The sequence below is a fragment of the Micromonospora sp. WMMD956 genome, assembly GCF_029626125.1.
Taxonomy (GTDB): Bacteria; Actinomycetota; Actinomycetes; order Mycobacteriales; family Micromonosporaceae; genus Micromonospora; species Micromonospora carbonacea.
Genome location: NZ_JARUBI010000005.1, coordinates 707824 through 822519, shown reverse-complemented (window position 1 = coordinate 822519; position 114696 = coordinate 707824). Strand labels below are relative to the sequence as shown.

Here is a 114696-nt window from a genome sequence, read left to right as displayed (position 1 = left end):
AGCTGGACCGCGAGATCAAGCGCGGCCCCGGCGGGCTGCGCGACATCGAGTTCGCCGTCCAGCTCCTGCAACTGGTGCACGGCCGCGGCGACGAGACGCTGCGCGTGCCCGGGACGATCCCCGCGCTGCGCGCCCTGGTGGCCGGCGGCTACGTGGGCCGCGCCGACGGGGAGGCGCTGCTGCGCGGCTACCGCTTCCTGCGCGGCGTCGAGCACCGGCTCCAGCTCCAGGGCCTGCGCCGCACCCACACCGTGCCGACCGAACCGGCCGCGCTGCGCTGGCTCGCCGCCGCCCTCGGCTACGCGGCCACGCCGGGCCGCAGCGCCGTCGAGGAGTTCCGCGCCGAGTGGGTCACCCACGCCACCGAAGTACGCCGGCTGCACGCCAAGCTGCTCTACCGGCCCCTGCTGGAGTCGGTGGCCCGCGTCCCCGCCGACGGGCTGCGGCTCACCCCCGAGGCGGCCCGGCACCGGCTGGAGATCCTCGGCTTCGCCGACCCCGCCGGGGCGCTGCGGCACCTCCAGGCCCTCACCGGCGGGGTGAGCCGCACCGCCGCCATCCAGCGCACCCTGCTGCCGGTGCTGCTCAGCGAGTTCGCCGACGCCCCCGAGCCGGACCGGGGGCTGCTCAACTACCGGCAGGTCTCCGACTCCCTCGGCAGCACCCCCTGGTACCTGCGGCTGCTGCGCGACTCCGGCCCGGTGGCCCGCCGGCTGGCCCGCGTCCTGTCCTCCTCCCGGTACGCGGCCGACCTCCTGGCCCGCGAGCCGGAGGCGCTGCGGCTGCTCGCCGAGGAGAACGAGCTGACCCCCCGTCCGCGCGCCGTCCTCTGCGAGGGCTTCGCCGCCGCGGCGGCCCGGCACGCCGCCGACCCCGTCGAGGCGACCCGCGCCGTACGCGCGCTGCGCCGCCGGGAACTGGTCCGCATCGCCTGCGCCGACATGCTGAGCCGGGCCGGGTCGCTGGCCCCCACCCCCGCTCGGGACGCGGACCGGGTGGCCGCTGGCCGGGACGCCGACCGGGCCGCCGCCGGTGGCCGCCCCGACGCCGACGGGCGGGCCGCGCTCGGCCTCGCCGACGTCACCGCCGTCGGCACCGCCCTGTCCGACGTCACCGACGCCACCCTCGCCGCCGCGCTGCGCGCCGCCCGGGCCGCCCAGCCGGCCCTGCCCGGCCTGCGGTTCGCGGTGATCGGCATGGGCCGGCTCGGCGGGTACGAGTCGAACTACCTCTCCGACGCCGACGTGCTCTTCGTCTACGACCCGCCCGCCGGGGCCGACGAGGGCGCGGCCAGCGCCGCCGCCCACGCGATCGCCGAGGAGCTGCGCCGGCTGCTGTCCGCCCCCGCCCCCGACCCGGCGCTGGGCGTCGACGCCGACCTGCGCCCCGAGGGCCGGCAGGGCCCCCTCGTGCGCAGCCTCGCCGCGTACGCCCAGTACTACGCCCGCTGGTCGAAGGTGTGGGAGGCGCAGGCGCTGCTGCGCGCCCGGTTCGTCTGCGGCGACGCCGACCTGGGGGCCGAGTTCGAGACGATGGTCGACCCCGTGCGCTATCCCGCCGACGGGTTGACCCGGGAGCAGATCGTCGAGATCCGCCGGATCAAGGCGCGGGTGGAGACCGAGCGGCTGCCCCGGGGCGCCGACCCGGCGACCCACACCAAGCTGGGCCGGGGCGGGCTCGCCGACGTCGAGTGGGCGGTGCAGCTGGTCCAGCTCCGGCACGCCGGCCGACTGCCGGAGCTGCGCGGCACGCGTACCCTCGACGCGCTCGCGGCGGCGGCCGGCGCGGGCCTGATCGACCCGGCGGACGCCACGGCGATGGCCGCCGGCTGGACCCTCGCCGCGCAGGTCCGCAACGCGCTGATGCTGGTGCGGGGCCGCGCCGGCGACCAACTGCCCCGGCACGGTGTGGAACTGGCCGGGGTGGTGCGGCTGCTCGGCCGCGACGACCCGGGCGAGTTCCTCGACGAATACCTGCGCACCGCTCGCCGCTCCCGCGCGGCGATGGAACGCGTCCTCGATGCCTGAGGCGCAAGGAAGGGCCCCTTCTTATCGCTATCTGCATAGCAGGGGCCCCCTGTTAACACCTGCCGTGGTGGCGGCCGGCGCGGCGGTGCTGCTCGCGGGGGCGTACCTGATCGCCCCGCCGATGGGCACCGACCTCGCCGCGCAGGTCGCCCGCGCCGGGTTCGCCGACCGGCACGGCGCAACCCCGGTCGACCTCGGCTGGTACGGCGGGGTCGACCAGTTCGGCTACAGCCTCTTCACCGCCCGGCTGGCCGCCTGGGTCGGGCCCCGCCCGCTCGGTGCCGCCGCCGCGGTGCTCGCCGCCGCCGCGCTGGGCCACCTGTTCGCCCGGCACCGGGCCCGGCGGCCGCAGCTCGCCGGGCTCCTCGGGGCGGTCGTGCTGGTCGGCAACCTGGCCAGCGGTCGGGTCACCTTCGCCGTCGGGCTGACGCTGGGGCTGCTCGCGCTCTGCGCGGTCGGCGTCGACCTGCCCGGGCCGGCGGGGGCGGGCCGGCGCGACCGGGCCCGTCCGGCGCGGCTGGCCGTGGCCGGCCTGCTCGCCGCGCTGGCCACCTGGGCCAGCCCCGTAGCCGGCCTGTTCACCGGCCTGGCCGGCGCGGCGCTGCTGCTGGCCAGCCTGCGCCGGGGTGCCGGACCGGGGCGGGCGCTGCCCGGCGGGTGGCGGGCCGACCGGCCGCTCGCCGAGAGCCTGACGCTGTGCCTCGCCCCGGCGGTCGCGCTCGCCCCGATGGCGCTGCTGTTCGGCAACGGCGGGACGCAGCCGTTCACCGCCGAGTCGATGCGGATCAACGTCGCCCTCGCCGTGGTCGTCTTCTTCGCGGTGCCGCGTCGCCGCCGCGTGCTGCGCGCCGGTGCGGGGCTGACCGTGCTGCTGCTGGTCGCCGCGCAGCTCGTGCCCAGCCCGATCGGCTCCAACGCCCTGCGGCTGCCGCTGCTGTTCACGCTGCCCCTGCTGGCCGGGTACGTGCCGCTGCCCGGCCCGTGGCTGGCCGGGCTGCTCGCCGCCTGCGTCTGGTGGCAGAACCCGGTGCTGACCAACGACCTCGCCCGCGCCGGTTCGCCCGAGAGCGCGGCGGCGTACTACCGGCCGCTGGTCGACGAGTTGGCCCGCCGGCAGCCGGTGGGCCGGGTCGAGGTGGTGCCGCTGCGCGACCACTGGGAGTCGGCGTACCTGCCGGACACCGTGCCGCTGGCGCGGGGCTGGGAGCGGCAGGTCGACACCGCCCGCAACCCCCTGTTCTACGGCGACGACCTCACCCCCGACGCGTACGCCGGCTGGCTGCGCCGGGAGGCCGTGGCGTTCGTGGCGCTCGCCCCCGACAGCGTGCCCGACCGGTACGCCCGCCAGGAGGCCGCCCTCGTCGTCGCCGGCCAGCCGTACCTGCGCGAGGTGTGGCGGGACGCCACCTGGCGGCTGTACGCCGTCACCGACCCCGGGCCCCTGGTCGGGGCGCCGGGGCGACTGGACGGGTCGGGCCGGGCCGCCGTCCGGTTCACCGTCGACACGCCCGGCGACGTGCCGGTGCGGGTGCGTTGGTCGCGCTGGCTGACCCTGACCGGGCCGGGCGGTTGCCTCGCGCCCACCCCGGACGGCTTCCTCACGGTGCGCGGGGCCACGCCAGGGTCGTACCGGGTCACCAGTGCCCTGCGGCCGTCCGGACAATGCTGACCGTGGACCGTCACCGTCTGATCCGTTACGCGGGGCTCGCCGGCTCCGCCCTGCTGTCGCTGTCGGCGTTCCTCGGCGGGGCGTTCCCCGGCGGCGATCTGCGTCCCACCCCGGTCAGCATCTGGCAGGGCCCGCACGGGCCGCTGATCATCGGGGCGTGGCTGGTCGGCACCGCGCTCATGGCGTGGGCCTGGTGGTCGTTGCGCGACGGCCCGCCGTCCGCGCGCTGGGCCCTGGTCACCGCCGGGCTCTGGCTGCTGCCGTTGCTGGTCGCGCCACCGATGGCCAGCCGCGACGTGTACGCGTACGCGTGCCAGGGGGCCAGCTTCGCCAACGGCATCAGCCCGTACGAGCAGGGCGTGTCGGCGTTGCCCTGCCCGTGGCTGGACACCATCTCGTACATCTGGCGGGACACCCCGGCCCCGTACGGCCCGCTGTTCGTGGTGCTGGCCGGCGCGGTGGTGAAGGCGACCGGGTCGCTGACCGCGAGCATCGTGCTGTTCCGGCTGTTCGCCGTGGCCGGGCTGGCGCTGACCGCCGCCTGCCTGCCGGTGCTGGCCCGCCGCTGCGGGGTGCCGGTCGGCAAGGCGCTGTGGCTGGCGCTGGCCAGCCCGCTGATCGGCGTGCACCTGGTGGCCGGGGCGCACAACGACGCGATCATGGTCGGCCTGCTGGTCGCCGGGCTGGCCGTGGTGGCCGCCCGGCCGGGCCGTCCCGGGCCGCTGCTGGCCGGGGGGGTGCTGCTCGGGCTGGCCGTGTCCATCAAGATCACTGGCGTGGTGGTGATCCCGTTCGCCGCGCTGGCCGCCATGTCCGGGCCGTACCGGATCCGCACGCTGCTGCGCGACGGCGGGTGGGTCGTCGCCGGCGCGGTGGCCACCGTGGTCGGGGTGACCTTTGCCGGCGGGCTGGACTTCGGCTGGGTCGGCGGGCTGTCCAAGGGCGGCGACGCGATCGCCTGGACCTCGCCGCCCACCGCCGTGGGGCAGACCGCCGGGTACGTCGCGCTGATCTTCGGCGCGCACGTCGACGCGCTGCCGGTGACCCGGGCGCTCGGCGTGGTGGTGCTCGCCGGGTTGCTGCTCTGGCTCTGGTGGCGGGCCCGCACGCGGGAGCCGCTGTGGCACGCCGGCCTCGCGCTGGCCGCCATGGTGGCGATGTCCCCGGTCGTGCACCCCTGGTACTGGATCTGGCCGCTGACCGTGCTCGCCGCGACGACCGTCCGCCCCGCCCGCTGGTACCTCGTCGTGGCGCTCGTCTCGGCGTTTCTGATCCTGCCGGACGGCACCGGGCTGGCCCGGTACACGAAGCTGCCTGGGGCGCCGCTGATGACGCTTCTGCTGATCTGGGCGGCCGTGCGGTTGGTACGGTCGGCGAGGGCGGACCGCGCGGCGGACCGCGCGCCGGACCCCGCCATCCGGGGAGCCGACTGAGCGAAGGGTGCGCCGGTGGCCGTCGTCGCCCGCTGGGCGGGACTGCTCGGTGCCGTTCTGCTCGCCGTCGCCGGCTGGCTGGGCGGGGCGCTGCCCGACCTGACCGGCGGCACGCCCGCCCAGGTGTGGCGGGGCCCGCACGGTCCGGCGGTGCTGGGCTGCTGGCTGGCCGGCACCGCGTTGATGGTCGGGGCGTGGTGGGCGCTGCGCGACGGCGCACCGTCGGGCCGGTGGGCGTACGCGACCGCCGGGCTCTGGCTGCTGCCGCTGCTGGCGACGCCGCCGCTGGGCAGCCGCGACGTCTACTCGTACGCCTGCCAGGGCTGGTCGTACGCGCACGGGCGCGACCCGTACCGGTTGGGGGTGGCGGCGGCCGGCTGCCCGTGGCTGGACTCGGTCGCCCCGATCTGGCGGGACACCCCCGCGCCGTACGGGCCGCTGTTCGTGCTGCTCGCCGCGTTCGCGGTGACCGTCGGCGGCGGGCTCGCCGGTGCCGTCGCGCTCCTGCGGCTGTACGCCGTCGCGGGCGTGCTGCTGGCCGCGTACTGCCTGCCGGGGCTGGCCCGCGCGGCGGGGGTGCCGGTCCGGCGGGCCGCCTGGCTGGCGCTGGCCGCGCCCCTGGTCGGGGTGCACCTGGTGGCCGGGGCGCACAACGACGCGGTGGCCCTCGGCCTGCTGCTGACCGGCCTGCTGCTGCTGGTCCGCGGGCCGGCGAGACCGCCCAGGCCGCCCGCGCCCTACGCGGCGTCCGGGCTACCCGGGTCCCCCGCGCCGCGGCCTGCCGGGCAGACCCCGCCGGCCGGGGTGCTGCTGCTGGTCGGGGCGCTGCTCGGGCTGGCCGTGGCCGTCAAGGCGACCGCCGTGGTGACGCTGCCGTTCGCGGCGCTGGCCGCCGTCGCCGGCCGACCCACCTGGCGGGCGCTGCTGCGCGGCGGGGGCTGGCTGGCCGGCGGCGCGCTGGCGGCGCTGCTGGCGACCTCCGTGGCGTCCGGGCTGGGCCTGGGCTGGGTCGCCGGGCTGGCCCGCAGCGGCGACTCCGCGCAGTGGACGTCGCCGCCGACGGCAGTCGGCTTCGTCATCGACTACGTGGGGGAGTGGGCCGGACGGCGGCCCGACGCCGTGCCGGTGACCCGGGCCGCCGGCCTGCTGCTGCTCGCGGCGACGCTGGTGGCCCTGTGGTGCTGGGCGTGGCGGTCGCTGCGCCGGCAGGGCACCGGGACGGATGCCCCGGCGGCCCGGCCCGGGGTGGCCCTGCTCGGCGCGGGGCTGGCGCTCGCCGCCACGGTCGCCCTCTCGCCGGTCTTCCACCCCTGGTACGCCACCTGGCCGCTGACCCTGCTCGCGATCTCGGTGGTCCGCCTGGCCCGGACCACGTGGTTCGTGCTGCCCAGCGCGGTGGCCGCCGTCCTCACCCTGCCCGACGGCACCAACCTGGCCCGCTCCACGAAGGCCCCGGGCGCGATCGCGATGACGGCGCTGGTGGGGGCGTTGCTGGCCTGGGCGGCCCGGGCGGGGAGGGCTTCCTCCCGTGCGAAGGCGGATACCCGCTGCGGGCCGTAGGGAGCTGAGTCGTCCGGACATCGGGTCCGGGGCGGCCAGCAACCGCCGACCGCCCCGGACCGGCGGTCAGAGCATGGCCGGTGCCCGCTCCGCGCCCAGCGGGACCACTCGCGCCCGACGCCGTGCCCAGGCCCGGGTGAGCGGGCTCTCCACCGCGCGGTACAGCACCCAGGCGGCGCCGATGCTCACCACGAGCGCGCAGAAGGCGAGCAGCAGGCCGATCCCCGGCGCTGGGGTGTGCGGGCCCAGCAGCCGGCCCAGCCCGGTGAGCAGGATGTCGTGGACCATGTAGAAGGCGAAGGAGACCTCGCCGAGCAGCACGACGCGGGGATGACCCAGCAGCCCTCCGCGACCTCCTTCGTCGAGGGTGGCCACCGCCGGGATCAGCAACGCGATCGGGATGACGAAGCTGGCGTTGAGCTGGTATTCCAGGGGCTGGGCCAGGCTGGCCAGGTAGGCCACCAGGACCAGCCCGGCCACCGGCAGGGCAGGCAGGCCCGGCCATCGACCGGCTCGGACGATCGAGGCCATCAGCATGCCCAGGGCGAAGTCGAGCAGCCGGACGGGCGGGAACGCGTACAGGAACCAGACCTGGTGCATCGAGTGCTGGTACAGCGGCGAGTTGCGGTGGGCCTCGCCGAAGACCTCGCCGGCCGGCAGGAGCCCGGCAACCGCGGGCAGCACCAGGATGACCGCCATCACCAGGCCGGCGACCGGCCAGAGCAGCCGGTCGGGAATCCGGCGCAACCCGAACCACAGCGCCGGAAACATGAGGTAGAAGAACAACTCGGTGGACAACGACCAGCTCGGGTGGTTGATGCTGAAGAAGCTGGTGTCCCGCGGCACCCAGGCGTGCAGGAGGGCCAGGTTGCCCACCGCCTCCAGGGCCGAGGCCCCGGCCAGCCCGAAGAGGGTGAAGGCGATCACGAAGGTGACCAGGTGGTTGGGGTAGATCTTGACCAGCCGTCGGGCGACGAACTCCCGGTAGGTGTCGCGGGGCCGGACCGACCAGGTGAGCACGAAGCCGCTGAGCACGAAGAAGAAGGTGACCCCGAACCAACCGGCGTTCTTCAGCAGCCCCCGGTAGGCGTCCGGCAGGCTGCCTTCCCCGAGCAGATGCCGGTTGAGCGACAGGTGGAAGCCGAACACGAGCAGGGCGGCGAGGAAGCGCAGACCGGTGAGGCTCTGCAACCGGGACGCGGGCCGGCGTACGTCGATCTTGACCGATTCCATCACGACGCCCCGCTCAGTTGGCCGGCCGGATGGACTGGGCGTGCCGGAAGACGTTGCGCGGATCCCACCGCGCCTTGACCTGTTGCAGCCGCGGGTAGTTCCCCTTGTAGTAGAGGTCGTGCCAGGCGACGCCGGAGGTGTTCCAGGCGGGGTCGTTCAGGTCGACGTCGGCGTAGTTGACGAAGCAGCCGTCGGTCACCTCGTTGGGCACCGGCACCCCACCGGTCGCGCCGTAGAGCTCCCGGTAGAACTCCCGGACCCAGGCGACGTTCGCCTCGTCGTCGCGGGCGTCGTTCCAGAGCGTCACGCACTGCATCTTGATCACGGAGTCCCGCTGCGGCACCGCCGTGTCGCCCGGTTGCAGGGTGTTCACCCGGCCGCCGTACGAGGCGATCATCATCAGCGCCGTCGGGTTGTGGAAGTCGGTGCGGGTCAGGTGCCGATACATGACGGCGATCTGCTCCGTCGGGTAGGTGCCCCGCAGATAGGCGGACTTGCCCTTGAACCGGATGGTCGGGTCGGGGCCGGTGAAGCCCGGCCACTGGGTGGCGTGCAGCCAGGGCACCAGCCGGTGCTGCCGGGTCTGCGCCGGGACGCCCACACCAGCGCCCACCGCGGCGACGTAGTTCTGCAGCATCCGCTCGGCGTGGGGCGCGCCGGCGTCGACCTGGGTGACCATCGTGATCGCGCCGTTGGCGCGGTGCCAGGGCTTCAGCTGGCTGAACAGGTTGACATAGGGCGAGTCGGGAGCGCTGTGCTGCGCGTGCCAACGCCCGTGGTTGCGCATGAGCCGGGTGAACCCGGCCTCGGTGATCGACTCCCACGGCCAGGCGACCTCGTTGACCCACACCTGCGACGGCGGCCGGGGAAGCAGCCGCGCCGGTTCACTGCTGGTGACCCCGGGGGAGCGCAGCCAGTACCGGGTGACCACGCCGAAGTTGCCACCGCCGCCACCGGTGTGTGCCCACCACAGGTCGTGGTGCGGGTCGGTGGTCTCCCGGGTGGCGACGACCGCGCGGGCGGTGCCCGAGGCGTCGACCACGACCACCTCGACGGCGTAGAGGTGGTCGACGGCAAGGCCGTTGCGGCGGGCCAGGGAGCCGTAGCCGCCGCCGGCGATGTGGCCCCCCGCGCAGACGGTCGGGCAGTTGCCGGCCGGCAGGAAAACGCCCCACCGCTTGTAGAGCGTCTCGTACACCTTGCCCAGGGTGGCCCCCGCCTCGACGGCGAACGCCCGGCGGCCGGGGTCGTAGTAGACGTCGGAGAGCTGAGACAGGTCCAACACCACCCGGATGTCGGAGCTGGTGGTGAAGTCCTCGTAGCAGTGCCCGCCGCTGCGCACGGCGAGCCGCCTGCCGGCGCTGACCGCCTCCTGCACGGCGCGTACCGCCTGCGCGGTGGAGGTGATCAGGCGGACCTCGTCGGGCCGGCCGACCCAGCGTTGGTTGGTGCCCCGGACCAGATCCGGATAGCGGGGGTCGGTGGCCGAGACCGTCACCGGTGCCGGCGCGGGCGGTGCTGCCGGTGCGGCCGGCGCTGCCGGGCCGGTGGCGACCAGCAGGCCGCCGCCGACGGCTGCGGTGCCGGCCAGCACGCGCCGGCGAGTCACCTTGCTCATGATGCTTTGTCCTCCCCTGTTTGTCGTGCGCGACTGATCAGACCGGCTGCCCGGCCCAGGCCGGCGTGCGCAGGATCCGCAGCACCGCACCGGTCCAGGTGAAGCCGGCCCCCACCCCCAGCAGCAGGACGTGCTGCCCCGGACGCAGCTCGCCGGTCTCGGCGAGATGGTTCAGCCCGGCGAGTTGGTCGCCGGCGCCCAGGTGCCCGACCTGCCGCGAGAAGTCCCACGTGGTACGGCCCAGATCGGTGATGCCCAGCGGATCGAGGATCTGTCGCCGGGTCAGCCAGAGGCCGAAGTGCGGCACGACGAAGCGGTCCACCTCGCCGCCCGTGATCCCGGCTTCCTCCAGCACCTGTGCGCAGGTGCTGCGTATCCCGGCGTCGAGGCGGCGCCAGATCTCCTCCCGACCGATCTCGCCGAGGAAGTGCCGGTGCCGCCGGTCCAGGTCCACCGGCTCCAGCGGCCCGGCGCCGATCCCGTCCAGCCGATCCGCTCCACGGTGCATGCCTTCCAGTTCCGGGTCGGTGCGGGTGACCATGGCGACCAGTCGGGCGAACCCGTCGGTGCGGGAGAGCGTCACGGCGGCGGCGCCGTCGGCGTAGACGATGCGGTCGGCCTTCCACCGGTCGAAGTAGGGCTCCGGCCACCGGTCGCCGGCGCTGACCACCGCCACCCCCGTCTCCTCGTGCGCCCGCAGGTAGGCGGCGGCTGTCTCCACCGCCACCAGCCCGCCGTTGGAACCGCTGCGGATCTCCGCCACGAAGGCGTCCGGCCGGGCGACCGACCGCTGGATGTACGAGCCGAGGTTCCACACGTCCAGCCCCGCGTGGAGCACCACCGAGTGGAACACCGCGGCGACGTCACCGGCGGCGCTGCCGGAGCGGACGAGCGCCTGGCGGGCTGCACCGACGGCCATGTCGGGCAGGTGCTCGTCCGGCTCGGCGACGGTGACCGAGAGCTGGGCGCTGCGCTCGGCCGACTCGGCCGGGTACCGCCCCTGGGCTACGGCCCCGTCGACGCCGACGGCCTTGGGCAGCCACGCTCCGGTGCCGGACACATACAGGTCGTTCCACCGCATCTCTTCGTCCTCACTCTCGTCGGACAGGGTGGTCAGGGACGGTCGGTCCAGCGGTACGGGCCGGGCGTGGCCCGTCGGGCGCTGGTCAGCGACTCGTACGGCAGCTCACCGTCGGGCATCCGGACGATCTCCATCTGGATGCCGATCGGGGTGCGGAAGTAGACCCAGCGGTCGCCGGCGATCGGACCGTCGGCGATGGTCTCCGGATCGCCCATCACCTCCACGCCGGGGGCCTGGCGCAGCCAGGCCGCTGCCGCGTCCACGTCGTCGACGTAGAAGGCGAGGTGGTGCCCGCCGACGTCGCTGTTGCGGGGAGGCCCGCCGACGGCGTGCGGCGCGGGGGAGCAGAGCTCGACGTTAGCGGTGGGACCCACCCGCAGCGCCGCGCGCCGGCGGACGGCAGCGGCCGGCGTCCACGGTTCGGGGCAGGGCTCGGTCAGCGCCGACAGCAGTTCGGCACCGAGCACGTCGACGAAGAACGCCACGGCGGCATCGAGGTCCCCGACCGTACGCCCGAAGTGTTCCACTCCGTGCAGACCTGGCAGCCCGGTCCAGCCGGTCGGCGGGGCAGGTGGGCGGAAGCGGCGGTCGGTTCGCGGCGTCGGACCGGCTTCGCGCAGGAGCAGCCACATTCCCCAGTCGGCGCGGCACCAGGCCGACGGCCCGTCCGCACCGGTGGGTGCGGAGCGAACGACGTGGATGCCGGGGACCTGGGCAAGCCGTCGCGTGGCGGCGGCCAGCTCCTGCACCTGGAGCGCGAGGTAGGCGCCGCCGGGCGCGGTGGGTTCCGGCGCGGTGGTCACCTGGTCGGGTGCGGTGTAGCCGAAGAGCTCGATGTTGGCGAAGTCGCGCAGGCGCACCAGGGCCACCTGCGCGCGGGCCCGAGGGTGGACGCCGAGCTTGCGGGTCATCCAGTCGCCCGTCGGGTCCTGCACCGGCCCCTCCTGGTAGCAGAGCTCCCCGCCGAGCACCGCGGTGAAGAAGCCGACGGCGCGCGGCAGGTCGGACACGGTGAAGGCGTAGTGGTCGAGCGTTCGGGCGGTGGGGATGCCGGCGCGGTGATGCGCCGGGATGGCTTCCTCGTTCGGGTCGGCGAGGGGCATCGCGGGGCCTCCGGAGAACGCAGCGGGGTGCGCGACGTGGCGGAGCGGGCCCGGATGGCAGGGGACGGGCCGGTTCCACGCGCGGTGGCAGGCGTCAATCTATGGCTAGATGCATGTGCCCGCAAGTAAAAGTTCCATAGCCCACAGCTGCTGTTCGGGCACTCAGGGTCAAATCCCTGCATGATGGGTGGTCGGACTCCCGCGCATTGGTCGAAAGCGGCTAACATTGCATGGGAGTGCATCTTTCGGATGCGGGCCGGCCTGGGTGACCATGGCGCTGAGGAAGTGGTGATCTTCGGTGGTGCAGCGACGGGGTGACGAGGTGGAGCTCTGGAAGCAGCTCTCAGTCCTGGTGGCGGAGGTGAGCAATCAGCTCGACAGGAAGCTGTCCCGGTTGGCGGGCATCGGTCTGAGTGAGTTCCTGGCCCTCAACACGCTTGCCGCCGGTGATCCTGCTGGCATGCGCATGCAACTGCTCGCGGACGCCCTGGGGTTGAATCAGTCTTCGGTCAGCCGGCTGGTCACCCGGCTCGAAGACCGGGGCCTGGCTCGCCGGTCGACCCCGGAGGGGGACCGGCGGGGGGTGCTCGCCGCCATCACCGAGCAGGGGCGCGAGGTCAACCGCGAGGCCAACGCCATGTTCGGCAAGGAGATCGCGCTCGCGCTCGACCTCGCCTCGATCGACGGTCGCACCGCTACCGTCGTCGCGCGTCTGCGCTACTCGCCGCCCGACTCTCCCAAGGTCGAATAGCCGCTACGCCGGTCCGCCTGGGCGGCGCGTCCGGGCCCCGAGCGGCGGCGTGCCCCGCTGGGGGCCGCTCCCGCCTGCCCTGCCTCGTGGGCGCTCGCTCCGGTCCCGGAGTCGCCGACGGCTCGGCGGGCGTCCGTTGCTCCGGGCTTCCGGGGGCTGGCTCTCGGTAACGAACTTTTAACCCTCTTCCTCTTTACTGAGAATATGCATGCGCCTACATTGCATGATGCCTGTCGGTGCGGCGGCTCGTCCGAGCAGCGGCAGGCAGGCACCCTGCTCTTCAGCCGCGCCCCGTCCCATCGGCGGGGCCACGCCCCTGCACCTACCCTGCCCTCTGCCGGGGCAGGGCAGACCTCAAGGAGCGCAGATGCAACGGGACCTCCTCACTGCCGACGCCCCGCGAAGCGACGGGCTGGTAGCCGTCGGCAGCCCGGTGTCGTACTGGTCCGTCCAGGCCGTCAAGCACGTCAACTACGAGGTTCGAGTGACCGAGAACCTCCTCGACCCCGGGAACGACGTCATCCTGGAGAACGTCACCGGGAGCGTACGACCCCGGCGGTTCGTCGTGACGGACACGACCGTGGAACGCCTGTACGGCGACCGTATCCGGGCCTACCTCACCCACCACGGCGTCGAGCACCGCCTGCTGGTGCTGCCCGAGGGCGAGCCCAGCAAGGACATGGACAACGTGCTGAGCATCGTCCGGGCGCTCGACGAGTTCGGCATCGACCGTCGCCGCGAGCCCATTCTCGCCATCGGCGGCGGCGTCCTGCTGGACATGGTCGGGCTGGCCAGCAGCCTGTACCGTCGCGCGTTGCCCTACATCCGCATCCCCACCACGCTCATCGGCCTGGTCGACGCGGGTGTCGGTGCGAAGACCGGGGTCAACCACAACGGCCACAAGAACCGGTTGGGCACCTACTTCCCGGCGGAGCGGACGCTGCTCGACCGGACCTTCCTGACCACGCTGCCGCGACGGCACCTCAGCAACGGCCTGGCCGAGATCATGAAGATCGCCCTGATCAAGGACATCCGGCTCTTCGACCTCCTGGAGGAGCACGGACCAGCCCTGCTGGACAACCGACTGCAACGCCCCGCGCTGGTGGACGACCTCGCCAGCGCCCCGGTCTCCGAGCGGCTCTCGTTGGAGGAGCCGCACCTCGATCCGGCGACCGAGGTGTTGGAGCGGGCCATCCACGGCATGCTCCAGGAACTCCAGCCCAACCTCTGGGAGCAGGTGCTGGAGCGGGTCGTCGACTACGGCCACACCTTCAGCCCGGTCATCGAGATGCGCGCGCTGCCGGAGCTGCTGCACGGCGAGGCCGTGGCGGTCGACATGGCGCTGACCACCGTGCTGGCCACCCGCCGGGGCCTGGTCAGCCGGGCGCAGTGCCGGCGGATCCTGCGTGCCATGGCCGCGCTCGACCTGCCGACCTGGCATCCGCTGTGCACCCCCGAGGTGCTCGTCCCCGCGCTGCTGGACACGGTGCGGCACCGCGACGGGCAGCAGCGCCTGCCGCTGCCGGTCGGAATCGGCAGCGCCGTGTTCGTCAACGACGTGACCGAGGCGGAGCTCGCCGCGGCGGCCCAGGAACTGGCCGCCATGAACCTGGCGGCGGCCCGATGAGCGCCGGGCCGGCCGTGCGCACCGGGTCCGCGGGTGCCGGCCCGGCCGCGGTGGGCACCACCGCGGTCAGCGCCGACGTCCACGGCGTGCACGGCGCCGCCGGGCGGACGCGCTGGAAGGCGTTCGCCGGGCGGCGGCAGCTCAGGTCGCCCGTCGAGGCCGTGGAGTGGGCGTCGATCCCGCCGGGCGGGGTCAGCGGCGAGCACCGCCACACCCGCACCGAGGAGATGTACCTCATCCTTTCCGGCACCGGTGAGCTGCTGCTCAACGGCGTCGCGCACCCGGTGCGGGCGGGCATGCTCGCGCTCACCGGGATCGGCAACATCCACGGGCTGCGCAACACCGGCGTCACCGACCTCGACTGGTGGGTCATCGAGACCCTGCCGCCCGTCACCACCGCAGTCCTGACCGGATCACGATCGCCCCTAGGAGGTTGTCCGGTGAGCAACGCCGCCGTCTTCGATCTCTTCGCCCAACGTCGCGTCGACACTGCGGGCATCTTCTCCGGGCCGCTGAAGCGGATCGAGTACGTCGAGGTGCCCGCGGGCGGACGGGAGACCCTGGGCTCGCCGGACGCCGAGCTCGCGGTCTACGTGCACTCCGGAACCGGCACCGCGCACAGCAACGCCGCCGACGACGTCGCGCTGACCACGGACACCTGCCTGCTGGTGCCCGCCGGCACCCGGATCACCGTGTCGGCAACGGCCGACCTGCGGTTCAGCGCGGTCACGCTCCGGCTGCCGGCGAATGAGGCCGACCGGTGATCGTGAACCGGGCGGTCGCGGACGTGGCCGTGACCGCAGGCGACACCCGGGCCGGCTGGCAGTGCCTGATCCGTCGCGGCATGCTGCACAGCGAGTGCGAGAGCGTGGAGTACTGGCGGCTGCGCCCCGACGCCGTCCTGCCGGTCCACGCCGAGCACGGCGTCGAGGAGGCCATCCTCGTACTCGACGGCGCGGCGGTGCTGCGGGTCGACGACGGCACGGCCCTGCGCGCCGGCCGCGGCACCGTACTGCTGGTGCCGCACGGCACCGCCGGCACGGTGCAGGCGGCCTCGTCCGGGGCGCGACTGGTGACCGTCCGGGTGCTGGCCGCGTCCGTCTGCCGGGCGCTGCCGCCGCGGGTGCCCGAACTGGTCGACCAGACCTGATCCACCACTCTCCCGCCGGGTGCCGGTCGACCGACCCGCGTGCGCGTTGGCCGGCACCCACACCAACCCGATCGGAAAGGTCATGTCATGCGCGCAGTGCTGCTCTCCGCCTTCGGCGAACCCGACCGACTCGCCACCGCGGAGTGGCCCGTTCCCGAACCGGGACCGGACGACATCCTGATCCGCACGGCCGGTGCCGGCGTCAATCCGGTGGACCTGCAAACCCGGGCCGGCCAGCACGCCGCGCACAGCAAGGTGGAGCTGCCGATGGTGCTCGGCTGGGACGTAGCCGGCACCGTCGTCGAGGTGGGCGCCCGGGTGCGTCGGTTCGCGCCCGGCGACCCGGTCGTGGCGATGTCCGCGCAGATGGCCACCGGCCGCGGCACGTACGCCGACCACGTCGTCGTCGCCGCGGACATCGCCGCCCCGGCGCCGCGCAGCATCGCCCTCGCCGACGCGGCTGCCCTGCCGTTGGCTGGCCTCACCGCCGACCAGGCCCTGGACCTGCTCGACACGCCCCCGGGCGGCACGCTGCTGGTCACCGGCGCTGCGGGAGCGGTGGGCGGGTTCGTCGTCCAGCTCGCGGTCGCCCGTGGGCTGCGCGTGCTCGCCGTGGCGCGGGCGCGGGACGAGGCCCTGCTCAAGGAACTGGGCGCCGAACGGGTGGTCACCGACGAGACGATCCCGCGCGGAGCCGCCGACGCCCTCGTGGAGACGGCCGGCCTGCCCGGCGCGATCGCCGGCGTCCGGGACGGCGGCACCGCGATCTCGATCGTGCCGACCCGCCCGCCCCTGACGGAACGCGGCATCGATGTCCGGATGTCCTTCGTGGAGCAGGACGGCGCCCGGCTCGCGCGGCTGGTCGGCCTGGTCGACGAGGGCACGCTCACCGTCCGGGTCGCCGAGCGGCTCGACTTCTCCGCCGCGGCCGAGGCGCACCGCAGGCTGGCCGCGGGCGGCGTACGCGGCAAGCTGGTCCTCGTGCCGGCACGCTGACCCACCACCCCGTCGACCCTGGGAGCCTCCGATGCCGGTGCGGCTGACCGGGCTGCTGCTGAGTGTCTTCTGTCTCGGCACGGCCGAATACATGATCGCCGGGCTGCTGCCCGATCTCGCGCAGAGCCTCGCGGTGTCGATTCCCGCCGCCGGGCTCCTCGTGACCGGTTACGCCCTGACCGTGGTGGTCGGTGGCCCGCTGCTGACCCTCGCGACCAGCCGGCTGCCCCGCAAGTCACTGATGCTCGCCCTGATGGTGGTCTTCGCGGCCGGCAACTGTGCCGCCGCCCTGGCCCCCAGCTTCCCCGTGCTGCTGGCCGCCCGGGTCGTCTCCGCGCTCGCCCACTGCACACTGTTCGCGCTGGCCCTGGTGCTGGCCAACCGGCTGGTCGCGCCGGAGAAGTCGGCCAGTGCCGTGGCCATGGTGGCGGTCAGCCTCAACCTCGCCACCATCCTCGGGGTGCCGCTGGGCATCGCCGTCGCGGAGCTGTGGAGCTGGCGGGCGTCGTTCTGGGGGGTCGCCGCGCTCACCGTCGTCGGCGCGCTCTTCGCCGCGGTCACCGTGCCCCGCGATCAGGCCCGTGGTGGCGGCGCGGCCTCCGAACTGCGGGTGCTGGGCAACCGCCGCGTACGGCAGTCGGTGCTGATCACCGTGCTGGGCACGGCCGGCGGATATCTCGCGTACACCTTCGTCGCGCCCCTGCTCACCGAGGTCGGTGGCTTCAGTTCGGCGGCGGTCAGCCCGCTCCTGCTGGTCTTCGGCGCGGGTTCCCTACTCGGCAGCGTGCTGGGTGGCCGGCTGGCGGACCGCGCGCTGATGCCGTCCCTGACCGGGCTACTGGCGCTCCTGGTGGCAACGATCACGCTGTTCGGCGCGGTGGTGGCCGTGCCGGCGCTCGCGGTCGGTGCTCTCTTCCTCTTCGGCCTGGCGTTCTTCTCGATCGTCCCGGCGCTCGGCGCGCGGGTGATGGCCGCCGCCGCGACGGACGCGCCGACGCTGGCGGTGGCGGTCAACATCGCCGCGTTCAACGCCAGCATCGCCTTTGCCAGCTGGGCGGGCGGCCGACTGCTCGACGCCGGGCTGAGTCTGCGGGAGACGGTGTTCGTCGGCGCGGCGATCACGGCGGTGGGCTTCGTCGTCAGCTATCGGCAGTGGCGGGCGGAGGAGGCGGCATCGGGCCTGGGCGGTGGGTCGAGGCTGGCCCCGGGACGGGCCGACGTGGTGCCGGGCTGAGCCGTACGGGCCCCCGGTCGGTCGAGTTGCGGTCCCGGCACTCGACCGACCGGGCTACGCCGGCCGAGTGCCGGGTGGACGTGCCGGGCGCGTGGTCAGGCGGCGCGCAGCGCGAAGGGCGTGCTCCGGCTGAGCAGATCGAGCCAGAGCTCGGTGAGACGGGACTGCCCGCCGGTGGTCCAGGACAACAGGTCGAACGACCACTGGTCGGTCGGTGGACAACCGATCAGAGTGCTCGCTCGCTGGAGTGCGGGATGCCCCATCACCTCCATGGATCGTCCCAGCAGGACCGCACCCCACCATCCTTCTGCCGGGTCGTCGATCCAGGTCATGGCGATCATGTCGACGGGGCGGTCGACTCCGGACTCCTCGTGGCCGAGCAGGTGGCGCTGTAGCGACTCGACCGTCTGCGATGAACCGGTAAGGCTCCATCGCACCACTACGGCGTACATCGTCCCTCCGGGACACATCCGTGTGCCGGCGGGGACGAAGTCCCCGCCGGCACGAGACCAGTCGGATCTACAGCTGCGAACCACCGGTGGCGTCGATGACCTGGCCGGTGATCCAACGGGCGTCGTCGGAGGCCAGGAAGGCCACGACGTCGGCGACATCCTCCGGAGCGCCGACGCGGTTGAACGCGGAGAGGCTGGCGGCGAACTGGTTGGCCTCCTCGTTGCCCCGCAGCCAGGAGGCGTTGATGTCGGTGTCGATGATGCCCGGGGCGACGGAGTTGACCGTGATCCCGCGGCTACCGACGGCCTTTGCCAGGGCGAGGGTGAAGGTGTCGAGGGCACCCTTGGTCATCGCGTACGCGATGATCTCCGGGTAGGCGATTCGGGTGGCGCCGGACGAGATGTTGATGATGCGCCCACCGTCCTGGAGCCGCTTGAGGCCGTGCTGCACGAGGAAGAACGGGGCGCGTACGTTGACGGCGAACTGCTGGTCCAGGATCTCCTCGGTCGTCTCCTCGATGTGGCCCCGCAGGGTGATGCCCGCGTTGTTGACCAGGATGTCCAGGCCGGGCCGGTCGGTGTAGGCGCCGAGCTGGGCGTCGAACGACGCCCAGAGCGCGTCGATGTCGCCGGGCACCCCCAGCTCGGCGCCGACTGCGAACGCCTGTCCGCCGGCCTCGCGGATCCCCGCGACGACGGCCTGGGCGGCCGCCTCGTTGCGGCCGTAGTGCACTGCCACGAGCGCACCCCTGCTGGCCAGTCGTTCGGCCGTGGCCCGGCCGATCCCGCGGCTGGCACCGGTGACGAGCGCGGTCTTGCCGGTAAGCACGCTCATCATGTCCTCCTTCTGTAGTGGTTGCTACACAAAGAGCGTACCAGATTCCTAGCGGTCGCTATAGAATTGGGTGATGAATGCTTCACGAGGGCGTCCACGGGGTTTCGACCGGGACGCCGCGCTGGTCGCCGCGACCCTCCTGTTCTGGGAACGCGGATATGAGGCGACCTCCATCGCCGACCTCACCCGGGCGATGGGCATCAACGCGCCCAGTCTCTACGCGGCCTTCACCGACAAGCGTCACCTGTTCCAGGAGGTCGTCGAGGTCTACGGCCGCACGTTCGGCGCCTTCATGGGACGGGCGTTCGCGGAGGAGACCCGGGCCTACGACGCCTTCGCCCGGATGCTCCGCGAGGCGGCCGTCGAATACAGCGACCCGTCGCATCCGGCAGGGTGCCTGGTGATCAGCGCCGCCACCAACATCCCGCCGAACAACATAGAGGTGCAGCAGACGCTGCGCGACCAGCGCAACGGCAACGTGCTGGCCTTCGAGTCGCGCCTGCGCAGCGCCGTCTCCAGCGGCGAACTGCCGCCCGGGACCGACGCCCGGGGCCTCTCGCTGTTCTACGCGGCCGTCATCCAGGGCATGTCGCAGCAGGCGCGGGACGGGCGCGGGCAGGCGGAGCTGATGCTCATCGCCGAGTTGGCGCTGACCGCCTGGCCCGCCCCGCCGCCGGTCCGCCCGGCGTCGAACGCCGGGCGGGGCCTGTCCCCGCAGCGCTGACCCGACATCGTCCACCCGCCGGTGCGTCGCACCGGTGAAACGGCCGGGCCGGCCCCGCGTGTCGCGGAGCCGGCCCGGCCGGTGCCTCTCAGTGCGCTGATCCGAGGATCAGCATCCCGAACTCAGCAGTCGAAGTACATCGCGAACTCGTGCGGGGTCGGGCGCAGGCGCACCGGGTCGACCTCGTTGGCCCGCTTCCACTCCACCCAGGTGGAGATCAGGTCCGGCGTGAAGACGCCGCCGTCGAGCAGGTAGTCGTGGTCGGCCTCGAGGGCGTCGAGCACCTCGGGCAGCGAGCCCGGAACCTGCTTGACCGAGCCCCACTCCTCCGGCGGCAGGTCGTACAGGTCCTTGTCGATCGGCGCCGGCGGCTCGATCTTGCTCTTGATGCCGTCGAGGCCGGCCATCATCATCGCCGAGAAGGCGAGGTACGGGTTGCTCGACGGGTCCGGCACGCGGAACTCGACGCGCTTGGCCTTCGCGTTGCTGCCCGTCACCGGGATGCGGGTGCAGGCGGAGCGGTTGCGCTGCGAGTAGACCAGGTTCACCGGGGCCTCGTAGCCGGGCACCAGGCGACGGTACGAGTTGACCGTCGGGTTGGTGAACGCCAGCAGCGACGGGGCGTGGTGCAGCAGGCCACCGATGTACCAGCGGGCGGTGTCCGACAGGCCGGCGTAGCCGGTCTCGTCGTAGAACAGCGGCTCGCCGTTCAGCCACAGGCTCTGGTGGGTGTGCATGCCCGAGCCGTTGTCGCCGAAGAGCGGCTTCGGCATGAACGTGGCGGTCTTGCCGTTGGCCCAGGCCTCGTTCTTGATCAGGTACTTGAAGAGCTGGAGCTGGTCGGCCGAGTGCAGCAGGGTGGAGAACTTGTAGTTGATCTCCGACTGGCCGGCGGTGCCGACCTCGTGGTGCGAGCGCTCCACGGTGAAGCCGGCGTCGACCAGGCGGCGGACCATGCCGTCGCGCAGGTCGGCGTAGTGGTCGACCGGCGGCACCGGGAAGTACCCGCCCTTGTACGCGGTCTTGTAGCCGCGGTTGCCGCCCGCCTCCTCGCGGCCCGTGTTCCAGGCGCCCTCGATCGAGTCGATGTAGTAGAACGACTGGTGGGCCGAGGTCTCGTGGCGGATCGAGTCGAAGATGTAGAACTCCGCCTCGGCGCCGAAGTAGGCGGTGTCGGCGATGCCGCTCGCGGCGAGGTACGCCTCGGCCTTCTTCGCCACGTTCCGCGGGTCCCGGGAGTAGGCCTCACGGGTGAACGGGTCGTGGATGAAGAAGTTGAGCGCGAGGGTCTTCTGCGCGCGGAAGGGGTCGATGAAGGCGCTCGCGACGTCCGGGAGCAGGAGCATGTCCGACTCGTGGATCGCCTGGAAGCCGCGGATCGACGATCCGTCGAAGGCGAGACCGTCGTTGAAGACGCTGTCGTCGAAGGACTCCACCGGCAGGTTGAAGTGCTGCATCACGCCGGGCAGGTCACAGAAACGTACGTCGACGAACTTCACGTCCTCGTTCTTGAGGTATCGCAGCAGTTCCTCGGGATTGGCGAACACACGTCCTCCTGGCACGTCCACGGGTGGCTGGCTGGTGGCGACGCTATGGCCGTGCGGTTGCCCGGCCGTATCTGCTGTGTTTCTGTCGTGTTACGTCGCTCGCGCTGCGTCATAAGCGCCGGTCAGTCGCCGTCGGGTGACCGTTCGGACGATACCCGGCGCGGCGGTTTGCCGCAGATCAACGCCTTTTGTCTGGTTGGGCGGCGGGTGTGCTTCCGGCCACGTCCGGGCCCCTGACTACCCTTGGCGGTCGTGACCATGCCGCAGCCCCCCGCGCCGCCCGCCGCCGACCCCGCGTTCGCGCCGCCCACGCTGGGCCGCCGGTTCGGCGCACTGGTGATCGACTGGGTGCTCTGCCTGCTGGTGTCCAACTTCTTCGCCGACCCGGTCCGCGACGGCTGGGCCCCCGTCGCGGTGCTGATCGTCGAGTACGGCTTCTTCCTCGGCCTGTTCGCGCAGACCCCCGGCATGTACGTCACCCGGATCCGCTGCCTCTCCTGGGCCGACGGCGGCCGGATCGGGCTGGCCAGGGCGCTGCTGCGCGGCCTCCTGCTCGCCCTGGTCGTCCCGGCCCTGATCATGGACGAGCACCGCCGCGGCCTGCACGACCGCCTCACCGGCTCGGTGATCGTCGCCGCGCCGCGCGGATAGGGCGTCAGCGGCCCCGGGTCTGCCGGAACGCGCCACGCGGCGGGCGCATGTTCTTCGGGATCGCGCCCTTGGGCATCTGCGGCCGGGCGGTGAGCGCCTTAAGCCGCCTGTCGAGGGCGTTGACGTCCTTGCCGCTGAGGGCGCGCGGCAGCCGCATCAGCGTCATCCGCAGCTTGCGGATCGGCAGCTCACCCTCCTCCTGGCCGATCACGTAGTCGTGCAGCGGCGCGGAGCCGATCACCTTGGCCAGCCGCCGCTTCTCCTGCCCCAGCAGGCCGCGGACGCGCTGCGGGTTCCCCTCGGCCAGCAGGATCACGCCGGGACGGCCGATCACCAGGTGCACCATGTCCATCTGCGTGGTCGCGCTGACCGCCGGGGACACCCGCCAGTCGCCGCGCATGCTTTCCATGATCTGCGCCGCCGCGCCGGGCTGCCCCTCGGCGGCGTTCATCATCGCCGCGTTGGACCGCAGGTTGAGCACGATCAGCAGCGCGAGCAGGGCGAGCAGGATGCCCAGCGGCAGCCACAGCCAACCCCAGAGGAGCACCGCGACCACGGTCAGCGCGAGCGGGATCAGCACCGCGCCGGCGGCCAGCGGAGCGAACCACCTGTCCTGCTTGGCGGTGAACTTGAACACCATCCCGATCTGCTTCAGCCGCTGGCCGAACGAGACCTTCTCCTGGGGCTTAGCCATGTCGCAGAGTCTAGGTGGTCGCCGCCCACCCCGTTGATCCGCGCCCGCCAGTCACGGGCGGCGGGGCAGCACCGGGGCGGCCCGGCCCGTGCCGTGCCGTCCGTCGGCCGAGGCGGAGGACGACGACGCGTCCGCCTGCTCGTGGTATTCCTCCTCGACGTTGACCTCCCACACGTCGTGGCCGGCGTCGTCGAGGATGTTCTCCACGGTCAGCATCGCCGTGAGCATCGAGTGGTCCTGGTTGTTGTAGCGGTGCATGCCGTTGCGGCCCACCGGGTGCACGTTCGGCAGCGCCTCGGCGAGCCAGTCGCGCATGGTCTCGACGGCCTGCTCGTAGCCGGAGTCGTACACCGGGTACGCCTTCGGCATCCGCACCACGTAACCGGCCGAGACCGCGCCGGGACGGACCAGCCCGAGCGCCTCCAGCTCGGCCGTGCCCCGGGCGATCAGGTCGTCGTCGGCCGACTCCCACAGGTCGTCGCCCTCGTCGACGAAGTATTCCAGCCCGAGGCAGGTGAACCCGTCCCGCACCAGAAACGGCGACCAGGAGCCGAAGTTCTGGATCCGGCCCACCCGTACCCCCGGGGTGTGCACGTAGATCCAGTTGTCGGGGAAGCCGGCGTCGGCCGGCACGACCAGCGCCACGGTGAGGAAGTCGCGGTGCCGCAGCGCGTCGGCGGCGGCCAGCACCGGCGGCGGCGCGGGCGGGTCCACGGCCCGCACCAGCTCCGGCAGCGGCATGCTGGAGATCACGTGGTCGGCCTCGATGCGGCGCTCGCCGTCCGGCCCCGCCACGGTCACCGCGACCGCCCGGCCGTCGGCCCGGTGCACCCGCGCCACCGACGTGCCCATCGTCACCGTGCCGCCGGCCTTCGTGACCAGCTCGGCGCAGCGCTCCCACATCATCCCCGGGCCGAGCTTCGGATACTGGAACTCCTCGATCAGGCTGGTGATGTCGGCGCGGGCCCGGCGGGGCAGCAGCGCGTTGCGCACCGCGCCGGCCAGCGAGAGGTTGCGGATCCGCTGGGCCGCCCAGTCCGCCTGCAGCTCCGTGGCCGGGAAACCCCAGACCTTCTCGGTGTACGTCTTGAAGAACATCCGGTACAGCCGGGTGCCGAAGCGGGCCGACACCCAGCCCTCGAAGTGGCTCTGGTCCGCCGGTGGCCGCAGCCGCGCCCACACGTACGACCCGACGCAGCGCACCGCCTCGACGATGCCCAGGTTGCCCAGCGCGTTGCCGGCCCGCAGCGGGTAGTCGAACAGCTTGCCCCGGTAGTGGATCCGGCTCATCCGGGGGCGCAGCAGGAAGTCGCCGTCGGGCAGCACCTCGTGCCAGAACTCCTCGACCCGGGCGACCTTGGTGAAGAACCGGTGCCCGCCGATGTCGAACCGCCACCCGTCCCGCTCGACGGTGCGGCTGATCCCGCCCACGACGTCGTCGGCCTCCACCACCTCCGCGGGGGCGTTGCGTCGAGTCAGCTCGTACGCGGCGGTGAGGCCGGCGGGACCGGCGCCGATGATGACGGTGTGCGGCAGGGGCATGACTAAATTCACCACCATCGACGTATCGATGGCAATAGCCGCCCCGTTTGTTGGGACATCATCCGAACAGGTGGATCTAGGGCGCCCGGGGGCGTCGCTCAGGCGCGGACGGCCTCGCGGGCGTCGAGGGCCTGCCGGTAGAGCCGGCCCGCCCGGTACGACGAGCGCACCAGCGGCCCGCTCATCACCCCGGCGAAGCCGATCTCCTCGGCCTCCTCGCGCAGCTCCACGAACTCCTCCGGCTTCACCCACCGGGTCACCGGGTGGTGCCGGGGCGACGGGCGCAGGTACTGCGTGATGGTGATCAGCTCGCAGCCGGCGTCGTGCAGGTCCCGCAGCGCCTGCGACACCTCGGCCCGCTCCTCGCCCATGCCGAGGATCAGGTTGCTCTTGGTCACCAGCCCGTCGGCGCGGGCCTGCCGGATCACGTCGAGCGACCGCTCGTAGCGGAATGCCGGCCGGATCCGCTTGAAGATCCTCGGCACCGTCTCGACGTTGTGCGCCAGCACCTCCGGGCGGGAGCCGAACACCTCGGCGAGCTGCTCCGGGACGGCGTTGAAGTCGGGGATCAGCAGCTCGACCCCACAGCCCGGCTGGAGGGCGTGGATCTGGCGGACCGTCTCCGCGTACAGCCAGGCCCCGCCATCGGGCAGGTCGTCGCGGGCGACGCCGGTGATCGTGGCGTACCGCAGGCCCATCGACACGACCGACTCGGCGACCCGGCGCGGCTCGTCGGCGTCGAACTCGGCCGGCTTGCCCGTGTCGATCTGGCAGAAGTCACAGCGCCGGGTGCACTGGTCGCCGCCGATGAGGAAGGTGGCCTCCCGGTCCTCCCAGCACTCGTAGATGTTGGGGCAGCCGGCCTCCTGGCAGACCGTGTGCAGCCCCTCGCGCGAGACGAGCCCGCGCAGCTGGGTGTACTCCGGCCCCATCTTGGCCTTCACCTTGATCCACGGCGGTTTGCGCTCGATCGGCGTCTCGGCGTTGCGCGCCTCGATGCGCAGCAGGCGTCGCCCCTCGGGGGCGACCGTCGCGGTACGCGAGGCGGGGCTGGTCGTCGGCTGCTCGGTCGTCGTCGGCGTCGTCGACGCGGCGTGCTCGATCGTCACAAAACCGAGCGTACGCCCGACGGCAGCCGTCGATGAACGGGACGCGACGCCCGTCACCTCCCGTTCCCTGTGACCCCGCCCACCGTCCCCGTGCAAGGAAGGGCCCCTTGTTAACGCTTTCTGTAGAGGAAGGGTCCCCTCCTAACAACCCGGCGGCGAAAACCGCTCCCCCTGCGCCGGCCGCGCTGGGCACGCTGGGCGTGCCGGTGCCGCAGGTGCCGGTGAGTTTCCCCGCCGTCCATTTCACCGAGGCCCTGGCCATCGCCGGAGCGCCGGCCGACGAGCCGGAACTGGCCCCCGCCCACGAGCGGGCGCTGGGGGAGTGGGCCCGCCGCGAGCACGGCAGTGAGTTCGTCTTTGTCACCGGGTACCCGATGGCGAAGCGGCCCTTCTGCACCCAGCCCGACCCGGCACGGCCTGCGTACTCGAACGGGTTCGACCTGCTGTTCCGCGGCCTTGAGCTGGTCACGGGCGGGCAGCGCCTGCATCGGCACGACGACTACCCGGCGGTGCTCGCGGCGCGCGGCGAGCCGGTCGAGCCGTACGCCGGGTACGTCGACGCGTTCCGGCACGGCATGCCGCCGCACGGCGGCTTTGCGATCGGCCTGGAACGCTTCGTCGCCCGCCTGGTCGGCGCGGCCAACGTCCGCGAGGTCACGGCCTTTCCCCGCGGCCTGCACCGCCTCACCCCCTGACGCGCCCGCCCGCCTGGCGGCAACCCGGTGTGACGGCTCGCGGACCTCGCGGCCAGTGTGACCCTGGGTGACGGAATGACGCTCCTGGGGCGCGGTCATCCCGGTCGCGTCCCAGCTGGAGGTCGCTGACCTGGCCTACCTTGCCGACCTCACACGACCCGTTCTCGGCCCTTTGCTCTGCACCCGTATACGCAACAGTCGCCCTCCGTTGCCGCTGCGTGGGTGGGTGCAGAGCAAAGGGGAAGGAACGGGGTGTGGGTCGGAGGACACCGGTCACGTTGAGTGCGCAGCGTTGCCCCCCGGCACCCGGCGCCCGGCGCCGGGCGCCCGGCGCGCGAGTGCCCCGACGCGCGCCGCGTCAGTCGGGTCAGTCGGGTCAGGCCGGGCCGAGCAGGTCCCAGGGGTTGCCGGCGATGTCACGGAAGACGGCCACCCGGCCGTACGGCTCGGCGCGCGGCGGCCGGAGGAACTCCACGCCCGCGTCGGCGAGACGGCGATGGGCGGCGTCGAAGTCGTCGACCCGCAGGAAGAAGCCGACCCGCCCGGCCGTCTGGGTGCCGACCGCCGCCTCCTGCCGTTCGCCGTCAGCGCGGGCCAGCAGCAGGCCGGTCTGCGCGCCCGGCGGGCGGACCACCACCCACCGCTTCGGGCGGCCGTCGGTGGTCTGCGCCGGGGAGTCCTCGACCAGCTCGAAGCCGAGGACCTCCGTGAAGAAGGCGATGGCCGGGTCGTACTCGGCGACGACGAGGGTGACGAGGTCGATCTGCACCCGCCGAGCCTAGAGCGTGACCAGGGCCTAGAGCGTGACCAGCGTGGGCAGGCGGCGCTCCACCACCGGCAGCACGTCGGCCACGGTGACGGGGCGGCCCAGCTCCGCGGTGAGCGAGGTGACCCCGGCGTCGCGGATGCCGCAGGGCACGATCCGGTCGAAGTAGCCCAGGTCGCAGTCGCAGTTGATCGAGAAGCCGTGCTGGGTGACCCCGCGGGCGACCCGGATGCCGATGGCGGCGACCTTGCGGGCGGGGCCCCGGTCGTCCTCGGGCACCCAGACGCCGCTGCGCCCCGCGACCCGGTCGGCGGCGAGGCCGAACTCGGCGCAGACGTCGATCAGCAGCTGCTCGGTGCGGCGCACGTACGCGACGACGTCCACCGGGTCGGGCAGCTTCACGATCGGGTAGCCGACCAGCTGCCCCGGGCCGTGCCAGGTGATCTTGCCGCCGCGGTCCACGTCGACGACGGGGGTGCCGTCCAGCGGCCGGTCCCACGGCTCGGTGCGCTTGCCGGCCGTGTAGACGCTCGGGTGCTCCAGCAGCAGCACCGTGTCGCCGCGCTCGCCGGCCACCACCGCCTCGTGGAGCCGCCGCTGCTCGTCCCACGCGGCCTGGTAGTCGAGCACCCCTGCACGGACGGCGGTCAGCCCCGGAATCGTCGCGGTCACGCCCACCAGCCTAGTCCCGCACCCGCCGGTCAGGCCGGTGGCACCCGCCACAGCCACACGTCGTCGACGCGCTGCGGCGGGCCGAGCAGGGCGGTGGCGGTGCGGCGCAGCGCGTCCTCGTCGAGGTCATACTTCGCGCCCTCCACCCGGTCGGCGAGCACCACCACCTCGACCCCCCAGTACCGCAGGTCGGCCAGGGACAGCCGGATGCTGCCCTCGGTGACGATCGGGACGAGCCCCGTGCGGCCCGCCTGGTCCATCAGCGTGTCGAAGGTGCGCGGCGGCGGCCCGATCCGGCCCCGGCCGTCCGGGCCGCCGGGGCCGAGGAAGAACCCCGCCGGGAGGCGGAACTCACCCTGCCGGTGGGCGAGCGCGTACGCCTGCCAGCGCTGCCCGTCCGGGGTCACGTCGAGGGTCAGCGGCAGCGGGGTGAGCGTCCCGCCCGGGGAGACGTACTCCTTCCAGGTGCCGGCGGTGATGAACGCCGGCACCGGCTCGCGGACCCGGGTCAGCAGCGGCGTGGGCAGCAGCGGCAGCAGCGCCGCCACGAGGCCGAGCCCCCAGGCGGCCCGCGCGGCCCGGCGGCGCGGCGGGTCGGCCCGCAGCCGGTCGACGGTGTACGCCAGCAGCACCCCGATCACCGGGGCCACGATCAGGGCCAGCCGGGCCGGCAGGGCGGCGTTGACCACCGGCAGGTCGTCCAGCAGCAGGAACGGCAGCGGGGTGTCGGTGTGCCGGCCGGCCCACTTGGCCCGGGGCCCCCAGGACAGCACGGTGAACACGACGGCGGTGCCGCCGAGGGCGGCGAGGGTGGCCCGCAGGGCCCGGTCCCGCCGCCACAGCCAGCCGAGGCAGACCGCGGCGAGCAGCAGCAGCGGCACCCCGAAGAACGAGTTCTCCTCGGTCGGGTTGGGCGCGAGCGAGGTGCCCAGCCCCGCCTCGCCGGCGAGGGACCGGCGCGGGTACGCCGCGTACGCGGCGATGTCCTCGGCGTGGATGACCGGGTCGAAGCCGGTGCCGTGGAAGCGCTGCGGGCCGGCGAAGTGCAGCCACAGCGGGTACGCCAGCAGCACCCCGGCGGTCAGCGCGGTCACGCCCAGCCCGCGCGTGAAGGCGGGCAGCGCCGCGTGGGCCCGCGCCCGCCGCTCGGGGTGCAGCGCCCAGACCGGCAGGAACACGCCGAGCGCGAGGGCGGTGAAGAACAGCCCCTCGGCGGCGATCGAGAAGGCGACCGCCACGGCGACGCCGAGCACGACCCCGTTGCGCAGCCAGCGCCCCGGCTCGCGCAGCGCGAACACCCGCCACAGCAGCAGCGGCACCAGCCACCCGGCGGTCCAGTTCAGGTGGGCGTTGGCGTGCGACACCATCCCCGGGGAGAACGCCACGAACAGCGCGCCGACGCCCGCCGCGAGCCGGCTGCGCACGAGCTGCCGGGACAGCAGCAGGTACCAGGCCAGCGCGGTGGCGGCGAGGTTGAGGGTCAGGATCACCAGGAACGTCGCGGGCGGCCCGATCAGGTACGTCAGCGGCGCGAACACGGCGGCGTACACGGTGATCGAGGTGTTGACCGCGAGGTTCACCCCGTCGGGGACGTTGAGCAGGGTCGTGAAGAGCGGGTTCTCGCCGTGCGTCAGCGCGTGCGCGCCGAAGGCGAGCAGCCACTCGAACAGCGCCTGGTCGCTGGAGTTGACGGTGATCACCCGCTGGTCCGGGCCCAGCCACAGCCCGCTGGTGACCCAGCCGGCGAGGGCCAGCGCGGCCACCGCGAACAGGGCGTCGGCGCGCCGGTCGCGGCGGCGGCCGGTGGCGACGGCGGGGGCGGGGGGAGATCCGGCGGCCGGGGGCGGGGAGGACGGCACGCAGCGGACGTTACCAACCGGACCCGGGCACGCCGGGGCGACACGGGCGCGTCGGGCCAGCCCCTGGGCCGGCGGGTGGCGCACACGTCGACGGCGGCGAATGTGTGACCGGCGACCATGTCGGCGCGAGGAAACGCGGACGTAACCTCGCGGCAACTCGGAAGTGACTCAGTTCACAATCCGCGACAGGAGGTCGCCGTGCGCCGCTCCACCATCTCGCTCACCTGGCTCGCCGGGGCGGTCGCCGGGGCCGCGCTCGCCGCGGCGACCCTGGTCGCCGTCGTCGCCGCGCCCGCCCGGGCCGCCACCCTCACCCAGGTCACCGGCTTCGGCACCAACCCCGGAAACCTCGCCATGTACGCCTACCGGCCCGACGGCCTCCCGGCGAACGCGCCCGCCGTCGTCCTGCTGCACGGCTGCACCCAGAACGCCGCCGGCTACGTCGCCAACTCCGGCTGGCAGAAGTACGCCGACCAGTGGAAGTTCGCCCTGATCGTGCCCCAGCAGTCCGCCGCCAACCAGGCGCTGACCTGCTTCAACTGGTTCACCGAGGGCGACATCGCCCGCGGCCGGGGCGAGGCGGCGTCGATCGCGCAGATGGTCGGGCACGCGAAGACCACGTACGGCCTCGACGGCAGCCGCATCGCCATCAGCGGGCTGTCGGCGGGCGGGGCGATGGTCTCGGTCATGCTCGCCACCTACCCCGAGCTGTTCGCCGCCGGATCGGTCGTCGCCGGGGTGCCCTACCGCTGCTCCCCGCCCGCGTCCACCAGCGTCTGCCAGTACAGCGGGGTCGACAAGACCCCCACCGCGTGGGGCGACCTCGTCCGGGCCGCGTACCCCGGCTACGCCGGCCGCCGGCCCCGGGTGGCCATCTGGCACGGCACCGCCGACAGCACCGTCGTGCCGGCCAACGCCGTCGAGTCGCGCGACCAGTGGACCGACGTGCTCGGCGTCGGCCAGACCCCCACCGGCACGGCGTCGCTGCCCGCCGGCACCAGCCTCGAGGTGTACGGCGACGACGCCGTCCGCCTCTACCGGGTCGCGGGGATGGGCCACGGCACCCCCGTCGACCCCGGCTCCGGCGCCGACCAGTGCGGCACCGCGGCGGCGTACTTCCTCGACACGATCTGCTCGACGTACCGCGATGCGCTCTTCTTCGGCCTCGACGGCGGCGGCGCGTCGCCCAGCCCGACCCCGACGGCCACCGCGTCGCCCACCCCCACCCCGACGGCCTCGCCGACCGCGTCGCCCACCGCCTCGCCCACCCCGACCGCGTCGCCCACGTGCGTCACGGCCAGCAACTACGCCCACGTCGCCGCCGGGCGCGCCTACCAGTCCGGCGGCTACGCCTACGCCCTGGGCAGCAACCAGCGGCTGGGCCTCTACAACGTCTTCTACGTCTCGACGCTGAAGCAGACCGCCCCCGGCTACTGGGTGCTCGGCTGCTGACCCGCGTGATTGCAGGGGCCCCCTGCTATGCAGAATGCGTTAACAGGGGGCCCTTCCTTCTCAGTCGTTGAGGGCGGCGTGCAGGGCGCTCGGCAGGTCCGGGTGGTGGTACGCGAAACCGGCCCGGGTCAGCACGGCGGGCAGCACCCGGGCGCTGGTGAGCGCCTCCTGGGCGAAGCCGCCCAGGGCCACCTTCAGGGCCAGCGCCGGGATCGGCACGACCGCCGGGCGGTGCACCTGGCGGGCCAGCTCCCGGGTGAACTCGGCGTTCGTGACCGGGGCGGGGCCGACGACGTTGACCGCCCCGGCCACGTCGTCGCGGTCCAGCAGGAACCGCGCCGCCCGCAGCCAGTCGGCCATCGAGATCCACGGCAGCCACTGCCGGCCGCTGCCCAGCCTCCCGGCGATGCCCAGCCGGAACGGCAGCAGCTGCGGCTTGAGCAGCCCGCCGTCGCGGTGCAGCGGCAGCCCGGTGCGCAGCCGGACGACCCGCACCCCGGCGTCCTCGGCGGGGCGGGTGGCCGCCTCCCAGACCCGGCACACGTCGGCGAGGAAGCCCTCGCCCGCCGGGGCGTCCTCCTCGACCACCCGGTCGCCCGTGTTGCCGTACCAGCCGACGGCCGAGGCGTTCAGCAGCACCGTCGGCCGGTCGGCGGCGGGCAGGCCCGCGATCGTGATGGCCAGCGTGGTGGTCGAGTCGACCCGGCTGGACCGGATCAGCCTCCGGTACGCGTCGTTCCACCGCTTGTCGCCGACGCCCGCGCCGGCCAGGTTGACCACGGCGTCGGCGTCGGCGACCACCGCCGGGTCGAGCTGCGCGGCGGTCGGGTTCCACTGCCGCTCGTCGCCGGTGCGCGCCGGCCGCCGGACCAGGCGGGTCACCCGGTGGCCGTCCGCGGTGAGGTGGTCGGCCAGCCGGGTGCCCAGGAAGCCGGACGCGCCGGCCAGGAGGATCCGCATGCCCCCATCTTCGGTCACGGGCGGGCGGTTGGATGCGGTGAGCGGGATGAAGGAGCCCGCTCAGCTCCTGACGCTCAGCCCCCGACGCCGGCCGGGCGCAGGTCGGCCAGGAGACGCTCCACCTCCGCGAACGCGTCGGCCGGCAGCGGGCCGAGGGCGAGCGTGGCGAAGTTCTCCTCCGCCTGGGCCACCGTGCGGCAGCCGGGGATCGGCAGCGTCCGGTCGCTGCGGGCCAGCAGCCACCCCAGCGCGCCCTGCGCGAGCGTACGGCCGTCGGCCGTCAGCGCCTGGCGCACCTCGGCGACCCGGGCCGCCCACTGCGGCGTCGGCCGGCCGTCGGTGAACCACGCCAGCCACTCCGGGGCCTTCCCGCGCACGTCGTCGCCGCCCAGCGCCGCCGGACTGCCCTGGTAGCGGCCGGTGAGCAGGCCCATCGCGAGCGGCCCCCGGTTGAGGCTGGCCTGGTCCAGCTCGGCGCAGACGGCGAACATCGCCGCGTTGTCCTTCAACACCGACTGGTCGTGCTGGATCGCCGCGCAGTGCGCGCCCGCCTCGGCGAACGCCCGCGCCGAGGCCGGGTTGTCGGTGCTCCACCCGTACGCCCGGATCTTGCCCTGGGTGACGAGGCCCTCCAGGGTGTCGACGAGGTCGAGCGCGGCGGGCACCGGCAGGTCGTTGAGGTGCAGCTGGTAGAGGTCGACGTGGTCGGTGCCGAGCCGGCGCAGCGACCCCTCCAGGCTCTCCACCGCGTAGCCGGGGGAGGCGTCCGCGCCGGTGGCCAGCCGGGTCGCCTCCTCGGAGCGGTTGCCGAACTTCGTGGCGATCACCACCTGGTCCCGGCGGCCCGCGAGGGCCCGGCCGAGCACCCGCTCGCTGTGCCCGGCGCCGTAGTTGCTGGCCGTGTCGAACAGCGTCACCCCCAGGTCGAGGGCCCGGTGCACGGTGCGGATCGACTCGTCGTCGTCGACCTCGCCCCACCCGTACGGCTGCCCGTCGTCGCCCCAGAGCGGCCCGCCGATCGCCCAGCACCCCATGCCGATGGCGCTGACCTCGATCCCGCTGCGGCCCAGTGTCCGTGTCGTCGTCATGCGCCCAGTTTTCTACCTGGAGCGCGCTCCAGGTCAAGCGCTACTGTGCGTCGGTGACCGGATACGCCCCCTCGGAAGCCGCCCGCCGCAGCGGGTTCAGCCTCGACACCCTGCGTTACTACGAGAGGATCGGCCTGCTCAGCGGCGTCGGCCGCACCTCGGCCGGGCGTCGGGTGTTCACCGACGAGGACCTGGGCTGGCTGACGCTGTTCCGCTGCCTGCGCGACACGGGCATGCCGATCGCCGAGATGTGCCGGTACGCCGAGCTGGCCCGCGCCGGCGACCACACGACCGGGCAGCGCCGGGCGCTGCTGGTGCGGCACGCGGACCGGGTCGAGGAGCAGATGCGTCTGCTCCAGCGCCAGTACGACCACCTGCGCGAGAAGATCGACTACTACGACACCCTGGGCTGAGTGGGCGCCGGCCGCGCCGCGTTATCCGGTCGACCGCCCCGGTGACTGGTGGCAGGATGCCTCGGATGTCGACATCCCGTGGTGACCTCGTGCGGTGGCAGTTCGACCTGACCTGGGCCCTCTTCGAACACCACCTCGAACGGCTGGAGCCGGCCGACTTCCTCTGGGAGCCGGCCGCGCACTGCTGGACCCTGCGGCCCGGCCCGGCCGGCACGTGGGTGGCGGACTGGGCGCAGACGGAGCCCGACCCGGTGCCGGTGCCGACGATCGCGTGGCTGACCTGGCACATCGGGTGGTGGTGGTCGGCGGCGGGGGAGCACCTCCAGGGGCGGCCCGTGCCCCCGCACACCGAGGTCGCCTGGCCGGGTGCCGGCGCGGCGACGATCGAGTGGCTGCGCGACCTGCGGCGGCAGTGGCTCGGGCACCTCGACGGGCTCGCCGACGCCGACCTCGACCGGGTGGCCGCGTACCCGTGGCCGGCCGACGCCGGGCACACCGTCGCCCACCTGCTCGGTTGGGTCAACGCCGAGCTGATGAAGAACGTCGCCGAGATCGGGCAGCTCCGGCTGCTGCGCGCCGCACAGTGACTCAGCGACGCCAGCACCGCCCCGCATCCTCGATCTTGCAGTTTCGGCCCCTGCGGTGCACCTTGTGCCCCATATGCCTGGGCCCAAACTGCAAGATCGACGGGGTGGCCGGAGGTTTGACTTGTCGGGCACGGGGGGTGTGGGGGGCTCGGTGGGTGCCGCTTGCGCAGTGTCAGGGGGCGAGGCGGCGCAGGACCGGGGTGAGCGGGTCGAGGGCGTCGGCGCGTACCACGAAGCGGGTGACGCCCCAGCGGCGCACGTGCCCGGCGACCGCCGCGACGATCTCGTCCTCGGTGCCGATCAGCACGAACGGGGTGGCCAGCAGCTCCGGGCCGGTCAGGCCGGCGGCGGCCGCGTGCTGCGCCGCGACGGCCTCCGCGTCGTCGGTCACCGCGACCGTCTGCACCAGCGCCTCCAGCGCCGGTGGCCGCGCCCGGCCCGCCGCGCCCTCGGCGACGCGGTCGAGCTGCGCCTCGATCTGGTCGGCCCGCCACCGGGCCTCGTGCCGGTGGCCGTCGTCGAGGGTGCGGCCGAAGCCGGCCAGCCCCACGACGTCGGCGTGCGCGCCGGCCCAGCGCAGCAGCGTCGAGTTGGACGTGCCGACGGTCAGCGGCACGCGCCCCTGGACCGGCCGGGGCGACTCCAGCCGGGCGGCGCGCACGGTCAGCTCGGGGGAGTCCACGGTCACCTCCTCCCCGTCGAGCAGGGCGCGCACCGCCCCGGCGGCGGCGACGCAGCGGCGGACCCGGCCGGCGACGTCGGGGCGGTCCCGGCCGACCGCGCGCCACTCGGCGGGGGTGTGACCGGCCCCGACGCCGAGGCGGGCCCGCCCGCCGGAGACGACGTCCAGGGTGGCCACGGCGGTGGCGAGCAGCATCGGCTCGCGGACGCCGAGGTTCGACACGTACGAGCCGAGGCCGATGGTCTCGGTGACCGACGCGGCGGCGGCCAGCGCGACGAACGGGTCGCCGCACGAGCCGGGGTGGTCGGCGGCGAGCAGCGCGTCGAAGCCGGCGGCCTCGGCCCGGCGGGCGAGGTCGAGCCAGCCCGCCGCGTCGGTCGGGCCGGACTGGAGCGAGAAGGTGGCCATCGCCCCAGCGTCCGGCACCGGCGACCGGCGGGCAACGCGCCAGGGGCCGATTCTGCCGACCGGCGAATCCGCCGAGCGCTGAACCCGCACCGCCGCCACCGTAGCCCGGCCCGCCCGCAGCCCCGGCACTCCGCAGCCCTCGTCACTCCTCGTCCGGGCCGCCGTCGTGCCAGCGTTGCCGCCACTGCGCCTCCCGCGCCTCGTGGGCGGTCCGCTCGGCGAAGACCGCCTCACGCAGCGCGTGCCGGGAGTCGGCCATCGTCACCACCTCCACGGCCACCAGGCCGACGCAGACGCCGGTGAGCAGGATGATCGCAGCCAGCGTCGGCAGCCGGCCGGCGACCGGCACCAGGGCCACGATCAGCAGGACCGTGCCGACGCGGGCCCAGGTGAGGGTGCGCAGCGTGCGGAGCTGGAAGAGGATGTCGCCGGACAGATAGCAGGCCACCCCGCCGTAGAGCAGCGGGATCCCCGGGCGGTGCAGCGACTCGTCCAGCGGCAGGTGCGGCTGGCCGAGCAGGTTCAGCATCTCCTCCGCCCCGAGCGAGAACAGGATCAGCCCGGTGATCATCGGCAGGAAGAGGTAGGCGTACGCGTCGCGGGCCAGCGCCACCCGGGTCCGACCCCGGGCGGCGTGCAGGGCGATGCGGGCCGCCGGACCGATCACGTCGAAGTGCAGCCACCACAGCGTCGCGGCCAGGACGATGCCGATGCCGGCGGCGGTGATCGCCTGCCAGTTGAGCGGCCGGCCGGCCAGGTTGGTGCCGACGCCCACGGAGATCACCGACTCGCCGAGCGCGATCATCAGGATCAGGTCGTACCGTTCGGTCCAGTGCTCGGCCGAGGTCACCCCGCCGCCCCCGGTGCCGGCCAGCAGCCCGGTGGCGTACTGCGAGACGACCACGACGGCCCAGAGCCCGTCGCGGACCAGCGCGGCGTCGCCGGGGTCGGCCAGGTGGGCGGGGACGAGGGCGGCGGCGAGCAGCAGCCCGGTGCTGAGCACCAGCTCCGGCGCGAGCTTCATCAGGTGCCGGCTCTCCACCGGCTGATTCCGCATCACGTGCCAGTAGACCCACAGGTGGACGACCCGGATGACCAGGTAGCTCAGCGCGACGATGAGCGGGGCGGCCAGCCCCTGCCCGTGTGCGGCGATCGTCTGCGGCACGGCCAGGGCGAACGCGAACACCGCGGCCATCCCGACCACCATGACCACCGGCACGAAGCCCTCGCCGAGGCGGACCCGGGTGGCGACGATGCTGTGGATGACCCAGACCCACCAGAGGACCGCCAGCACGAGGAAGCCGTGCAGCAGGGTGTGGCCGGTGATGGCGGTGGCGGTGGCCCGCACGATGACGAAGAACGAGAAGACGAAGACCAGGTCGAAGAAGACCTCGAACCGGTCCACCCGGGCGCCGGGCGCGATCGCCACGGCGGGCCCGAGGCTGCCCCGCCGCCGTTCGCCGCGCACCCGTCCACTCTCGCAGCGTCCGCCGGGCCGCCGGGCGGAATCGGCGCAGCCGCTGCCGGGCCGGGAGAACCCCGGCGGGTACGCCGACGGGCGCCCCGGTCGAGGTGACCGGAGCGCCCGTCGGAGGGGACAGCGGTGGTTACAGGCCCAGCTCGGCCTCGAAGTTGCCGCCCTCCAGCCGCTCCTTGACCGCGACGAGGAAGCGGGCCGCGTCGGCGCCGTCGATCAGCCGGTGGTCGTACGACATGGCCAGGTAGACCATCGAGCGGACCGCGACGACCTCGCCCAGCTCCGGGTCGTTGACCACGACGGGGCGCTTCACCACGGCGCCCGTGCCGAGCATCGCCGACTGCGGCGACGGCACGATCGGGGTGTCGAACAGCGCGCCCCGGCTGCCGGTGTTGGTCAGCGTGAACGTGGCCCCGGCGATCTCGTCCGGGCTGATCTTGTTGGTGCGGGTGCGCTCGGCCAGGTCGGCGACCCGCTTCGCCAGGCCGCCCAGGTTGAGGTCGCCCGCCCCGTGGATCACCGGCACCATGAGGCCGCGCTCGGTGTCCACCGCGATGCCGAGGTTCTCGGCGTCCGGGTAGGTGATCGTCCCGGCGTCGAGGTCCATGCTGGCGTTGACGATCGGGAACGTCTGGAGCGCCTCGACCGCCGCGAGGGCGAAGAACGGCAGGAACGACAGCTTCACGCCGTGCCGGGCCAGGAACGAGTCCTTGGCGCGGGCCCGCAGCTTGGCGACCTTGGTGACGTCCACCTCGACGACCGTGGTGAGCTGCGCCATCTCGTGCAGCGACTGCTGCATCCGCTTGGCGATCGTGGCCCGGATCCGGGGCAGCTTCTCGGTGGTGCCGCGCTTCGCGCTCGGCTGCGGCTTCGCGGCCGGCTTCGCCGGTGCCGCCGCGGCGGCGGGCTGCGCCGCCGGTGCCGGTGCCGCCTTCGCCGCCTTGGCCTTCTCGGCGGCCTCCAGGACGTCCTGCTTGCGGATGCGGCCACCCACGCCGGTGCCCTTGACCGAGGCGAGCTCGACGCCGTGCTCGGCGGCGAGCTTGCGGACCAGCGGGGTCACGTACCCGGCGGCCTCCTCGCCGCCGCCCTGGGCGGGCGCGCTCGGGCGGGCCGGGGCGGCGGTCGGCGCGGGCGGCTGCGCCTGCTGCTCGGCCTGGGCCGGCTTGGCGGCGGTCTCGGCCTCGGCCGCCGGCTCGTTGTAGGACGAACCCGGGGTCGGCTCCTCGGCCTTGGCGGCCGGGGCGGCCTCGGCCTTCGGCTCCGGCGCGGGCTCGGCCTTGGGCTCCGGCTTCGGCTCGGCCTTCGGCTGGGCCGGGGCGGCGCCGGCCGCGCCGACGACCGCCAGGTCGGCCCCGACGGCGGCGGTCTCGTCCTCGGCGACCTTGATCTCCAGCAGCGTGCCGGCGACCGGGGACGGGATCTCCGTGTCGACCTTGTCGGTGGAGACCTCCAGCAGGGGCTCGTCGACCTCGACGGTGTCGCCGACCTGCTTGAGCCAGCGGGTGACGGTGCCCTCGGTGACGCTCTCGCCCAGGGCGGGCATCTTCACCGGGGTGCCCTCGCCCGCCGGGGCCGGGGCGGCCTCGGCGGCCGGCGGCTCCTCGACGGCCGGCTGCTCCGCCTCGGCCTGCGGCTCGGCGGCGGCCTCGGCGGCCTCCTCGGCCGGCTCCTCCTGCGGCGCGGCTCCGCCACCACCGGCGGACTCGCCCTCGCCGGCGATGACGGCCAGCTCGCTGCCCACCTCGGCGGTCTCGTCCTCGCCCACCACGATCCGGCTCAGCACGCCCGCCGCCGGGGACGGGATCTCCGTGTCGACCTTGTCCGTCGAGACCTCGAGCAGCGGCTCGTCGACCTCGACGGTGTCACCCTCCTGCTTGAGCCAGCGGGTGACGGTGCCCTCGGTGACGCTCTCGCCGAGCCGAGGCATGGTGACCGATACCGGCATCTTCTAAGACTCCTTCTTCCCCTGGTGCGATCTCGCCCGTCTGCCGCCGGACGCCGCGGAATGAGTTCTCGATCAGGCGTGCGCGTGCAGCGGCTTGCCGGCGAGGGCGAGGTGCGCCTCGCCCAGGGCCTCGTTCTGGGTCGGGTGGGCGTGCACGAGCTGCGCCACCTCGGCCGGGTACGCCTCCCAGTTGTAGATGAGCTGCGCCTCGCCGACCAGCTCGCCGACCCGCGCGCCGACCATGTGCACGCCGACGACGGGGCCGTCCTCCACCCGGACCAGCTTCACGAAACCGGCGGTCTTGAGGATCTGGCTCTTGCCGTTGCCGCCCAGGTTGTAGTTGTACGTCTTGATCTTGTCGGCGCCGTACTGCTCCTTGGCCTTCGCCTCGGTGAGGCCGACCGACGCCAGCTCGGGGTCGCAGTAGGTGACCCGGGGGATGCCGGCCTCGTCGATCACGGCCGGGTTCTGGCCGGCGATCTCCTCGGCGACGAAGATGCCCTGCTGGAAGCCCCGGTGGGCGAGCTGGAGGCCGGGCACGATGTCGCCGACCGCGTAGACGTTCGGCACGCCGGTGCGCAGCCGCTCGTCGGTCAGCACGTACCCGCGGTCCATCCGGACGCCCTGCTCCTCGTAGCCGAGGTCGGCGGTGTTCGGGCCGCGGCCCACGGCGACCAGCAGCAGCTCGGCCTCGACGGTCTCGCCGCCGGCGATGGTCACCTTGACGCCGTTGTCGGTCTTCTCGACCTTCTCGAACGGCTTGCCCACCTTGAAGTTGATCTTCCGCTTGCGGAACGCCCGCTCCAGCGCCTTCGACGACTCCTCGTCCTCGGCGGCGACCAGCCGGGGCAGCGCCTCGACGATCGTCACGTCCACGCCGAAGGACTTCCACACGCTGGCGAACTCGACGCCGATCACGCCGCCGCCCAGCACGATCGCCGAGGACGGGACCCGGTCCAGCGTCAACGCGTGGTCGCTGGTGATGATCCGCTCGCTGTCGACCTCCAGGCCGGGCAGGCTCTTCGCGTACGAGCCGGAGGCCAGCACGACGTTGCGGCCGGTGTACCGCTTGCCGTCGACCTCGACGGCGTTCGGGGCGACCAGCCGGCCGTGGCCCTCGACGATGGTGATCGCCTTGTTGCCCTTGAGCATCCCCTGGAGGCCCTTGTAGAGGCGGGAGATCACGCCGTCCTTGTAGGCGTTGACGCCGGCCATGTCGATGCCGACCAGCTCGGCCTTCACGCCGAACTGCTCCGACTCCCGGGTGGAGTCGGCGATCTCGGCGGCGTGCAGCAGGGCCTTCGTCGGGATGCACCCGTTGTGCAGGCAGGTCCCGCCGAGCTTGCCCTTCTCGACCAGCGCCACGGTCAGGCCCAGCTGGACGGCGCGCAGGGCGGTCGCGTAGCCGCCGCTGCCACCTCCGAGGATGACGATGTCGAAGGTCGCTTCGTTCGGCTCGCTCACGTCCAACTCCCAGTTCGCGTCACTGCATCGGGGGTCACGGCAGGGGTGGCACGGACAGACCCCACCTCGGTCATCTTGTCACCACCGCGTACCGGGCGCGTAGTGAGGTGCCCAACGACACGTCCCCGACACGTACGCTTGGCACCGGTTTCGATCGCGGATGTGGGGGAGACGGGCGGTGGCGCTGTTCCGACGACGCAAGAAGGCGCGCCCGGCGGGGCCCGACCGCGCGCCCGACCGCGCCGATCTCGACCACCTTGCGAACTTCGTCCGCACCCGGCGGGGGGTCGAGGCGTTCATCGAGCCCCGCACCACCGTCACCGAGACCACGGTGATCCTCATCGCCGACGACGGGGAGTGGACCCGCCGGCGCGTCGACGGCCCCGAGGGGGCCCGCCGGTTCGCCCACAAGCTGGCCATCCCGATCTACGACGTGCGGCTCATGGGCTACCCGCAGCGGATGCGGGACTACAACGAGCGCCGCAAGCGCCGCCCCGAGCTGAGCTGAGCCGCCGGCCGGAGCTGCGCTGAGCCGCTGCCCCGAGCTGCGCTGAGCCGCCGTCCCGGCCCCGTGCCGGGCCGCGCGGCGGAGGGCCCCCACCGGGCGGGGGGACCCTTCCGCGCGACCGCGTCAGCCGTTGGCGGCTACGTCCTCCACCAGGTGCACGAGGGTACGCACCGGAACCCCCGTGCCGCCCTTGGTCCAGTAGCCTGTCGCCTCACCCGAGTGGTAGCTGGGGCCGGCGATGTCGAGGTGCGCCCAGGCCACGTCGTCGGTGACGAACTCGCGCAGGAACACCCCGCCCTGCAACATGTGCCCCGCCCGGTCCATCCCGGCGTTGACCTGGGAGATGTCGGCGACGTCGGACTCCATGCCCTTGCGCACCTCGTCGGGCAGCGGCATCGGCCAGGCCGGCTCGCCGACCGCGTCGCCGGCCGCCCGGACCCGCTCGCACAGCTCCGGGGTGCCCATCACGCCCGAGATCCGCTTGCCCAGCGAGACCACCTGCCCGCCGGTGAGGGTGGAGACCTCGAACAGGTAGTCGGCGCCGTCCTCGCAGGCTCGCGCCATGGCGTCGCCCAGGACCATCCGGCCCTCGGCGTCGGTGTTGAGCACCTCCACCTTCTTGCCGTTGTACATGGTGATCACGTCGCCCGGCCGGTAGCTCGTGCCCGACGGCATGTTCTCGGCCATCGGCAGGTAGCCCGTCACCGTCACCGCCGGCTTCAGTGCGGCGATCGCCAGCATGGCCGCGCCGACCGCCGCCGCGCCGCCCATGTCGGACTTCATCTCCCACATGCCCTGCGCCGGCTTGATCGAGATGCCGCCGGTGTCGAAGGTGATGCCCTTGCCGACCAGCGCCACCCGCTTGCCGCTGCCCCCGCCCTCGGGCGTGTAGGTGAGCGTGACCAGGCGCGGCGGGGCCTCCGAGCCCTGCCCGACGGCCAGGATGCCGCCGTAGCCGCCGGCCGCCAGGGCCGCCTCGTCGAGCACCTCGACGGCGAGCCCGGCCGCGCGGGCGGCCTCGGCCACCGCGTCGGCGAACCCCGGCGGGCGCAGCAGGTTCGGGGCCATGTTGACCCAGTCGCGGGTCAGCCGGACCGCGCCCGCCACCGCGTGCGCCCGCTCGATCTCGGCGCGGGCGCCCGCGTCGCCGGCCTCCGGCACCGCGACCAGCACCTCGGCGACCGGCTCCCGCCGGGCCGGCTGCGGGCGGGTCTTGTACCCGGCGAACCGGTAGCCGCCGAGCAGCGCCCCCTCGGCCACCGCGCGCAGCGCGTCGGCGGCGTCGGCGTCGTCGGGCAGCGGCAGGCTCAGCGCCACCCGGCGGGCCCCCGCCAGGGCCCGGACCGCCGAGCCGGCGGCCCGGCGCAGCGTCTCCGGCGCGGGGGCGGCCCCCGTCGGCTCGGGGCCGAGGCCGACCGCCGCGACCACCGGGGCGGTGACGGTGCCCAGCGTGGCCAGCTTGATCACCTCGCCCGGCGCCCCGGTCGCGCCGAGCAGCGCCAGCGTCTCGGTGAGCCTGCCGTCGAAGGCGGCGGCGATGCTCTCGGCGCCGCTGGCGAGCAGCAGCGCGCCGGCGGGGTCGCCGGCGGCGGCCTGCTCACCGGTCTGGCTGTGCACGCCGATCACGATCGCGTCGACGGCGAGCTCGGCGGGGTCTGTGTCGACCAGGCTGAGGGTGGTGCTGGGCGATGTCACTGAAGCTACTCCGGGCGGGCCGGGCCGGCCGCGTCGTCGCGTACCGGCGGTGAAGGTCTCCGGCGGCAACCTACCCGCCGGACGGTGGGCTGTCCCGCCGAACACCGCCGACGGGGTCCCGCCGATGCTAACCAGACGTTCAGCCCCCGGTAAGTTGCCACCCATGACCGACGCGACCTCCGACGCCGCCGCGACCCGGCTGCGCCGTTCCCCGCTGCACGAGCGGCACACCGCCCTCGGCGCCAAGTTCGCCCCCTTCGGTGGCTGGGAGATGCCCCTGGAGTACGCCGGCGGCGGGGTGCTCCGGGAGCACGCGGCGGTCCGCACCGGGGTCGGCGTGTTCGACGTGTCGCACCTGGGCAAGGCGCGGGTCACCGGCCCCGGCGCGGCCAGCTTCGTCAACGCCTGCCTCAGCAACGACCTCGGCCGGATCGGCCCCGGCCAGGCGCAGTACACCCTGTGCTGCGACGACGCCACCGGCGGCGTGGTGGACGACGTCATCGCCTACCTGCACGCCGACGACCACGTCTTCCTCGTCCCGAACGCCGCGAACACCGCCGAGGTGGTGCGCCGGCTGCGCGCCGCCGCGCCCGAGCACGTCGTCGTCGACGACGAGCACGCCGCACACGCCGTCCTGGCGGTGCAGGGCCCGCGCTCGGCCGAGCTGCTCGCCGCGCTGGGCCTGCCCACCGACCACGACTACATGAGCTTCCGCACCGCCACCCTCGCCGACGCCGAGCTGACCGTCTGCCGCACCGGCTACACCGGCGAGCTGGGCTACGAGCTGGTGGTGCCGGCCGGGCACGCCGTCGCCGTCTGGGACGCGCTGACCGCCGCCGGCGCGGCCTATGAGCTGCGGGCCTGCGGGCTGGCCGCGCGGGACACCCTGCGCACCGAGATGGGCTACCCGCTGCACGGGCAGGACCTGTCGCCGGAGATCACCCCCGTGCAGGCCCGCTCCGGCTGGGCCGTCGGCTGGGACAAGCCGGCGTTCTGGGGCCGCGACGCGCTGCGCGCCGAGAGGGCCGCCGGTCCCGCGCGTACGCTGCGCGGCCTGGTCGCCGTCGACCGGGCGATCCCGCGCCCCGGCATGAAGCTCTACGTCGGCGACGCCTGCGTCGGCACGGTCACCAGCGGCACCTTCAGCCCGACGCGCAAGCAGGGCATCGCCCTGGCCCTGCTCGACACGGCCGCCGGCCTCGCCGACGGCGACCGGGTGGACGTCGACATCCGGGGCCGCCGCGCCGCCCTGACCCTCACCCGCCCCCCGTTCGTGACCCCCTCGGTGCGCTAGTCCCCGCTCGACGGGGTGGGGCGTTCGCCGGCGTCGAGGACGGCCTGGGTCCAGCCGCCCTCGATGACGCCCGTCGCGCCCAGCACGGCCCAGTCGACGACGTCCGCCGCCTCGACCACCACGGGCGCGCCGATGCGCACCGCCGGGTCGGTGCCGGCGTCGCTGGCGCTCGCCCCGACGATCCGCTCCGGGGCGTCCCACGACGTCACGCCCGCCCACACGTACTCGGGGCCCTCGTCGCCCGGCAGGCCGTACTTGACCACGAGCTGCGACTCCGCCGGCAGCCGGCCCGCCAGGAACCGGGCCCGCACGTCGTCCAGGCCGGCCCGGGCGGTGGCGATCGCCCGGCTCATGGCGTCGCCGGGTCGGGCGTAGCGCACGTCCGGCGCGATGCCGTCGAACAGCGTGGCGCAGGCCGCCGCGAAGTAGCGCCCGTCCGGGCCCGGGTGCCCCGGCGGCGGGCGCAGGCTCAGGAACGAGTCGGCGTCCGGGTCGGTGGCCGGGTCCAGCTCCAGCCGCAGCAGCACCGGCGCGGTCGCCCCGTGCTGCTCCGGGTTGCCGTAGGCGACCGCGATGTCGTGCCCGGTGACCGTGGCCAGCACCGGGAGCTGCACGAACGCCGGCACCTCGTCGCCGGCCAGCCCATCGGTCCAGGCCCGCAGCAGCCGGCGGGCGGCCCCGGTGAGCACCGCGCCCCAGGCCCGGGTGAGGTGGTCGGGCACCCCCTGGGTCTGCAACTCCAGCAGCCCGAAGCGGCGCAGCCCCTTCGTGGTGAACCACAGCCCCTCGGCGTCGGAGGAGTAGGGCACCAGCACCCAGTCGACCAGCCGGATCCGCCCCTGCTCGTCCGGCAGCGACCGCAGCGCCGTGGCCGGGTCGAGGAACTGGAGGCCGAAGACGTCCACCACGTCCCCGCCCGCGCTCTCGGCGACGGCGGCGGCGACCGCCCGCGCCGCCCACTCGTGCGCGGGCGGCCAACCCGGCCGGTACTCCGCCTGCACCACCACCAGGTGGGTGGCCGCGGCGAGCCGGTCGAGCTGCGCCTGGCCCGCCCCGAACGCGGTCAGCAGGTCCGGCGGCAGCGCCGGGAACTCGGCGACCGGCCGGGTGTCCACGCTCATCAGCGGGCTGTCCAGCATCTGCGTCGCCAGCCCGTGCACCGGCTCGGCGAGCCGACCGGCCAGCGCCCGCACGGCCGTCTTCACGCCGACCTTCGGCAGGCCCACCATCGGCACCAGGTAGGTGGCGGTGAGCGACTCGGGGACCGGGACGGGCAGGAAGTCGTCGGTGATGAGCATGTGGTCCCCTGTCTGCCCCGGGCCGGCCTGTCGCCCGAAACGCTACCCGGCCCGGCGCGTCCGGATCAGCGGGTCGCCGCCAGCCCCAGGTAGACCAGCGTGGTCACCACCTCCACGGTCGCGCCGAGCACGTCGCCGGTGATGCCGCCGAGGCGGCGTACCAGGTGGCGCAGCAGCAGCACCGCGACGGCGAGCGCGGCGAGCACAGCGACCGGCCCCTGCCACGGGCGGCCCGGCACGGCGGCGACGGCGACGGCCGCGACGGCGGCCACGCCGACCCCCGCCGCGACCGGGCCGACGGTGCCCGCGACCAGCGCGCCCAGCCCGTCGGGCCGGGCCGCCGGCACGCCGCGCCGGCAGGCCAGGGTGACCCCGAGCCGCCCGGCCGCCGTCGCCGCCGCCACCCCCGCGAGCGCCGCCGGCCACGACCGGGCCGCCAGCTCCGCGAGGACCGCGGCCTGCGTCAGGAGTACGACCACCAGCGCGGCCACCCCGAACGGCCCCACGTCCGGCTTCTTCATGATCTCCAGCGCGGCGGCGCCCCGCCGGTACGACCCCAGCGCGTCGACGGTGTCGGCGAGCCCGTCCAGGTGCAGCCCCCGGGTGAGCAGCGCGCCCGCCCCCAGGGTCACCGCCGCGGCGACCAGCGGCGCGGCGACGGCCCCGACGAGCAGCAGCACCCCGGCCAGCGCCGCCCCGAGCAGGGCGCCGACCGCCGGGGCGGACGCCATCGCGACGCCCGCCGTGGCGCGGTCGACCCGGCCGGCGCGCACCGGCCAGACGGTGAACGTGGTCAGCGCCAGCCGCAGGCCGTCGCCGACGCGCCCCCCGCCGCCCGGGTGGGGGTCAGTCGGCACGCCGCCCGGCCGGATCCGGTCCGGCCGGCTCGGCGGCCCCGGCGGGCGCGGTGGTCCCCGTGGACGCGGTGGTGCCCGCGGGCGCGGTGGTGGCCGGGCCCGGGCCGGCCGGCTCCGGCTCGACGAACTCCGCGCCGCCGTCGTCGCCGTCCGTGTCACGGTCGGCGGCGTCGCCTGCACCGTCGCCGTCGTCGCCCGCACCGTCGCCGTCCGTGCCTGCGGCAGCCGCCTCGTCCGCCACGGTCGCGGCGTCGTCCGGGCCCGGCCGGGCGGGCAGCGCGGCGGCCAGCGACAGCACCGAGCGCAGCAGCGGCAGCGCGGTCAACGCGTTCGCCCCCTCGCCGAGGTCGAGCCGCAGGTCCAGCAGGGGATCGAGGCCCAGCACGTCGGCGGCGAGCCGGACCGCCGGGTGTCCGCCGTGGTCGGCCAGCAGGCACCAGTGCCGGGCCTGCCCGGCCAGGTCCCGGCTGACCATGCCGGCCGCCAGGCCGACCGGGCCGTCCAGCAGCACCGGCAGCCGGCGGGCGGTCGCGCCGAGCAGCACGCCGGTCGCCACCGCGATGTCCCCGCCGCCCAGCTCGGCCAGCACGTCCTTGGCGTCGCGGGGCGAGCGCCGGGTGCGGTGCAGCGCGTCCCGGACCGCCGCGCAGCGCCGCATCCACGCCGCGTCGTCGATCTCGCCGCCCGCCGTCACCACCCGGCCGAGCACCGCCGGTGGCTCCGCGCCGGCCGTCGCCGCGAGCACCGCCGCCGCGGCGGCGTCCGTGCCGGCTCCGCACGCCGCCAGCACCAGCAGCCGTACGCCCGCCTCGGCGGCCTCCTCGGCCAGCCGCCAGCCGTACCGCAGGGCCTGCTCGACCTGCTCGTGGTCGAGGGCCGGCAGGCGCTCGATGGGCTCGGATGCCGGCGTCTCGACGACCTGGAGGCTCGCGCCGTTCTCGGCGGCCAGCCGGGCCAGCACGCCCTGCCCGGCGCGGGCCTGCGCCGCCCGTCGGGCCGATTCCCCGGGCGGGGCGCCGGCGGCGGCCCCACCGGCGTGGTCGCCGTGCAGCAGCAGCACCCGCACGCTGTCCCAGGGCTTCGGCGTCGGCGTGCCCTGGGTGGCCGCGGCGAAGCCGACCACCCGCTCCAGCACGCCCAGCCCGGCCCCGGGAACGTCCAGGGTGGCCAGCCGCTCGACGGCCTGCGGCCCGGTGTACTCGTCGGGCATCGGCAGCTCCATGCCGGGCTGGATGACCAGGCCCGTGGCGACCACCGGCAGCGCCATCGTCGGCGCGGCCCAGGGCGCGCCGGCCGGCTCCGGCGCCGTGGTCGGGGTCAGCACCTGCGGCAGCGCCGCGCGGTCGTCGTGCCCGCCGCCGGCCGCCGCCGTAGCCGTCGCCTGGGCGGCCGCCCCGTGCGCGGCCGTCGCCTGGGCGGCCGTCGTCGCGGCCGGAGCCGGGACCGCTGCCTGCGGGGCGGGGACCGCCCCGGCCCCGCCGCCCGGCGCGGCGGGGGCCTTGAGCCAGCACGCCTGGCCGGCGACCACCAGCACCACCGCGTCGCAGGCGTCGGCGACCGCCCGGTTGGCCGCGCCGAGCGCGTCGACGAACGCCCGCCCCAACGGGGTGGTCGGCACCAGCGACAGCCCCACCTCGGGACTGACCAGCACCAACCGCGCCGGGCAGGCCCGCACCGCGTCGGCCAGCTCGGCGATGGTCGCCGTGTCGTCCGCCGGCTGGTGGGCCGGGTCGAGCAGCACGGTCACCCAGCCGCCGAGGTCGTCGACGAGCAGCGTCTCGTTCGGCCCGGCCGACGCGACGACGTCGGCCAGCCGGCGCGGGTCGTCGGCGGTCTCCTCGGTGGTCCACGACCCCGGCCGCCGGGCGCGATGAGCCTCCAGGCGGGCCGCCCACTCGGCGTCGGTCGGGTCACCGGCAGCCGAGGTCGCCACGTAGCGGACCGTGGGCGCCTCGGCGACCAGGGACTCCGCGAACTCGGACTTGCCGGAGCGGATCCCGCCGAGCACCAGGACCGTGTTCCACCCGTCAACGGACATGCCCCGTACCTTAAGGCCGCCGCGGCCCGCGCCGCCGGTCGGCCCGCGCCGGTGACCACGGTTCGGGCGGACGGGGCGGGGGCCCGGGCGGCCCCGCCACTGCCGGCGGCCCGGCGGGCGGGTGGAGCGGCGGGCCGTCCGGCACGGGGCCGACTACGCTTGCGGGGGTTCGTCCCAGGGGGACTTCAGCGGCGAGGGGAGACGCGGCATGGCGTGGAGCTGGCGGTACGAGGGCGCGGACGGCGCGGCGGCCGAGGGGCCGGCGGAGACGTTCGGGAGCCAGGCGGACGCCGAGTCCTGGATCGGCCAGACCTGGCGGGAGCTCGCGGCATCCGGCGTCACGACGGTCACGCTCGTCGAGGACGACCGGGTGGACTACCGGATGAGCCTCCAGCCCCCGGCCGAGTGATGACACCGGGCCGCCCGGGCGGCGGCGAGCCGCTGGTGCTCGGGGTGCCCCGGGCGGCCTTCCGGCCCAGCCCGGTGTTCCTGGCGTTGGTCGCGCTCTTCGCGGCCAGCGGCGTCATGGCCTGGAACCGGTTCGGCAACGTCCGGTTCGACGTGTTCCTCTTCGTCGTCTCGGGCTGGCTCGTCTCGCTGTGCCTGCACGAATACGCGCACGCGGTGGTCGCCTACCGGGCCGGGGACCGCGACATCGCCCACCGGGGCTACCTGACGCTCAACCCGTTCAAGTACACCCACCCGCTGCTGTCGATCGTGCTGCCCGTGGTGGTGGTGCTGCTCGGCGGCATCGGCCTGCCCGGCGGCGCGGTGTGGGTGGACCGGCACGCCATCCCGGGGCGGCTGCGGCACACCCTGGTCAGCCTCGCCGGCCCGGCCACCAACGTGCTGTTCACCCTGGTGCTGGTGGCGGTGCTGCGGGTCGGCTTCGGCGGCGGGTCGGTGGAGTTCTGGGCGGGCCTGGCGCTGCTGGCGTTCCTCCAGCTCACCGCCAGCGTGCTCAACCTGCTGCCGGTGCCCGGCCTCGACGGCGGCAACATGATCCAGCCGTGGCTGAACCCGCAGTGGCGACGGATGTACGACCTGTTCGCCCCGTTCGGGTTCATCCTGCTGTTCGCGCTGCTGTGGAACCCGCGCCTCGGCGGCTGGTTCTTCGACGCGGTCTTCGCCGTGGCGAACCTGCTCGGCCTGCCCCCGTGGCTCTACGCCGCCGGCCTCGACCTGATCCGCTTCTGGCAGGGCTGACCCGCACCCGCGCCCGCACGACGGTGGCGGGGCCCGGTCCCACCTTCCCGGCGGGCCCGGTCCGGCCGGCGCGGCGCGCCGACCGGACCGGGACGCCTCACGGCCGCTTCGCGGGGGACTGCGTCTTGCCCGGGTCCCGCTCGACGACCGGGTCGACGACGGCGTCGATCGCCTTGAGCAGGTCGGCGTCGAGCTTCACCCCGGCCGCCTTCACGTTGTCGTGCACCTGCTCGGGCCGGGACGCCCCGACGATCGCCGAGGAGACGTTCGGGTTCTGCAACACCCAGGCGATGGCGAGCTGCGGCATGCTCAGCCCGGCCTGCTCGGCCAACGGCTTGAGCTGCTGCACCCGGGTCAGCACCTCGTCGGTGAGCAACCGGGCGATGAAGTTCGCCCCCGACTTCTCGTCGGTGGCCCGGGAACCGGCCGGCGGCGGCTGGCCAGGAAGGTATTTGCCCGACAGCACGCCCTGCGCGATCGGCGACCAGACGATCTGCCCGATGCCCAGATCCTCGCAGGTCGGCACCACCTCGGCCTCGATGACCCGCCACAGCATCGAGTATTGCGGCTGGCTGGACACCAGCGGGATGCGCAGCTCCCGGGCGAGCCGGTGGCCGGCCCGGATCTGGTCCGCCGTCCACTCCGAGACGCCGATGTAGTGGGCCTTGCCGGAGTGCACGACGTCGGCGAACGCCTCCATCGTCTCCTCCAGCGGAGTGCTGTGGTCGTACCGGTGGGCCTGGTAGAGGTCCACGTAGTCGGTCTGTAGCCGGCGCAGCGAGCCGTTGATCGACTCCATGATGTGCTTGCGGGACAGGCCCCGGTCGTTGCGACCGGGACCGGTCGGCCAGAAGACCTTAGTGAAGATCTCCAGCCCCTCGCGGCGCTCGCCCTTCAGCGCCCGGCCGAGCACCTCCTCGGCCTTCGTGCCGGCGTACGTGTCGGCGGTGTCGAACGTGGTGATGCCCGTCTCCAGCGCGGCCCGGACGCAGGCGGTCGCCGCGTCCTCCTCGACCTGCGACCCGTGGGTGATCCAGTTGCCGTACGAGATCTCGCTGACCAGCAGGCCCGAACGGCCCAGGTGTCGGAAGTCCATGGTGCGACCCTAGCCCGCCCGCGTCATGGTCACCTGCCCGCAGGGCGCGGGGCGGCTCGGGTCAGACCAGCGGGCTGGCGTCGGCGAGCAGGTGGTCGATCTGCTCGACCACCCGGTCGCGGCTCGGATGCACCGGGTCGATCAGCGGCGCGCCCCGCCGGTCCAGCGCGCCCCAGCGGCCGAGTCCGTCGCCGACCAGGTACGCCACCGGGTGCACCACCAGCGCCGGGTGTGCCGGGGCCACCAGCACCCGGCCCGTGCGGTCCACCACCCCGCGCCGGCCGTTCAACTCCACCACGGCCAGCCCCTCGTCGGTGAAGCCGTCGACGTAGCGGCCGTCGAACAGGGCCGTGGTGAAGCCGTGGTAGCGGGTGGGCACCACCACCGTGCCGGTGCGGTCCACCGCCCCCCAGCCCCCGCCGACGCGGACCGCCGCCACCCCGCCCCGGAACGGCCGCACGTCGTCGAAACCGGGCGGGATCACCACCATGTTGGACGGATCCACCGCCATCCAGTTGCCGGTGCCGTCCATCGACACCCAGGCGAGGCCGTCGGAGAACGAACCGACCGACCGGTAGCCGTTGTTGGCCTGGATCAGCGTGCGGCCCGAGTCGTCGATCAGCGCCCACCGGGTGCCCTCCGGCCGGCGTACCCAGGCCACGCCCTCCCGGAACGGCTGCGCCTCGGCGTAGTCGGTGCCGATCACCAGGTTGCCGTCGGCGTCGGCGTAGCCCCACCGGTCCAGGTCCTCGTCGTACGTCGGCACCGGCGGCCGGGACGTCCGCAGGATCTCCGACCGCCCGCGCGGATAGGGGCCGAAGCCGTCCCGCCGGGCCCGCTCGGCGACCGCGTCCAGCGCGATCCGGGTGCGGGCGAGCAGCTCCGGATCGGCGGACCGTTGCAGGTCGAGGGCCCGCTCGAAGTGCTGGCACGCTTCGATCAGCCGGCCCTGGTCGTAGCAGCAGCGGCCGGCGTGCTCGTGCAGGGCCGCGCGCAGCGGGTCGGGCAGCTCCGTCGAGTTGGCCTCCGCGAAGAGCCGGTCGGCCTCGGCGAACTCGCCCCGCCAGCGCAGCACGTGGGCCAGGCGCGCCCGCGCCAGCGCGGTCCGCCGCAACTCGCCGGTGGCCTCGGCGTACGTCAGCGCCAGCCGGGCGTCGTCGGCCGCGTCGGCCAGGTCGCCGAGCAGGCGCGACGCCACCGCCCGCAGGCTCAGCAGCCGGGCCCGGGACCGGTTGTCCAGGGCGACGTCGAGCTTGGCGGTCAGCCCCTCCCGTACGCTGCGCAGCAGCTCCGGGTCGTCGGCCTCCTCGCGCAGGGTCTCCGGGTGCAGCCGCCACCGCAGGGCCGCGAGCGTCTGCTCCGGGTCGGCCGGAGCGGCCCGCCGCTCCTGGCCGGGCCGTGGCTCCGCCCCGACGACGGACCCGGCCGGCGACACGGGCTGCGCGGGCACACCGGACACGGGCTGTGCGGGTACGCCGGACCCGGGATACGCGGGCGGTGCCGAGACGGGACGTGGCGGCTCCGGCACCGGCTGAGCGCCGGGCGACGCGGACAGGGCCGGCGGCGCGGACACGGGCCGGGTGGATACCGGCGGGGTGGACACGGGCGGCGCGGACACCGGCGGCGGTGCGGACGCCGGTGACGCGGGCGCGGCGCTCACCGGGCGCGGGTCGACACCCCGGTCGGCCGGGCCCGGATCCTGCGGCGTCGCCGGGCGCGCGTCGGCGTCGGCCGGACCGCCGGTGTGCTGCGGCTCGGGCGTCGCCGGGACCGGGTCGGCCGGAGCCGGAACCCGGGTCGACGAGGCCGGCACCGCAGCCGGGGTCGGTGCCGGGGTGGGGAGCGAGACCTGCGCCGGGACCGGAGTGGGGACCGGGCCTGCAACGGCGGCGGGAGCGGCCGGCTCGGGGACCGGCGACACCGATCTGTTCGGGCGGAACCACGCGTCGGACTGCTCCGGCGGGGGCGACGTCGCCGCGCCTGCCGGCCCCGGGGACGGCCGTTCGTCCACCGCCCGAGGCCGGTCGGCCCCGCCGGGGGTGGCGTCGTCCGGTGCCCCGGCCGCCCGCGCCCGGCCGGCCGGCACGTCGACGATCGAGGCGATCACGCTCTCGTCCCGGTCGGTGGTGTCGTCCCGGCCGGTGGTCCCCGCCGGCGCGGGGGCCCCGGCCGGATCGGCGGGAACGGTCGGCGGGCGGGCGGCGTCCGGGACCGCGGCGACGACCGGTTCGCCGGCCACGTCCGGGCCGGTCGTGACGCCCGGCTCGGCGGACCCGGCAGCGACTTCGGGCCCGGTGGCCTCGGGCCCGGTGGCCTCGGGCCCGGTGGCCTCGGGCTCGGCGGCGGCCCGGGACTCGACGGCGGGCCCGGGCCGCACGGTGCGCTCGGCCCCCGCGGTGCCTTCGGGCTCGGCGGTGGCGTCGGGTTCGACCACGGGCGCGGGCTCGACGGCTGCCCCGGGCCTGGCTGCGGATCCGGGCGTGGCGGAGCCCCCGGGGCCGGTCGGGACGGGCGCGTCCACCGGCACGGCAGCCGGCGGCTCGTCCGGCCCCGGGGCGGCCTGCGGCCCGGGGGCGTCGGCCGGCGGTTCCGGCGTCGGATCCGTCGACTCCGGAGCGACGGACGGCACCGGCGGCACGGGCTGCTCCGGTCGCGGGCGGCTCGATGGCTCGGCAGACCGCGGAGCGGTGACCGGGGCGGTCGCGGCCGGGGCGTCCGGGCGTACCGTGTCGCCCCCGGCGGCCGGTGGACCGCCGGGCACGGTCCGGGGCTCGGCCGGCGCGGGGGCGGGCAGGAACTCCAGCCGCAGCCGGGCGGCGGGCGGCGCGGGGACGGGCTCGGCGGGTGGCACGGGAACCGGCCGTGCCGGGGGGACGGGCTCGGTCGGTGGCGCGGAGACCGGTGCCGACGGCGCGGGTGGCGTCGGCACGATGCGCGTCGGCACGGGCGGCGCGGAGACCGGTGCCGCCGATGCGGCCGGCGTGAGCTCGGTCGGCGGCGCGGAGACCGGCCTGGCCACCGGCGGTCCCGCGACGGGCCTGGTCACCGGCGGCCCCTGGGCCGGCCTGGTCACCGGCGGCACCGAGATCGGCCTGCCCGGCGGTCCGCTGGCGGGGGCGTCGCTCACGGGTACGCCGGTGGCGGGCGGTCCGCTGACGGGCGTGAGAGGCGTGCCGGGCCGTGCGGCCGGCGGCGCGTCGGCGGCCGGCTCGACCGGGCGACGCGGCTCGGCCGGCGGGCGGATCGGCTCGACCGGTGGGCGGATCGGCTCGACCGGTGCGCCGTGCGGGTGCGGCTCGACCGGGAACCGCGCCGGTCCGGCCGCCGGACGCCAGGGCTCCACCGGCGGGCGCAGCGACTCCGTCGGCGGGCGCAGCGGTTCGGCCGGGGGGCGGGTTGGCTCCACCGGTGCGCGGTGCGGTTCGGCCGGCGGGCGGTGCGGCTCGACGGGCCGGTGCGGCAGGGGGCCGAACCGGGGGCCGGGGGCGCTGTCCTGCCTCGGTGGCGAGCCGGCGCGATCGACCGGCGGGCGGGGCCCGTACCGGTCGGTGACCGGCCGTTCGTCGCCGCGGCCGTCGGCGGCCGGCCACTCGCCTCGGCGCGGGTCGCCCCGGTTCGGGTTCGCGGGGGCGGGGTTCCGGCCCAGGTCCGGACGGAGCTGGCCGGGCTGCGGCCAGGGCAGGGCATCGTCGCGCGGCGGGGCCGGCCGGACACTGGGCTCGCGGTGCTCCTCCGCGTGCGCGGCGGCGTCCCGCCCGTCCCGGTAGGGGCGGGCGTCCCGGTACTGCGCCGGTCCGCCCCGGTCGCCAGGGCGGCGCGGTGCGTCGGCGGTGGGGCGTGCGGGCAGGTCGCCAGGGCGGCGCGGTGCGTCGGCGGTGGGGCGTGCGGGCAGGTCGCCAGGGCGGCGCGGTGCGTCGGCGGTGGGGCGTGCGGGCAGGTCGCCAGGGTGACGCGGTGCGTCGGCGGCGGGGCGTGCGGGCAGGTCGGCGGGGTGGCGTGGCGCGTCGGCGGGCCGGCCCTGCTGGCGGTCCAGCCGGTCCGCGCCCTGACCGGTGCCGGCCGCCTGGGGGCCCGGCCACCCGTCCGGGCCCGGTCCGACACGGCCGTCGCGGTCCAGCGTGGACCGGCGGCGTTCGGGCCAGCCGGCGGCGGCCGGCCCCGGCCGGTCGCCGTAGGGCCGGTTCGGGTGCTCGTCCGGCTCGGGCAGCCATCCGGCATCGCTGCGGGCTGCGGGGGAGACCGGGGTCGCCTCGGCGGGCCCCGGCCGGCGGCCGGGGTCGGCGGGCCGTGGCTGGTCGTAGCGTGGCGGGTCGTACCGGCCGACGGCCGCGTCGTGGTCCGGCGTCCGGCCGGGGGAGCGCCGGTCGTGCCGGCCGGGCTGGTCGGGCTGGTCGTGGGCGGGATGCCGCGGCGGGTACGCCTCGGCCGGCCCACGCTCCTCCCAGCCGCGCCGCGCCGGTCCCCACTCGTCCGGCGCGGGGGGCCGGCGGTACGGGGCGTGCTCGTCGGCGGCGCGGCGACGGTGCGGGGGCTGCTCGTCGGTTGCGGCGTGCCGGCGGTGCGGCACGGCGTCGTCGGATCCGGGTCGGCGGTGTGGGGCGGCGTCGTCGGGTGCGTGCCGGCGGTGCGGAGCGGCGTCGCCCGGCGCGGGACGCCGGTACGGGGCGTGGTCGTCGGCGGCGGGGCGCGGGCGGTAGGGGTCGTGTTCCTCGGGCGCGGGTCGGCGGTAGCGGTCGCGCTCGTCCGGGGCGGCGCGTCGCCCGTCGTCCGCCGGCCGGCGGTACGGGTCGTGCTCGGTGCCGGGCCGGCGGTAGCCGTCCGGCTCGGTGACCGGACGACGGAAGGCGTCCTGCTCGCTCGGCCGTGGGTGGGCGTCCTGCTCGGTGCCGGGCCGGCGGTACGGGTCCTGCTCGGTGCCGGGACGCCGGTACGGGTCGTGGTCGGTGGTCGGGCGGCGGTACCGGTCGTGCTCGTCGGATCCGGGCCGGCGGTACGGGTCGTGCCCGTCCGGGGCGGGGCTGACCGGCTGCACCTCGGCCCGGCCGACGGCGGCGGCGCGGCCCCGGGGCGGCTGGTGCCGCAGGCCGATGTCGCCCGGGTAGCGCTGCCCCGGGAACTGCGGCTGCCATTCGGTGGTCGGCTCGAACACCCAGGACGGCTCGGCCGGATCGCGCCAGCGGTCGATGAAGTCGCCGCTCATCCGCAGGTCCCGTCGCCGCCCGCGTGGCGAGCCCCGGTGCCCGGCTCGCGTCGCTCGCTCACGGCGATGTCACCTCGTTGGAAATTGTCGAGCTGGGCACCTCACCTGCCGGTAAAGTCGCCCGGTCCGGCGCGGGTGGCTGCGGAAGGAGGGTAACGGCGTGGGCTCTGTCACCGCCACTGTGGCACCGCCCACCGAGTCAAACGTTATCCTATGGTTTCGGACATTCGGTGCGATAGCGCGATCCGGATTCCGCCGGTACGCCACGTACCGCCAGGCCGCGCTTGCCGGTGCCGTCACCAACATCGTCTTCGGTTTCCTGCGCTGCTACGTCCTGCTCGGCGCGGCGGGCGCGGCGGGCGCCGTGGCCGGGTACGACCGGGCGCAGTTCGCCACCTTCGTCTGGGCGGGGCAGGGCATGCTGGCGGTGATCCTGCTGTGGGGCCGGCCCGAGCTCGCCGAGCGGATCCGCACCGGCGACGTGGCCAGCGACCTGCTGCGCCCGGTCCATCCGGTGACCAGCTACCTCGCCACCGACCTGGGCCGGGCGGGCTGGGCGTGCGTGTCCCGGCTGCTGCCGCCGGTCCTGGTCGGCCCGCTCTTCTTCGACGTGCACCTGCCGGCCCGCTGGTCGACCGTGCCGCTGTTCGTGGTCTCCGCGACGGTCGCGGTGGTGCTCTGCTTCGGCTGCCGGTTCCTGGTCAACGCCACCGCCTACTGGCTCCAGGACGTCCGGGGCCCGCAGATCCTGTGGACCCTCGGCTCGGGGGTGCTCGCCGGCCTCTACTTCCCGCTGCCGTTCCTGCCCGACGGGCTGTTCCTGGCGTTGCAGCTCGCCACCCCGTTCCCGAGTCTCCTACAGACCCCGCTCGACGTGCTGGTCGAGCGGGACCCGACGGGCGCGCAGGTCGCGCTGGTCGGGGTGCAGGTCGGCTGGGCGGCGGCGATCCTCGCCCTGTGCCGGCTGGTGCAGCGCCGCGCCGAGCGCCGCCTGGTGGTGCAGGGTGGCTGACCACCGGCTGCGGGCGTACGGGGCGCTGCTCGGTGCGCAGGCCCGGTCGCAGGCCGCCTACCGGGCGTCGTTCGCGGTGGACCTGGTCGGCAACGTCGGGGCCACCGTCTTCGACGTGGTGACCGTGCTGGTGATCTTCGGGGTGACCCGGGAGCTGGGCGGGTTCACGCTGCGCGAGACGCTGGTCATGGTGGGCCTGTCGGCGTGCGCGTTCGCCACCGCCGACCTGCTCGTCGGCAACGTCGAGCGGCTGCCGGCGTACGTGCGCACCGGGCTGTTCGACGCGGTGCTGCTGCGCCCGCTCGGCGCGCTGCCCCAGCTGCTGCTGATGGACCTGCCGCTGCGCAAGGTGTCCCGGGCGGTGTTCGGCCTGGCCATGCTGCTGGTGGCCCTCGCCCGCGCCGGCATCGAGTGGTCCCCGGGCCGGGTGGCGCTGGCGGTGGCCGCCCCGCTGGCCGGGGTGGTCTTCTTCGGGTCGCTCTTCGTGGCCACCGCCACCGTGTCGTTCTACTGGACCGACTCGGGGGAGCTGGCCAACTCGGTCACCTACGGCGGCAAGGAGTTCACGACGTACCCCGTCACGATCTTCGACGGCTGGTTCCGCGCGGCCTTCGCCTACGGGATGGGGTTCGCCTTCGTCAGTTACCAGCCGGCGCTGGCGCTGCTCGGCCGGGCCGATCCGCTCGGCCTGCCGGCCTGGGTCGGCTGGGCCTCGCCGGCCGTCGCGCTGGCCGCCGCCGCCCTCGCCGCCGCCGCCTGGCGCGTCGGGGTCCGCCACTACCGGAGTACGGGATCATGAGCGTCATCGACGTGCGCGACCTGCGCAAGGAGTTCACGGTCCGGGTCAGGGCCGGCCGGCTGCGCCGCGAGAAGCGCACCGTCGCGGCGGTGGCCGGGGTCGACCTGCGCGTCGAGCGCGGCGAGCTGCTCGGCTACATCGGCCCGAACGGCGCGGGCAAGTCCACCACCCTGAAGATGCTCACCGGCGTGCTCACCCCGACCTCCGGGCAGGTACGCGTGTGCGGGCTGCGCCCGGTGCCCGAGCGCACCCGGCTGGCGCTGCGCGTCGGCGTGGTCTTCGGCCAGCGGTCCCAGCTCTGGTGGGACCTGCCGCTGCGGGAGTCGTTCGACCTGCTGCGGCACGTCTACCGGGTGCCGGCCGCCGCGCACGCCGCCCGGCTGCGCCGCTGCCGCGACCTGCTCGACCTGGACGCCTTCGCCGACATCCCGGTGCGGCAGCTCTCCCTCGGCCAGCGGATGCGCGGCGAGCTGACCGCCGCCCTGCTGCACGGCCCGGAGGTGCTCTTCCTCGACGAGCCGACGATCGGGCTGGACGTGGTGAGCCGGCAGGCCGTGCGGGGCTTCCTGGCCGAGCTCGGTCGCGCGGGCGACACCACCCTCGTGCTCACCACGCACGACCTGGCCGACATCGAGCGGCTGTGCCCGCGCCTCGTGGTGATCGACCAGGGCCGGGTGGTGCACGACGGCTCGATCGCCGCCCTGCACGACCGCTACGGCTCCCGCCGGTTGGTCGTCGCCGACCTGGACACCGCCCTGCCGCAGCCGCCGGAGCTGCCGGGCGCCCCGCTGCTGCGGGTGGAGGCCGACGGGCACCGGCTGGTCTTCGCGCTGGAGTCGGCGGGCCCCGCCGACGTGGTGGCAGCCCTGGCCGGGCGGGCCGCCCTGCGGGACGTGTCGATCGTCGAGCCGGACATCGAGGACGTCGTCGCCCGCCTGTACGCGGGCGCGGGTAAGGAGGGGCCCCTTGTTAACGCTTCCGGTATAGCAGGGGCCCCTTCTTAACCAGCGCTGGGTCGAGCGCCGGCATGCGGCGCGAGCGCGCCCGCGTGCGGGGAGACAGCCGTCAGACCGGGTCGCCGATGTTGACGCGGGGCTCCGGGGCGCGCATCCGGCGGAAGGTGATCGACCGCATGATCGCGTACAGGTAGAGGGAACCGAGGCGCTGGTCGGACTTGGGGAAGCGCTCCCGCACCAGCTTCTTGATCTTGCGGCTGATCAGGACCGAGTCGATCACCACGCCGAGGGCGAGCGCGCCCCACAGGATGTTGGACAGCAGCCGGACGATCGGCGGCATCGCCTGGTTGGAGCCGAGCAGCACGATCAGCGCCCCGCCGAAGAACCAGGTGCCCACCGTGCGCCGGGAGTCGACCACGTTGCGGGCCAGCAGCCGCTCCGGGCCCCGGTCGCGCGGGCCGCCCTCGCGGCGGAACTCGGAGGCGGACTCGGCGCGCAACTGCCGCCGCCGCTCCCGGGCCTCCTCCTTGCTCAGCGGCTTGGTCGGGCCGGCGGGCCGACGCCCGGCCACCGGCCGCTTCGGCGTCTCGCGGCCCTTGGCTGGGGTGTAGCCCCGGCGGGCGCGCGCGGTCTCCTCGTCGGTCGTCACCGGGGTGACGGAATCCTCGACGAGGTCGGTTGACTTGCGGCGAAACAGCGACGGCACGCGGAAAGGGTAGCCAAACGCCCGCGCCCGGTGCACATCGCGGTGCACCGGGCGCGGGCGGACGTGAGCAGGATTACTGCGGGTGAGGCTACGGGCGCTCGGTGTGGGCGCCCAGGTCGGCCAGCTTCGCCTCGAAGTCCTCGTAGCCGCGGTTGATCAGGTCGACGCCGTACACCCGGGAGGTGCCCTCGGCGGCGAGCGCGGCGATCAGGTGGCTGAACCCGGCGCGCAGGTCCGGGATGACCAGGTCGGCGGCGTGCAGCTTGCTCGGGCCGGCGATCACGGCGGAGTGCTTGAAGTTGCGCCGGCCGAACCGGCACGGGGTGCCGCCGAGGCAGTCGCGGTAGACCTGGATGTTCGCGCCCATCGTGTTGAGCGCCTCGGTGTAGCCGAGCCGCTGCTCGTAGACCGTCTCGTGGACGATCGACAGGCCCCGGGCCTGGGTCAGCGCCACGACGAGGGGCTGCTGCCAGTCGGTCATGAAGCCCGGGTGCACGTCGGTCTCCAGCGCCACGGCGTTCAGCTCGCCGCCCGGGTGCCAGAACCGGATGCCGCCCTCCTGGCCTGGGTCGCCCAGCTTCGGCGGCCGGGCGTCGGTCACCTCGTACTCGCCGCCGACGGAGCGGAAGATGTTGAGGAACGTCATCATGTCGGCCTGCTGCGCGCCGAGCACCTCGACGTGGCCGCGGGTGGCCAGCGCCGCCGCCGCCCAGCTCGCCGCCTCGATCCGGTCCGGGATCGGCCGGTGGGTGTAGCCGTGCAGCTTCGGCACGCCCTGGATCTCGATCACCCGGTCGGTGTGCACCTTGATGATCGCGCCCATCTTCTGCAGGATGCAGATCAGGTCGATGATCTCCGGCTCGACGGCGGCGTTGCGCAGCTCGGTGACGCCCTCGGCCATCACGGCGGTGAGCAGCACCTGCTCGGTCGCGCCCACGCTCGGGTACGGCAGCGCGAACTTGGTGCCGTGCAGCCCGTTGGGGGCCGACAGGTGCAGGCCCTCCGGGGTCTTGTCGACCGTGGCGCCGAACTCGCGCAGCGCCTGGAGGTGGAAGTCGATCGGGCGCGGCCCGATGTGGCAGCCACCCAGGTCGGGGATGAACGCGTGGCCGAGCCGGTGCAGCAGCGGCCCGCAGAACAGGATCGGGATGCGGCTGGAGCCGGCGTGCACGTTGATCTGGTCGGTGCTGGCGCTCTCGACGTTGGCCGGGTCGAAGACCAGCTCACCGTCCTCGGCGCCGTCGGTGACCTTGACCCCGTGCAGGCCGAGCAGCCCCCGCACGACCTCGACGTCGCGGATCCGCGGCACGTCGAACAGCCGGCTGGGGCTGTCGCCCAGCAGGGCGGCGACCATCGCCTTGGAAACCAGGTTCTTCGCGCCGCGCACGCGGATCCGCCCTTCGAGCGGAGTGCCTCCGTGTACGACCAGGACGTCGTCGGTCAACGCAACCTCCAGCGCGTCGGTGCTGCCGTAGTTGATGGTGATGCGGGCGATATGGGGGTTACCCGTGATGCGGCCGGATGAAAACGGGCGCGTGTGTCGTCGCCCCGGCAGCATAGCCCTCGGTGACGAAAATGGAGACGGTCACCGTGCGCCGGAGGGAACGAATCGGCGCTTCCGGCACCATAAGGTGCTGGACCGGTCACTCAGGGTGGTCAGGTGCTCGCCGGGGGCGGGGTGTCCGCGCCGGGGAGGGCGAGCATTCGGTCCAGCGCCACCCGGGCGTGGTGCGCGGTGTCGGCGTCCACGGTGATCTGGTTGACCACCCGGCCCGCCACCAGCTCCTCCAGGGCCCACACCAGGTGCGGCAGATCGATCCGGTTCATCGTGGAGCAGTAGCAGACCGCCTTGTCCAGGAACATGATCTGCTTGTCGGGGTGGGCCAGCGCCAGCCGGCGCACCAGGTTCAGCTCGGTGCCGACCGCCCACGCCGAGCCGGCCGGGGCCGCCTCGATGGCCCGGATGATGTATTCGGTCGAGCCCACGTAGTCGGCGGCGGTGACCACCTCGTGCCGGCACTCCGGGTGCACCAGCACGTTGACCCCCGGCACCCGCGCCCGCACGTCCTCGACGCTGTCGAGGGTGAACCGGCCGTGCACCGAGCAGTGCCCGCGCCACAGGATCATCTTCGCGTCGCGCAGCTGCTCCGGGGTCAGCCCGCCGCCAGGCTTGTGCGGGTCGTAGAGGACGCAGTCGTCCAGCGACAGCCCCAGCTCCAGCACGGCGGTGTTGCGGCCGAGGTGCTGGTCGGGCAGGAACAGCACCTTCGACCCCTGCTCGAACGCCCAGTCCAGCGCCCGCTTCGCGTTCGACGAGGTGCACACCACGCCGCCGTTGCGGCCGACGAAGCCCTTGATGTCCGCCGACGAGTTCATGTAGGTCACCGGGACCGTCTGCGCCGCGACGCCCAGCTCGGTCAGCGTGTCCCAGGCGGACTCCACCTGGGTCAGCACGGCCATGTCCGCCATCGAGCAGCCGGCGGCCAGGTCGGGCAGGACCACCCGCTGCCGCTCGGAGGTGAGGATGTCGGCGCTCTCGGCCATGAAGTGCACGCCGCAGAAGACGATGTATTCCGCGTCCGGCCGGGCCGCCGCCTCGCGGGCCAGCTTGAACGAGTCGCCGGTCACGTCGGCGAACTGGATCACCTCGTCGCGCTGGTAGTGGTGGCCCAGCACGAAGACCTTGTCACCCAGCTTCGCCTTGGCCGCCGCGGCCCGCGCCACCAGGTCGGGGTCGCTGGGCGCCGGCAGGTCGCCCGGACACTCCACGCCACGCTCGGTGGCGGGGTCGCTGCCACGGCCGAGCAGCAGCAGGGCCGTCGCGGTGTTGGAGGGTTCCACCCAGGTCGAAGTCACGCCACTCATGGTTCCACAGCCGGGCGACAAGGCAGCCCGCGCCGGTGTGTGCTGCCACACTGCCCAGCGCCGATGTGGCCTGCCACACTGCTCGGCATGCGCGTGCTGCTCTGCCCCGACAAGTTCGCCGGAACGCTGCCCGCCCAGGAGGTCGCCGCCGCCGTGGCCGAGGGCTGGCGGGAGGTGGCCGACGGCGACGACCTGCTCATCCGTCCCCTCGCCGACGGCGGGCCCGGGTTCGTGGCCGTGCTCGCGGAGGCCCTCGGCGGGCGTCGGGTGCCGGTGCCGACCGTCGACCCGCTCGGTCGCCCCACCGACGGTGAGATCCTGGTCACCGACGACGGCACGGCCTACCTGGAGAGCGCCCAGGCGTGCGGGCTGCACCTGCTCGCCGCCGCCGAGCGCGACCCGAAGGCCACCACCTCGTACGGGCTGGGTGCGCTGGTCACCGCCGCCGTGGAGCACGGGGCCCGCACGGTGGTGGTCGGGCTGGGCGGATCCGGCACCAACGACGGCGGGGCCGGGCTGCTGACCGCGCTGGGCGTCACCCCGCTCGACGGGGCCGGCCGGGCCCTGCCGTACGGCGGGGCGGCGCTGGCGGCGGTCGCCGGGCTCGACGGCGCGCCCCGGCTGCGCGGGGCCACCCTCGTCGCCGCCACCGACGTCGACAACCCCCTGCTCGGGCTGCACGGGGCCAGCAACGTCTACGGCCCGCAGAAGGGCGCCACCCGCGAGGACGTGCTGCTGCTCGACGCCGCGCTGGAGCGCTTCGCGGGCGTACTCGAAAAGGACCTGCCGGGGTGCCCGCCCGGCCTCGGCGCGCTGCCCGGCGGGGGAGCGGCCGGGGGCCTCGGCGCGGCGATCCTCGCCCTCGGCGGCCGGTGCGCCTCCGGCATCGGCCTGGTCACCGAGGCCATCGGCCTGCCCGCCGCGCTCGACGCCGCCGACCTGGTGATCACCGGGGAGGGCTCCTTCGACCACCAGTCGCTGCGCGGCAAGGTCGTGGCCGGGGTGGCCGGGGCCGCCCGGGACCGGGGGGTGCCCTGCGTGGTGCTGGCGGGGCAGGTGAGCACCGGGCGGCGCGAGGCCGCCTCGGCGGGCGTCACCGACGCGTACAGCCTGGTGGAGCACTTCGGCGGCGAGGAGCGGGGCGGGCTCGACGCGGCGCTGAGCCGCCCGGCGGAGGGGCTGCGCCAGCTCGGCGCGCGGCTGGCCCGCCAGTGGAGCCGCTGAGCGCCCGCAGCGTGCCCGCCGCCCGGGGCCGGCCCGCCGCCGGGCAGGCCCGGCCTGGGGCCCCGGTCACGTCGACCGGGTGGTCCCGGCGGGGGCGGCGTACCATCGGATCTGCGAACACATCGGGAATCACTGGGCGACGGACGACGTTGGCCAGTGCGTCCAGACCCAGACCGCGCAGGGAGATTTCCACGTGACCACGCCAGCGCAGACCGAGTCGACCGAGGCCAAGGCCCCTACTTCCGTCGTCCTCACCGACGTCGCGGCGCAGAAGGTCAAGGCCCTGATCGAGCAGGAGGGCCGCGACGACCTGCGGCTCCGGGTGGCGGTGCAGCCGGGCGGCTGCTCCGGCCTGCGGTACCAGCTCTTCTTCGACGAGCGTTCGCTCGACGGTGACGTCGTCACCGACTACGACGGCGTCGAGGTCGTCGTCGACCGGATGAGCGCCCCCTACCTGGCCGGCGCCACGATCGACTTCGCCGACCGGATCGACGCCCAGGGCTTCACGATCGACAACCCCAACGCGGGCAACTCCTGCGCCTGCGGCGACTCGTTCAGCTGAGTCCCGCCTGACCTCAGCCGGTCGGCCTGGCCACCTCCGGCTGGGGCCCGCTCGTCCGGCAACGGCGGGGCCGCCCCGGGACGGGGTGGCCCCGCCGTCCGTTTTTCCGCGCGGCCCTACCGTCCGTGTCTTCCGGCCACGGGCGTGACCGGCACGGATCCGTCCCGGCTCCGCGCAGGGTGACGGAAAGGTGAGCGGAAGGTGACCGCCGCCCGTTCGACCCCCGACCACGACACCGGGCGGACCGGTAGGCTGACCCGCGCCGTGCTCCCGACCGCGAGGGTTGACATGAAGATCGCCGTGACCGGCTCGATCGCGACCGACCACCTGATGAGCTTCCCCGGCCGGTTCGCCGACCAGCTCATCGCCGACCAGCTCGACAAGGTCTCGCTGTCCTTCCTGGTGGACGACCTGGTGCTGCGTCGCGGCGGGGTGGCCGCCAACATCGCCTTCGGCATGGGCCAGCTCGGCCTGCGCCCGATCCTGCTCGGCGCGGTCGGCGCGGACTTCGCCGACTACCGCTCGTGGCTGGAGCGCCACGGCGTCGACTGCGAGTCCGTGCACGTCAGCGAGGTGGCGCACACGGCCCGCTTCGTCTGCACCACCGACACGGACATGTGCCAGATCGCCTCCTTCTACGCGGGGGCGATGAGCGAGGCGCGCAACATCGAGCTGGCCCCGGTCGCGCAGCGGCTCGGCGGGCTCGACCTCGTCCTGGTGGGCGCCAACGACCCCGACGCGATGCTGCGGCACTCCGCCGAGTGCCGCGACCGGGGGTACGCCTTCGTCGCCGACCCGTCGCAGCAGCTCGCCCGCATGGACGGCTCCGACGTGGTGGGGCTCATCGACGGCGCCGACTACCTCATGACCAACGAGTACGAGAAGTCGCTGCTCCAGAGCAAGGCGGGTCTGAGCGACGCGCAGCTGCTGGACCGGGTGAAGATCCGGGTGACCACGCTGGGCAGCAACGGGGTGGAGATCGCGGGCCGGGGCTTCGACACGATCCACGTGCCGATCGCGCGCGAGGCGCAGGCCGTCGACCCGACGGGTGTCGGCGACGGCTTCCGGGCCGGCTTCTTCGCCGCCCTCTCCTGGGGGCTGGGCCTGGAGCGCGCCGCCCAGGTCGGCTCCCTGCTGGCCACGCTGGTGCTGGAGACGGTCGGCACCCAGGAATACGAGGTGCGCCCCGACGTGTTCGTCAAGCGCCTGGCGGAGTCCTACGGCGACCAGGCGGCCGGCGACATCCGCCCCCACCTCCTCCCGTAGGGGTGCTGCCGTAGCGGTAGTGATCGTCTGCGCCGCACCGGCAACCGCCCCGGCGTGTCGTGCCGGTGCGGCGCAGACGATCAGACGCTGCGCTTCGCATCCGGCGGCGTCGCCGCGGGGTGGCTCAGGGCTGGCGCGTCGCCGTGGGGCGGCTCAAGGGCTCGTGGCTCGTGGCGCGGCGTCGATCCAGATCAGGCGCAGCCGACGGCCGGTGCGGGCGAAGAGCCGCAGCGCGCTCTCGGCACTCGTGAAGTGCCCGGTCGCGCTCTGATCGTCGCAGCGCAGCAGGGCGCACTCGTCGAACGCCATGCCCCAGGCGACGACCTCGCCGTCGATCCGGTCGCCGTGCTCCTCGCAGATCGCGAACCGGCGGGGCGCGAACTCTTCCACCAGCTCGACCAGCATCCGGTGGAACTCCTCGGGCGTGCCGAGCGGTGGGATGGGCCTGCCGGGCGGTTCGATAGGCGTGCCGGGCGATGCGACGGGCGGCGGTTCGCTGGGCGTGCCGAGCGGTGCGAGCGTCGGATCAGGCATGGCCACCTCCAAAAGTCAGTTGCTATACGTATAGCGTGGATCCTTGCTCGATGGAAGTAGCGACGGCATGATGTTCTTGTCGGTACACGAGCATGGAGGCAATGCATGGGCACGCGAACGGATCCCTCGGCGCTGCGCTGGTTGATCGGGGCCGAGCTCAACCGCTACCGGCGTGAGGCGCCGATGACGCTGACCGAGCTGGCAGCCAGCACCGGGATCGGCAAGCCGAAGCTCGGCCACATGGAGACCGGCCGCTACCAGCAGTTTCCCGAGGACATCGCGACCGTGCTGCGGGCCTGCGGCGCGGACGGGGCGGCCATCGAACGGCTCACCTCGCTCGCCAACCGCTCCGACGCCAAGACCTGGTGGGCGCCCTGGGCCGCCGTGATGCCGGACTGGTTCAAGACGTACGTCGGCCTGGAGGGGCTGGCCGACGGCGCGTTCGTGTTCGAGTCCATGGTCATCCCCGGCCTGCTCCAGACCGAGGAGTACGCCCAGGCGCTGACCCTGGGCACCGGCTTCGTCCGACCCGACCACGCCGAGCGGTTCGTGTCCTTCCGGCAGGCCCGCGCCCGGCGGCTCACCGACGACGAGCCGCTCACCCTGCAGGCGGTGATCGGCGAGGCGGCGCTGCGGCTGCGGGTCAACGGCGACGCCACCCGGCGGGCGCAGCTCGCGCACCTGGCCGCCATGTCCGAGCTGCCGAACGTGACCGTGCAGGTGCTCCGCCCCGAGGACGGACCGCACGCGGCGACGCCGCTGGGCAAGTTCGTCCTGCTGGACTTCGCCAACGTGCGGCCGATCGCCTACACGGAGGTGCTGGACGGGGCGATGTACGTGCAGGACCCGGACGGCGTGCGGACCTATAGCATGGTGGCCGACAACCTGCGCCAGGTCGCCCTCTCACCCGCCGAGTCGCGCGCGTTGATCAGGGAGCTGGCCGGCGCGTCATAGCCCTGGAGGCCGCCATGCCCACCACCCCCGACCTCGCCGCCGCCCGCTGGTTCACCAGCAGCCGCAGCGCCAACAACGGCGACTGCGTGGAGTGCGCCGTGCTGCCCGGCGTGATGGCGGTGCGGGACAGCAAGGACCCGTCCGGCCCGACGCTCGTCTTCCCGTCCCACCAGTGGACGGCGTTCGTCACGGCGACCACGGCCGGCACCCTCACCCGGCTGCGCCCGGTCTCGTGATCGTCTGCGGCTGACCGGCGCGACACGCCGAGGCGGGTGCCGGTCAGCCGCAGACGATCAGGCGTTGTGCTCCGCACCCGCCCAGCGGCGTCGCCGCGAGGCGGCTCAACCGACGCGGCTCAACCGACGCGGCGCACGTCGTAGCCCGGCCCCTCGGCGTGGGCGGCGACGAACTCCTGGCCGCGCATCCGACACCACGCCGGGATGTCCACGGCCGCCGCCGGGTCGTCGGCGAGCACCCGCAGCACCGCGCCGACCGGCAGCTCCGGCAGCCGCCGGGCCAGCCTGATCACCGGCAGCGGGCACCGCTGCCCCCGGCAGTCCAGCACCTCCACCGGCCCGGTCCCCCCAACCGGCCCGCTCACAGCCCCACCACCCCCGCCTCGGCGCGCAGCCCCGCGACGATCCCGGGCAGCTCGGCGAGGAACCGCTCCACGTCGGCGACCGTCGTCTCCCGGTGCAGCGAGACCCGCACGTTGCCGTGCGACAGCACCCCCATCGCCTCCAGCACGTGCGACGGGCGCAGCGTCGACGACGTGCACGACGAGCCGGAGGAGACCGCGAAGCCCCGCCGGTCCAGCGCGTGCAGCAGCGCCTCCCCGTCGACGTACAGGCAGGAGAACGTGACCAGGTGCGGCAGCCGGTCCACCGGGTCGCCGACCACCTCGACGTCGGGCACCTCCGCCGCCACCCGGGCCCGGATCCGGTCCACCAGCGGCGACAACCGGGCCGCCTCGGCCGCCGCGTCGGCCGCCGCCGCGCGCAGGCTCGCCGCCGCCGCCACGACCGCCGGCAGGTTCACCACCCCGGGGGTACGCCCCGACTCCCGCTCGTCCGCCGGCCACGGCGACTCCCAGCGGGTGCCCTTGCGCACCACCAGCAGCCCGACGCCCGGCGGCCCGCCCCACTTGTGCGCGCTGGCGGTCAGCACCGACCAGCCCGCCGGCACCGGTGCCCGGCCCACGAGCTGCGCCGCGTCGACGTACAGCGGCACCCCGGCGGCGGCGCACGCGGCGGCGGCCGGAGCGACCGGCTGCACCGTGCCGACCTCGTGGCTGGCCCCGATCAGCGCCGCGAGGGCCACCCCCGGCGCGCGGACCGCGGCGGCGAACGCGTCGAGGTCGAGCCGGCCGAGCCGGTCCACCGGCACCGACACGGCGCTGCCGCCGCCGGCCACGTGCCGCTGCGCGGCGTGCAACACGGCCGAGTGCTCGATCGCCGAGTGCACCAGCGTCGCGCCCACCCGTCGCCGCCCGACCAGGCCACCGAGCACCGCCGAGTGCGCCGCCGCCGTACCGCTGGGGGTGAAGGACAGCTCGTCGGCGCGGACGCCGAGCGTCGCCGCGGCGGCCTCCCGGGCGGCGTCGAGGAGCTGGCGGGCCCGGCGGGCCTGGCCGTAGAGCCGGGCCGGGTCCGCCCAGCCGTCGTCGAGGGCGGCCAGCAGCGCCTGCCGGGCGACCGGGTGCGGCGGGGCGGCGGTGGCCGCGTCCAGGTAGACCGGGGATGCGCTCACGGCCCGACGCTATCGCGCCGGCGCGCCGACGATCCCCCCGAAGGGGGCGTACGGCCACCCCAACACGGCTCTGCCCGTCATGGTCGAGTAATCTGCGACCGTCGGTGACGCCTTTGCCGCTGGTACGGGGACAACCAACCGCCACGGCGCGCTAGGGAGGCAGGACCAGGTGGTCGCAAGGAGTTCGGAGGTACGGCCCCCGGCCGTACGGCACAGCGCTTCTCCGGGAGCCGGTGGACGCCGCCGGCGTGGCGCTGGTCGGCTCGCCGGGCTCGGCCTCGGCGGCGCGGCGCTGCTGGTCTCGCTCACGGGCTGCGACGTCGGCAAGACGTTCGGCGGCTTCGGCTGGCCGCAGGGCGGGATCACGCCCGAGGCGAACCGCATGTACGACCTGTGGATCGCGTCCTGCATCGCGGCGCTCGCGGTCGGCGTGTTCGTCTGGGGCCTGATCTTCTGGTGCGTCGTGCGCTACCGCAAGCGGGGCAACGAGCTGCCGGTGCAGACCCGCTACAACCTGCCGATGGAGTTCCTCTACACGATCGCCCCGATCCTGATCGTGTCGGTCCTCTTCTACTACACGGCGGTCGTGCAGACCGACGTGGTGCGCACGACGAAGAACCCGGACGTCACCGTCGAGATCGTCGCCTTCAAGTGGAACTGGCAGTTCAACTACCGCGACGGCCAGGGCAAGGACGCCAACACCGTGGCGTCGGTGCTCGGCACCAGCGAGGTCATCCCGATCCTGGTCCTGCCGACCGGCCGGTCCATCCGGTTCGAGGAGACCAGCAAGGACGTCGTGCACTCCTTCTGGGTGCCGGAGATGCTGTTCAAGCGGGACGTCATGCCCGGCAACATCCGCAACGTCTTCGAGGTCTCCAGCCTCGACGCCGAGGGCGCCTACGTGGGCCGCTGCGCCGAGCTGTGCGGCAGCTACCACGCCTTCATGAACTTCGAGCTGCGCGTCGTCTCCCCGCAGCAGTACGACCAGTTCCTTGCCGCCAAGCGCGACGGCAAGTCGACGCAGGAGGCGCTCACCGCCATCGGCGAGGACCCGTACGCCAGCACGACCAAGCCGTTCGACACGCGGCGCAACACGGCCAACTTCAACCCCGACGACGTCGCGGCCGGCACGGGAAGCTGAGGGAGCGGGCATGAAGACCGAGTGGCGTATCTTCCTGATCATCGCCGGGTTCCTCTTCGGCGCGACGATCCTCTACGGCGCCTGGACGTACGGCGACTCCGGCGGCCAGGTCGAGTGGGTCGGCACCGTGGCGCTGCTGCTGTCGTTCCTGCTCTGCTCGATGTGCGGCGGCTTCTTCTGGTTCGTCTCCCGCCGCATCGACCTGCGCCCGGAGGACCGGCCCGACGGCGAGATCGCCGACGGCGCGGGCGAGATCGGCTTCTTCAGCCCGGGCAGCTACTGGCCGTTCGGGCTGGCGCTGGCCGCCGCGCTCGCCGGCCTGGGCCTGGTCTTCTGGCAGTTCTGGCTGCTGGGCCTGGGTCTGGTGGCGGTCGTCTTCGCCGCCTGCGGCCTGCTCTTCGAGTACTACAGCGGCACCCGGCGCACCGCCGAGCACTGAGCACCCGCCGGCTTACGGAAGAAGCCCGCGCCCCCGGTGAGGGGGCGCGGGCTTCGCCGCGTCGAGGACCGGCCGGGGCGAGAGGACACTGCGCGGCGTGTGGTCGGACCGATGATCGCGTGTGGTCGGACCGCTGATCGACTCCATGTCGGCGACATGGCGGTGTCAGCGGGGCCCGGTTACCGCCATGTCGCCGACATGCCGGCCCGGCCCTCGGCTGGCCAGCCCGCCGGCCCGGCTGTCGGCCAGATCGGCTCAGGCCGCGCGGCGGTGGGCGTGGGCGGTGCCGGTGGCGAGCCGGGTCGCCGGGAACGTGAACGTGGCGATCAGCAGCGCCGTGCCGCAGCCGGTGCAGACCAGCTCCGGGCAGTCGACGCCGTGGCCGTCGGCGCACGGCGGGGTCTCGAACGGCCGCACGCCCTCGCAGGTGTCGCAGTGGAGCTCGCGGTCGGACACGGCGTCTCCTCTCCTGGCCGGGGCGCGAGAATCACTCGGCTGTAGTTTCCCATGAGAGTCCGACAATTCCCGCCAGGGGCGGGCCGAACGGCGCTCGCGTCGGCGGAGCGGCCGAGGCGGCCGGCTCAGGCGGCCGGCTCAGGCGGAGCGGGCCACCTCGACCCAGCGGTCCAGCACCGCCGCGGCGGCCCCGGAGTCGATCGACGCGGCGGCGCGGGCCATCCCGGCGCGCAGCGCCTCGGTCAGGTCGCCGCCCAGCGGCCCCTGGGTGGCCAGCGCGGCGGCGGCGTTGACCAGCACCGCGTCGCGGACCGGGCCCGCCTCGCCGGCCAGCAGCCGACGGGCCACCCCGGCGTTGTACGCCGCGTCACCGCCCCGCAGGTCGGCGAGGGTCACCCGGGGCACCCCGAGGTCCGCCGAGTCGAGCAGCGCCTCCCGCACGGTGCCGCCCTGGGCCGCCCAGACCCGGGTCGGCGCGGCGGTGGTGAACTCGTCGAGGCCGTCCTCGCCGCGCAGCACCAGCACCGAGTCGCCCCGGGCGGCGAAGACGGCGGCCATCACCGGTGCCATCCGCGGGTCGAAGCAGCCGACCGCGCCGGCCCGGGGCCGGGCCGGGTTGGTCAGCGGGCCGAGGAAGTTGAAGAACGTCGGGACGCCCAGCTCGCGCCGGACGGGGCCGGTGTGCCGCATGCCAGGGTGGAACCGCCCGGCGAAGCAGAAGCCGATGCCGGCCTCGGTCACGCAGCGGGCCACCCCCTCCGGGGTCAGGTCCAGCGGCACGCCCAGGAACTCCAGCAGGTCGGCGGTGCCGCAGGACGACGACGCGGCGCGGTTGCCGTGCTTGACCACGCGGACGCCCGCGCCGGCCACCACGAGAGCGGCCATGGTGGAGATGTTCACGGTGTGGGCGAGGTCACCGCCGGTGCCGACCACGTCGAGCGCCGACGACCGCAGCTCCTCCGGCAGCTCGACCGGGACCGCCTCGCCGAGCATCGCCTCGACCAGCCCGGCGACCTCGGCCGGCGTCTCGCCCTTGGCCCGCAGCGCGACGGCGAAGCCGGCGATCTGGGCCGGCGCCGCCGAGCCGGACATGATCTCGCCCATCGCCCAGGCGGTGTCCGCGGTGGTGAGTTCCTCCCCGCGCAGCAGCGCGCCGAGCAGGTGCGGCCAGTTCCGTTCGCCCATGGCGGGCCTCCCGAGCGGGCGTGGGGGTGCGGAGGGACGGGTGCCGCCCGGGGCGCGGGCCGGCACGACAGGGCCGGCGACGCCGGTGGCGTGCGGGCCGGGGCGACCCGGGTGGGGGCGACTCAGGCGGGGGCGTGGCTGCGCAGCAGCTCGGCCACGGTGGCGCCGGTGGTCACCGGGTCGAGCGGGTGCACGAGGGTGGCGTCGACCTCGGCGTACGCGGCCAGCCAGCGGTCGGCGGCGCGGGCGATCACCAGGCAGGTCGGGGGAGCGTCGTCCCGGTCGTCCTTGATCTGCCGGGCGATGCCGAGGCCGCCGCCGGGGCTCGCCTCGCCGTCGAGCAGCATCAGGTCGATCTCGTACTCGTCGACCAGCCGCACGCACCCGGCGTAGTCGGAGGCGTCGACGAACTCGACGCGCAGCCCGGGGGCCGGGCGGGTGCCGACGGCCAGCCGCATCCGGTCACGGACCTGCGGGTCGTCGCTGTAGAGCAGGACGGTGCAAAGACGATCGCTCATCGCTGGCTGACTCCCACCTCGTAGCTGCCGAGCATCGTACCCGCCACCGCCGGGCAGCCGATGTCCTGCCCGGGCGGGCCGGTGGTCGTACCGGAATCCGCTGGTCAGGCCGAGGACTGCGCGGCCTGGTCGGCGCGCTCGCGGGCCTCCTGGCGGTCCAGCTCGCGGTCGAGCCGGCGGGCCTCCCGCTCCGACTGGCGCACCCACTGCACCACCAGGACCGCGAGCATCGTCACGCTGACGAACTCGCCGCCGGCCCACAGGATGCCCCCGGCGACCACCTGGTCGGCGGCGGGGTCGGACCAGGTAAGGCCGAGCGACGGGTACCAGTCGCCGCCGAACAGCGTGGTGCTCTGCATGATCGTGAGCCCGAGCACGGTGTGGAACGGCACCGACAGCACCATCAGCAGCGCCCGCGCCGGGTACGGCCAGCGCCCCGGCAGCGGGTCGAGCCCGAGCAGCGGCCAGAAGAACACGCAGCCGGTCATGATGAAGTGCGCGTGCACCAGCTCGTGCGCCCAGGCGTGTTCGAGGGTGTAGCGGTAGAGGTCGCTGAAGTAGAGCGCGAACGGGTTCACCACGAAGATGGCGAACGCCACCAGCGGGAACGTGTAGACCCGGGCGACGCGGCTGTGCACGATCGCCAGCAGCCGCTTGCGCGGCCCGACCGGCAGGGTGCGCAGCGCCAGGGTGACCGGCGCGCCGAGGGCCAGGAAGATGGGGGAGACCATCGACAGCACCATGTGCTGCACCATGTGCACCGACAGCAGCGCGGTGTCGTACGCGTGCAGGCCGCTGACGGTGACCGCCGCGATGCCGCCGAGGCCGGGGCCGAGGAAGAAGACGGTGCGGGAGACCGGCCAGCGGTCCCCGCGCAGCCGCAGCCGGTAGACCCCGTAGAGGTAGAGCCCGGCGGCGAGCACCAGCCCGAGGGCCAGCCAGCTGTCCAGCCGGGTCTCGGTGAACACGCGGGCCACGGTGAACGGCGGCGGCAGCGGGTCCCCGCCGGCCGCGAGCGCCCCGGGCGCGGCGACCGCCGAGGTGGCGGCGAGGATCTGAGCGACGTGCTGCACGCGTTTCAGGCTAGGCCAGGCGAACCGGACCGCCACGATCGGGCCACCGACGCCACGGGTTTGGCCCCCCGCTGATCGCCGGCCGTGGTCAGGGGCAATAATGACCGCGTGACTGCGGCCCCAGCCATTGACAAGAGCCGGATCCACTCCCTGACGCGGCCCAACATGGTCAGCGTCGGGACGATCGTGTGGCTCTCCAGCGAACTCATGTTCTTCGCGGCGCTGTTCGCGATGTACTTCTCCATCCGCGCGGCGGCGCCGGAGCAGTGGGCGAAGCACACCGAGCACCTCAACATCCCGTACGCGACCACCTTCACGGTGATCCTGGTGCTGTCCTCGGTGACCTGCCAGCTCGGGGTGTTCGCCGCCGAGAAGGGTGACGTCCACGCCCTGCGGCGCTGGTTCACGATCACCTTCGTGATGGGTCTGATCTTCGTGCTCGGTCAGCTGAACGAGTACGTGACCCTGGTGCACGAGGGCGTGAAGATCAACGCGGACGGGTACGGGTCGATGTTCTACCTGACCACCGGCTTCCACGGCCTGCACGTGACCGGCGGCCTGGTCGCCTTCATCATCTTCATGGTCCGCACGACCATGGGCCGGTTCACCCCGGCACAGGCCACGTCGGCGATCGTCGTGTCGTACTACTGGCACTTCGTCGACGTCGTGTGGATCGGCCTCTACGCCATGATCTACTGGCTTCAGTGATCTTGGCGCGTCACAAACCGCGCCGCTGCCCCGTCCTCTGAGACAAGGTCCCACCGGTTAAGGACACAGGTCATGACTTCTGACAACGACCGCCGACGCGGTCTGCTCGCGCGGTTGCGCGGCGAGCGGTCCGCAGCGCGCAGCAGGGGCCGCCGCCGGCTGGGCGCCGCGGTCCGCCTGATCGCCGCGCTCACGCTGGCCGGCGGCGCCTACACCGTTTTCGCCCCCGGCGTGCAGGCGCAGGAAAACCCGCCGCTCACCGGCGCCGCCGCCGAGGGCAAGGCGCTGTTCGACGTGAGCTGCGTGACCTGCCACGGCCGTAACGCGCAGGGTGTCGAGGGTCGTGGCCCGAGCCTGATCGGGGTCGGCTCGGCCTCCGTCGAGTTCCAGGTGAGCTCCGGCCGGATGCCGATGGCCCGGCAGGAGGCGCAGGCCATGCGCAAGCCGCCGGTTTTCACCGACGAGCAGGTCCGCCAGCTCGGCCAGTACGTCCAGGAGCTCGGCGGGGGTCCGCAGGTCCCCGAGGGCGACCTGCGCGAGGGCGCCAACCTGGCCACCGGCGGCGAGCTGTTCCGGATCAACTGCTCGCAGTGCCACGCCTTCGGTGGCGGCGGCGGCGCGCTCTCCTCCGGCAAGTACGCGCCGAGCCTGCGCCCGGCCAGCGACCGCCAGATCTACGCCGCAATGCTCAGCGGCCCGCAGAACATGCCGGTGTTCGGCGACAACCAGATCACCCCGGAGCAGAAGGCGGACATCATCGCCTACATCCAGGACACCCTGAAGCACGACCAGGACCAGGGTGGCTTCAACCTCGGCCGGTACGGGCCGTCCACCGAGGGGCTGGCGATCTTCCTGATCGGCATCGTCGCGCTCGTCTTCGCCAGCCTGTGGATCGCGGGCAAGTCGTGACCGAGCGGATCATTCGATTCAGCGCTGCGGTGCCGCGGTCCGGCACCGCCCGTAGCGAGGTGACGGCATGAGCACCAAGACCGAGCACCAGGCCCACCAGGGCCCGGAGCCGCTCGACGTCCACGACCCGCGGCTGAGCCGGTTCGACATCGTCCGGGAGGGCGCGCGCCGGGACGACATCGAGATCGTCCACTACGAGGAGCAGGTCGTCCCGGGCAGCAAGGCCGAGCGCCGGCTGACCCGCACGGTCGCCTCGATGTTCCTGCTGACCGGCCTGGCCGCCACCGCCTTCCTGGTCGTCTACATCTGGTGGCCGTGGGAGTACGAGCCGGGCACCGGCGGGGACAAGTACTACACCCCGCTGCTCGGCCTCACCCTCGGCGTCGCCCTGCTGGGCATCGGCTTCGGCATCCTGACCTGGGGCAAGAAGCTGCTGCCCAAGGAGGTGTCGATCCAGGACCGGCACGAGAACGACCCGAACGTGGCGGAGAGCCGCAAGATCACCGGCGAGACGATGCTCTACCTCGCCGACGAGATGGGCGTGAAGCGTCGCCCGCTGCTGGGCATCTCGCTGCTCGCCGGCCTCGCGCCCGTCGGCGCGGTCGCGGCGGCCCCGCTGGTCGGCGGCCTGATCTCCAACCCGCACAAGAACAACCAGATGTTCACCACCGGCTTCGCGCCGGCCGACGGCCGCAAGATCCGGCTGGTCCGCGAGGACGGCCGGCCGATCCGCCCGGCGGACATCAGCGCCGGCGGCCAGCTCACCGTCTTCCCCGGCATCGAGCACGGGGTGAGCAACAAGCACGCCGACTCCCCGACGCTGCTGATCCACCTGCGCGAGTCCGACGCCCAGGTCTCCCGCGAGGCCAACCAGCGGGTCGGCCACGGGAACTACATGTGGGGCAACTACGCTGCGTTCTCCAAGATCTGCACGCACGCGGGCTGCCCGGCGAGCCTGTACGAGCAGCAGACCAACCGGCTGCTCTGCCCGTGCCACCAGTCGCAGTTCCTGATCACCGACAACGCCCGGCCGGTCTTCGGCCCCGCGAGCCGGCGGCTCCCGCAGCTGCCGATCGAGGTGGACGACGAGGGCTTCTTCGTGGCGCGGTCGGACTACACCGAGACCGTCGGGCCTGACTTCTGGGAGCGGCCGTGAAGCGTCGTAAGTTGGACATGGCCTCCGTTCCGGGCAAGGCCGCGGTGGGGGTGGACGACCGCTTCGGGGTCTCCACGCCGCTGCGCAAGCTGCTGAACAAGGTCTTCCCCGACCACTGGTCGTTCCTGCTCGGCGAGATCGCGCTGTTCTCGTTCGTCGTGCTGCTGCTGACCGGCGTCTTCCTCACGTTCTTCTACGAGCCCGCGATGACCGAGGTGGTCTACAACGGCAGCTACGCCCCGCTGCGGGGCACGCCGATGTCGGCCGCGTACGCCTCCAGCCTGGACATCTCGTTCGACGTCCGCGGCGGCCTGATCATGCGGCAGATGCACCACTGGTCGGCGCTGCTGTTCATGGCCGCGATCGTCGTGCACATGCTGCGGGTCTTCTTCACGGGCGCGTTCCGCAAGCCGCGCGAGACCAACTGGATCATCGGCTCGCTGCTGTTCTGGGTCGGCTTCCTGGCCGGCTTCACCGGCTACTCGCTGCCGGACGACGGCCTCTCCGGCACCGGTCTGCGGATCGCCTCCGGCATCATGCTGTCGATCCCGGTGATCGGCTCCTGGGTCACCTCGTCGATCTTCGGCGGGGAGTTCCCCGGCGAGATCATCATCAGCCGGTTCTTCATCGCCCACGTGCTGCTCATCCCGGGCCTGCTGGTGGCGCTGATCAGCGCCCACCTCGGCCTGGTCTTCAAGCAGAAGCACACCCAGTGGCCCGGCCCCGGCCGGACCAACGACAACGTGGTCGGCGAGCGGATGTTCCCGCGCTACGCGCTCAAGCAGGGCGGCTTCTTCATGGTCGTCTTCGGCGTGATCGCGCTGATGGGCGGTCTGTTCCAGATCAACCCGATCTGGTATTTCGGCCCGTACGAGGCGTGGGTGGTCTCGGCCGCCAGCCAGCCCGACTGGTACGTCATGTTCCTCGACGGCTCGACCCGCCTCATGCCCGCGTGGGAGATCAACATCCCGATCGGCGACGGGTACGTCATCCCGCCGCTGTTCTGGCCCACCGTCGTGCTGCCGGGCGTCCTGGTCGGCCTCTCCACGCTCTACCCGTTCGTGGAGGCCCGCCGGCTCAAGGACTACCGCAGCCACAACCTGCTCCAGCGCCCCCGCGACGTCCCCGAGCGGACCGCGATCGGCGCGATGGCGGTGGCGTTCTACATCGTGCTGACCCTCTCCGGCGGCAACGACGTGATCGCGGACAAGTTCCACATCAGCCTCAACGCGATGACCTGGGCGGGCCGGATCGGCCTGCTGGTGATCCCGCCGCTGGCGTACTACGTGACGTACCGGATCTGCCTCGGCCTCCAGCAGCACGACCGGGAGGTGCTGGCGCACGGCGTGGAGACCGGCATCATCCGCCGGCTGCCGGACGGCCGGTTCGAGGAGGTCCACCAGCCGCTGGCCGCCGGTGGCCACGACGGCCACGGCGAGCTGGAGTACGCCGGCTGGGTGGTGCCCAAGAAGATGAACCGGCTCGGTGCCCTCGGGCCCGCCATCCGGGGCTTCTTCTACCCCATCGAGAAGCCGGCCGAGGCGCCGGTCTCGCCGGGGCACCCGCCGGTCGAGCCCCGGCCGGAGCGCAAGGAGATCACCAGCGGGGACACCCGCCGCTGACCCTCCCGCAAGCCGCACGTGGCGTCCGCCGGTTCCTCGGCGGACGCCACGTCCCGTTTCCGCCCCCGGGCGACCGCCGGGCGTCGCCGGCACCCCGGCGCCGCCCGCGAGGCGGCTGCGGGTTCGCAGGGTTAATCCGGGTCAGCCGGGTATCCGTGCGGTCCAACGAAAAGGGGGAGGGAAACATGTTGGGTCTCAAGCGCCTCGGACTGCTCGCCGCCCTGGTGGTGGCGGGGCTGGCGCCCGCGGCGGCGGCTCAGGCCGCACAGCCGTCGACGCAGGACAGCCAGTACCTGCAGGCGCTGCACCAGGTGAACCTCGCGGAGATCGAATCCGGGAACCTGGCGCAGCAGAAGGGTCAGAACCAGCAGGTCAAGGACCTGGGTGCCCAGTTCGTGACGGACCACACCCAGCTCGACCAGACGGTGCAGGACACCGCGCAGCAGCTCAACGTCAAGCTGCCGGGTGCCCCGACCGCCGACCAGCAGAAGGTCGTCAACAAGCTGAAGAAGCTCAGCGGCGCCGAGTTCGACAAGGCGTGGGTGACCGCCGAGCTGGCGGGTCACGTCCAGGCCATCCAGGCCACCCAGACGGAGATCTCGCAGGGCACCGAGCAGTCGGTGGTCCAGCTGGCCCAGAACGCCCTGCCGGTGCTCCAGGCGCACTACGACGCGCTGGTGGCCCTGGCCCAGACCCTCGGCGTCCCGGTCCCGCAGACCAGCGCCAGCGGCACGCCCAGCCCGGGCGCGACCACCACGACGCCCGCTCCGGGCGGCAGCAGCGAGGCCCCGACGCCGGGCGGCACCTTCGAGTCGCCGACCCCGGAGAACACCGAGACGCCGGCCCCGAGCGTGAGCTGACGTCGCGACACCCCAGGCGGTAGCCAGTCCACCCGACCGGTGGGCTGGCTACCACCGTCGTGGCGTCGCAGGGCCGCGGCGGCGCGGGTCGGGTCAGTCGGTGCCGGCCAGCCCGATCGCGAACGCCTCCTCCAGGTCGTGCTGCGAGTAGGCCCGGAAGGCGATGTGCGACTCGGTGTTGATCACGCCGGGCACCTTGGAGATGCTGCCGGCGATGACCTGGGCGATCTGGTCGAACTCCCGCACCCGCACGATGGCGATCAGGTCGACGTGCCCGGCCACCGAGTAGACCTCGCTCACCCCGGGCAGGGCCGCCAGGTTCTCGGCCACCTCGGGGATCGAGTCGGTGGCGCAGTCGATCAGGACGATCGCGGTGATCACTGGTCTGCCCTTCGTCGCGCGTGCACGCCACGCCGGTGGTGGCGTCGACGACCATCGTAGGCCCGTCCGACCGATCCTGGGCAGCGGTGGGGCGTGACCCGTCGGCGGCACCTGCGCCGGCTACTCTCCGCGATCGTCGTGAGGGCTCTCGCGGGCGCGGACTTGTCTCACTCTGCGCTACCGCCCTCCGCCCCCGGCCGACATCTCCCGCCTCCTTTGCTCTGCACCCACGGGCGCAACACCGCGTGGAGCTGCGTGAATGCGTGGCCGTGAGGTGGGGGGCGACGGTGACCCGATCACGTCGGGCGACCGATGCGTGGATGGGTGCAGAGCAAAGGGGACGGAAACAGCGGGTGGGGTCGGCGAGGCCCCCGATCACGATCCGTCACGCACTCGGGCGGGGCCGGAGACCGCAGCCGACCAAAGCGGGCCGGGGCAGGCCGAGGCGGACCGGGGCGGACCGGGGCGGGTCGGGTCGGGGCGGGGGACCCGAGCCGGCCGGGGTGGGCCAGGGCTCAGCGGGGCTCCGCCGCGACGGTCAGGCCCCCGGCGACGCGGACCACCCCGGTCAGGTGCTCCCCGGCGGCCACCTCCGCGCCCGGCCAGAGCACCGACCGGGTCACCTCGCCCCGCACGGTCGCCCCCGCGCCCACCACCGCCTCCCGGCAGCGGCCGGTGACCGAAGCGGTCGGGTCGACCAGGTTGCCGCCGCCCGCCGCGTGCAGGTTGGCCGCCAGGTAGTCGGCGGGCGTGCCGGTGTCGTAGAAGGTGCCGGCGTAGGGCACGACGGTCAGCGCCCCGGCCGCCTCGGCCGGCCGCCACACCGCCCGGACCAGGTCGCCCGGCTCTGCCGTGAGGCCCCGCACCAGCCGCCACGGCAGCAGCGAGAAGCCGGTGAAGCGGTGGCCCGAGAAGGTGCCGGGGGCGGCCGGGTCGTCGGCGGGCTGGCCGAGCAGGCGTACGGTCTCGCCGTCCCAGCCGGCGAGCAGCGCGGCGACGTCCGGCCCCGGGCCGGCCGCCGGGTCGGCGAGGTACGCGTCGGCGTTGCCGACCAGCACGCCCCGGCCGGCGATCCAGTCCCGCAGGTTGCCCACCCCGCCGGCCGTGCCGAGCGGGGCGCCCGGCTCGACCGAGAGGTGGGCCCGGTCGCCGACGTGCGCGACGACCTGGTCGCCGAGGTAGCAGGCGTTCACCGCCACCCGGGCCGGGCCGGCGAGGCCGAGCCCGGCGAGCCGGGCCAACGCCCGGTCGAGCAGCGGCACGTTGCCCACCGGGCAGAGCGCCTTCGGCAGCCGTGCGGTGAGCGGACGCAGCCGGGTCCCCTCGCCGGCGGCGAGCACCACCGCGCAGACCTCCGGCGCGCCGGCCGGGCCCACCGAGCGCCCCGGCGCGCCGGCCGGGCCCACCGAGCGCCCCGGCGCGCCGGCCGGGCCCACCGAGCGCCCCGGCGCGCCGGCCGCCGGGGTGGTCACGCCGCCGGCCCGGGCGGGGCCTCGCTGGCGCGCGGCCCGATGCCGTAGCGGCCCAGCAGGTTCGCCGTGGCGCGGCTCAGCCTCGGCAGGTCGTCCAGCGGGTGCCAGGCGGCCTCGAAGACCTCGGCGCCGTCGACCGTCAGCTTCGTCGTCGACGCCGGCACCTCCGCCTCGAAGACGACGTCCACCCAGCCCTTCGCGTGCACCACGGCGTTCGGCACCGCCGGGCGCAGCCGGTCGGGGGAGAGCCGGACCCCGGACTCCTCGAACAGCTCGCGGGCCGCGCCGACGACCGGCTCCTCGCCGCGTTGCAGCAGGCCCGCCGGCAGTGTCCAGCTGTGGCCGGGGGGCTGGCGCAGCAGCAGCAGGCGGCCGGGGCCGTCGGCCTCGGCGTCGCGGACCAGGGTGACCGCCCCGACGATGTACTTCGGTGTGGCGAGCCGGACCAGCCGGCGGCGCACCGACACGGGCAGTCGGTAGAAGACCTGATAGGCGAAGGCCCGTCCGGTGGCTCGGGAGCGGGGGATCATCGCCTAAGGCTAGTGGCCGGCGTCGGGCGGGTCGGGCACCGGGGGCGGAAGCGTCACTGGCGGTGGTCGACCAGGTCGATGAGCTGCCGGACCACCGCGTCCGGTTCGAGGGCCCGGTCGAAGACCGCCACCAGCAGGGTCTCCAGGTCGGGGTAGCCCAGCTCCTCCGACAGCCGCAGCAGCGGCAGGTCGTTGGCCAGCCCCCGGTCGTGCTTGCGCAGCGCCAGCCCGATCGTGGCCCGGCCGAGGCGGACCTTGTCGGCGATCGAGATGCCCGGCTCGGTGTGCTCGGCGAACCAGCGGTTGATCTGCATCTGCGCGTGCGGGGACTTGACGAAGCCGAGCCACTCCCGGCGGGGGCCCCGCGGGGCGACGTCCGCCTCGAAGCCGGACTCCGCATCGGACTCGGTGAAGATCTCCACCACGTCGCCCTCCTCCAGCTCGGAGGAGAGCGGGGCGAGCCGGCCGTTGATCCGGGCCGCCAGGCAGCGGTCGCCCCGGTCGGGGCCCAGCTCGTAGGCCACGTCGACCGGGGTGGCCCCCGCCGGCAGCACCACCTGCCGCCCCTCGACGACGACCTGGATCTGCGCCTCGGCCAGGTCGCAGCGCAGCGACTCCAGGAACTGCGCCGGGTCGGGGGCCTCCTGCTCCCAGTCGAGCACCCGGCGCAGCCAGTCGAGCTGCTCGGCCTGCCCGGCGGCCCCGGCGGGGCGTGGGAAGCGGAAGTCGGCGGCGATGCCGTACTCGGCGGCGCGGTGCATCTCCTCGGTGCGGATCAGCACCTCGACGGTGCGGTCCTTCGGCCCGCAGACGCTCGTGTGCAGGGACCGGTAGAGGTTGTTCTTCGGGGAGGCGATGAAGTCCTTGAACCGGCCCGGCACGGGCCGCCAGAGGCCGTGCACCGCGCCGAGGGCGGCGTAACAGTCGGTCGCCGGCCCGTCCACGACGATCACGATCCGGGGCAGGTCGAACGGGACGCCGTGCCCGCCGGCGACGGTGTCCTTCCAGATCGAGTAGAGGTGCCGGGGGCGGGGGGAGACCTGGGCGTCGACGCGGCTGCGGCGCAGCGCCACCTTCGCCTTGGCGACCACGTCGTCGAGGTATGCCGACCAGCCGGGCCGGTCGTGCACGAACCGCGCGATGCGGGCGTGCTCCTCGGGCTCCAGGTGCAGCAGCACCACGTCGTCCAGCTCGCGTTTGAGGGTCTGGATGCCGAGCCGGTCGCAGAGCGGGACCAGCACCTCCAGCGTCTTGCGGGCGATCCGCTCCCGCGACGCGGCCGAGCGCACCCCGAGGGTGCGCATGTTGTGCAGCCGGTCGGCCAGCTTGATGATCAGGACCCGGACGTCCTTGCCGGCCGCGACGATCATCTTGCGGGTGGTCTCCGCCTCGGCGGCCTTGCCGTAGAACGCCTTGTCGAACTTGGTCACCCCGTCGACCAGGTGGGCCACCTCGCCGCCGAAGTCCTCCGCGAGGGCCTGGAGGGTGTAGCGGGTGTCCTCCACCGTGTCGTGCAGCAGCGCGGCCACCAGCGTGGTGGCGTCCATGCCCAGCTCGGCGCAGATCTGGGCGACCGCGAGCGGGTGGGTGATGTACGGCTCGCCGCTCTTGCGGAACTGGCCGCGGTGCATGTTCTCCGCGATCGTGTACGCCCGGCGCAGCACCGACGCCTCGGTGCTCGGATGGATGCCCCGGTGCGTGCGGATCAGGTGGGTGACCGGGTCTGTCTCACCGGTGGGCCAGCTCAGCAGCGACCGCAGCCGGCGGGCCAGGGGCAGGTCGCCCGGCTGGGTCGGGAGCGCGCCCCCCAGGGCGGCGCCGTGTCCGGCGTCGACGTCCACGAGGGACACCTCCTCACCCCGGCCCCTCGGTCGCCGGGCACGGCGACGGGAGCAGGCCCACGAAACGGGCAGTACTGCACTTCCTTAACAGCCTAAGCGAGTCGGGGTCGTCCGATCGGTCACTTGGTCATGGGCGTTCGGTCGAGAGTTGGTGGGATGCGGCGGTCTCGATCTTACTGAGCAGGTCACGGAAGCGGGCCGCTCCGGCGGCCGGGGACGCCCAGCCGGAGGACATCTCCACCAACCGGGTCTCGGGTCGCTCCAACCAGGACAGGATGCGCTCGGACTCCTCGGCGGAGGCCCGGGGCACCGGGCCGGGGCCGGGCGGCACCGTCTCGGCGGTCGCCCGGATCAGCTCGATCGTCGGTCGCGGGTGGACGCCCGGCGGGGAGACCCCGGCCCCGGCCAGCCGGCCGTGCCGGACCAGGGCCAGCTCCCAGCCGCCCCGGGCGGCCGGCCGGGCGGCGGCCAGCTCGGCGATCCCGGCCAGCGCGGTCAACCGTTGCATCCGGACGGTGGCCCGCAGCACCGCCGCGAGCCGGGCCCGCACCACCGCCGCCTCCTCGTAGCGCTGGTCGGCCGCCAGCGCCCCGATCCGGGCCAGCAGGGCGTGCACCACGGACCCCGGGTCGGTGGCGGTGGCCGCGCGGAACGGGTCGACGGCGCGGGCCGCGTACTCCTCCGGGGTGATCCGGTGCTCGCAGGGCGCCGGGCAGCGGCCCAGCTCGGCCAGCGCGCACGCCGGGGTGACCGTGCGCAGCGACAACCGGTGGGTGCACTGGCGCAGCGGGAGCGCGTCGTGGAAGCCGGCGGCGGCCAGCTCCGCCGCCCGTCGGGAGCCGAACGGGCCGAGGTAGGCCTCGTCGCCGTCGGCCAGCGACCGCACCACCGACAGCCGGGGGTAGGGCCCGTCGGTGAGCTTGAGCCAGACCATCCGCTCGGGGAACTTCGACCGCCGGTTGTACGGCGGCGCGTGCGCGCCGATCAGCCGCAGCTCGCGCACCTCGGCCTCCAGCGAGTGGGCGCACTCGACCGCCTCCACCCGCTCGGCGGCGGCCAGCATCTCCGACATCCGGGCCCGCTTCTCGGCGGCCGTGAAGTAGCTGCGCACCCGGGTGGCGATGTCGCCGGAGGTGCCGACGTAGAGCGGCCGGTCGTCGGCGGCCCGGAAGATGTAGACGCCGGGGGCCTTCGGCAGCCCGTCGGCGAGGTGGCGCTTGCGCCGCTGCGTCGGGGTGACCGCCCGGGCGAACTCGATCGCCTCCCCGACGGTGTCGACCCGGTGTCCGCCGAGGCGCGCGATGAGGCCGTGCAGCACGTCGACGGTGGCCTTGGCGTCGTCGAGCGCCCGGTGGGTGGGCCGGGTGGCCGTGCGGAAGTAGGCCGACAGGGTGCCCAGCTTGCGGTTGGGCACCTCGTCGCGGCTGAGCACCCGCCGGGCCAGCGCCGCCGTGTCCAGCACCCGGGGGTTGGGCCAGCGGTAGCCGTGCCGGGCGCAGGCGGCCTTGAGGAAACCGACGTCGTACGGCGCGTTGTGGGCGACCAGCACCGCGTCGGCGACGAACTCCAGGAAGCTCGGCAGCACCTGCTCGATCGGCGGCGCGGGGACCAGCATGGCCTGGGTGATCCCGGTCAGCACGGTGATGAACGGCGGGATCGGCACGCCCGGGTTGACCAGGGTGGCCAGCACGCCCAGCTCCTCGCCGCCGCGCACCTTCACCGCGCCGATCTCGGTGATGCCGCCGCCGTCCGGCGCGCCGCCGGTGGTCTCCAGGTCGACCACCACGAACGTCGTCGCGTGCAGCGGCAACGCCGGATCCACGCCACCGCCCGCCGCCTGGCCCAGCCCGGCGAGCGCCTGCTGGACGTACTCCGCTCCGCCCACCCCGGGCACGGTAGACCCCCGGTCCGACACTCGTGTCACAACAGTCCCAGGGGCCACCCCTGGGGCTAGGATGAGAGATCAGCTCACTCACCGGGCGGTGGGCCCGGTCGCGGTGGGAGACTTGCCACATGCCCCTCACCGAGCCGCACGACGACAGCCTCCCGCAGGAGGAGTCGGTCGACGCTGCGCGCCACCCCGGTGAGGAGGCCCCGGCCGCACGGGGGAGCGCTCCGCCCGCGCCGACGACGACGGCGGCCGGGTTCGGGCCGGGGGCCGAGCCGACGACGGCGGACCCGGTGGCCGAGCCGGAGCCCGGGGCAGAGCCCGAGCCGGAGCCGGAGCCGGAGTCCGAGTCCGAGCCAGCTTCGGAGTCCGAGCCCGAGCCAGCTTCGGAGTCCGAGCCAGAGTCGGAGTCCGAGCCGGAGCCGATGCTGCCGGAGCCCGTGCGGCAGCGGATCGTGGCGCTCACCGCCGCCGTCCTGCCGGTCCTGCCCGGCGACGAGGTGCCCGTGCCGCTGCGCCGGGTGGCCAAGTTCGCGCCCAACCGGCGGGCGCGGCTGGGCGCGCCGATGATCGCCGCCCAGCTCGCCGCCGACCCGCTGTTCCGGCAACGGATCACCGCCCGGGTGCTCGCCGACTCCGGCGACCTCGGGGCCGCCGTGGTCGCCGGCACCGCCCCGGCCGCAGCCGACCCGGTCGAGGTCGCCGCCCTGGCCTACCTCGCCCGGCCCCGGGGCTGGCGGGCGTTGATCGACGTCAGCGGCGCGGCGGTGCGCGCCGAGGCGGACCGGGCCGTCGTCGACGAGCTGGTCCGCGAGGCCGAGCAGCGCGCCACCCGGGCCGAGCACGACCGGGCCGTGGCCCGGGTCGAGGCCGACAAGCTCCGCGACGAGCTGGCCCGGGTCCGCGACGAGCTCGGCCAGCTCCGCGAGGAGAACCGGCAGCTCGCCCGCACGCTGCGCGAGGCGCAGGCCCGGGAGCGCCGGGCCGCCGAGCTGCTGGCCACCGAGCGGGGCCGGGCCACCCGCGCCGCGACCGAGGCGGACGCCGAGCTGCGCCGCGCCCGGGCCCGGCTGGCCGAGGCCGAGGCGGCGGCCGGGGTGGCCCGCGCCAGCGCCAAGGAGGCCCGCTCCGTCGACGACGCGAAGCTCTGGCTGCTGCTGGAGACGATCGGGCAGGCCGCCGTCGGGCTGCGCCGCGAGCTGGCGCTCGACCCGGTCGACCGGTTCCCCGCCGACTTCGTGGCCGACGCCTTCGCCGACCAACCGAGCGCCACCCCGGCCGGCGCGGCCACCCGCGCCCGGGACACCGACGACCCCGCCCGGCTCGACCAGCTGCTCGCGCTGCCGAAGGCGCACCTGGTGGTGGACGGCTACAACGTGACGAAGCGGGGCTTCGGCGAGATGTCGCTGGAGCAGCAACGCAAGCGGCTGATCACCGGGCTGGGCGGGATCGCGGCGCAGACCGGCGACGAGGTCACGGTGGTCTTCGACGGCGCGGAGCGGATGCACGGCCTGCCGCCGACGCCGCGCGGCGTCCGGGTGCTCTTCTCCCGCAAGGGGGAGACCGCCGACGAGCTGATCCGCCGGCTGGTCCGCGCCGAACCGGCCGGCCGCCCGGTCGTCGTGGTCTCCTCCGACCGCGAGGTCGCCGACGGGGTACGCCGGCACGGCGCCTACCCGCTCGGGGCCGACTCGCTGCTGCGTCGCCTCGCCCGGTCCTGACCGGCCACGCCGCGTAGCGCCCGCCGGGTCGGGCCCGCCATGTCGGCGACATGGCGGGGTCGCGGACATGCCGATACCGCCATGTCCCCGGCATGACGACGTGACCACCCCGGTCGGCCCCGCCGCCGCCGGCAATAGGATGAGCGCTCACGGCGGGAGGAGCGACGGATGGGGCGCGCACGAGGCGAGCGCGGGGTGGCCCGGTGACGCCGCGCGGCTGGGCGGTGCTCACCCTCGCCGGGCTCACCGTCGCGCTCCTCGTCGCCGTCGCCCTGCTCGTGCCCTGGCACCGGCCGCCCGCCCCGCGCGCCGACCAGCTCGCCGCCCTGCGGGACCTCCCGGCCGAACAGGTCGCCCGGGCCCGCGCCTTCCGTGGCGCGCTGCGCCCCGGCGGCTGGGCCGCCCTCGCCGTGGGCCTGCTGGTGGCCCTGGCGGTCGGCCTGACCCCGCTGGGCGGTCGCCTGGTGGAGCTGGCAGCCCGCCCGTTCGGCGGCCACTGGGTCGCCCAGGCCGTGCTCGGCGGGCTCGCCGTGCTGCTGGTCGCCGACCTGCTCACCCTGCCGTTCGCCGCCTGGCGGCAGACGGTCCTCACCCGCTACGGGCTGAGCACCCAGGGCTGGGCCGGCTGGACGGCCGACCTGCTCAAGTCGTACGCCGTCAGCGCCGTGATCGGCGCGCTCGCCCTGCTCGGCTTCTACACCGTCGTCCGGCTCGCCCCGCGCTGGTGGTGGGCCTTCGGCGCGGCCGGCGCCGCCGGGCTGGTGGTGCTGCTGTCGTTCGTGCTGCCGGTGCTGGTGGAGCCGGTGTTCAACCGGTTCACCCCGATGGAGCAGGGCCCGCTGCGCACCGAGCTGACGGCCCTGGCGGCCCGCGACGGGGTGCCGGTGCGCGACGTGCTCGTCGCCGACGCGTCCCGACGCACCCGCGCCGTCAACGCGTACGTCTCCGGGCTCGGGCCGACCCGCCGGGTCGTCGTCTACGACACGCTGCTGCGCGAGGCGACCCCGGCCGAGGTGACCAGCGTCGTCGCGCACGAGCTGGGGCACGCCAAGGACCGCGACGTCTGGACGGGCACGCTCACCGGGGCGCTGGGCGCCGCGCTGGGCGTGGTCGTGCTCTACCTGCTCGGCTCCGCCGGCCCGCTGCTGCGCCTGGCCGGCGTCGACTCGATCGCCGAGCCGCGCGCGTTCCCGCTGCTGCTGGCGCTGGTCACGGTGGCGGGCCTGGTGACCGCCCCGGCCCAGGCGCTGGTGTCCCGCCGGGTCGAGGCGCGGGCCGACGCGCACGCCCTGGCCCTCACCGGCGACCCGGCCACCTTCGAGGCGATGCAGCGCCGCCTGGCCGGGGTGAACCTGGCCGACCCCGACCCGCCCCGCTGGGAGTACCTCTACTCGGCGTCGCACCCGTCCACGGTCGAGCGGATGGCCGCCGCCCGCGCCTACGCCAGGGAGACCGGCAGATGAGCCGCACGCTGCTGATCACCAACGACTTCCCGCCCCGCCCGGGCGGCATCCAGTCCTTCGTGCACAACCTCGCCGTGCGCCAGCCCACCGGCTCCGTGGTGGTCTACGCCTCCAGCTGGCGGGGGGCCGAGAAGTTCGACGCGGACCAGCCGTTCGAGGTGGTCCGGGAACGCACCAAGGTGCTGCTGCCCACCCCGCTGATCGCCCGCCGGGCCGCCCGGCTGGCCCGCCGGCACGACTGCGACACCGTCTGGTTCGGGGCGGCGGCCCCGCTCGGGCTGCTCGCCGCCGGGCTGCGCCGCCGCGCCGGGGTCCGCCGGGTGGTCGCCCTGACCCACGGGCACGAGGTGGGGTGGGCGGCGCTGCCCGTGGCCCGCGCGGCGCTGCGCCGGATCGGCCGCGGCGCGGACGTGGTCACCTACCTGGGCGAGTACACCCGGGTCCGGCTGGAGCGGGCGCTGCACGGGCTGACCGAGCTGCACCGGCTGGCCCCCGGGGTCGACGTCGACACGTACCATCCGGAGGTCGACGGCGGGCCGGTGCGGGCCCGGCTCGGCCTCGCGGACCGGCCGGTCGTGGTCTGCGTCTCCCGCCTGGTGCCGCGCAAGGGCCAGGACATGCTGATCCGGGCCCTGCCGGAGATCCGCCGCCGGGTGCCCGACGCGGCGCTGCTGGTCGTCGGCGGCGGCCCCTACCGGGGCGACCTGGAGAAGCTGGCCCGGCAGGCCGGCGTCGAGCGGGACGTCGTCTTCACCGGCTCGGTGCCCACGGCGGAGCTGCCGGCCCACTACGCCGCCGGCGACGTCTACGCGATGCCCTGCCGCACCCGCAACCGGGGCCTCGACGTCGAGGGCCTCGGCATCGTCTACCTGGAGGCGTCGGCGACCGGGCTGCCGGTGGTGGCCGGCGACTCCGGCGGCGCGCCGGACGCCGTCCGCGAGGGCGAGACGGGATACGTGGTCCCCGGCCGCGACGTCGCCCAGCTCGCCGACCGGGTGGCCACCCTGCTCGCCGACCGGGACCTGGCCCGGCAGCTCGGCGCGGCGGGCCGGGCGTGGGTGGAGCGGGAGTGGCGCTGGGAGACCCAGGCCGCCCGGCTGGCCGCCCTCCTCGCCGGCTGACCGCGCCGCCTCAGCCGGCGGCGGACAGGCGCTCCAGCAGCCGCGCGGCGGGCTCCGGCCTGCCGAAGTGCCAGCCCTGGGCGGCGTCGCAGCCGATGGCCCGCAGCCGGTCGGCCTGCCCCTCGGTCTCGACCCCCTCGGCCGTCACGGTGAGGTTCAGCGCGCGCGCCAGCGAGACCAGGGAGGCGAGGATCCGCTCGTCGGTGCGGCTCGCCGGGTCGTCCGCCGGGGCGCGCAGCCCCGCCACGAACTCCCCGGCGATCTTCAGCTCGGTCACCGGCAGGTCCCGCAGGTACGTCAGGTTGCAGTAGCCGGTGCCGAAGTCGTCGATGGCGATCCGCACGCCCATGTCGGCAAGCACCCGCAGGGCGCGCACCGGCTCCTCCACCGCGCTCATCATGGTGCTCTCGGTGACCTCCAGCTGGAGCCGCTCGGGCGGCAGGCCGGTGCGGTCGAGCACCTCGCGCACCTCCCGCACCAGCCCGGGACGGTGCACCTGGCGGACCGCCAGGTTGACGCTGACGAACGGCGCGGCGGCGCCGAACGACGACCAGGTCGCCGCCTCCCGGCACGCCTCGGCGAGCACCCAGCTGCCCAGCGGCACGATCAGCCCGGTCTCCTCGGCCAACTCGATGAACGTGCCCGGGTAGAGCTTGCCCAGCTCGGGGTGCCGCCAGCGGACCAGCGCCTCCACGCCGAGCACCCGGCCGTCGCGCAGGGACGTCAGCGGCTGGTAGTCGAGGTGGAACTCGCCCCGGTCGAGGGCCGCCGGTATCGCCGCGGACAGGGCGTACCGGGCCAGCTCGCGGCGGCTGCGCTCGACGTCGAACAGCGACCAGCGCGCGCCGCCGTCGGCCTTGGCCCAGTGCAGCGTGGCGTCGGCGGCCCGCATCAGGTCGACCGGGGTGGTGCCGGCCACCGGGCGCTCGACGATGCCGATGCTCGCCGACACCGTCAGCTCGTGCCCGTCGACCAGGGCCGGCTCGCTGACCGCCGCGAGCGCCGTCTCGGCCACCTTCACCACGTCGTCGGTGCCCGCCGTGCGTTCGACCAGGATGACGAACTCGTCGCCGCCGAGGCGGGCGACCAGGTGCTCGCCGAGCGCGCGGCGCAGCCGGTCGGCCACCGACACCAGCAGCATGTCGCCGACCTGGTGGCCGAGGGAGTCGTTGACCACCTTGAAGCGGTCCAGGTCGAGGAAGCACACCCCGACCCGGTCCGCGCCCCGGCCGGGGGAGTCGATCGCGGCGGCCAGCCGCTCGGTGAACAGCGTGCGGTTGGGCAGGTCGGTCAGCGGGTCGTGGGTGGCCTGGTGGCGGAACCGGGCCTCGCTGTCGCGCAGGGCCCGCTCGGCCTCCGCGCGGGCCACCATCGCGGCCCGGCGGATCGACTCCTGCTCGTCGAGCGTCCGGTCCCGCAGCGCGCGGGCGTAGCCGGTCGCCACGGTGGCCAGCAGCCGGGCCATCCGGTCCTCGGCGTCCTCGGTGACCAGCCCCAGGTCGCGCAGCAGCCGGAGCTGGATGACCTCGATGGTCCGGCCCAGGCCCTCGGCGGAGGCGATGTGCGCCGCCACCAGCTCGGCGCCGACCTGGTGGCCGACCCGCACGTCGAACGGCTCGGACACCAGCGCCTCGGCCAGCCGCCCGGTGAGCCGGTGCAGCAGCGCCTCCAGCTGGGCCTGCGTCATCGGCAGGTAGCTGGTGCCGGAGACCGCCTTCGCCCAGGCCCGGGCGAACACGCTCGGGCAGCTGGCGGGAACCCCCGGACCGCAGGCGTGGCCGTCGGGGGCTGACGGGCCGGACGTGCCGTCGGAGTGCTCACCCACCGAGCCGCCCGACGCCACCCATGAAGACCGCCTTCTCGGCGTCCTCGGCGCTCTCCGGGGTCTCGGGCCGCCACTGCGGCACCCAGACGACGCCCGGGTCGACCAGCCCGAAGCCGTCGAAGAGGGCGGTCAGCTCCCGCCGGCTGCGGATGACCAGCGGGTTGTCGGTGCGCTGGTAGACCGCCTCGGCCTCCTCGCGTTCCCCGGTGTCGCGCCGGTCGTCGTCGCTGGCCTGGGACATCACCAGGTAGCTGCCCGGGGCGAGCGCCGCCCGCAGGGTCCGCAGGATCTCGTCGGGGCGGTCCTCGTCGGGCACGAAGTGCAGCACCGCCACGATCATCACCGCGACCGGCTGGGAGAAGTCGAGCATCCGGGTGACCTCGGGGTGGGCCAGGATCCGCTCCGGGTGGCGCAGGTCTTCCTGGAGGACGGCCGCCCGGTCGTTGCCGCTGAGGATCTCCCGGCTGTGCGCCACGGCCACCGGGTCGACGTCGACGTAGACCACCCGGGACTCCGGGGCGATCCGCTGGGCGATCTCGTGCACGTTGCCGACGGTCGGGATGCCGGAGCCGATGTCGAGGAACTGGCGGATGCCCGCCTCGGCGAGGAACTGCACCGCCCGGCGCAGGAACGCCCGGTTGGCCTGGGCCATCAGCGGGGCCTCGGGCACCGCGTCGACCATCGCCCGCGCGGCGGCCCGGTCGGCGGCGAAGTTGTGCGAGCCGCCGAGATAGTAGTCGTACATGCGGGCCACGCTGGGACGCTCGATGTCGATCGTGTCGGGTGCCCAGTCCGGCCGCTGCATGCCCTACCCCTTATGTCAACGACGCGGGACACGCCGCCCGCGCGGGTCACCCGCGTATTCTGCCCCGCCTGCGGGGCAGGTGACCAGAGAGGGCCGCCGTCGCCCCGTCTGCCCGGCCGGAGGGTCCCGTTGACCGGACCCGCCGGCCGTCGCGCAAACCCCCCGGCCGGTGGCCGCCGGCCGGGCGGGACGGCGTCAGAACTTCGGGGCGTCGGGGGCTTCGAGCAGGCCGAGCCGCAGGGCCGTCATCAGCGCCTGCGCCCGGTTGGCCGCGCCCAGCTTCTCGTAGAGCTTCGAGATGTGGGTCTTGGCCGTCGACTCGCTGACGAAGAGCTGCTTGGCGATGCCGGCCACGCTCATCCCGTCGGCGAGCAGCCGCAGCACCTGACCCTCGCGGGGGGAGAGCTGCGGGCCGGACGGCGCGAGCCGCCGCTTCATCGCCTCGGCCAGGTCGGCGGCCGTGAACGCGCTCGGCGAGGAGGCGGCGTGCCGGGCGGCGGCCACGACCTCGTCAGCCGGGGCCGTCTTCGGCACGAACGCGCTCGCGCCGGCCTCCAGCGCGCCGAAGAGCTGGTCGTCGCCCGCGTACATGGTGAGCACGACGATGCCCATCGACGCGCTGGACTTGCGGAGCGCGCGGGTGGCCTCCAGGCCACTGCCGTCGGGCAGCCGAAGGTCCATGATCACCACGTCGGGCTGGAGGGCGCCGGCCTGCCGGACCCCCTCCGCCGCCGTGGCGGCCTCACCGACGACCTCGAACTGCCGGTCCCGCTCGAAGGCGTGCCGCAGCCCCTTGCGGATCAGATCGTGATCGTCGACAAGGAGGACCTTGGTGCGGGTCGCCGGTGTCGGGCTTGTGGTCATCCTCGGGTTACTCCCCTTCTGCTGCTGCCGCCTTGCCGCGCACCCTATCGCGCCGGGGCGACGAACCGAGCACCACCGCCACGGTCGTGCCACTGGGCTGGCGCGGCCTGATCTCCAATCGGCCCCGGATACGTTCCGCTCTCTCGGCCATGATCGCAAGCCCGTAGTGACCGTCCGTGCGCTGGTCAGCGATGCCCTGACCGTCATCCGACACTTCAATTTGCGCGTACGGGGGGTCCACCTCGCAGGTGACCCACAGATTTGCGGCCCCGGCGTGCTTGCGGGCGTTGGTGACCGCCTCCTGCGCGATGCGCAACAGCTCGGCCTCGGTCGCGGCGGGCAGCCGCGCGGTGGACTCGTCCAGCGACAGGTGCACCCGCAGCCCGCCGGACGCCCCGACGGTGCGCGCGTACTCGGCGATGGCGGCGGCCAGCCCGCCGTGCCGGTCCACCTCGCTGCGCAGCTCGAACAGGCTCAGCCGCAGCTCGGTGATGACCCGGGTCACCTCGCCGCGCAGGGTGCGCAGCGCCTCGGCCGTCTCCTTCGGGTCCTCCTCCACGTACGCCAGGGCGTTGTCGATGCCGTACCCGACCATGACCAGCTCCTGGGCGACCCCGTCGTGGATCTCCCGGGCCAGCCGCTGCCGCTCCTCGTTGGTGGCCAGCGAACGCACCTCGTCGAACAGGAGCGCGGCCTCCAGCCGCAGCGCCGCCGGGCGGGTCAGCGCGGTCACCCGGGACACCACCGGCGGCGGGTACGCCTGCGCGACGTCCGCCTCCATCACCAGCATGCCGACCGTGCGGACCCCGGCGACCAGCGGCACGATCAGCGCCGAGACGTCGCCGCCGGTGTGCGAGCGGGCCTGCGAGCGGCTGGCGGTCTGCGGCTGCTGGCTGGCCCAGGCGTCGGCGATCGCCGAGTCGGCGTCGAGCGTGGTCTCCCAGTCGACCCGGTCCACGCCCACCTGGGCGAGCACCACCAGCCGGCCGCCGCCGCTGGCGGAGAGCACCGCCGCCCGCTCGGCCCGGGCCACGGTGCGCAGCTCCTCCAGCAGGTGCTCGGAGATGCCGCCCGGGTCGAGGGTCGCCCCCGGAAGCTGCCGGGCCACCGTGCGCAGCTGGGTCAGCAGCCGGGTCGCCTCCGCGTACGGCTGGGGCTTGCCCTCGCTGCGGACCCGGATCACCCGGTGCAGGGTGCCGGCGGTGTAGAGGCCCAGGCCGGCGAGGATCAGCCACTGGGCGCAGACCGCCAGGTAGCCCGGCTGGCCGAGCTGCCGTCCGCCGTCGACCTGGGTGAGGGCGGCGCTGGTCACCAGGGTGGCGGCGGTGACGGCGAGCAGCGCCGCGCCCTCGCGGAACCGGCGGCGCAGCGCGGTCACCGTCACCGGGACGGCGAGGTACGGCAGCACCGCCGACGCGCCGAGGCCGCCGATCGTGCCGTTGAGGGTGGTGACCGCGGCGACCTGGCTCGCGGCCAGCCCCAGCACCACCACCTCGGCGAAGCGGCTGAGCGGGCCGAGCAGCCGGTGCTGGGGGGCGAGCGCGGCGGGCAGCCCGGCGACGCCGAGCAGCGCGATCCACCAGAGCCGACCGGCGTCGTGGGTGGCGAAGAGGGTGAGGACGGCGACCAGCGCGAGCATCACCACGCGGGCGGCGGTGGCGAGCGGCTGCGTCGGCGGCCGGGCGGGTGTCGAGGAGTCGGGCACGTGACGGATCGTAGTCAGCGACGGTAGATCTCGGCGATCTCCGCCGCGTACGTGCTGTGCACGACCTGCCGCTTGACCTTCAGCGACGGGGTTAGCTCCCCGGTGGCCTCGGTGAAGTCGCGCGGCAGGATCCGGAACACCTTGATCGCCTCGGCCTTGGAGACGGACTGGTTGGCCTGGTCGACCGCGCCCTGCACCTCGGCGCGCAGCGCCTCGTCGTCGCGCAGCTCGTCGACGCCGGTGCCCTCGGGGCGGCCGTGGGCGGCCAGCCACTTCGGCAGCGCCTCCTCGTCGATGGTGACCAGCGCGGCGATGAACGGCTGCCGGTCGCCGACGACGACGCACTGGCTGATCAGGGGGTGCGCCCGGACCTGGTCCTCCAGCACCGCCGGGGCGACGTTCTTGCCGCCGGCGGTCACGATGATCTCCTTCTTGCGGCCGGTGATGCTCAGGAAGCCGTCGGCGTCGAGCTGGCCGAGGTCGCCGGTGCGGAACCAGCCGTCGGCGCTGAGCGCCTCGGCGGTGGCCCCGTCGTTGCGCCAGTAGCCCTGGAAGATCAGGTCGCCGGAGATCAGGATCTCGCCGTCGTCGGCGATCCGGATGGTCACGCCGGGCAGCGGCCGGCCGACGGTGCCGATCTTCGTGGCGCCGGGCAGGTTCGCGGCGGCGGCGGGGGAGGTCTCGGTCAGCCCGTACCCCTCGCAGATGGTCACCCCGATGCCCCGGAAGAAGTGCCCGAGCCGGGCCCCGAGCGGCGCGCCGCCGGAGATCGCGTCGCGGCACCGGCCGCCGAGGGCCGCCCGCAGCTTGCGGTAGACCAGCTTGTCGAAGACCGCGTGCTGGACGCGCAGCGCCACACCCGGCCCGTTCGGCGACTCCAGCGCCTCGCTGAAGGCCACCGCGACCTGCTCGGCCCGATCGAAGATCCGGCCCTTGCCGTCGGCCTCGGCCTTCTGCCGCGCCCCGTTGTAGACCTTCTCGAAGACCCGGGGCACCGACAGCACGAAGGTCGGGCGGAACTCCTGGAGCTCGGCGACCAGGTTCCTGGTGTCGGCGCAGTGCGCCATGGTGGCCCGCGCCTGCACCACGCCGATCTGGATGAGCCGGGCGAAGGCGTGCGCGAGGGGGAGGAACAGCAGGGTCGACGCGCCCGGCCGCAGGAAGAGGTTGGGCAGCACCGGCACGGCGTTGGCGATGTCGGCGTACATGTTGCGGTGGGTCAGCACGCAGCCCTTGGGGCGGCCGGTGGTGCCGCTGGTGTAGATGATGGTGGCGACGTCGTCGGCCTTGACCGCCGTGCGCCGCCGGTCGACCTCGACCGGGTCGACCGCGGCCCCGGCGGCGACCAGCTCGTCGACCGCGCCCAGCTCGATCTGCCACAGGTGGGCCAGCTCGGGGAGCCGGTCGCGGACGCCCTCGACGAGGGTGGCGTGGGCGGTCGTCTCGACCACGGCGGCGACCGCGCCGGAGTCGGCCAGGATCCAGGCGGCCTGCTCGGCGCTGGACGTCTCGTAGATCGGCACGGTGACCGCGCCGGCCGCCCAGATGGCGTAGTCGAACAGGGTCCACTCGTAGCGGGTGCGGCTCATCAGGCCGACCCGGTCGCCGGGGGAGATGCCGGCGGCGACCAGGCCCCGGGCCACCGCGACCACCTCGTCGCGGAACTGCCGGCAGGTCACCTCGACCCAGCCGGTGGCGGGCGCGACGGCGGGGCGGGCGAACTGGACGGCGTCCGGGGCGGTCTCGGCATTGTCCCAGACCGGGTCGGTGAGGCTGGCCGAGTCGCCGACGGTGACGATCGGCGGGACGGAGAACTCGCGCACCTGCACTCCCTCGTGCTCGCACTGGCCGGGCGGGCCGGGGCCCCGGAGGGGTCGGCTCTGTCGAAACCTACCCGCCCGACCAGGTGGGTGCGCCAGGCAGGTTGCCGGGTAGCCTCCCCCCATGGCGGACTCCTCCACCCAGTCGATCGTCGTGGGCGCGTCACCGGAGCGGGTGGCGGCGGTCATCTGCGACTTCGCGCGCTACCCCGAATGGACCGACGCGGTGCGCCGGACCGAGGTCGTGGAGGAGTACGAGGACGGCTACGCCAGCCAGGTCCGCTTCACCCTCGACGCCGGGGTGCTGGCCGACGAGTACGTGCTGGCCTACGAGTACGCCGAGGACATCTCCCGGATCGAGTGGCACCTGGTGGCGCCCTCGAAGATGCAGCGCTCCCAGCGCGGGTCGTACGACCTCGTCGGCAACCCCGACGGCACGACCACGGTGACCTACACCCTGGAGGTGGAGCTCTCCGTGGGCATGCTCGGCATGTTTCGCCGCAAGGCCGAGAAAATGATCATGGATGCGGCGTTGAAGCAGCTCAAGCGCCGGGTAGAAGACACCGGTGCGGCGCGGTGACGCGACCGGCTGCGGCACGCCCGGCACGGTAGAGGAGCCGACCATGGGAGGTACGGATCCGGGCTCGGCCCGGGAAGAGGCGGAGCGGCTGGTCGCCACGGTGATCGCGGCGGCGAGGCTGGCCGCCGCGGGCGCCGGATCGGGCGGCGGCTCCGGGGCGGGGCCGTGGGGTCCGCTCGGTGGGATCGTGTCCAGTGTCCTCGGTCACAGCGGGGGCGGCCCCGCGGCGGCCCGACCGGCGGGCGGCGGGCACGGCGGTTTCGCCACCGGTGCGGCCGAATGCTGCATCTGTCCGCTCTGCCGCGGTATCGCGGCGTTGCGCGACCCGAGTCCGGAATTCGCCGAGCGGCTCGCCACGGGGGCCGGCGATCTGGCCGCCGGGGTGGCCAGCCTGCTGCGCGCGTTCGCGTCGGCCGACGAGCCGGCCGCCGGTGGCACACCGCCCGCCGACACCGCCGCGCCGTCGCCCCGACCGGCGGCTGACCAGGCATCGGGCGATCATGTGTGGCGCGAGGCCACCCGCACCGGGCATGATTCTCACCCGGCGCCGGATGAGGACGTGTGGTCCGCCGCGACCCGGGGGGAGGGTCCGGGAGTTCCGGCCGCCGCCGTGCCGCCCGCCGACGACGCCGGGCCGGACGTGCCGGGGGCTCCCCGGCCGCCGGCCGGCCGACCCGTGGTGCCCGCGTCGCGGGCCCCCGGTGGCGCGGGAGGGGACGCACCAGGCGACGGGGCCTGACCACCGGACATCCCGTCCCACCGGCACGGCGGACCGCCGTGCCGGTGCCGGGCAGCACAGCAGAGGGGAGTGGCAGCGGTGACGCTGACCATCGGAGTCGACGTCGGTGGCACGAAGGTGGCCGGCGGTGTCGTCGACGACACCGGCAACGTACTCGTGCAGGCCCGACGGGACACCCCCGCCGACAACGTGGGCAAGACCCGCGACGTCATCATCGAGGTGGTCAGCGAACTCTCCGCCGGCCGGCAGATCGACGCCGTCGGCATCGGCGCGGCCGGCTGGATCGACGCCACCCGCTCCACCGTCCTCTTCGCGCCCAACCTGGCCTGGCGCGACGAGCCCCTGCGCGAGTACGTCAGCCGGGCCACCGGCCTGCCGGTGATCGTCGAGAACGACGGGAACGTCGCCGCCTGGGCCGAGTTCCGCTACGGCGCGGCCCGGCACGCCGACGACTCCATGGTCATGTTCACCATCGGCACCGGCGTCGGCGGCGGCATCGTGCTCGGCGGCGAGCTGGTGCGCGGCGCCCACGGCATCGCCGCCGAGCTGGGCCACATGCTCACCGTCCCCGACGGACACCAGTGCGGCTGCGGCCGGCTCGGCTGCATCGAGCAGTACGCCAGCGGCAGCGCCCTGGTGCGCTTCGCCCGCGCCGCCGCCCGCCAGGAGCCGCACCGGGCCGTCGCCCTGCTGGAGCTGGCCGGCGGCGAGGCCGAGGCGGTCACCGGCCCGATGGTGACCGCCGCCGCCCAGGGCGGCGACCCCGTCTCCGCCGAGGCGTTCGCGCAGGTCGGGCGCTGGCTCGGCACCAGCCTCGCCGACATGGCGCAGATCCTCGACCCGCAGGTCCTCGTCGTCGGCGGCGGCGTCGTCGAGGCGGGCGACCTGCTGCTCGGCCCGACCCGGCGCTCGTTCACCGACGCGCTGGCCCAGCGCAGCCGGCTCCCCGTCGCCGAGGTGCTCCCCGCCGAGCTGGGCAACACCGCCGGCGTGATCGGCGCCGCCGACCTGGCCCGCCGGCTGTAGGGGGCCGGGATGACGGAGACGGGCCGGGGGCCCGGGACCCCGGGCGGCGTGCCGCTGCGCGTCGTGTCGTACAACGTGCACAGCCAGCGCGACGACCAGGCCGCGCTGGCCGCGGTGGTCCGCGCGGCCGCCCCCGACGTGGTGATCGTGCAGGAGGCGCCCCGGCGGTTCCGGTGGCGGCAGAAGTGCGCGTCGCTGGCCGAGTCGTTCGGGCTGGTCGTCGCCGCCGGCGGCCTGCCGTCGCTGGGCAACCTGCTGCTGACCAGCCTGCGGGTGCGGGTGGCCGACACCCGCTGCCAGCGCTACCCGCTCACCCCGGGCCGGCACATGCGCGGGGCGGCGTACGCCGAATGCCGCGTCGGCGGCACCCGGTTCCTGCTGGCCGGCTCGCACCTGTCCACCGACCCGGCCGAGCGCCCCGCGCAGGCGGCGGCGTTCAAGCGGGAGCTGGCCGCCGCCGACCTGCCCGTGGTGGCCGCCGCCGACCTCAACGAGGGCCCGGACGGCCCGGCCTGGGCGACCGTCGGCGCGGGGCTGACCGACGCGGCGGTCGCGGCCGACCGCGCCGACCGGCTCACCTACTCGTGCGCCGACCCGCGCCGCCGCATCGACGCCGTCTTCGTCGACCCCCGGATCACCGTCGTCGACTACGACGTGGTCGACACGCCGCAGGCCCGCCGGGCCAGCGACCACTTCCCCGTCGTGGTCGACCTGCTGCTGCCCGCCGCCGGCTGACGCGGCGCGCGACCCACCGTCCACAAGGACTGGACAAACCGGTCGGGTTACCGGAAGGATTTCGCAGCGACCCGGCACTCGTGCCGCACAAAGGAGAATCCGGTGTCCCCCTCCACCGACCCCGGCCGTCCCGAGCCGGACGCGACGACGCTCGCCCCGCCCCGGGACGCCCGACCGGTCTCCGACCGAGGCGACACGGTCTGCGTCATCGGGGCCGGGGCCAGCGGCCTCACCGCCGTGAAGAACCTGCGCGAGCACGGCTTCGGCGTCGACTGCTACGAGCGGGAGACCGGCGTCGGCGGCGCGTGGAACTGGCGGCACGACCGCAGCCCCGTCTACGCCAGCACCCACCTGATCTCGTCGCGGCCGTTCACCCAGTTCCCCGACTTCCCGATGCCGGACGACTGGCCGGACTACCCGCACCACAGCCAGGTGCTCACCTACTTCGAGCGCTACGCCGACCACTTCGACCTGCGCCAGCACATCTGGTTCGGCACCGAGGTGATCCGGGTCGAGCCGGTCGACGGCGACCGCTGGGACGTCACCACCCGCAGCACCGGCGGCTACGGCCCCGAGCGCACCTCCCGGTACGCCGCCGTGGTCGTCGCCAACGGCCACAACTGGTCGCCGAAGCTGCCCCGCTACGAGGGGCTGGAGGAGTTCCGGGGCGAGATCATGCACGCCTCGTCGTACAAGGACCCGGCGCAGCTGCGCGGCAAGCGGGTTCTGGTCGTCGGGGCCGGCAACACCGGCTGCGACATCGCCGTCGAGGCGGCCCAGCAGGCGTCCCACTGCTGGCACTCCACCCGCCGCGGCTACTGGTACGCCCCCAAGTACGTCCTCGGCCGCCCCGCCGACCAGGTCAACGACACCCTGCTCGCCCTGCGGGTGCCGCTGCGCGTGCGGCAGTGGCTCTACCACTGGACGCTGCGGCTCACCGTCGGCGACCTGACCCGGTTCGGCCTGCCCAGGCCCGACCACCGGGTCTACGAGACCCACCCCATCGCCAACAGCCAGCTCGTCTACCACGTCGGCCACGGCCAGATCACCCCCGTGCCGGACGTGGCCCGGTTCCACGCCAAGGCCGTCGAGCTGACCGACGGCCGCGAGATCGACCCCGAGCTGGTCGTCTTCGCCACCGGCTACCTGCCGCGCTTCGAGTTCCTCGACCCCCGGGTGCTCGGCGCGGACGAGGCGGGCCGGCCCCGGCTGTGGCTCAACGCGCTCGTCCCCGGCCACCCGACGCTCGCCGTCGCCGGCCTGGTCCAGCCCGACTCGGGCATCTTCACCCTGTCGCACTGGCAGACCGTCCTGTTCGCCCGGCTGCTCGCCCTGCGGGTGCGCCGGCCGGAGCGGGCCGCCGCGTTCGCGCAGCGGGTCACCGCCGGGGCCGGCGAGCGCTACTCGGGGAAGGTCAAGGACAGCAGCCGGCACTGGTTCGAGGTGGGCCACGCCGACTACCTGCGCGCCATCCAGCGCGCCATGCACGAGCTGGAGGAGAAGTGAGCCAGCAGCAGCGGGTGCGGATCATGCGCGGCCGGGAGTGGGCCCGGCCCGTCCGCCCGGCCCGGCGCGAGGTGCTCAGCGCGCTCCCCGAGGTCGAGCAGGGCCGCCCGCCGCTGCTGTTCGTGCCCGGCTTCGGCCACGGCGCGTGGGCGTTCGCCGAACACTGGCTGGGCCACGTCGCCGGTCGCGGCTTCCCGGCGTACGCGCTGAGCCTGCGCGGGCACGGCGGCAGCGAGCCGGCGCCGGAGGCGACGCTGCGGGCGTACACCCATGACGTGACGCAGGTGGCGGCGGGCCTGCCGCGCCAGGCGGTGCTGGTGGGGCACGGCGCCGGGGCACTGGTGGTGCGGCACGCCCTGGCCCGCTATCCGGCGCGGGCGGCGGTGCTGGTGGCCCCGGTGCTCGGCGACTGGGCGACGCTCGGCACGGCGCTGCGCCGCAACCCCGGCGGCACCCTGCCCGCGTTCGTCGGCGCGGGCCTGCGGCTGAGCCGACGGCAGCTGTTCAGCCGCGAGCTGCCCGACGCCGACGCCCGCCGGTACGCCGCCCGCCTCGGGCGCGCCGGCCGGCGCGCCCAGTGGCAGCTGCTCACCCACCGCGACCCGGAGCCTGCCGTGGGCGACCCGCCCGTGCTGGTCCTGGGCAGCCCCGACGACCGGGTGGTCCCGCCGGCCGCGCTGACCCGGGCCGCCCGGCTGCACGGCGGCGCGCCGCTGCTCTTCCCCGGCATGGGGCACGACCTGATGCTCGACGTCCGCTGGCGGGAGCCGATCGACGCGATCCTGGACTGGCTGGAGAAGGAACACCCGCCGGCCTGACCCGCTGCCGGCGCGACCCGTCGACCGGGGCGCGCCAGCAGCGGCCGGGCGGGGCGGAAACGCCCGGTCAGCCGGTGGGGGCGAGGTGGGTCAGCAGCGACCCGCCGTCGTCGAGGGCGCTGAGGTAGGAGCGGGCCCACGCCCGGATGTCGTTACGGTGCAGGTGTTCGCGCATCGCCCGCATCCGCGGCGTGACGTCGGCCGGGTCGGCCTCGAGCGCCGAGAGCAGCCCCTGCTTGAGCCCCTCCAGGTCGTGCGGGTTGACCAGGTACGCCTGCGGCAGCTCGGCCGCCGCCCCGGCGAACTCGCTGAGCAGCAGCGCACCCGTGTCGTCGACCCGGGCCGCCACGTACTCCTTGGCGACCAGGTTCATCCCGTCGCGCAGCGGGGTCACCGCCATCACGTCGGCGACCCGGTAGAGCGCCGCCAGCTCGGCCCGGTCGAACGGCTGGGTGAGGTAGTGGATGGCGGGCTCGCCGACCCGGCCGAACTCGCCGTTGATCCGCCCCACCTCGCGCTCGACCCGGTCGCGCAGGATCTGGTACTGCGTGACCCGTTCCCGGCTGGGCACCGCCACCTGCACCAGCACCGTGTCGCGCACCTTGACGTGCCCGCTGGCCAGCAGCTCGCTGTAGGCCTTGAGACGCTGCTCGATGCCCTTGGTGTAGTCCATCCGGTCGACGCTGAGGATGACGTGGCCGGGGTCGCCGAGGTCGTGGCGCAGCCGCTGGGCCCGGGCCGCCACGTCGGGGCGGCCCGCGAGGGCGGCCATCTCGGCGGTGTCGATCGAGACCGGGAACGCCCCGATGCGGACCACCCGGTCGTCGACACCGACGCGCCGGTCCGTCGCCGGCAGCTCCAGCACCTTGGCGACGAGCTGGGCGAAGTTGTGCGCGGCCTGGGCGCGCTGGAAGCCGATCAGGTCGGCGCCGAGCATGCCGCGCAGCAGCTCGGCCCGGCGGGGGAGCTGCATGAACAGCTCCGGCGGGGGGAACGGCACGTGCAGGAAGAAGCCGATCCGCAGGTCGGGACGCAGCTCCCGCAGCAGGCCGGGCACCAGTTGCAGGTGGTAGTCCTGGATCCAGACCACCGCGCCCTGCTCGGCCGCCTCGGCGGTCGCCTCGGCGAACCGCTGGTTGACCCGCTGGTACGCCTCCCACCAGCGGCGGTGGTATTCCGGCTGCTCCACCGCGTCGTGATAGAGCGGCCACAGGGTCGAGTTGGCGAAGCCCTCGTAGTGGTCGCGGAAGTCCTCGCTGCTCAGCGGCACGGTGCGCATCCGCACGCTGCCGATGTCGGGCAGGCTCGGCGCCGGCCCGGTGCCGCCGGCCCAGCCGACCCAGGTGGCCGGCGTGTGGCGGAGCAGGGGATGCAGGGCGCTCACCAGCCCGCCGGGACTGCGTCGCCATTCACAGGCGCCGTCGGGCGCCACACTGTCGTCGATGGGCAGGCGGTTGGCCACCACCACGAGGGAACTCTGTCGCATCTCGGGCATTCCGATCAGCAGAGACCGACCACCGCGAGCAAGGAACAACCGGGCAGCCAGTGCGGGAAGTGACGTACAGCGGTATTCCTACTGACAGTAAGTTACACCACTGTTACGCCTCCCGCCGGGGGCGGTGCGCGTCCCGCAATTCGGGCATCCGCCGTCCGCCTGTGGGGACGGGCCGCTACCCGGAGTATGGGGCGGGTCAGACCCGGGCGCCGTCGTCGGGGTCGTCGTCGGAGTCGCCGGGGCGCAGCCGCCAGATCAGCGTCACGAAGCCGGCGAGGATGCCGGTGAAGCCGAGCAGGGTCACCACGGAGGAGTCCACCGGCAGCAGCGTCGGCTCCAGGAAGAGCACGAACCCGGCGACGATGGCCAGCACGCCGGCCACCGCGTACTTGGAGACGCGGGGCAGCGGCGGTGGCGGCGGCGGGGTGTAGCGCTCGTCGGCGTCGTCGGGCAGGCCGGCGCCGAACGTGTCCAGCCCGTCCAGCAGGGACGGCTCGTCCTGCCGGCTCCCGCCGACGGAGACGCCCGAGACGTCGGCGGCCCACGGCAGCCGGCGTACGTCGGTGGCGGTGCCACCCTCGTCGGTGCCGAGCCGGCCGGTCGTGCCGGCCGGCTGCTCGTCGGGCTCGTCGTCGATGTCCTCGGCGGCGGGCCAGGGATGCGCGCCGGCGGCCGGGGCGGTGTGGAAGCCGGCGACGATGCGGGCCCACTCGGCGTCGACGTCGGGCTCGTCGCGGGACGGGCCGGCGGGGGCCTCCTCGGCGAGCTGGGTGAGGTAGTCGCGTGCGGTCGTCAGGTGGGAGCGGTCGACGTAGAGCCGGTCCACGGGGCGGGCCGGGACGGTGGTGGTGCGGGTGACCGGGTTCAGGTCGGCCGAGGGTTGCAGGTACGCGGCGATGCCGCCCGCGGCCAGGACGTCGAGCAGGTGCTCACCCACGCGCGGATCCACGTCGCCGGCGACCGCGTACTCGCTCGCGTCGAGCCCGTTGTCCCGCCGTCCCCGGCGGGCCCTACCCGCTGACACCGGACATCCTCCCTCGCGCACCTCCCGGTGCGATCGCCCCCGGCGCCCCGCACGCCGTGCCCTGAATCGTGACACGTCAGGGCCCCCTTCCGGGAGTGCGTTGTGGCGCGCCGTACGAAGTAAGGACCCTCCCGCAGGTGGGGGCGGGGCCTCAATGTCGGTTTTCGCTAATCGCTTGCCAACAGAAGCCCGTGCCCCGGCCCGCCACCAGCACCGCCCAGGCCCACCTGCCCCTGCCGACACCTACACAGCTGAGTCGAATACGACATCACCCCCCGCCCCGCCCCCCGCCCCCCGCCCCCCGCCCCGCCCCCCGGGTCGGTGATCAAGAGAAAAGCGTCAGAGTTGATCTCTGCGATGACACAATTCTCTTGATCACCAGCCCGAGGGCCGGGGCGGGGGCAGCGCGGGCCGGGGTGGGGTGGGGTGGGGTGGGGTGGGGTGGGCGGGACGGCGGAGGCGGGGCATCGGGTGGTTGGTGATGTCGTATGTGACTCAGCTGCGTAGGTGCCGCATCGCAGGAGCGGCTCTCGCGTTGGCGCGTTCTCGCACGTGATGGCGGAGGGCGGTTGCCCGGCCGGGTGGCCTGTCTCGTCCTCAGTGGTCGGGCGGGATGGCCTTGGCGCCCGTGGATCCGGTGGACGCGGTGTGTTGGTGGACCTGGCAAGCCCGGTGGATCCCGTTGACCGGGGGATCCGTCGCCGGGCCTGGTCGGCAGGGCTAGTCGGTGGTTCCGGCGAGGCGGAGCAGGCCCGGGGCGTGGTTGCGGGCCGCGAACCCGCGCACCTCGGCCAGCACCTGCGCCGCGCCCGCCGGGTCCACCTCGCGCAGGGTGGGCACCGACAGCGCGGCGGCGAGCACGTGGTCGGTCAGGTCGCCCATGCGCCGGTACTGCTCGGCGGCCGAGCGGAACAGCTCGGCGGCGGCCCGGCCGTCGCCGGCCGACCCGGCCAGCGCGGCCTCCGCCGCCTGCCCGGCGGCCCGGGCCCAGGGCGTCATCCGGGGCGCGGAGGTCAGCAGCCGGCGCACCCGGCGGGCCGCGTCCCCGCCGAGCACCACGGCGACGTGGCCGATCGCCGGCACCCACTCGGCGAACGGGATCTCCCGGGTCCGCCGCCAGTCCTCGTCCAGCTCGGCGAGCAGCCGCAGCGCCTCGGCCTCGCGCCCCTGCACGGCACGGCACAGCGCGGCGTGGGCCAACGTGGACCGCAGCACCCGGTGGAAGCCGGACCGCCGCCCGGCGGCCACCGCCCGCTCCACCTGGTCCGGGCCGCCGCCGTCGGCCGGGGCCTCCGGGTCGCCGCGCAGCGTCCGCATCCAGCCGGACACCGCGACGATGTGCATGTCCCACTCGCCGGTCGGCCGGCGCGTCGACTCGGCCGCCAGGTCCGCCGCCGCACCCCAGTCCCCGGCGTAGTACGACCGGGCCCACTGGTCCTCGAAGCTCGCGGTGAGGCTGTGCTCGCCGCCGAGGTCCAGCGAGCGCTGCTCGTCCACCAACCGCGCCGAGCCGGCCAGGTCGCCCTCCTCCTGCAACGCCCAGGCCAGGTTGTGCACGGCCCGCCGGCGGCTGGCCAGCCGCTCCACCCGGCAGTGCTCGGTGATTTCGACCAGCTCCGCGTACGCCTCCGGCACCCCCGACAGGTAGCGGGCCACCGCGAGCGTGATCCGGGCGCTCGCGCTGACCTCCCGCAGCTGGAGCCGCTCGGCCAGGCTCGCCGCGGTCCGGGCCGCCGCGCAGGCCGGCTCGGTCTCCGCGTTGAGCATGTGCACCCGGGCCAGCTCCAGCAGGGCGCTCGCCTTCTCCTCGCTGTCGGGCAGGTCGGTGTAGATGCCGATGGCCCGGTCCAGGCAGCGCAGCGTCTCGGCTCGGTCCGCCCGCCGCCACGCGGCGGTGGCCAGCAGCGTCCAGGCCCGCGCCGCCCCCGTCGGCTCGCCGGCCCCGGCCAGCTCGCCGGCCAGCCGGGCCAGCCGCTGCGCGCCGCCGTCGACGAGGAACGCGTCCCCGTCGCGGAACAGCGCCAGCTCGGCGTCGAACAGCTCCAGCATGGGCTCGGGTCCGCCGGGCAGGACCAGCGCCCGCCCCATCAGCGTCGCGGCGGTGTCCAGCGCGTGCAGCTCGTACGCCCGGCGGGCCGCCCGGTGCAGCGCGGCCCGCGCCGCCGGGGCGTAGGGCACGGTGTCCAGGCCGACGGTGCGGGCGATCTCGTGCGCCGCCCAGCGGTGGTTGGCCAGCACCTCGACCAGGTCCTGCTGCCGGCCGTCGGTGACCTGTTCCAGCCAGTCGGCGGTGCTCTGGTGGCGCGCCACCCGCTCGGTGCGGGGCAGCCGCTGATAGCACACGTCGCGCACCAGGACGTGCCGGAAGCGGTACTCGGGCTGGCCGGGCATCGTCGAGCTGGGCTGCTCGTAGACCAGGTCCCGGCGCTGCAACCGGCCCAGCGCCCGCTCCACCCACCGCACCGGGCGACCCAGCGCGGTGGCCACCGGCCCCGGCCAGAACTGCACGCCGACGACGGCGGCGGCCTGGAGCACCGCCCGGTCGGCCGGGTCGAGCAGGTCGAGCCGGTTGGCGATGACCGCCTGCACCGTGCGCGGCATCTCCGGCGTACGGGCCGGGTCGGCCCGCCCGGCGGGGTCGACGAGCCCGCCGTCGAGCAGCATCCGCGCGTACTCCTGGGCGTAGAGCGGGTTGCCGTCGGCGAACTCGATCAGCGGCCCCCGGGACGCGGGCAGCAGCGCGGACTGCCCGAGCAACAGCGCGTAGAGGGTGTCGATGTCGGAGTCGTGCATCGGCGGCACCGAGATCGACATCGCCCCGCTGATCGTGCCCGTCCAGGCCGGGTGCCGCTCCCGCAGCTCCGGCCGCGCCGTCGCCAGCACCAGCAGCGGCACGCCCCGGGCCGCCGCGCCGAGCTGCTCGACGAAGGCGAGCATCGCCTGGTCGGCCCAGTGCATGTCCTCGAACACCAGCACCGTCGGGCCCGCCTCGGCCAGGGCGAGCAGGAAGCGCCGCCAGGACGTCTCGGTCTCGCCCGGGGTGAGCCGCTCGCCGGGCAGGCCGATGAGCGGGCCGAGCGGATCGGCCAGCCGCACCGCGTGCGGGTCGCCCAGCCGGGCCAACCGCTGCCGCAGCCGGTCGCCGAGCGCCGCCGGGTCGTCGACGTTCGCCACGCCGACCCAGCCCTTGACGATGTCGGCGAGCGCGGCGTACGTGACGTTCTCGCCGAACGGCGGGCACTGCCCGACCAGCCAGGTGATCGGCGGGCCGGGCAGGCTGGCGGCGTGCCGGGCCAGCTCCCGCAGCAGCCGGCTCTTGCCCACCCCCGCCGAGCCGAACACCGTGACGAGCTGCGAGGTGCGCTCGGTCACCGTGCGGTGCAGGGCGTTGACCAGCAGGCCGCGCTCGTGTTCCCGGTTGACCATCGGGGTCAGCTCGGCGGTGGTCAGGTCCCGCTGGGGCAGCGCCCGCACCGCCAGCCAGATCCGGCTGACCGCGGAGCGGCCCCGTAGCGTCACCGGCGGCCGGTCGGCGTACTCCATGTCGTGCCGGGTCGCCGCCCAGGTGCTCTCGTCGACGACCACGCCGCCCGACGGCGCGAGCGACTGCAACCGGGAGGCGGTGTTGACCACGTCCCCGGTGACGAAGCCCTGCCCGCCGTCGCGGGCGGCGGACAGGTCGACCAGCGCCTCGCCGGTGGCGATGCCGACCCGGAAGCCGAGCGGCGGGTGCGGCCCGGCCGGCTGGCGGGCCAGGTTGCGTTGCAGCTCCAGCCCCGCCCGGACGCAGCGCAGCGCGTCGTTGTCGGTGGCCACGGGCGCCCCGAACAGCGCCATCACCGCGTCGCCGATGAACTTCTCGACCACCCCGCCGTACTGGTGCACCAGCCGCCGTACGGTGGCGAAGTAGCCCTGCTGGAGGTTGCGGGCCTGCTCCGGGTCGGCCCGCTCCGCGTACGTCGTGAAGTCGACGATGTCGATGAACAGGACGCTGACCTGCCGGCGGTCCTCCTGCACCACCATCGGCCGGTCCCGCAGCGGCTGCCCGCAGCTGGTGCAGAAGTTGGCCTCGACGTTGTTGGCGTGCCCGCAGGCGGCGCAGCCACGGGTCAGGGCCTGCCCGCACCCGCCGCAGAAGCGGTCGTCCGGACCGGCTTCGCGTGAGCAGTGTCCACACTTGAGGTCGATGGTCGGCTCCAGAGCGCGAGGTGGGCCCAGTATCGCGCCAGGCGGCAGAGTCGGCTACCCGATATGCAGGCGGATCGTACGCCCGACCGGGTCAGACTAACCTTCCGCTCAGGACATGAACGCCAGGAGAGTGCCGTGCACGTACGACTGTCAGCCGCGTGGACGGACCCGCGAGGCACCCTGTGGGCCCCGGGCGACACGGTCGACGTCGACGCCGTCACTCTCGCCGCATTGGAGGAGCAGGGCATGGTAGACACGCCGGACGGTCAGGGCACGGCCCCCGACCAGGGCAGCACGAAGACCACGACGACCAAGCCGACCGACCCGTCGAAGATCGGCCCCGGCCCGAGCGCGCCGCCCGCGGACGAGCCGGGCAAGTGACCCGTCGCTGACGCCGGCCGCGCCCACCACCGGGGGAGCGGCCGGCGTCAGCGGTCGCCCGGGCCGGCCTCGACCGCCGCTCGGGCCGGCGTCAGCGGTCCGTCGACGGCCCGTCAGCGGTCGCTCATGCCGGCGCGGCGGCGCAGCGCCGCCACGTCGGTGACCACGATCCGGCGGCCCTCCGTGCGCAGCCAGCCCCGGCTGGCGAAGGACCCGATCGCCTGGTTGACGCTCTGCCGTGAGCCGCCGGCCATCTCGGCGAGCTGGCTCTGGTTGAGCTCGATGGTGATCATCGGGGCCTGGCTCTCGCCGGCCAGCCGCACCAGCGTCTTGGCCACCCGGCCGGGCAGGTCGAGGAAGACGTGGTCGGCGTTCTGCTCGGTCAGCCGGCGGATCAGCCCGCCGAGCGAGCGCATCACCGCGTCGAGGATGCGCGGGTTGGAGTGCACCAGCTCCATGAACGCGGGCCGGGACAGCGCGAGGGCGGCGCAGTCCTCGATCGCCTCGGCCGACGCCGAGCGGGTGGAGGCGTCGAGCAGCGAGACCTCGCCCAGCACGTCCGGCGGTCGGATCACCGACAGCACGGCCCGCTCGCCGGTCGGCGCGGTGCGGAACACGGCGACCGCGCCCCGGCGCAGCACGATCAGGGACTCGCCGGGGTCGTTCTCGACGAAGAGCAACTGGCCCTTGCGGTACGTGCGCGGCACCGCCGCCGCGATCACCCGCTGCCGCACCTCCGGCTCCAGGCCGGCGAACATCTCGACACCCGTGAGCGCGTCACCCGGCTCCGGCAGGCGCATCTCCACGGCCCAACCCCTCCCCGGTAAAGGACCTCAACTCGCGGCCGGGTGAAACCCGTCAGCCCCCGCCGCGAGGTCGCGAACCGGTTCGGTGTCCGGTAGCGGCACTCATCAGATCATGACGGCCCGGTCGCCCGCTGTACACCCCCGGCGACACTTCCGTAACAGTCCCGAGCTGCGGCGCAGGGCAGGTCGCGGCGTACGCGCCCCCGGCTGGCGGCCGGTGGCGTCGGTGGGCGAGGATGGCGGGCGATGGTATACCGCTACTTCTACGACTGCGAGTTCATCGAGGACGGGCGCACCGTCGACCTCGTGTCGATCGGCGTCGTCGACGAGAACGGGCGCGAGTTCTACGCCGTCTCCACGGAGTTCGACGACTCCCGCGCCGTGCCCTGGGTGCGCCGCAACGTCCTGGACCGGCTCCCCTCGCCGGCCGACCGGGCCTGGCGGTCGCGGGAGCGGATCCGCGACGACCTCTACGACTTCCTCATGGAGCCGGTCCGGGGCCGGCCGGGCGAGCAGCTGGAGCTGTGGGCCTGGTACGCCGCGTACGACCACGTGGTGCTGGCCCAGCTCTGGGGCTCGATGCCGGGGCTGCCCCGGGAGATCCCCCGGTTCACCAAGGAGCTGCGTCAGCTCTGGGACGACCGGGGCCGGCCGCCGCTGCCGAACGCCGACGCGGCCCGGCACGACGCGCTCGTCGACGCCCGGCACAACCTCGCCCGCTGGCGCGCGATGACGGCCCGCTGATCAGGTTTGGCGGGTGCTCTGCGGGGCACCGGGTCGGCGTCGAGTCGATCGAGGAGGTGCCGCCATGAGCAGTGAGCCGTCCAGCGCCGCCGACGCCCGCAGCCGGGTGACCGAGCTGGTACGCGCCGCGCGGATCTGCATGCTGACCACCACCGGACTGGACGGCCGGCTGGTCAGCCGGCCCATGGGGCTCCAGGAGGCGGAGTTCGACGGCGACCTGTGGTTCTTCGCGTACGCCGACTCGGCCAAGGTGCGCCAGCTCCGGGTCAACCCGGAGGTCAACGTCGCCTTCGCCGACCAGCGCAACCACGCCTGGGTGTCGATCGCCGGCACCGCCCAGGAGGGCTACGACCGCCGGCACGCCGAGCGGCTGTGGCACCCGCTGCTGAAGACCTGGTTCCCCGCCGGCCTGGACACCCCGGGGCTGACCCTGATCAAGGTGCACGCCGGCTCGGCCGAGTACTGGGACTCCCCGGGCAGCGCCGTCGTCAACCTGCTCGGCCTCGCCCGGGCGGCGGTGACGGGGAAGCCGCCGAGGGCGGGGGAGAACCGCGAGGTGGCGTTCTGAGCCTCGGCGGCGTCCGCGCTGAGCTTCGCGGCGTCCGTGCCGAGCCTCGGCCGCGTCCGCGTTGAGGCTCGGCGGCGGCTGCCTGCCCGGGGCGCGCTGCCGGCGGATTGCCGCGGCGGCTACAGTTCGCAGGGACGGCCCGCCCCGGGCCGGCAACGGTGCCGAGGTCTGATCCGACACTTATCCTGGGGCAAATCGGGCTTTACCTGATGCTCCAGGAGGATGAGCAGATCATGCGTATCGGCGTGCTCACCGGCGGCGGCGACTGCCCGGGTCTCAACGCGGTCATTCGGGCGGTGGTCCGCAAGGGCGTCGCCACCTACGGTCACGAGTTCGTGGGCTTCCGGGACGGCTGGAAGGGCCCGCTGGAGGGCCTGTCCAAGCCCCTCGGCATCGCCGAGGTGCGGGGCATCCTGCCGCGCGGCGGCACCATCCTCGGCTCGTCCCGCACCAACCCGTTCAAGATCGAGAACGGCGTGGAGCGGATCAAGGAGAACCTCGCCGCGCAGGGCGTGGACGCGCTGATCGCGATCGGCGGCGAGGACACCCTGGGCGTCGCCACCAAGCTGCACGAGCTGGGCGTCAACGTCGTCGGCGTGCCCAAGACGATCGACAACGACCTCGGCGCGACCGACTACACCTTCGGCTTCGACACCGCCGTCAACATCGCCATGGAGGCGATCGACCGGCTGCACACCACCGCCGAGAGCCACCACCGCACCCTCGTCGTCGAGGTCATGGGCCGGCACGCCGGCTGGATCGCCCTGCACGCCGGCCTGGCCGGCGGCGCCAACGTCATCCTGCTGCCCGAGCGCAAGTTCGACGTCGAGCAGGTCGCCGGGTACGTCGAGAAGCGCTTCCAGCACCAGTACGCCCCGATCGTCGTCGTCGCCGAGGGCGCCCAGCCGCTCGACGGCCAGATGATCCTGCACAACCAGGAGCTGGACGCGTTCGGCCACGTCCGCCTCGGCGGCATCGGCCAGTGGCTCGCCGAGCAGCTCGAGGCCAAGACCGGCAAGGAGGCCCGCACCGTCGTGCTGGGCCACATCCAGCGCGGCGGCACCCCGACCGCCTTCGACCGGGTGCTCGCCACCCGGCTCGGCCTCCAGGCGATCGACGCCGCCCACGAGGGCGACTGGGGCAAGATGGTCGCCATGCAGAGCACGGACATCGTCCGGGTGCCGCTGGCCGACGCCACGGCCGAGCTGAAGACCGTGCCGCTGGAGCGCTACGAAGAGGCCGAGGTCTTCTTCGGCAGCTGACGCCGACCCGGCGCACGCGGCGGTTCCCCGGGGAACCGCCGCGCGCGCCGCCGGGCCCCGCCGCACGGCGGGCCACGAAAGGGGTACGACATGGCGGTGGGCGACCACACCGTAGCGGTGATCGGCGCGGGCAAGATCGGCGAGCTGATGCTCTCCGGGCTGCTGCGCTCCGGCTGGCCGGTGGGCCGGCTGCTGGCCACGGCCCGGCGGCCGATCCGCGCCGAGGAGCTGGCCACCCGCTACGGCGTGCAGGTGGTCGACAACCTGACCGCCGTCGGCGAGGCCGACGTGCTGGCCATCTCCGTCAAGCCGCAGGACGCCGCCGCCCTGCTCGACGAGATCGGGCCGAAGGTGCCCGCCGACAAGCTGGTCATCTCGCTCTGCGCCGGCCTGCCGACCAGCTTCTTCAACCGGCGGCTGCCCGAGGGCACCCCCGTGGTGCGGGTCATGACCAACACCCCGGCCCTGGTCGACCAGGCGATGAGCGCCATCTCGGCCGGCGCGCACGCCACCGGCGAGCACCTCGCCCTGGCCGAGGAGATGTTCACCCCGCTGGGCGCGACCGTCCGGGTCCCCGAGTCGCAGCAGGACGCCGTCACCGCCCTGTCCGGCTCCGGGCCGGCCTACTTCTACCTCCTCGTCGAGGCGATGGTCGACGCCGGCATCCTGCTCGGCCTGCCCCGTCAGGTCGCCCACGAGCTGATCGTGCAGACCGCGATCGGCTCGGCGGTCATGCTGCGCGACTCCGGCGAGCACCCGGTCAAGCTGCGCGAGGCGGTCACCTCGCCCGCCGGCACCACCATCTCCGCGATCCGCGAGCTGGAGAACCACGGCGTACGCGCGGCGATGCTCGCGGCCCTCGAAGCGGCCCGCGACCGCGCCCGGGAACTGGCCGCCCAGTCCGAGTGAGGCCGGCAGGCGATGTCGGGCGCAGCGGCTGACGGCGTGCCGGAGCTCGGCCCGCCCCCCGAGCGCACCGCCGTCGACGTGGGCCAGGTGCGCCGCCTCGTCGCCGCCCAGTTCCCGCACTGGGCCGACCTGCCGGTCGAGCCGGTCGCCCACGGCGGCTGGGACAACTGGACCTTCCACCTCGGCACCACCATGTCGGTACGCCTGCCGAGCGCGCCCGAGTACGCCGAGGCGGTCGCCAAGGAACACCGGTGGCTCCCCGTGCTCGCGCCGCGCCTCCCGCTGCCCGTCCCGACCCCGCTGGCGCAGGGCGGGCCCGGCGAGGGCTACCCGTACGCCTGGTCGGTCTACCGCTGGCTCGACGGCGAGACGGCGCGGGCGGACCGCATCGCCGACCCGGTCCGGTTCGCGCTCGACCTGGCCGGGTTCGTCGTGGCCCTGCGCGGCGTCGACACCGCTGACGGCCCCCGACCTGGCCGGCACAACTGGTATCGGGGCGGCACCCTGCGCACCTACGCCGGGAAGGCCGACCGGGCGCTCACGGCTCTCGACGGCCGGATCGACGTGGGCCTGGCCGGCGAGATCTGGCGACGCGCACTGGACGCGCGCTGGGACGGTGCGGAGCGCTGGTTCCACGGCGACCTCGCGCAGGGAAACCTCCTGCTCGACGCCGGGCACCTCGCGGCGGTCATCGACTTCGGCACCTGCGGCGTCGGCGACCCGTCCTGCGACCTGGCCATCGCCTGGACGCTGCTGACCGCCGAGGGCCGGCGGGCCTTCCGGGAGCGGCTGGCCGTCGACGACGCGACCTGGGCGCGCGGGCGTGGCTGGGCGCTCTGGAAGACCCTGGTCAGCTATGCGAACGAGCTCGACGACGGCGAGGCGGCGGCAGGCTCACGGAGGATCCTCGACGAGATCTGCGCCGAGTACACCGACGGGACAAGCCGGTAGAACCCTGCGCCGACGAAGGGTAGCTCAGCGATCTTGGTACGGAACGGCCCCCAGAGGGGCCCCTCCAGGGGCCAGAATATACCAAGATCTATTAGTATCGGGCCCTGACGTTTCGCCGTGACGGCTGCCTGATGCAGAAGCGAGTACTGGTAGCTCAGTCCGAGTGACGATCGGGCTTCCGTGGGATTCGGGTCGCCATGCAATCTCAGCGTGGGCCGTGCGCAACCCCGTTGATCAGATAGCGGAAACCGCCGTCGGTAGCAGCGGCCACGGCATTGTCGAGGCGCTGCCAGACGTAGGGGCGAAGAGCCGCCCTGGCGTCATCCTGTGAAATGAAACGGAATTCCAGCAGCTCACCGTCCGCCAGCCGCAGTGATCTTGCCTGTTCGCCGGTAACCGTGCCGCAGTCGAAAACGAACATCAAGCTGTCGTCCCACGGGCCGTGCGGAGCCACCCAGTCCACCACCAGCAGCCGTCCGGCCCTCACCTCGACTCCCAGTTCCTCGCGCAACTCGCGCTCGGCGGCCTGGTGGGGAGTCTCGTTCGCCTCGACCATCCCGCCGGGAAGGTCCCAATCCGGCTTGTACCGCGGGTTGACGAGCAGGACGTGGCCCTGCTCGTTTCTGATCAGGACGTCTGCGCCGACCCGCTTGCGGGCCTGCTTCGCGTTGCCCTCCGCCAGATATGCCTGCCAAGCAACCGGATCCCGCTCGTAGAGCGGGCGATCATCCGAGCTGTTCGTCACCGACTGCTCCTGACCGTAGCTCACCCACTGTGCCGATCCATGATCGCTCATGGATCGTGTCGCGGAGACGGTCAAGGAGTGGCGGAACCTCGGCACACGCCTTCGCGTGAGATCCGAAGAGTATCGAAGCGTGTTGTAGTTGATCGATGATGATGCCTGATCCGAGACCAGCGATCGCGTCCAGCACAGCATGGGTTGCGACGCACGCCTCGTCGATCTGGCCCTTGCCGAGCAAGACCGTGACCAACATGAGCTGAGCCAACGCGCGACTTCTGACCCTATCGGCCGGGCTGACGGCCAGCGCGGCCTGGAGCCGGCGTTGGGACTCGGCCAGATCCCCGACGCGAAGGAGGCAGCGCGCAGCCTCGATGGCGAACGAAGTCACGTCGAAGGGACTCAACCACTCTGATGTGCCCGTGATCGGCTTGTGCAACGACGCCTCCGCGTCGGCGAGCACTTGAGTGGCGTCGACCGGTTGGCCGCCAATGGCGAACCCGCGTGCCTGCATCGCCAAAAGACGGGCCTGGAGCCGGCCGTGCGACGGAGCCTGCCGAAGATGTTCCAGTCCGTTCCGGGCGTGGAACAGCGCCCCGCGCGCGTCGCCGCAGTGGTTGGCGAGATGACTCAGCCCTGCGTGAATCTGCGCTACGAGCTGGTGGTCATGGCTCTTCTCCGCCAGGGTGAGGGCTTCGCCGAGGTGTCGGCGGGCAGGACCTGCGGCACCGGAGTCGTGCGCCATCCACCCGGCCATCTCGTTGAGCGAGGCGGCAGCAGCTAGTGCTGCCTTCCCTGGTGTGCTGGCCCCACCAGGTACTGTTTCGGCGACCCTGCCTGCAAGATAGGCCGTTACTGTGGCGTACAGATGACCGCCGCCAACTCGGCGGTCAGCCAGCCGGAGTGACCGTACGAAGTTTCAGGTGCTCGTCTCTCGCCCCCCGCCGTTGGCGATCTCTGGTGCTGGCCGAATCCGCGTTGGGGTTGATCTCGCGGTTGTTCCTCGTTGACGTGAGGCTCGGCTTGCCCACCCCGGCGAAGCTGATGGTCTTCCCGCCCTCATGATCTGCGGGCAACGCGAACCACAACAGGCGAGCGGGGATCTGTAGGAGCTGCGCCCAATGCGCGAGGCGGTCGAGGTGGACGACCGCTGGGCCGTTCTCGATTCGGCTGAGCTGGGCCTGCGAGAGGCCGAGCCAACGGGCCACGATTTCTTGCGGCAGTGGGTGACGGCCGTGGTAAGGGTGGCAGCGGTAGGCCCGGATGGCCCGCCCCAAGTGCCGTGCGGCCAGCGCCTGCCGGATCGGCCCGTGGTCCCAGAAGGAGTCTGGCAGGGCAGGCGGCGAGACAACGCGGTTTCGTTCGGCTGCCTGGCATGGCCCGCAGCGCCCGCTGG

100 protein-coding genes and 1 pseudogene (1 of these 101 only partly in view) are annotated in these 114696 nt (G+C 74.3%); 50 read left to right on the top strand and 51 right to left on the bottom strand.

The window, feature by feature from the left end; genetic code table 11:
• The 4 genes from O7628_RS03810 to mptB (O7628_RS03795) all read left to right on the top strand — a co-directional run.
• A protein-coding gene (locus tag O7628_RS03810; RefSeq protein ID WP_278128365.1) for a bifunctional [glutamine synthetase] adenylyltransferase/[glutamine synthetase]-adenylyl-L-tyrosine phosphorylase crosses the window boundary here: on the top strand, positions 1-2027 show its 3' portion. It extends 1090 nt beyond the left edge of the window; 2027 of the gene's 3117 nt are visible here — the last part of the coding sequence; its start codon lies beyond the left edge, outside the window; the stop codon is at positions 2025-2027.
• 67 nt (positions 2028-2094) lie between these two features.
• Positions 2095-3696 (top strand): hypothetical protein, encoded by a 1602-nt coding sequence (locus tag O7628_RS03805; protein ID WP_278128363.1) that lies wholly within the window; start codon positions 2095-2097, stop codon positions 3694-3696.
• A gap of 2 nt (positions 3697-3698) precedes the next feature.
• The gene (gene mptB, locus O7628_RS03800; RefSeq protein ID WP_278128361.1) at positions 3699-5129 is read left to right on the top strand and encodes a polyprenol phosphomannose-dependent alpha 1,6 mannosyltransferase MptB; all 1431 of its coding nucleotides are present in this window, start codon (positions 3699-3701) and stop codon (positions 5127-5129) included.
• A gap of 15 nt (positions 5130-5144) precedes the next feature.
• A complete protein-coding gene (gene mptB, locus O7628_RS03795) occupies positions 5145-6689 on the top strand; it encodes a polyprenol phosphomannose-dependent alpha 1,6 mannosyltransferase MptB (protein ID WP_278128359.1) in 1545 nt (514 codons plus the stop codon).
• 66 nt (positions 6690-6755) lie between these two features.
• Here mptB (O7628_RS03795) and O7628_RS03790 read toward each other — a convergent pair whose 3' ends face one another.
• Genes O7628_RS03790 through O7628_RS03775 form a run of 4 tightly spaced genes read right to left on the bottom strand, consistent with a single transcriptional unit; the run spans position 6756 to position 11724 of the window.
• Positions 6756-7922: an acyltransferase gene (locus O7628_RS03790; RefSeq protein WP_278128357.1), complete on the bottom strand. Its 1167-nt coding sequence runs from the start codon at positions 7920-7922 to the stop codon at positions 6756-6758.
• 13 nt (positions 7923-7935) lie between these two features.
• Positions 7936-9540 (bottom strand): BBE domain-containing protein, encoded by a 1605-nt coding sequence (locus tag O7628_RS03785; protein WP_278128355.1) that lies wholly within the window; start codon positions 9538-9540, stop codon positions 7936-7938.
• A 37-nt stretch (positions 9541-9577) separates the two neighbouring features.
• Positions 9578-10621: a ketoacyl-ACP synthase III family protein gene (locus O7628_RS03780; protein ID WP_278128353.1), complete on the bottom strand. Its 1044-nt coding sequence runs from the start codon at positions 10619-10621 to the stop codon at positions 9578-9580.
• Between the two features lie 32 nt (positions 10622-10653).
• On the bottom strand, positions 10654-11724 hold the full coding sequence (locus O7628_RS03775) for a VOC family protein (protein ID WP_278128352.1): 1071 nt from the start codon (positions 11722-11724) through the stop codon (positions 10654-10656).
• 322 nt (positions 11725-12046) lie between these two features.
• Here O7628_RS03775 and O7628_RS03770 point away from each other — a divergent pair, with 322 nt between their 5' ends.
• The 6 genes from O7628_RS03770 to O7628_RS03745 all read left to right on the top strand — a co-directional run bounded on the left by O7628_RS03770 (position 12047) and on the right by O7628_RS03745 (position 17482).
• Positions 12047-12475, top strand: coding sequence for a MarR family transcriptional regulator (locus tag O7628_RS03770; protein ID WP_278128350.1), 429 nt, complete (start codon positions 12047-12049; stop codon positions 12473-12475).
• A gap of 367 nt (positions 12476-12842) precedes the next feature.
• Positions 12843-14102, top strand: coding sequence for a sedoheptulose 7-phosphate cyclase (locus O7628_RS03765; protein ID WP_278128348.1), 1260 nt, complete (start codon positions 12843-12845; stop codon positions 14100-14102).
• Positions 14099-14866, top strand: coding sequence for a cupin domain-containing protein (locus tag O7628_RS03760; RefSeq protein WP_278128346.1), 768 nt, complete (start codon positions 14099-14101; stop codon positions 14864-14866). Before O7628_RS03765 ends, O7628_RS03760 begins: the two co-directional genes overlap by 4 nt.
• Positions 14863-15252 carry a cupin domain-containing protein gene (locus tag O7628_RS03755; RefSeq protein WP_278128344.1) on the top strand — a complete coding sequence of 130 codons (390 nt, stop codon included), beginning with the start codon at positions 14863-14865 and terminating at the stop codon, positions 15250-15252. The genes O7628_RS03760 and O7628_RS03755 overlap by 4 nt, the downstream gene beginning before the upstream one ends.
• Before the next feature lie 87 nt (positions 15253-15339).
• Positions 15340-16248 carry an NADP-dependent oxidoreductase gene (locus O7628_RS03750; protein ID WP_278128342.1) on the top strand — a complete coding sequence of 303 codons (909 nt, stop codon included), beginning with the start codon at positions 15340-15342 and terminating at the stop codon, positions 16246-16248.
• 31 nt (positions 16249-16279) lie between these two features.
• On the top strand, positions 16280-17482 hold the full coding sequence (locus O7628_RS03745) for an MFS transporter (RefSeq protein WP_278128340.1): 1203 nt from the start codon (positions 16280-16282) through the stop codon (positions 17480-17482).
• 95 nt (positions 17483-17577) lie between these two features.
• Here O7628_RS03745 and O7628_RS03740 read toward each other — a convergent pair whose 3' ends face one another.
• Positions 17578-17934 (bottom strand): hypothetical protein, encoded by a 357-nt coding sequence (locus tag O7628_RS03740; protein ID WP_278128338.1) that lies wholly within the window; start codon positions 17932-17934, stop codon positions 17578-17580.
• A gap of 67 nt (positions 17935-18001) precedes the next feature.
• A complete protein-coding gene (locus O7628_RS03735) occupies positions 18002-18769 on the bottom strand; it encodes an SDR family oxidoreductase (protein WP_278128336.1) in 768 nt (255 codons plus the stop codon).
• Between the two features lie 73 nt (positions 18770-18842).
• Between O7628_RS03735 and O7628_RS03730 the strand changes: the two genes are divergently transcribed.
• Positions 18843-19493, top strand: coding sequence for a TetR/AcrR family transcriptional regulator (locus O7628_RS03730; protein ID WP_278128334.1), 651 nt, complete (start codon positions 18843-18845; stop codon positions 19491-19493).
• Between the two features lie 122 nt (positions 19494-19615).
• Here O7628_RS03730 and glnA read toward each other — a convergent pair whose 3' ends face one another.
• Positions 19616-21040 carry a type I glutamate--ammonia ligase gene (glnA, locus tag O7628_RS03725; RefSeq protein WP_278128333.1) on the bottom strand — a complete coding sequence of 475 codons (1425 nt, stop codon included), beginning with the start codon at positions 21038-21040 and terminating at the stop codon, positions 19616-19618.
• Positions 21041-21298: 258 nt separating this feature from the next.
• Between glnA and O7628_RS03720 the strand changes: the two genes are divergently transcribed.
• A complete protein-coding gene (locus tag O7628_RS03720) occupies positions 21299-21691 on the top strand; it encodes an RDD family protein (protein WP_074474779.1) in 393 nt (130 codons plus the stop codon).
• Between the two features lie 4 nt (positions 21692-21695).
• Here the strand turns inward: O7628_RS03720 and O7628_RS03715 are convergent, their stop codons facing one another.
• From O7628_RS03715 to lipA, 3 genes are all read right to left on the bottom strand, one after another.
• Positions 21696-22385 (bottom strand): DUF4191 domain-containing protein, encoded by a 690-nt coding sequence (locus O7628_RS03715; protein WP_278128332.1) that lies wholly within the window; start codon positions 22383-22385, stop codon positions 21696-21698.
• A gap of 51 nt (positions 22386-22436) precedes the next feature.
• Positions 22437-23927 carry an NAD(P)/FAD-dependent oxidoreductase gene (locus O7628_RS03710; RefSeq protein ID WP_278128331.1) on the bottom strand — a complete coding sequence of 497 codons (1491 nt, stop codon included), beginning with the start codon at positions 23925-23927 and terminating at the stop codon, positions 22437-22439.
• A gap of 98 nt (positions 23928-24025) precedes the next feature.
• Positions 24026-25093, bottom strand: coding sequence for a lipoyl synthase (lipA, locus tag O7628_RS03705; protein WP_178065925.1), 1068 nt, complete (start codon positions 25091-25093; stop codon positions 24026-24028).
• 116 nt (positions 25094-25209) lie between these two features.
• Between lipA and O7628_RS03700 the strand changes: the two are divergent.
• Positions 25210-25731 (top strand): annotated as a pseudogene (locus tag O7628_RS03700) (amino acid--tRNA ligase-related protein); the annotation flags it as partial.
• Between the two features lie 376 nt (positions 25732-26107).
• Here O7628_RS03700 and O7628_RS03695 read toward each other — a convergent pair.
• The 3 genes from O7628_RS03695 to O7628_RS03685 are packed head-to-tail and all read right to left on the bottom strand — an operon-like array spanning position 26108 to position 28941.
• Positions 26108-26500 (bottom strand): VOC family protein, encoded by a 393-nt coding sequence (locus O7628_RS03695; RefSeq protein ID WP_278128328.1) that lies wholly within the window; start codon positions 26498-26500, stop codon positions 26108-26110.
• A gap of 27 nt (positions 26501-26527) precedes the next feature.
• The gene (lipB, locus tag O7628_RS03690) at positions 26528-27169 is read right to left on the bottom strand and encodes a lipoyl(octanoyl) transferase LipB (RefSeq protein ID WP_278128327.1); all 642 of its coding nucleotides are present in this window, start codon (positions 27167-27169) and stop codon (positions 26528-26530) included.
• 29 nt (positions 27170-27198) lie between these two features.
• Entirely contained in the window at positions 27199-28941 is a 1743-nt protein-coding gene (locus O7628_RS03685) for a DUF2079 domain-containing protein (protein WP_278136201.1), read from the bottom strand.
• A gap of 285 nt (positions 28942-29226) precedes the next feature.
• On the opposite strand from O7628_RS03685, the gene O7628_RS03680 reads away from it, so the two are divergent.
• Entirely contained in the window at positions 29227-30480 is a 1254-nt protein-coding gene (locus O7628_RS03680; protein ID WP_278128325.1) for a PHB depolymerase family esterase, read from the top strand.
• Between the two features lie 60 nt (positions 30481-30540).
• Here the strand turns inward: O7628_RS03680 and O7628_RS03675 are convergent, their stop codons facing one another.
• Together O7628_RS03675 and O7628_RS03670 are read right to left on the bottom strand one after the other, a co-directional pair.
• Positions 30541-31440, bottom strand: coding sequence for a TIGR01777 family oxidoreductase (locus tag O7628_RS03675; RefSeq protein WP_278128324.1), 900 nt, complete (start codon positions 31438-31440; stop codon positions 30541-30543).
• A gap of 74 nt (positions 31441-31514) precedes the next feature.
• Positions 31515-32528, bottom strand: coding sequence for an aldo/keto reductase (locus O7628_RS03670; RefSeq protein WP_278128322.1), 1014 nt, complete (start codon positions 32526-32528; stop codon positions 31515-31517).
• A 53-nt stretch (positions 32529-32581) separates the two neighbouring features.
• Between O7628_RS03670 and O7628_RS03665 the strand changes: the two genes are divergently transcribed.
• Together O7628_RS03665 and O7628_RS03660 are read left to right on the top strand one after the other, a co-directional pair.
• Positions 32582-32941, top strand: coding sequence for a MerR family transcriptional regulator (locus O7628_RS03665; protein WP_278128319.1), 360 nt, complete (start codon positions 32582-32584; stop codon positions 32939-32941).
• Positions 32942-33006: 65 nt separating this feature from the next.
• Entirely contained in the window at positions 33007-33528 is a 522-nt protein-coding gene (locus O7628_RS03660; RefSeq protein WP_347405144.1) for a DinB family protein, read from the top strand.
• Positions 33529-33700: 172 nt separating this feature from the next.
• Here the strand turns inward: O7628_RS03660 and O7628_RS03655 are convergent, their stop codons facing one another.
• The 4 genes from O7628_RS03655 to lpdA form a co-directional block, all read right to left on the bottom strand.
• Complete coding sequence (locus tag O7628_RS03655; RefSeq protein ID WP_278128315.1) at positions 33701-34618, bottom strand: LLM class flavin-dependent oxidoreductase; 918 nt, start codon at positions 34616-34618, stop codon at positions 33701-33703.
• A 142-nt stretch (positions 34619-34760) separates the two neighbouring features.
• Positions 34761-36086, bottom strand: coding sequence for a low temperature requirement protein A (locus O7628_RS03650; RefSeq protein WP_278128314.1), 1326 nt, complete (start codon positions 36084-36086; stop codon positions 34761-34763).
• A gap of 139 nt (positions 36087-36225) precedes the next feature.
• Positions 36226-38043, bottom strand: coding sequence for a 2-oxoglutarate dehydrogenase, E2 component, dihydrolipoamide succinyltransferase (sucB, locus tag O7628_RS03645; RefSeq protein WP_278128312.1), 1818 nt, complete (start codon positions 38041-38043; stop codon positions 36226-36228).
• A 72-nt stretch (positions 38044-38115) separates the two neighbouring features.
• The gene (lpdA, locus tag O7628_RS03640) at positions 38116-39507 is read right to left on the bottom strand and encodes a dihydrolipoyl dehydrogenase (protein ID WP_278128311.1); all 1392 of its coding nucleotides are present in this window, start codon (positions 39505-39507) and stop codon (positions 38116-38118) included.
• A gap of 178 nt (positions 39508-39685) precedes the next feature.
• Between lpdA and O7628_RS03635 the strand changes: the two genes are divergently transcribed.
• Positions 39686-40015, top strand: coding sequence for a hypothetical protein (locus O7628_RS03635; protein WP_278128309.1), 330 nt, complete (start codon positions 39686-39688; stop codon positions 40013-40015).
• Positions 40016-40138: 123 nt separating this feature from the next.
• Here O7628_RS03635 and O7628_RS03630 read toward each other — a convergent pair whose 3' ends face one another.
• On the bottom strand, positions 40139-41710 hold the full coding sequence (locus O7628_RS03630; RefSeq protein WP_278128307.1) for a leucyl aminopeptidase: 1572 nt from the start codon (positions 41708-41710) through the stop codon (positions 40139-40141).
• Between the two features lie 163 nt (positions 41711-41873).
• Between O7628_RS03630 and gcvT the strand changes: the two genes are divergently transcribed.
• The gene (gcvT, locus tag O7628_RS03625) at positions 41874-43004 is read left to right on the top strand and encodes a glycine cleavage system aminomethyltransferase GcvT (protein WP_278128305.1); all 1131 of its coding nucleotides are present in this window, start codon (positions 41874-41876) and stop codon (positions 43002-43004) included.
• Here gcvT and O7628_RS03620 read toward each other — a convergent pair.
• The 3 genes from O7628_RS03620 to O7628_RS03610 form a co-directional block, all read right to left on the bottom strand.
• Positions 43001-44302, bottom strand: coding sequence for a DUF2314 domain-containing protein (locus O7628_RS03620; protein WP_278128303.1), 1302 nt, complete (start codon positions 44300-44302; stop codon positions 43001-43003). The two genes, gcvT and O7628_RS03620, sit on opposite strands and share 4 nt — an antisense overlap.
• 65 nt (positions 44303-44367) lie before the next feature.
• Positions 44368-45159, bottom strand: coding sequence for an adenosylcobinamide-GDP ribazoletransferase (locus O7628_RS03615; RefSeq protein WP_278128301.1), 792 nt, complete (start codon positions 45157-45159; stop codon positions 44368-44370).
• Positions 45149-47197: a bifunctional adenosylcobinamide kinase/adenosylcobinamide-phosphate guanylyltransferase gene (locus O7628_RS03610; protein WP_278128299.1), complete on the bottom strand. Its 2049-nt coding sequence runs from the start codon at positions 47195-47197 to the stop codon at positions 45149-45151. The genes O7628_RS03615 and O7628_RS03610 overlap by 11 nt, the downstream gene beginning before the upstream one ends.
• 208 nt (positions 47198-47405) lie before the next feature.
• Between O7628_RS03610 and O7628_RS03605 the strand changes: the two genes are divergently transcribed.
• On the top strand, positions 47406-47606 hold the full coding sequence (locus O7628_RS03605) for a hypothetical protein (RefSeq protein ID WP_074474959.1): 201 nt from the start codon (positions 47406-47408) through the stop codon (positions 47604-47606).
• Positions 47606-48403 (top strand): site-2 protease family protein, encoded by a 798-nt coding sequence (locus tag O7628_RS03600; RefSeq protein WP_278136200.1) that lies wholly within the window; start codon positions 47606-47608, stop codon positions 48401-48403. Before O7628_RS03605 ends, O7628_RS03600 begins: the two co-directional genes overlap by 1 nt.
• A 97-nt stretch (positions 48404-48500) precedes the next feature.
• On the opposite strand, the gene O7628_RS03595 is transcribed toward O7628_RS03600, so the two are convergent.
• Entirely contained in the window at positions 48501-49499 is a 999-nt protein-coding gene (locus O7628_RS03595) for an aldo/keto reductase family protein (protein WP_278128296.1), read from the bottom strand.
• A gap of 61 nt (positions 49500-49560) precedes the next feature.
• Positions 49561-54699 (bottom strand): WG repeat-containing protein, encoded by a 5139-nt coding sequence (locus O7628_RS03590; protein ID WP_278128295.1) that lies wholly within the window; start codon positions 54697-54699, stop codon positions 49561-49563.
• Positions 54700-55063: 364 nt separating this feature from the next.
• Between O7628_RS03590 and O7628_RS03585 the strand changes: the two genes are divergently transcribed.
• From O7628_RS03585 to O7628_RS03575, 3 genes are read left to right on the top strand one after another with little or no spacing between them, the layout of a single operon-like run.
• Positions 55064-55711, top strand: coding sequence for an ABC-2 family transporter protein (locus O7628_RS03585; protein WP_278128294.1), 648 nt, complete (start codon positions 55064-55066; stop codon positions 55709-55711).
• Positions 55704-56510, top strand: coding sequence for an ABC-2 family transporter protein (locus O7628_RS03580; RefSeq protein WP_278128293.1), 807 nt, complete (start codon positions 55704-55706; stop codon positions 56508-56510). Before O7628_RS03585 ends, O7628_RS03580 begins: the two co-directional genes overlap by 8 nt.
• The gene (locus tag O7628_RS03575) at positions 56507-57514 is read left to right on the top strand and encodes an ATP-binding cassette domain-containing protein (RefSeq protein WP_278128292.1); all 1008 of its coding nucleotides are present in this window, start codon (positions 56507-56509) and stop codon (positions 57512-57514) included. Before O7628_RS03580 ends, O7628_RS03575 begins: the two co-directional genes overlap by 4 nt.
• A 61-nt stretch (positions 57515-57575) precedes the next feature.
• Here O7628_RS03575 and O7628_RS03570 read toward each other — a convergent pair whose 3' ends face one another.
• From O7628_RS03570 to nadA, 3 genes are all read right to left on the bottom strand, one after another.
• Complete coding sequence (locus tag O7628_RS03570) at positions 57576-58172, bottom strand: DUF3043 domain-containing protein (protein ID WP_178065902.1); 597 nt, start codon at positions 58170-58172, stop codon at positions 57576-57578.
• A gap of 88 nt (positions 58173-58260) precedes the next feature.
• Entirely contained in the window at positions 58261-59616 is a 1356-nt protein-coding gene (gene murA, locus O7628_RS03565) for a UDP-N-acetylglucosamine 1-carboxyvinyltransferase (protein ID WP_074474807.1), read from the bottom strand.
• A gap of 212 nt (positions 59617-59828) precedes the next feature.
• Positions 59829-61028 (bottom strand): quinolinate synthase NadA, encoded by a 1200-nt coding sequence (gene nadA, locus O7628_RS03560; RefSeq protein ID WP_278128290.1) that lies wholly within the window; start codon positions 61026-61028, stop codon positions 59829-59831.
• Between the two features lie 72 nt (positions 61029-61100).
• Here nadA and O7628_RS03555 point away from each other — a divergent pair, with 72 nt between their 5' ends.
• From O7628_RS03555 to O7628_RS03545, 3 genes are all read left to right on the top strand, one after another.
• Positions 61101-62261 carry a glycerate kinase gene (locus O7628_RS03555; RefSeq protein WP_176734854.1) on the top strand — a complete coding sequence of 387 codons (1161 nt, stop codon included), beginning with the start codon at positions 61101-61103 and terminating at the stop codon, positions 62259-62261.
• A 193-nt stretch (positions 62262-62454) separates the two neighbouring features.
• The gene (gene erpA / locus O7628_RS03550; RefSeq protein ID WP_013735179.1) at positions 62455-62823 is read left to right on the top strand and encodes an iron-sulfur cluster insertion protein ErpA; all 369 of its coding nucleotides are present in this window, start codon (positions 62455-62457) and stop codon (positions 62821-62823) included.
• Positions 62824-63111: 288 nt separating this feature from the next.
• Positions 63112-64089: a carbohydrate kinase family protein gene (locus tag O7628_RS03545; RefSeq protein WP_278136199.1), complete on the top strand. Its 978-nt coding sequence runs from the start codon at positions 63112-63114 to the stop codon at positions 64087-64089.
• Between the two features lie 153 nt (positions 64090-64242).
• Here the strand turns inward: O7628_RS03545 and O7628_RS03540 are convergent, their stop codons facing one another.
• Positions 64243-64623, bottom strand: coding sequence for a hypothetical protein (locus tag O7628_RS03540; RefSeq protein ID WP_278128285.1), 381 nt, complete (start codon positions 64621-64623; stop codon positions 64243-64245).
• 105 nt (positions 64624-64728) lie between these two features.
• Here O7628_RS03540 and O7628_RS03535 point away from each other — a divergent pair, with 105 nt between their 5' ends.
• On the top strand, positions 64729-65577 hold the full coding sequence (locus O7628_RS03535) for a helix-turn-helix transcriptional regulator (RefSeq protein WP_278128283.1): 849 nt from the start codon (positions 64729-64731) through the stop codon (positions 65575-65577).
• 14 nt (positions 65578-65591) lie between these two features.
• Entirely contained in the window at positions 65592-65813 is a 222-nt protein-coding gene (locus tag O7628_RS03530) for a DUF397 domain-containing protein (protein WP_278128282.1), read from the top strand.
• A 119-nt stretch (positions 65814-65932) separates the two neighbouring features.
• On the opposite strand, the gene O7628_RS03525 is transcribed toward O7628_RS03530, so the two are convergent.
• Positions 65933-66148, bottom strand: coding sequence for a sulfurtransferase TusA family protein (locus O7628_RS03525; RefSeq protein WP_141723770.1), 216 nt, complete (start codon positions 66146-66148; stop codon positions 65933-65935).
• Between the two features lie 26 nt (positions 66149-66174).
• Complete coding sequence (locus O7628_RS03520) at positions 66175-67326, bottom strand: aminotransferase class V-fold PLP-dependent enzyme (protein WP_178065895.1); 1152 nt, start codon at positions 67324-67326, stop codon at positions 66175-66177.
• Between the two features lie 169 nt (positions 67327-67495).
• Here O7628_RS03520 and coxB point away from each other — a divergent pair, with 169 nt between their 5' ends.
• Together coxB and O7628_RS03510 are read left to right on the top strand one after the other, a co-directional pair.
• A complete protein-coding gene (gene coxB, locus O7628_RS03515; RefSeq protein WP_178065894.1) occupies positions 67496-68467 on the top strand; it encodes a cytochrome c oxidase subunit II in 972 nt (323 codons plus the stop codon).
• A gap of 10 nt (positions 68468-68477) precedes the next feature.
• Entirely contained in the window at positions 68478-68906 is a 429-nt protein-coding gene (locus O7628_RS03510) for a cytochrome c oxidase subunit 4 (RefSeq protein ID WP_074474815.1), read from the top strand.
• 255 nt (positions 68907-69161) lie between these two features.
• On the opposite strand, the gene O7628_RS03505 is transcribed toward O7628_RS03510, so the two are convergent.
• From O7628_RS03505 to O7628_RS03490, 4 genes are all read right to left on the bottom strand, one after another.
• Complete coding sequence (locus O7628_RS03505; RefSeq protein WP_278128278.1) at positions 69162-69362, bottom strand: hypothetical protein; 201 nt, start codon at positions 69360-69362, stop codon at positions 69162-69164.
• 138 nt (positions 69363-69500) lie between these two features.
• Entirely contained in the window at positions 69501-70547 is a 1047-nt protein-coding gene (gene trpD / locus O7628_RS03500; protein WP_278128276.1) for an anthranilate phosphoribosyltransferase, read from the bottom strand.
• Between the two features lie 122 nt (positions 70548-70669).
• Positions 70670-71065 (bottom strand): hypothetical protein, encoded by a 396-nt coding sequence (locus tag O7628_RS03495; RefSeq protein ID WP_043967169.1) that lies wholly within the window; start codon positions 71063-71065, stop codon positions 70670-70672.
• A 104-nt stretch (positions 71066-71169) separates the two neighbouring features.
• Complete coding sequence (locus O7628_RS03490) at positions 71170-72147, bottom strand: cytochrome c oxidase assembly protein (RefSeq protein ID WP_278136198.1); 978 nt, start codon at positions 72145-72147, stop codon at positions 71170-71172.
• 99 nt (positions 72148-72246) lie between these two features.
• Here O7628_RS03490 and O7628_RS03485 point away from each other — a divergent pair, with 99 nt between their 5' ends.
• From O7628_RS03485 to O7628_RS03465, 5 genes are all read left to right on the top strand, one after another.
• On the top strand, positions 72247-72846 hold the full coding sequence (locus tag O7628_RS03485) for a heme-copper oxidase subunit III (protein WP_043967173.1): 600 nt from the start codon (positions 72247-72249) through the stop codon (positions 72844-72846).
• Between the two features lie 72 nt (positions 72847-72918).
• Complete coding sequence (locus O7628_RS03480) at positions 72919-73755, top strand: cytochrome c (RefSeq protein WP_074474819.1); 837 nt, start codon at positions 72919-72921, stop codon at positions 73753-73755.
• Positions 73756-73822: 67 nt separating this feature from the next.
• Complete coding sequence (locus O7628_RS03475; RefSeq protein WP_043967176.1) at positions 73823-74911, top strand: Rieske 2Fe-2S domain-containing protein; 1089 nt, start codon at positions 73823-73825, stop codon at positions 74909-74911.
• The gene (locus O7628_RS03470) at positions 74908-76533 is read left to right on the top strand and encodes a ubiquinol-cytochrome c reductase cytochrome b subunit (RefSeq protein WP_074474820.1); all 1626 of its coding nucleotides are present in this window, start codon (positions 74908-74910) and stop codon (positions 76531-76533) included. The genes O7628_RS03475 and O7628_RS03470 overlap by 4 nt, the downstream gene beginning before the upstream one ends.
• 185 nt (positions 76534-76718) lie before the next feature.
• A complete protein-coding gene (locus O7628_RS03465; protein ID WP_278128271.1) occupies positions 76719-77393 on the top strand; it encodes a DUF4142 domain-containing protein in 675 nt (224 codons plus the stop codon).
• Positions 77394-77486: 93 nt separating this feature from the next.
• Here O7628_RS03465 and O7628_RS03460 read toward each other — a convergent pair whose 3' ends face one another.
• The 5 genes from O7628_RS03460 to O7628_RS03440 all read right to left on the bottom strand — a co-directional run bounded on the left by O7628_RS03460 (position 77487) and on the right by O7628_RS03440 (position 83502).
• Positions 77487-77774, bottom strand: a complete 288-nt coding sequence (locus O7628_RS03460; RefSeq protein WP_043967181.1) for an Lrp/AsnC ligand binding domain-containing protein — start codon at positions 77772-77774, stop codon at positions 77487-77489.
• 515 nt (positions 77775-78289) lie between these two features.
• Positions 78290-79150 (bottom strand): sugar phosphate nucleotidyltransferase, encoded by an 861-nt coding sequence (locus O7628_RS03455; RefSeq protein WP_278136197.1) that lies wholly within the window; start codon positions 79148-79150, stop codon positions 78290-78292.
• Positions 79151-79242: 92 nt separating this feature from the next.
• Positions 79243-79776 carry an NUDIX domain-containing protein gene (locus O7628_RS03450; RefSeq protein WP_278128269.1) on the bottom strand — a complete coding sequence of 178 codons (534 nt, stop codon included), beginning with the start codon at positions 79774-79776 and terminating at the stop codon, positions 79243-79245.
• A gap of 53 nt (positions 79777-79829) precedes the next feature.
• Positions 79830-81617 carry an HD domain-containing protein gene (locus O7628_RS03445; protein WP_278136196.1) on the bottom strand — a complete coding sequence of 596 codons (1788 nt, stop codon included), beginning with the start codon at positions 81615-81617 and terminating at the stop codon, positions 79830-79832.
• Positions 81618-81744: 127 nt separating this feature from the next.
• Positions 81745-83502 carry a DEDD exonuclease domain-containing protein gene (locus tag O7628_RS03440; protein ID WP_278128268.1) on the bottom strand — a complete coding sequence of 586 codons (1758 nt, stop codon included), beginning with the start codon at positions 83500-83502 and terminating at the stop codon, positions 81745-81747.
• 128 nt (positions 83503-83630) lie between these two features.
• Here O7628_RS03440 and O7628_RS03435 point away from each other — a divergent pair, with 128 nt between their 5' ends.
• The 3 genes from O7628_RS03435 to O7628_RS03425 all read left to right on the top strand — a co-directional run bounded on the left by O7628_RS03435 (position 83631) and on the right by O7628_RS03425 (position 87810).
• On the top strand, positions 83631-85226 hold the full coding sequence (locus tag O7628_RS03435; RefSeq protein WP_278128267.1) for an NYN domain-containing protein: 1596 nt from the start codon (positions 83631-83633) through the stop codon (positions 85224-85226).
• Between the two features lie 203 nt (positions 85227-85429).
• Positions 85430-86689, top strand: a complete 1260-nt coding sequence (locus O7628_RS03430) for a M48 family metallopeptidase (RefSeq protein WP_278128266.1) — start codon at positions 85430-85432, stop codon at positions 86687-86689.
• Positions 86686-87810: a glycosyltransferase family 4 protein gene (locus O7628_RS03425; RefSeq protein ID WP_178065887.1), complete on the top strand. Its 1125-nt coding sequence runs from the start codon at positions 86686-86688 to the stop codon at positions 87808-87810. Before O7628_RS03430 ends, O7628_RS03425 begins: the two co-directional genes overlap by 4 nt.
• 10 nt (positions 87811-87820) lie before the next feature.
• Here O7628_RS03425 and O7628_RS03420 read toward each other — a convergent pair whose 3' ends face one another.
• From O7628_RS03420 to O7628_RS03400, 5 genes are all read right to left on the bottom strand, one after another.
• Positions 87821-89497: a bifunctional diguanylate cyclase/phosphodiesterase gene (locus O7628_RS03420; RefSeq protein ID WP_278136195.1), complete on the bottom strand. Its 1677-nt coding sequence runs from the start codon at positions 89495-89497 to the stop codon at positions 87821-87823.
• A gap of 130 nt (positions 89498-89627) precedes the next feature.
• Positions 89628-90440, bottom strand: a complete 813-nt coding sequence (locus O7628_RS03415) for an SAM-dependent methyltransferase (protein ID WP_278128264.1) — start codon at positions 90438-90440, stop codon at positions 89628-89630.
• Between the two features lie 195 nt (positions 90441-90635).
• Positions 90636-91304, bottom strand: coding sequence for a response regulator transcription factor (locus tag O7628_RS03410; RefSeq protein ID WP_007072219.1), 669 nt, complete (start codon positions 91302-91304; stop codon positions 90636-90638).
• A gap of 7 nt (positions 91305-91311) precedes the next feature.
• Positions 91312-92949, bottom strand: coding sequence for a GAF domain-containing sensor histidine kinase (locus tag O7628_RS03405; protein ID WP_278136194.1), 1638 nt, complete (start codon positions 92947-92949; stop codon positions 91312-91314).
• Positions 92950-93023: 74 nt separating this feature from the next.
• Positions 93024-94832 carry an AMP-dependent synthetase/ligase gene (locus tag O7628_RS03400; RefSeq protein ID WP_278128262.1) on the bottom strand — a complete coding sequence of 603 codons (1809 nt, stop codon included), beginning with the start codon at positions 94830-94832 and terminating at the stop codon, positions 93024-93026.
• 121 nt (positions 94833-94953) lie between these two features.
• On the opposite strand from O7628_RS03400, the gene O7628_RS03395 reads away from it, so the two are divergent.
• The 6 genes from O7628_RS03395 (at position 94954) to O7628_RS03370 (ending at position 100233) form a co-directional block, all read left to right on the top strand.
• The gene (locus O7628_RS03395; protein WP_074474830.1) at positions 94954-95409 is read left to right on the top strand and encodes an SRPBCC family protein; all 456 of its coding nucleotides are present in this window, start codon (positions 94954-94956) and stop codon (positions 95407-95409) included.
• A gap of 43 nt (positions 95410-95452) precedes the next feature.
• On the top strand, positions 95453-96148 hold the full coding sequence (locus O7628_RS03390; protein ID WP_278128259.1) for a hypothetical protein: 696 nt from the start codon (positions 95453-95455) through the stop codon (positions 96146-96148).
• Between the two features lie 69 nt (positions 96149-96217).
• Positions 96218-97174, top strand: coding sequence for an ROK family glucokinase (locus O7628_RS03385; protein ID WP_176734855.1), 957 nt, complete (start codon positions 96218-96220; stop codon positions 97172-97174).
• A gap of 9 nt (positions 97175-97183) precedes the next feature.
• Positions 97184-97909 (top strand): endonuclease/exonuclease/phosphatase family protein, encoded by a 726-nt coding sequence (locus tag O7628_RS03380; RefSeq protein WP_278128257.1) that lies wholly within the window; start codon positions 97184-97186, stop codon positions 97907-97909.
• A 102-nt stretch (positions 97910-98011) separates the two neighbouring features.
• Positions 98012-99415: an NAD(P)-binding domain-containing protein gene (locus O7628_RS03375; RefSeq protein ID WP_278128255.1), complete on the top strand. Its 1404-nt coding sequence runs from the start codon at positions 98012-98014 to the stop codon at positions 99413-99415.
• A gap of 23 nt (positions 99416-99438) precedes the next feature.
• Positions 99439-100233 carry an alpha/beta fold hydrolase gene (locus O7628_RS03370; protein WP_178067688.1) on the top strand — a complete coding sequence of 265 codons (795 nt, stop codon included), beginning with the start codon at positions 99439-99441 and terminating at the stop codon, positions 100231-100233.
• A gap of 67 nt (positions 100234-100300) precedes the next feature.
• On the opposite strand, the gene O7628_RS03365 is transcribed toward O7628_RS03370, so the two are convergent.
• The 3 genes from O7628_RS03365 to O7628_RS03355 form a co-directional block, all read right to left on the bottom strand.
• On the bottom strand, positions 100301-101719 hold the full coding sequence (locus O7628_RS03365) for a trehalose-6-phosphate synthase (protein ID WP_074474968.1): 1419 nt from the start codon (positions 101717-101719) through the stop codon (positions 100301-100303).
• Between the two features lie 205 nt (positions 101720-101924).
• Positions 101925-102752, bottom strand: a complete 828-nt coding sequence (locus O7628_RS03360) for a DUF308 domain-containing protein (RefSeq protein WP_278128253.1) — start codon at positions 102750-102752, stop codon at positions 101925-101927.
• A gap of 720 nt (positions 102753-103472) precedes the next feature.
• A complete protein-coding gene (locus O7628_RS03355) occupies positions 103473-106940 on the bottom strand; it encodes an adenylate/guanylate cyclase domain-containing protein (RefSeq protein WP_278136193.1) in 3468 nt (1155 codons plus the stop codon).
• A 135-nt stretch (positions 106941-107075) separates the two neighbouring features.
• Here O7628_RS03355 and O7628_RS03350 point away from each other — a divergent pair, with 135 nt between their 5' ends.
• Complete coding sequence (locus O7628_RS03350; protein ID WP_074474836.1) at positions 107076-107321, top strand: hypothetical protein; 246 nt, start codon at positions 107076-107078, stop codon at positions 107319-107321.
• A 113-nt stretch (positions 107322-107434) separates the two neighbouring features.
• Here the strand turns inward: O7628_RS03350 and O7628_RS03345 are convergent, their stop codons facing one another.
• A complete protein-coding gene (locus tag O7628_RS03345; protein WP_043967208.1) occupies positions 107435-108127 on the bottom strand; it encodes a Crp/Fnr family transcriptional regulator in 693 nt (230 codons plus the stop codon).
• 246 nt (positions 108128-108373) lie between these two features.
• Here O7628_RS03345 and O7628_RS03340 point away from each other — a divergent pair, with 246 nt between their 5' ends.
• The 5 genes from O7628_RS03340 to O7628_RS03320 all read left to right on the top strand — a co-directional run bounded on the left by O7628_RS03340 (position 108374) and on the right by O7628_RS03320 (position 112561).
• A complete protein-coding gene (locus O7628_RS03340) occupies positions 108374-108871 on the top strand; it encodes a polyadenylate-specific 3'-exoribonuclease AS (protein ID WP_074474837.1) in 498 nt (165 codons plus the stop codon).
• 64 nt (positions 108872-108935) lie between these two features.
• Positions 108936-109439 carry a pyridoxamine 5'-phosphate oxidase family protein gene (locus O7628_RS03335; protein ID WP_278128251.1) on the top strand — a complete coding sequence of 168 codons (504 nt, stop codon included), beginning with the start codon at positions 108936-108938 and terminating at the stop codon, positions 109437-109439.
• 233 nt (positions 109440-109672) lie between these two features.
• Positions 109673-110701, top strand: a complete 1029-nt coding sequence (locus O7628_RS03330; protein WP_074474839.1) for a 6-phosphofructokinase — start codon at positions 109673-109675, stop codon at positions 110699-110701.
• A gap of 90 nt (positions 110702-110791) precedes the next feature.
• Positions 110792-111610, top strand: a complete 819-nt coding sequence (proC, locus tag O7628_RS03325; protein ID WP_074474840.1) for a pyrroline-5-carboxylate reductase — start codon at positions 110792-110794, stop codon at positions 111608-111610.
• Between the two features lie 12 nt (positions 111611-111622).
• Positions 111623-112561: an aminoglycoside phosphotransferase family protein gene (locus O7628_RS03320; RefSeq protein ID WP_278128248.1), complete on the top strand. Its 939-nt coding sequence runs from the start codon at positions 111623-111625 to the stop codon at positions 112559-112561.
• Between the two features lie 205 nt (positions 112562-112766).
• Here the strand turns inward: O7628_RS03320 and O7628_RS03315 are convergent, their stop codons facing one another.
• Both O7628_RS03315 and O7628_RS03310 read right to left on the bottom strand, forming a co-directional pair.
• Positions 112767-113306 carry an NUDIX hydrolase gene (locus tag O7628_RS03315; RefSeq protein ID WP_278128246.1) on the bottom strand — a complete coding sequence of 180 codons (540 nt, stop codon included), beginning with the start codon at positions 113304-113306 and terminating at the stop codon, positions 112767-112769.
• On the bottom strand, positions 113287-114045 hold the full coding sequence (locus O7628_RS03310; RefSeq protein ID WP_278128245.1) for a hypothetical protein: 759 nt from the start codon (positions 114043-114045) through the stop codon (positions 113287-113289). Before O7628_RS03310 ends, O7628_RS03315 begins: the two co-directional genes overlap by 20 nt.
• Between the last annotated feature and the right edge of the window lie 651 nt (positions 114046-114696).

Excerpts from the sequence above, each read along its gene's own strand:
- O7628_RS03465 (WP_278128271.1), top strand. The coding sequence starts at position 76,719 with ATGTTGGGTCTCAAGCGCCTCGGACTGCTCGCCGCCCTGGTGGTGGCG.
- O7628_RS03410 (WP_007072219.1), bottom strand. The coding sequence starts at position 91,304 with ATGACCACAAGCCCGACACCGGCGACCCGCACCAAGGTCCTCCTTGTC.
- O7628_RS03760 (WP_278128346.1), top strand. The coding sequence starts at position 14,099 with ATGAGCGCCGGGCCGGCCGTGCGCACCGGGTCCGCGGGTGCCGGCCCG.
- O7628_RS03335 (WP_278128251.1), top strand. The coding sequence starts at position 108,936 with ATGAGCAGTGAGCCGTCCAGCGCCGCCGACGCCCGCAGCCGGGTGACC.
- O7628_RS03370 (WP_178067688.1), top strand. The coding sequence starts at position 99,439 with ATGCGCGGCCGGGAGTGGGCCCGGCCCGTCCGCCCGGCCCGGCGCGAG.
- O7628_RS03775 (WP_278128352.1), bottom strand. The coding sequence starts at position 11,724 with ATGCCCCTCGCCGACCCGAACGAGGAAGCCATCCCGGCGCATCACCGC.
- O7628_RS03790 (WP_278128357.1), bottom strand. The coding sequence starts at position 7,922 with ATGGAATCGGTCAAGATCGACGTACGCCGGCCCGCGTCCCGGTTGCAG.
- O7628_RS03415 (WP_278128264.1), bottom strand. The coding sequence starts at position 90,440 with ATGCAGCGGCCGGACTGGGCACCCGACACGATCGACATCGAGCGTCCC.
- O7628_RS03495 (WP_043967169.1), bottom strand. The coding sequence starts at position 71,065 with ATGAGCGATCGTCTTTGCACCGTCCTGCTCTACAGCGACGACCCGCAG.
- O7628_RS03545 (WP_278136199.1), top strand. The coding sequence starts at position 63,112 with ATGAAGATCGCCGTGACCGGCTCGATCGCGACCGACCACCTGATGAGC.
- O7628_RS03365 (WP_074474968.1), bottom strand. The coding sequence starts at position 101,719 with ATGCGACAGAGTTCCCTCGTGGTGGTGGCCAACCGCCTGCCCATCGAC.
- O7628_RS03530 (WP_278128282.1), top strand. The coding sequence starts at position 65,592 with ATGCCCACCACCCCCGACCTCGCCGCCGCCCGCTGGTTCACCAGCAGC.
- O7628_RS03510 (WP_074474815.1), top strand. The coding sequence starts at position 68,478 with ATGAAGACCGAGTGGCGTATCTTCCTGATCATCGCCGGGTTCCTCTTC.
- O7628_RS03340 (WP_074474837.1), top strand. The coding sequence starts at position 108,374 with ATGGTATACCGCTACTTCTACGACTGCGAGTTCATCGAGGACGGGCGC.
- O7628_RS03380 (WP_278128257.1), top strand. The coding sequence starts at position 97,184 with ATGACGGAGACGGGCCGGGGGCCCGGGACCCCGGGCGGCGTGCCGCTG.
- O7628_RS03425 (WP_178065887.1), top strand. The coding sequence starts at position 86,686 with ATGAGCCGCACGCTGCTGATCACCAACGACTTCCCGCCCCGCCCGGGC.
- O7628_RS03605 (WP_074474959.1), top strand. The coding sequence starts at position 47,406 with ATGGCGTGGAGCTGGCGGTACGAGGGCGCGGACGGCGCGGCGGCCGAG.
- O7628_RS03600 (WP_278136200.1), top strand. The coding sequence starts at position 47,606 with ATGACACCGGGCCGCCCGGGCGGCGGCGAGCCGCTGGTGCTCGGGGTG.
- O7628_RS03390 (WP_278128259.1), top strand. The coding sequence starts at position 95,453 with ATGGGAGGTACGGATCCGGGCTCGGCCCGGGAAGAGGCGGAGCGGCTG.
- O7628_RS03480 (WP_074474819.1), top strand. The coding sequence starts at position 72,919 with ATGACTTCTGACAACGACCGCCGACGCGGTCTGCTCGCGCGGTTGCGC.
- proC (WP_074474840.1), top strand. The coding sequence starts at position 110,792 with ATGGCGGTGGGCGACCACACCGTAGCGGTGATCGGCGCGGGCAAGATC.
- O7628_RS03610 (WP_278128299.1), bottom strand. The coding sequence starts at position 47,197 with ATGTCCGTTGACGGGTGGAACACGGTCCTGGTGCTCGGCGGGATCCGC.
- O7628_RS03670 (WP_278128322.1), bottom strand. The coding sequence starts at position 32,528 with ATGACGACGACACGGACACTGGGCCGCAGCGGGATCGAGGTCAGCGCC.
- O7628_RS03720 (WP_074474779.1), top strand. The coding sequence starts at position 21,299 with ATGCCGCAGCCCCCCGCGCCGCCCGCCGCCGACCCCGCGTTCGCGCCG.
- O7628_RS03620 (WP_278128303.1), bottom strand. The coding sequence starts at position 44,302 with ATGCTCATCACCGACGACTTCCTGCCCGTCCCGGTCCCCGAGTCGCTC.
- O7628_RS03675 (WP_278128324.1), bottom strand. The coding sequence starts at position 31,440 with ATGCGGATCCTCCTGGCCGGCGCGTCCGGCTTCCTGGGCACCCGGCTG.
- O7628_RS03595 (WP_278128296.1), bottom strand. The coding sequence starts at position 49,499 with ATGGACTTCCGACACCTGGGCCGTTCGGGCCTGCTGGTCAGCGAGATC.
- O7628_RS03310 (WP_278128245.1), bottom strand. The coding sequence starts at position 114,045 with ATGGCGCACGACTCCGGTGCCGCAGGTCCTGCCCGCCGACACCTCGGC.
- sucB (WP_278128312.1), bottom strand. The coding sequence starts at position 38,043 with ATGCCGGTATCGGTCACCATGCCTCGGCTCGGCGAGAGCGTCACCGAG.
- O7628_RS03765 (WP_278128348.1), top strand. The coding sequence starts at position 12,843 with ATGCAACGGGACCTCCTCACTGCCGACGCCCCGCGAAGCGACGGGCTG.
- gcvT (WP_278128305.1), top strand. The coding sequence starts at position 41,874 with ATGACCGACGCGACCTCCGACGCCGCCGCGACCCGGCTGCGCCGTTCC.
- O7628_RS03475 (WP_043967176.1), top strand. The coding sequence starts at position 73,823 with ATGAGCACCAAGACCGAGCACCAGGCCCACCAGGGCCCGGAGCCGCTC.
- O7628_RS03715 (WP_278128332.1), bottom strand. The coding sequence starts at position 22,385 with ATGGCTAAGCCCCAGGAGAAGGTCTCGTTCGGCCAGCGGCTGAAGCAG.
- O7628_RS03750 (WP_278128342.1), top strand. The coding sequence starts at position 15,340 with ATGCGCGCAGTGCTGCTCTCCGCCTTCGGCGAACCCGACCGACTCGCC.
- O7628_RS03735 (WP_278128336.1), bottom strand. The coding sequence starts at position 18,769 with ATGAGCGTGCTTACCGGCAAGACCGCGCTCGTCACCGGTGCCAGCCGC.
- O7628_RS03745 (WP_278128340.1), top strand. The coding sequence starts at position 16,280 with ATGCCGGTGCGGCTGACCGGGCTGCTGCTGAGTGTCTTCTGTCTCGGC.
- O7628_RS03575 (WP_278128292.1), top strand. The coding sequence starts at position 56,507 with ATGAGCGTCATCGACGTGCGCGACCTGCGCAAGGAGTTCACGGTCCGG.
- O7628_RS03710 (WP_278128331.1), bottom strand. The coding sequence starts at position 23,927 with ATGCCCCTGCCGCACACCGTCATCATCGGCGCCGGTCCCGCCGGCCTC.
- O7628_RS03655 (WP_278128315.1), bottom strand. The coding sequence starts at position 34,618 with ATGGCCACCTTCTCGCTCCAGTCCGGCCCGACCGACGCGGCGGGCTGG.
- O7628_RS03730 (WP_278128334.1), top strand. The coding sequence starts at position 18,843 with ATGAATGCTTCACGAGGGCGTCCACGGGGTTTCGACCGGGACGCCGCG.
- O7628_RS03590 (WP_278128295.1), bottom strand. The coding sequence starts at position 54,699 with ATGAGCGGCGACTTCATCGACCGCTGGCGCGATCCGGCCGAGCCGTCC.
- O7628_RS03450 (WP_278128269.1), bottom strand. The coding sequence starts at position 79,776 with ATGATCCCCCGCTCCCGAGCCACCGGACGGGCCTTCGCCTATCAGGTC.
- O7628_RS03785 (WP_278128355.1), bottom strand. The coding sequence starts at position 9,540 with ATGAGCAAGGTGACTCGCCGGCGCGTGCTGGCCGGCACCGCAGCCGTC.
- O7628_RS03435 (WP_278128267.1), top strand. The coding sequence starts at position 83,631 with ATGCCCCTCACCGAGCCGCACGACGACAGCCTCCCGCAGGAGGAGTCG.
- O7628_RS03535 (WP_278128283.1), top strand. The coding sequence starts at position 64,729 with ATGGGCACGCGAACGGATCCCTCGGCGCTGCGCTGGTTGATCGGGGCC.
- O7628_RS03420 (WP_278136195.1), bottom strand. The coding sequence starts at position 89,497 with ATGACGCAGGCCCAGCTGGAGGCGCTGCTGCACCGGCTCACCGGGCGG.
- O7628_RS03740 (WP_278128338.1), bottom strand. The coding sequence starts at position 17,934 with ATGTACGCCGTAGTGGTGCGATGGAGCCTTACCGGTTCATCGCAGACG.
- O7628_RS03780 (WP_278128353.1), bottom strand. The coding sequence starts at position 10,621 with ATGCGGTGGAACGACCTGTATGTGTCCGGCACCGGAGCGTGGCTGCCC.
- O7628_RS03395 (WP_074474830.1), top strand. The coding sequence starts at position 94,954 with ATGGCGGACTCCTCCACCCAGTCGATCGTCGTGGGCGCGTCACCGGAG.
- O7628_RS03555 (WP_176734854.1), top strand. The coding sequence starts at position 61,101 with ATGTGGCCTGCCACACTGCTCGGCATGCGCGTGCTGCTCTGCCCCGAC.
- O7628_RS03320 (WP_278128248.1), top strand. The coding sequence starts at position 111,623 with ATGTCGGGCGCAGCGGCTGACGGCGTGCCGGAGCTCGGCCCGCCCCCC.
- O7628_RS03330 (WP_074474839.1), top strand. The coding sequence starts at position 109,673 with ATGCGTATCGGCGTGCTCACCGGCGGCGGCGACTGCCCGGGTCTCAAC.
- O7628_RS03660 (WP_347405144.1), top strand. The coding sequence starts at position 33,007 with ATGTCGACATCCCGTGGTGACCTCGTGCGGTGGCAGTTCGACCTGACC.
- trpD (WP_278128276.1), bottom strand. The coding sequence starts at position 70,547 with ATGGGCGAACGGAACTGGCCGCACCTGCTCGGCGCGCTGCTGCGCGGG.
- O7628_RS03540 (WP_278128285.1), bottom strand. The coding sequence starts at position 64,623 with ATGCCTGATCCGACGCTCGCACCGCTCGGCACGCCCAGCGAACCGCCG.